Origin of the sequence: Pseudomonas sp. FP1154 (genome assembly GCF_030687245.1) — a bacterium.
Classification (GTDB): domain Bacteria; phylum Pseudomonadota; class Gammaproteobacteria; order Pseudomonadales; family Pseudomonadaceae; genus Aquipseudomonas; species Aquipseudomonas rhizophila.
Genome location: NZ_CP117465.1, coordinates 1,603,774 through 1,719,116, shown reverse-complemented (window position 1 = coordinate 1,719,116; position 115,343 = coordinate 1,603,774). Strand labels below are relative to the sequence as shown.

95 protein-coding genes and 6 pseudogenes (1 of these 101 running past the window's edge) are annotated in these 115,343 nt (G+C 60.3%); 38 read left to right on the top strand and 63 right to left on the bottom strand.

Going from position 1 to position 115,343, the window contains the following annotated elements:
* The 38 genes and pseudogenes from PSH91_RS07865 to PSH91_RS07680 form a co-directional block, all read right to left on the bottom strand.
* A protein-coding gene (locus PSH91_RS07865; RefSeq protein ID WP_305467786.1) for a flagellar hook-length control protein FliK crosses the window boundary here: on the bottom strand, positions 1–1,297 show its 5' portion. 74 nt of this gene lie to the left of the window's left edge; 1,297 of the gene's 1,371 nt are visible here — the first part of the coding sequence; the start codon lies at positions 1,295–1,297; the stop codon falls past the left edge of the window.
* A gap of 88 nt (positions 1,298–1,385) precedes the next feature.
* A complete protein-coding gene (locus PSH91_RS07860; RefSeq protein ID WP_047226252.1) occupies positions 1,386–1,730 on the bottom strand; it encodes an Hpt domain-containing protein in 345 nt (114 codons plus the stop codon).
* A gap of 31 nt (positions 1,731–1,761) precedes the next feature.
* Positions 1,762–3,468, bottom strand: coding sequence for a fused response regulator/phosphatase (locus PSH91_RS07855; protein WP_305467784.1), 1,707 nt, complete (start codon positions 3,466–3,468; stop codon positions 1,762–1,764).
* Positions 3,469–3,573: 105 nt separating this feature from the next.
* Positions 3,574–3,873: pseudogene (locus PSH91_RS07850) on the bottom strand (STAS domain-containing protein); the annotation flags it as partial.
* Positions 3,874–3,975: 102 nt separating this feature from the next.
* Positions 3,976–4,425, bottom strand: coding sequence for a flagellar export protein FliJ (gene fliJ / locus PSH91_RS07845; protein ID WP_047226250.1), 450 nt, complete (start codon positions 4,423–4,425; stop codon positions 3,976–3,978).
* Between the two features lie 6 nt (positions 4,426–4,431).
* Positions 4,432–5,790 (bottom strand): flagellar protein export ATPase FliI, encoded by a 1,359-nt coding sequence (fliI, locus tag PSH91_RS07840; protein WP_047226249.1) that lies wholly within the window; start codon positions 5,788–5,790, stop codon positions 4,432–4,434.
* Positions 5,780–6,625: a flagellar assembly protein FliH gene (fliH, locus tag PSH91_RS07835; RefSeq protein WP_047226248.1), complete on the bottom strand. Its 846-nt coding sequence runs from the start codon at positions 6,623–6,625 to the stop codon at positions 5,780–5,782. Before fliH ends, fliI begins: the two co-directional genes overlap by 11 nt.
* A gap of 7 nt (positions 6,626–6,632) precedes the next feature.
* Positions 6,633–7,652 carry a flagellar motor switch protein FliG gene (fliG, locus tag PSH91_RS07830; protein ID WP_003199086.1) on the bottom strand — a complete coding sequence of 340 codons (1,020 nt, stop codon included), beginning with the start codon at positions 7,650–7,652 and terminating at the stop codon, positions 6,633–6,635.
* Positions 7,645–9,429, bottom strand: coding sequence for a flagellar basal-body MS-ring/collar protein FliF (gene fliF, locus PSH91_RS07825; protein WP_047226247.1), 1,785 nt, complete (start codon positions 9,427–9,429; stop codon positions 7,645–7,647). Before fliF ends, fliG begins: the two co-directional genes overlap by 8 nt.
* Positions 9,430–9,444: 15 nt before the next feature.
* Positions 9,445–9,771 (bottom strand): flagellar hook-basal body complex protein FliE, encoded by a 327-nt coding sequence (gene fliE, locus PSH91_RS07820; RefSeq protein WP_047226246.1) that lies wholly within the window; start codon positions 9,769–9,771, stop codon positions 9,445–9,447.
* 215 nt (positions 9,772–9,986) lie between these two features.
* Positions 9,987–11,375, bottom strand: coding sequence for a sigma-54 dependent transcriptional regulator (locus tag PSH91_RS07815; protein ID WP_047226245.1), 1,389 nt, complete (start codon positions 11,373–11,375; stop codon positions 9,987–9,989).
* A gap of 5 nt (positions 11,376–11,380) precedes the next feature.
* Positions 11,381–12,589: a PAS domain-containing sensor histidine kinase gene (locus PSH91_RS07810; protein WP_076385832.1), complete on the bottom strand. Its 1,209-nt coding sequence runs from the start codon at positions 12,587–12,589 to the stop codon at positions 11,381–11,383.
* Between the two features lie 111 nt (positions 12,590–12,700).
* Complete coding sequence (locus tag PSH91_RS07805; protein ID WP_047226243.1) at positions 12,701–14,176, bottom strand: sigma-54 dependent transcriptional regulator; 1,476 nt, start codon at positions 14,174–14,176, stop codon at positions 12,701–12,703.
* A 169-nt stretch (positions 14,177–14,345) separates the two neighbouring features.
* Entirely contained in the window at positions 14,346–14,642 is a 297-nt protein-coding gene (locus PSH91_RS07800) for a hypothetical protein (protein ID WP_047226242.1), read from the bottom strand.
* Between the two features lie 11 nt (positions 14,643–14,653).
* Entirely contained in the window at positions 14,654–15,049 is a 396-nt protein-coding gene (gene fliS / locus PSH91_RS07795) for a flagellar export chaperone FliS (protein WP_047226241.1), read from the bottom strand.
* Positions 15,050–15,182: 133 nt separating this feature from the next.
* Positions 15,183–16,619 carry a flagellar filament capping protein FliD gene (gene fliD, locus PSH91_RS07790; RefSeq protein ID WP_076385834.1) on the bottom strand — a complete coding sequence of 479 codons (1,437 nt, stop codon included), beginning with the start codon at positions 16,617–16,619 and terminating at the stop codon, positions 15,183–15,185.
* 81 nt (positions 16,620–16,700) lie between these two features.
* Positions 16,701–17,066 (bottom strand): flagellar protein FlaG, encoded by a 366-nt coding sequence (locus tag PSH91_RS07785; protein WP_047226239.1) that lies wholly within the window; start codon positions 17,064–17,066, stop codon positions 16,701–16,703.
* 72 nt (positions 17,067–17,138) lie between these two features.
* On the bottom strand, positions 17,139–17,990 hold the full coding sequence (locus PSH91_RS07780; RefSeq protein WP_024617493.1) for a flagellin domain-containing protein: 852 nt from the start codon (positions 17,988–17,990) through the stop codon (positions 17,139–17,141).
* Between the two features lie 252 nt (positions 17,991–18,242).
* A complete protein-coding gene (locus PSH91_RS07775) occupies positions 18,243–18,512 on the bottom strand; it encodes a hypothetical protein (protein ID WP_076385836.1) in 270 nt (89 codons plus the stop codon).
* Positions 18,509–19,801, bottom strand: a complete 1,293-nt coding sequence (locus PSH91_RS07770; RefSeq protein ID WP_305467781.1) for a motility associated factor glycosyltransferase family protein — start codon at positions 19,799–19,801, stop codon at positions 18,509–18,511. Before PSH91_RS07770 ends, PSH91_RS07775 begins: the two co-directional genes overlap by 4 nt.
* A gap of 84 nt (positions 19,802–19,885) precedes the next feature.
* A complete protein-coding gene (locus tag PSH91_RS07765) occupies positions 19,886–20,812 on the bottom strand; it encodes a ketoacyl-ACP synthase III (protein WP_107322128.1) in 927 nt (308 codons plus the stop codon).
* Between the two features lie 231 nt (positions 20,813–21,043).
* A complete protein-coding gene (locus PSH91_RS07760; RefSeq protein ID WP_305467779.1) occupies positions 21,044–23,977 on the bottom strand; it encodes a TIGR00180 family glycosyltransferase in 2,934 nt (977 codons plus the stop codon).
* Between the two features lie 50 nt (positions 23,978–24,027).
* Positions 24,028–24,765, bottom strand: coding sequence for a cephalosporin hydroxylase family protein (locus PSH91_RS07755; RefSeq protein ID WP_025212481.1), 738 nt, complete (start codon positions 24,763–24,765; stop codon positions 24,028–24,030).
* A gap of 15 nt (positions 24,766–24,780) precedes the next feature.
* Positions 24,781–25,851: a class I SAM-dependent methyltransferase gene (locus tag PSH91_RS07750; protein ID WP_305467778.1), complete on the bottom strand. Its 1,071-nt coding sequence runs from the start codon at positions 25,849–25,851 to the stop codon at positions 24,781–24,783.
* Positions 25,841–26,698, bottom strand: a complete 858-nt coding sequence (locus PSH91_RS07745; RefSeq protein WP_076385844.1) for an NAD(P)-dependent oxidoreductase — start codon at positions 26,696–26,698, stop codon at positions 25,841–25,843. The genes PSH91_RS07750 and PSH91_RS07745 overlap by 11 nt, the downstream gene beginning before the upstream one ends.
* Positions 26,695–27,921 carry a class I SAM-dependent methyltransferase gene (locus PSH91_RS07740; protein WP_305467776.1) on the bottom strand — a complete coding sequence of 409 codons (1,227 nt, stop codon included), beginning with the start codon at positions 27,919–27,921 and terminating at the stop codon, positions 26,695–26,697. The genes PSH91_RS07745 and PSH91_RS07740 overlap by 4 nt, the downstream gene beginning before the upstream one ends.
* The gene (locus PSH91_RS07735; protein WP_160891896.1) at positions 27,918–28,478 is read right to left on the bottom strand and encodes a dTDP-4-dehydrorhamnose 3,5-epimerase family protein; all 561 of its coding nucleotides are present in this window, start codon (positions 28,476–28,478) and stop codon (positions 27,918–27,920) included. Before PSH91_RS07735 ends, PSH91_RS07740 begins: the two co-directional genes overlap by 4 nt.
* Positions 28,475–29,557, bottom strand: coding sequence for a CDP-glucose 4,6-dehydratase (gene rfbG / locus PSH91_RS07730; RefSeq protein ID WP_305467773.1), 1,083 nt, complete (start codon positions 29,555–29,557; stop codon positions 28,475–28,477). The genes PSH91_RS07735 and rfbG overlap by 4 nt, the downstream gene beginning before the upstream one ends.
* Positions 29,539–30,314: pseudogene (gene rfbF / locus PSH91_RS07725) on the bottom strand (glucose-1-phosphate cytidylyltransferase). The gene rfbG and the pseudogene rfbF overlap by 19 nt, the downstream one beginning before the upstream one ends.
* A gap of 256 nt (positions 30,315–30,570) precedes the next feature.
* The gene (locus PSH91_RS07720; RefSeq protein WP_305467772.1) at positions 30,571–34,143 is read right to left on the bottom strand and encodes a glycosyltransferase; all 3,573 of its coding nucleotides are present in this window, start codon (positions 34,141–34,143) and stop codon (positions 30,571–30,573) included.
* A gap of 93 nt (positions 34,144–34,236) precedes the next feature.
* On the bottom strand, positions 34,237–35,802 hold the full coding sequence (locus PSH91_RS07715; protein ID WP_047226221.1) for a flagellar hook-associated protein 3: 1,566 nt from the start codon (positions 35,800–35,802) through the stop codon (positions 34,237–34,239).
* Between the two features lie 13 nt (positions 35,803–35,815).
* Positions 35,816–37,882, bottom strand: coding sequence for a flagellar hook-associated protein FlgK (gene flgK, locus PSH91_RS07710; RefSeq protein WP_047226220.1), 2,067 nt, complete (start codon positions 37,880–37,882; stop codon positions 35,816–35,818).
* A gap of 10 nt (positions 37,883–37,892) precedes the next feature.
* Positions 37,893–39,197 (bottom strand): flagellar assembly peptidoglycan hydrolase FlgJ, encoded by a 1,305-nt coding sequence (flgJ, locus tag PSH91_RS07705; protein WP_139050837.1) that lies wholly within the window; start codon positions 39,195–39,197, stop codon positions 37,893–37,895.
* A 10-nt stretch (positions 39,198–39,207) separates the two neighbouring features.
* Entirely contained in the window at positions 39,208–40,293 is a 1,086-nt protein-coding gene (locus tag PSH91_RS07700) for a flagellar basal body P-ring protein FlgI (RefSeq protein ID WP_160892017.1), read from the bottom strand.
* A 45-nt stretch (positions 40,294–40,338) separates the two neighbouring features.
* Positions 40,339–41,034 carry a flagellar basal body L-ring protein FlgH gene (flgH, locus tag PSH91_RS07695; protein WP_047226218.1) on the bottom strand — a complete coding sequence of 232 codons (696 nt, stop codon included), beginning with the start codon at positions 41,032–41,034 and terminating at the stop codon, positions 40,339–40,341.
* Positions 41,035–41,085: 51 nt separating this feature from the next.
* A complete protein-coding gene (gene flgG, locus PSH91_RS07690) occupies positions 41,086–41,871 on the bottom strand; it encodes a flagellar basal-body rod protein FlgG (protein ID WP_047226217.1) in 786 nt (261 codons plus the stop codon).
* A 49-nt stretch (positions 41,872–41,920) separates the two neighbouring features.
* Complete coding sequence (locus PSH91_RS07685; protein WP_047226216.1) at positions 41,921–42,658, bottom strand: flagellar basal body rod protein FlgF; 738 nt, start codon at positions 42,656–42,658, stop codon at positions 41,921–41,923.
* A 343-nt stretch (positions 42,659–43,001) separates the two neighbouring features.
* Positions 43,002–44,561 carry a sigma-54-dependent transcriptional regulator gene (locus PSH91_RS07680; protein ID WP_076385858.1) on the bottom strand — a complete coding sequence of 520 codons (1,560 nt, stop codon included), beginning with the start codon at positions 44,559–44,561 and terminating at the stop codon, positions 43,002–43,004.
* Between PSH91_RS07680 and PSH91_RS07675 the strand changes: the two genes are divergently transcribed.
* The 4 genes from PSH91_RS07675 to PSH91_RS07660 all read left to right on the top strand — a co-directional run bounded on the left by PSH91_RS07675 (position 44,560) and on the right by PSH91_RS07660 (position 47,312).
* Positions 44,560–44,730 carry a hypothetical protein gene (locus tag PSH91_RS07675; protein ID WP_305467767.1) on the top strand — a complete coding sequence of 57 codons (171 nt, stop codon included), beginning with the start codon at positions 44,560–44,562 and terminating at the stop codon, positions 44,728–44,730. The genes PSH91_RS07680 and PSH91_RS07675 overlap by 2 nt on opposite strands.
* Before the next feature lie 147 nt (positions 44,731–44,877).
* Positions 44,878–45,663, top strand: a complete 786-nt coding sequence (gene phhA / locus PSH91_RS07670) for a phenylalanine 4-monooxygenase (protein ID WP_047226214.1) — start codon at positions 44,878–44,880, stop codon at positions 45,661–45,663.
* 99 nt (positions 45,664–45,762) lie between these two features.
* Complete coding sequence (locus PSH91_RS07665) at positions 45,763–46,119, top strand: 4a-hydroxytetrahydrobiopterin dehydratase (protein WP_305467765.1); 357 nt, start codon at positions 45,763–45,765, stop codon at positions 46,117–46,119.
* Positions 46,119–47,312, top strand: a complete 1,194-nt coding sequence (locus tag PSH91_RS07660) for an amino acid aminotransferase (protein ID WP_305467762.1) — start codon at positions 46,119–46,121, stop codon at positions 47,310–47,312. The genes PSH91_RS07665 and PSH91_RS07660 overlap by 1 nt, the downstream gene beginning before the upstream one ends.
* Positions 47,313–47,511: 199 nt before the next feature.
* On the opposite strand, the gene PSH91_RS07655 is transcribed toward PSH91_RS07660, so the two are convergent.
* Positions 47,512–48,081 (bottom strand): NAD(P)H nitroreductase, encoded by a 570-nt coding sequence (locus tag PSH91_RS07655; RefSeq protein ID WP_076385862.1) that lies wholly within the window; start codon positions 48,079–48,081, stop codon positions 47,512–47,514.
* A gap of 183 nt (positions 48,082–48,264) precedes the next feature.
* On the opposite strand from PSH91_RS07655, the gene PSH91_RS07650 reads away from it, so the two are divergent.
* Positions 48,265–49,719 (top strand): TrkH family potassium uptake protein, encoded by a 1,455-nt coding sequence (locus PSH91_RS07650; protein WP_076385864.1) that lies wholly within the window; start codon positions 48,265–48,267, stop codon positions 49,717–49,719.
* Here the strand turns inward: PSH91_RS07650 and PSH91_RS07645 are convergent.
* Positions 49,676–50,732 (bottom strand): annotated as a pseudogene (locus tag PSH91_RS07645) (AraC family transcriptional regulator). The gene PSH91_RS07650 and the pseudogene PSH91_RS07645 overlap by 44 nt on opposite strands.
* A gap of 161 nt (positions 50,733–50,893) precedes the next feature.
* Here PSH91_RS07645 and PSH91_RS07640 point away from each other — a divergent pair.
* Positions 50,894–51,205 (top strand): DUF962 domain-containing protein, encoded by a 312-nt coding sequence (locus tag PSH91_RS07640; RefSeq protein WP_305467760.1) that lies wholly within the window; start codon positions 50,894–50,896, stop codon positions 51,203–51,205.
* 20 nt (positions 51,206–51,225) lie between these two features.
* The gene (locus PSH91_RS07635; protein WP_188251126.1) at positions 51,226–51,816 is read left to right on the top strand and encodes an HD domain-containing protein; all 591 of its coding nucleotides are present in this window, start codon (positions 51,226–51,228) and stop codon (positions 51,814–51,816) included.
* Positions 51,817–51,940: 124 nt separating this feature from the next.
* Here the strand turns inward: PSH91_RS07635 and PSH91_RS07630 are convergent.
* Positions 51,941–52,761, bottom strand: a pseudogene (locus tag PSH91_RS07630) (UDP-2,3-diacylglucosamine diphosphatase).
* A gap of 134 nt (positions 52,762–52,895) precedes the next feature.
* Here PSH91_RS07630 and PSH91_RS07625 point away from each other — a divergent pair.
* On the top strand, positions 52,896–53,645 hold the full coding sequence (locus PSH91_RS07625; RefSeq protein WP_076385868.1) for an AraC family transcriptional regulator: 750 nt from the start codon (positions 52,896–52,898) through the stop codon (positions 53,643–53,645).
* Between the two features lie 92 nt (positions 53,646–53,737).
* Complete coding sequence (locus PSH91_RS07620) at positions 53,738–54,631, top strand: DMT family transporter (RefSeq protein ID WP_076385870.1); 894 nt, start codon at positions 53,738–53,740, stop codon at positions 54,629–54,631.
* Here the strand turns inward: PSH91_RS07620 and PSH91_RS07615 are convergent.
* Entirely contained in the window at positions 54,625–54,912 is a 288-nt protein-coding gene (locus tag PSH91_RS07615; protein ID WP_047226205.1) for a SelT/SelW/SelH family protein, read from the bottom strand. The two genes, PSH91_RS07620 and PSH91_RS07615, sit on opposite strands and share 7 nt — an antisense overlap.
* A 71-nt stretch (positions 54,913–54,983) precedes the next feature.
* On the opposite strand from PSH91_RS07615, the gene PSH91_RS07610 reads away from it, so the two are divergent.
* Positions 54,984–57,185 carry a patatin-like phospholipase family protein gene (locus tag PSH91_RS07610; RefSeq protein WP_047226204.1) on the top strand — a complete coding sequence of 734 codons (2,202 nt, stop codon included), beginning with the start codon at positions 54,984–54,986 and terminating at the stop codon, positions 57,183–57,185.
* A gap of 126 nt (positions 57,186–57,311) precedes the next feature.
* Here the strand turns inward: PSH91_RS07610 and PSH91_RS07605 are convergent, their stop codons facing one another.
* From PSH91_RS07605 to recQ, 3 genes are all read right to left on the bottom strand, one after another.
* The gene (locus PSH91_RS07605; RefSeq protein WP_305467756.1) at positions 57,312–59,237 is read right to left on the bottom strand and encodes a FimV/HubP family polar landmark protein; all 1,926 of its coding nucleotides are present in this window, start codon (positions 59,235–59,237) and stop codon (positions 57,312–57,314) included.
* 93 nt (positions 59,238–59,330) lie between these two features.
* Positions 59,331–59,765, bottom strand: a complete 435-nt coding sequence (locus PSH91_RS07600) for a MarR family transcriptional regulator (RefSeq protein WP_047226202.1) — start codon at positions 59,763–59,765, stop codon at positions 59,331–59,333.
* Positions 59,766–59,883: 118 nt separating this feature from the next.
* Positions 59,884–62,010, bottom strand: coding sequence for a DNA helicase RecQ (gene recQ, locus PSH91_RS07595; RefSeq protein WP_305467754.1), 2,127 nt, complete (start codon positions 62,008–62,010; stop codon positions 59,884–59,886).
* A gap of 420 nt (positions 62,011–62,430) precedes the next feature.
* Here recQ and PSH91_RS07590 point away from each other — a divergent pair, with 420 nt between their 5' ends.
* From PSH91_RS07590 to PSH91_RS07575, 4 genes are all read left to right on the top strand, one after another.
* Positions 62,431–63,018 carry a YecA family protein gene (locus tag PSH91_RS07590; protein ID WP_047226200.1) on the top strand — a complete coding sequence of 196 codons (588 nt, stop codon included), beginning with the start codon at positions 62,431–62,433 and terminating at the stop codon, positions 63,016–63,018.
* A gap of 8 nt (positions 63,019–63,026) precedes the next feature.
* Complete coding sequence (locus PSH91_RS07585) at positions 63,027–63,422, top strand: YbaN family protein (protein ID WP_305467753.1); 396 nt, start codon at positions 63,027–63,029, stop codon at positions 63,420–63,422.
* A 216-nt stretch (positions 63,423–63,638) separates the two neighbouring features.
* On the top strand, positions 63,639–66,203 hold the full coding sequence (locus tag PSH91_RS07580) for a hypothetical protein (protein ID WP_305467751.1): 2,565 nt from the start codon (positions 63,639–63,641) through the stop codon (positions 66,201–66,203).
* Positions 66,204–66,563: 360 nt separating this feature from the next.
* A complete protein-coding gene (locus tag PSH91_RS07575; protein WP_305467749.1) occupies positions 66,564–66,923 on the top strand; it encodes a DUF6124 family protein in 360 nt (119 codons plus the stop codon).
* A gap of 126 nt (positions 66,924–67,049) precedes the next feature.
* On the opposite strand, the gene PSH91_RS07570 is transcribed toward PSH91_RS07575, so the two are convergent.
* Positions 67,050–74,165 carry a retention module-containing protein gene (locus tag PSH91_RS07570; protein ID WP_305467747.1) on the bottom strand — a complete coding sequence of 2,372 codons (7,116 nt, stop codon included), beginning with the start codon at positions 74,163–74,165 and terminating at the stop codon, positions 67,050–67,052.
* A gap of 452 nt (positions 74,166–74,617) precedes the next feature.
* On the opposite strand from PSH91_RS07570, the gene PSH91_RS07565 reads away from it, so the two are divergent.
* The 3 genes from PSH91_RS07565 to PSH91_RS07555 all read left to right on the top strand — a co-directional run bounded on the left by PSH91_RS07565 (position 74,618) and on the right by PSH91_RS07555 (position 79,695).
* Positions 74,618–75,976, top strand: a complete 1,359-nt coding sequence (locus PSH91_RS07565) for a TolC family outer membrane protein (RefSeq protein ID WP_107322109.1) — start codon at positions 74,618–74,620, stop codon at positions 75,974–75,976.
* Positions 75,977–76,003: 27 nt separating this feature from the next.
* On the top strand, positions 76,004–78,163 hold the full coding sequence (locus PSH91_RS07560; protein WP_305467746.1) for a type I secretion system permease/ATPase: 2,160 nt from the start codon (positions 76,004–76,006) through the stop codon (positions 78,161–78,163).
* Between the two features lie 167 nt (positions 78,164–78,330).
* Positions 78,331–79,695 (top strand): HlyD family type I secretion periplasmic adaptor subunit, encoded by a 1,365-nt coding sequence (locus tag PSH91_RS07555; protein WP_047227896.1) that lies wholly within the window; start codon positions 78,331–78,333, stop codon positions 79,693–79,695.
* A gap of 151 nt (positions 79,696–79,846) precedes the next feature.
* Here PSH91_RS07555 and PSH91_RS07550 read toward each other — a convergent pair whose 3' ends face one another.
* Together PSH91_RS07550 and PSH91_RS07545 are read right to left on the bottom strand one after the other, a co-directional pair.
* Positions 79,847–80,443 (bottom strand): tRNA-uridine aminocarboxypropyltransferase, encoded by a 597-nt coding sequence (locus PSH91_RS07550; protein WP_047227897.1) that lies wholly within the window; start codon positions 80,441–80,443, stop codon positions 79,847–79,849.
* A gap of 9 nt (positions 80,444–80,452) precedes the next feature.
* Entirely contained in the window at positions 80,453–81,346 is an 894-nt protein-coding gene (locus PSH91_RS07545; RefSeq protein ID WP_047227898.1) for a LysR family transcriptional regulator, read from the bottom strand.
* A 325-nt stretch (positions 81,347–81,671) separates the two neighbouring features.
* On the opposite strand from PSH91_RS07545, the gene speB reads away from it, so the two are divergent.
* From speB to PSH91_RS07525, 4 genes are all read left to right on the top strand, one after another.
* Positions 81,672–82,622, top strand: coding sequence for an agmatinase (speB, locus tag PSH91_RS07540; RefSeq protein ID WP_003198979.1), 951 nt, complete (start codon positions 81,672–81,674; stop codon positions 82,620–82,622).
* A 9-nt stretch (positions 82,623–82,631) separates the two neighbouring features.
* Positions 82,632–83,057 (top strand): nuclear transport factor 2 family protein, encoded by a 426-nt coding sequence (locus tag PSH91_RS07535; RefSeq protein ID WP_047227899.1) that lies wholly within the window; start codon positions 82,632–82,634, stop codon positions 83,055–83,057.
* 51 nt (positions 83,058–83,108) lie between these two features.
* Positions 83,109–84,653: a cytosine permease gene (locus PSH91_RS07530; RefSeq protein WP_305468512.1), complete on the top strand. Its 1,545-nt coding sequence runs from the start codon at positions 83,109–83,111 to the stop codon at positions 84,651–84,653.
* A 157-nt stretch (positions 84,654–84,810) separates the two neighbouring features.
* On the top strand, positions 84,811–86,199 hold the full coding sequence (locus PSH91_RS07525; RefSeq protein WP_076385892.1) for a sodium:solute symporter: 1,389 nt from the start codon (positions 84,811–84,813) through the stop codon (positions 86,197–86,199).
* A gap of 269 nt (positions 86,200–86,468) precedes the next feature.
* On the opposite strand, the gene PSH91_RS07520 is transcribed toward PSH91_RS07525, so the two are convergent.
* Positions 86,469–86,597: a PA1414 family protein gene (locus PSH91_RS07520; RefSeq protein ID WP_256222727.1), complete on the bottom strand. Its 129-nt coding sequence runs from the start codon at positions 86,595–86,597 to the stop codon at positions 86,469–86,471.
* A 140-nt stretch (positions 86,598–86,737) separates the two neighbouring features.
* Positions 86,738–87,631: a LysR family transcriptional regulator gene (locus tag PSH91_RS07515; RefSeq protein WP_160891870.1), complete on the bottom strand. Its 894-nt coding sequence runs from the start codon at positions 87,629–87,631 to the stop codon at positions 86,738–86,740.
* Positions 87,632–87,734: 103 nt separating this feature from the next.
* Between PSH91_RS07515 and PSH91_RS07510 the strand changes: the two genes are divergently transcribed.
* Positions 87,735–88,907, top strand: coding sequence for an MFS transporter (locus tag PSH91_RS07510; RefSeq protein ID WP_160891868.1), 1,173 nt, complete (start codon positions 87,735–87,737; stop codon positions 88,905–88,907).
* Here PSH91_RS07510 and PSH91_RS07505 read toward each other — a convergent pair whose 3' ends face one another.
* Together PSH91_RS07505 and PSH91_RS07500 are read right to left on the bottom strand one after the other, a co-directional pair.
* Positions 88,908–90,353, bottom strand: coding sequence for an NCS1 family nucleobase:cation symporter-1 (locus PSH91_RS07505; protein WP_047227904.1), 1,446 nt, complete (start codon positions 90,351–90,353; stop codon positions 88,908–88,910).
* A 430-nt stretch (positions 90,354–90,783) separates the two neighbouring features.
* Positions 90,784–91,620 (bottom strand): S1 RNA-binding domain-containing protein, encoded by an 837-nt coding sequence (locus tag PSH91_RS07500; protein WP_047227905.1) that lies wholly within the window; start codon positions 91,618–91,620, stop codon positions 90,784–90,786.
* A gap of 352 nt (positions 91,621–91,972) precedes the next feature.
* Between PSH91_RS07500 and PSH91_RS07495 the strand changes: the two genes are divergently transcribed.
* From PSH91_RS07495 to PSH91_RS07485, 3 genes are all read left to right on the top strand, one after another.
* Positions 91,973–92,161, top strand: coding sequence for a hypothetical protein (locus PSH91_RS07495; protein ID WP_018607615.1), 189 nt, complete (start codon positions 91,973–91,975; stop codon positions 92,159–92,161).
* 194 nt (positions 92,162–92,355) lie between these two features.
* Positions 92,356–93,072 (top strand): TorF family putative porin, encoded by a 717-nt coding sequence (locus tag PSH91_RS07490; protein WP_305467743.1) that lies wholly within the window; start codon positions 92,356–92,358, stop codon positions 93,070–93,072.
* 96 nt (positions 93,073–93,168) lie between these two features.
* Positions 93,169–94,035, top strand: coding sequence for a DUF6279 family lipoprotein (locus PSH91_RS07485; RefSeq protein WP_305467741.1), 867 nt, complete (start codon positions 93,169–93,171; stop codon positions 94,033–94,035).
* Between the two features lie 136 nt (positions 94,036–94,171).
* On the opposite strand, the gene PSH91_RS07480 is transcribed toward PSH91_RS07485, so the two are convergent.
* Positions 94,172–94,564 (bottom strand): transcriptional regulator, encoded by a 393-nt coding sequence (locus tag PSH91_RS07480; protein WP_076385904.1) that lies wholly within the window; start codon positions 94,562–94,564, stop codon positions 94,172–94,174.
* A gap of 187 nt (positions 94,565–94,751) precedes the next feature.
* Here PSH91_RS07480 and PSH91_RS07475 point away from each other — a divergent pair, with 187 nt between their 5' ends.
* A complete protein-coding gene (locus PSH91_RS07475) occupies positions 94,752–95,483 on the top strand; it encodes a thioredoxin family protein (protein ID WP_160891864.1) in 732 nt (243 codons plus the stop codon).
* A 254-nt stretch (positions 95,484–95,737) separates the two neighbouring features.
* Entirely contained in the window at positions 95,738–96,010 is a 273-nt protein-coding gene (locus PSH91_RS07470) for a hypothetical protein (protein WP_274090331.1), read from the top strand.
* Between the two features lie 111 nt (positions 96,011–96,121).
* On the opposite strand, the gene PSH91_RS07465 is transcribed toward PSH91_RS07470, so the two are convergent.
* From PSH91_RS07465 to PSH91_RS07440, 5 genes and pseudogenes are all read right to left on the bottom strand, one after another.
* Positions 96,122–96,286 carry a hypothetical protein gene (locus PSH91_RS07465; RefSeq protein ID WP_305467737.1) on the bottom strand — a complete coding sequence of 55 codons (165 nt, stop codon included), beginning with the start codon at positions 96,284–96,286 and terminating at the stop codon, positions 96,122–96,124.
* A gap of 24 nt (positions 96,287–96,310) precedes the next feature.
* Positions 96,311–96,682, bottom strand: a pseudogene (locus PSH91_RS07460) (ShlB/FhaC/HecB family hemolysin secretion/activation protein); the annotation flags it as partial.
* A gap of 229 nt (positions 96,683–96,911) precedes the next feature.
* Entirely contained in the window at positions 96,912–97,175 is a 264-nt protein-coding gene (locus PSH91_RS07450; RefSeq protein ID WP_107322103.1) for a MafI family immunity protein, read from the bottom strand.
* A gap of 118 nt (positions 97,176–97,293) precedes the next feature.
* Positions 97,294–97,698: pseudogene (locus PSH91_RS07445) on the bottom strand (hypothetical protein); the annotation flags it as partial.
* 24 nt (positions 97,699–97,722) lie between these two features.
* Entirely contained in the window at positions 97,723–99,429 is a 1,707-nt protein-coding gene (locus PSH91_RS07440) for a ShlB/FhaC/HecB family hemolysin secretion/activation protein (RefSeq protein WP_305467735.1), read from the bottom strand.
* Between the two features lie 288 nt (positions 99,430–99,717).
* On the opposite strand from PSH91_RS07440, the gene PSH91_RS07435 reads away from it, so the two are divergent.
* Positions 99,718–99,993 carry a hypothetical protein gene (locus PSH91_RS07435; protein WP_160891860.1) on the top strand — a complete coding sequence of 92 codons (276 nt, stop codon included), beginning with the start codon at positions 99,718–99,720 and terminating at the stop codon, positions 99,991–99,993.
* A gap of 234 nt (positions 99,994–100,227) precedes the next feature.
* Here PSH91_RS07435 and PSH91_RS07430 read toward each other — a convergent pair whose 3' ends face one another.
* On the bottom strand, positions 100,228–101,574 hold the full coding sequence (locus PSH91_RS07430) for a DEAD/DEAH box helicase (protein WP_047227912.1): 1,347 nt from the start codon (positions 101,572–101,574) through the stop codon (positions 100,228–100,230).
* A 193-nt stretch (positions 101,575–101,767) separates the two neighbouring features.
* Here PSH91_RS07430 and PSH91_RS07425 point away from each other — a divergent pair, with 193 nt between their 5' ends.
* The 6 genes from PSH91_RS07425 (at position 101,768) to PSH91_RS07400 (ending at position 108,016) form a co-directional block, all read left to right on the top strand.
* On the top strand, positions 101,768–103,057 hold the full coding sequence (locus PSH91_RS07425) for a mechanosensitive ion channel family protein (RefSeq protein WP_305467734.1): 1,290 nt from the start codon (positions 101,768–101,770) through the stop codon (positions 103,055–103,057).
* A gap of 156 nt (positions 103,058–103,213) precedes the next feature.
* Positions 103,214–104,590 carry an iron-containing redox enzyme family protein gene (locus PSH91_RS07420; protein ID WP_305467733.1) on the top strand — a complete coding sequence of 459 codons (1,377 nt, stop codon included), beginning with the start codon at positions 103,214–103,216 and terminating at the stop codon, positions 104,588–104,590.
* Between the two features lie 12 nt (positions 104,591–104,602).
* On the top strand, positions 104,603–104,917 hold the full coding sequence (locus PSH91_RS07415) for a Rieske 2Fe-2S domain-containing protein (RefSeq protein ID WP_092458270.1): 315 nt from the start codon (positions 104,603–104,605) through the stop codon (positions 104,915–104,917).
* A gap of 9 nt (positions 104,918–104,926) precedes the next feature.
* Complete coding sequence (locus PSH91_RS07410) at positions 104,927–106,108, top strand: hypothetical protein (RefSeq protein WP_092458267.1); 1,182 nt, start codon at positions 104,927–104,929, stop codon at positions 106,106–106,108.
* Between the two features lie 11 nt (positions 106,109–106,119).
* Positions 106,120–107,337 (top strand): ATP-grasp domain-containing protein, encoded by a 1,218-nt coding sequence (locus PSH91_RS07405; RefSeq protein ID WP_305467730.1) that lies wholly within the window; start codon positions 106,120–106,122, stop codon positions 107,335–107,337.
* Positions 107,338–107,341: 4 nt separating this feature from the next.
* On the top strand, positions 107,342–108,016 hold the full coding sequence (locus PSH91_RS07400; RefSeq protein WP_160891854.1) for a phenylalanine--tRNA ligase beta subunit-related protein: 675 nt from the start codon (positions 107,342–107,344) through the stop codon (positions 108,014–108,016).
* 56 nt (positions 108,017–108,072) lie between these two features.
* On the opposite strand, the gene PSH91_RS07395 is transcribed toward PSH91_RS07400, so the two are convergent.
* From PSH91_RS07395 to PSH91_RS07380, 4 genes are all read right to left on the bottom strand, one after another.
* A complete protein-coding gene (locus tag PSH91_RS07395) occupies positions 108,073–108,489 on the bottom strand; it encodes an Lrp/AsnC family transcriptional regulator (protein WP_092458258.1) in 417 nt (138 codons plus the stop codon).
* A 61-nt stretch (positions 108,490–108,550) separates the two neighbouring features.
* The gene (locus tag PSH91_RS07390) at positions 108,551–109,426 is read right to left on the bottom strand and encodes a carboxylate/amino acid/amine transporter (protein WP_160891852.1); all 876 of its coding nucleotides are present in this window, start codon (positions 109,424–109,426) and stop codon (positions 108,551–108,553) included.
* 348 nt (positions 109,427–109,774) lie between these two features.
* A complete protein-coding gene (locus tag PSH91_RS07385) occupies positions 109,775–110,374 on the bottom strand; it encodes an FMN-dependent NADH-azoreductase (protein WP_047227915.1) in 600 nt (199 codons plus the stop codon).
* 151 nt (positions 110,375–110,525) lie between these two features.
* Positions 110,526–110,840, bottom strand: a complete 315-nt coding sequence (locus tag PSH91_RS07380; RefSeq protein WP_047227916.1) for a hypothetical protein — start codon at positions 110,838–110,840, stop codon at positions 110,526–110,528.
* 50 nt (positions 110,841–110,890) lie between these two features.
* Here PSH91_RS07380 and PSH91_RS07375 point away from each other — a divergent pair, with 50 nt between their 5' ends.
* The 4 genes from PSH91_RS07375 (at position 110,891) to PSH91_RS07360 (ending at position 115,117) form a co-directional block, all read left to right on the top strand.
* The gene (locus PSH91_RS07375) at positions 110,891–111,814 is read left to right on the top strand and encodes a LysR family transcriptional regulator (RefSeq protein WP_076385912.1); all 924 of its coding nucleotides are present in this window, start codon (positions 110,891–110,893) and stop codon (positions 111,812–111,814) included.
* A 14-nt stretch (positions 111,815–111,828) separates the two neighbouring features.
* A complete protein-coding gene (locus PSH91_RS07370; protein ID WP_047227918.1) occupies positions 111,829–112,632 on the top strand; it encodes an alpha/beta fold hydrolase in 804 nt (267 codons plus the stop codon).
* 4 nt (positions 112,633–112,636) lie between these two features.
* Positions 112,637–113,200 carry a peptidylprolyl isomerase gene (locus tag PSH91_RS07365; RefSeq protein ID WP_047227919.1) on the top strand — a complete coding sequence of 188 codons (564 nt, stop codon included), beginning with the start codon at positions 112,637–112,639 and terminating at the stop codon, positions 113,198–113,200.
* Between the two features lie 84 nt (positions 113,201–113,284).
* Positions 113,285–115,117, top strand: coding sequence for an ABC transporter ATP-binding protein (locus PSH91_RS07360; RefSeq protein WP_076385916.1), 1,833 nt, complete (start codon positions 113,285–113,287; stop codon positions 115,115–115,117).
* Positions 115,118–115,343 lie beyond the last annotated feature (226 nt).

The window sequence follows — 115,343 nt, the reverse complement described above, 5'->3', positions numbered from 1 at the left end:
GCAGGTCTTCCTCTACCGAATCCACCCGACCGCCGGACGATGTTGTGCGCCCAGCCTGGGCCTGTTGCTGCGCTTGCTGTTCCTGCCCTTGGGAGCCACGGGATTGGTCGGACACGCTGACGTCGACCTGGCCCATGCCCTGCTGGGCAAAACTGTCGCGCAGGCGATGCATCTGACCTTCGAGCGCTTCGCGAACGCCGGAATGAGCGCTCATGAACGTCACTTGGGTCTGCTGATCCGGAACCATGTTCACCCGAATATCCAGACGACCGAGTTCGGCCGGCTGCAACTGGATATCGGCCGCCTTGAGGTTGACACTCGACAGGTACATCACCCGGTTGACCACTTCTTCGGTCCAGCCGCTCTGATTCATGGCGATAGGCTGGTTGACCGGTATCGCATTGGCAGTTTTTGGCGTGGCGGCCTGGGTTAGCGCTGCCAGACGGTTGGCGAAGTCATCCACGCGAGTATCGCTGGAGGCGGCGGTCAGATCCTTGAGACCTTCATTGATCAAACCGCCAAATGCTTTTTCACTGCCCTGGCTGCCGGGGCCGGTACTGCTCTGATCAGCCTGGACGGTGAGCATGCTTGCCATGCCGGCGGCAAAGGTTTGGGCCGATGTCGGCTCACCGTCAACCGATGCAGGGGCAGGCGTCTTGGACTGCGCGTGGCTGGCAGCGGAAACATGGCCGCTCTGCTCCATCGCCAGGCGCAAGGCAGGCAATGCATCAAGCGGATCGGCCGCCGGATCGAATTCAGGATCGACCACAGCCGAAGTCTGGGCTGCTGCGGCCAATGGAGCAACCGGCGCCGCCACCGCAGCCGCGACTTGAGGCATCGTCGTGGCCACCACGGGGGCGGGTTCTGCCTCGGTTGCGACAACCGTTGCGATCATATCCGGCAGCAGCGCGGGGTCCACAGCCGGATCGCCAGAAGCAACTTCCGCCACTGGGGTTTCAGTCGTGTCGGCACCGTCATCACTGGCCACCTTGTCATCGGCCGTTGACGGCTTGTCGGCGGGCAAGGATTTGCCGCTATCGGCAACCGTCGTCTCGGAGGCGGCAGCCGTTTCGTTGCCATCGTCTTTTTTGACGGTGTTATCAGAAGCCTGGTCGCGCACCTGTTTAACCGATGGCTCGGGGGCGGTCGACGACTTCGCGGGGGCCTGGCGGGCGAAGACCTGGGCGAAGCTGGAGGCTTTATTCCCGAACTCAGGGGCCGCTGCCGGTGAATTGACGGCGGCCTGAGGCTTGGCCTGCGGGGTGGCCTGAAGCAGTGTATTGGGCGTTACGGGCATAAAAAGGTCTCCGCTGCACTGGAATCATAGGTACAGTCGAGAGAGGACAATGCAAGGGACGGGCCAACCTATTGGCAATGCTCGAATCTCAGCAGTGGAACCCTTCACGCTCTTCCCTGCAAAGCTTGCGGACATGGGCGAATTCACTGTCGATTTCGCTGACCAGCTTTTCAATCCCGCTCAACGACGGCTGTTTGGCACGTTGCTCCAGTTCGCCACACAGTTCTGCCAGGCGGATGGCGCCCATGTTGCTGCTGCTGCCCTTGAAACTGTGGGCCGTGGCACTGAGCTTTTCCGCATCCCGCGCCTCATGCAGCACACGCAGGCGTGCTTCGGAATCGTTAAGAAAGGTATCCAGCAACTCCAGATACCCGTCCTCCATGACTTCCTTCAACGTACTCAGTACGTCGCGGTCCAGATGAATCTCACTCACTTGTTCGCTCCCTGATCAAGAATGGCGCCGATTATGCCAGAGCCTCCCAGAAAAACTCCACGCGCGCACTACGACCATCGTCGGACCAGCAGGCCTGATGGCTCAACTGACGCACCAGGCTCACGCCGCGCCCCGACAACCGGTGACTGTCCGCAGGTCGTGCCAACACCCGGGCGACATCGAAGCCCTGGCCACTGTCTTCGACTTCAATGACCAGACGACCACCGTCACCGTGAGGCGTGACGTGCACATGAACCCGGACGTGACCGCTGTTCAATTCATCCAGGCGCTGGTTGCGCTCGCTGTAGTAACGGGCGAAACCCGACGCGTCGCGCTTGAGACTCGAATCGAGCCCCAATACGCCATGGTCCAGCGCATTGGAGTAGAGCTCAGACAGCACGCTGTAAAGAGCGCCACTCTGAGCCCTGAGCCCATGAACCTCAAGCAACAGCTGCAACAGGTACGGCATCGGGTTGAACCGCCTGAGCGTCTGCGCGCGAAACTCGAAACTCATCGACCAGTCCAGCGGACTGGACTGGCCGCTATCGGAATAGACCGGCGGTGGCGGGTTGAGTTGCGTCGGCGCGACCAAGCGCACCTCGACCATGCTGAAGTCGTCCCGCGGCTCGCCGCGAAAGTCCCGCAAGGCTTGCTGGATGTCTTCGAAAAGACAGTCGGGCTCACGATTGGCCGAAAAGACCTGTTGCAAACGCTCCACGCCAAACAGCTGCTCATTGTCGTCAGCGGTGTCGATCACGCCATCGGACAGCAGGAATACCCGGTCACCCAGCGACATGGGGTGTACTTCAGTGCGGTCATCGAACAACTGGGGAGTGAGCACGCCCAGCGGCAGGTGCCGCGCCGGCAATGGCGTGCGCACACCGCTGAGGCTGTCATGCAGGTAACCATCGGGCATGCCGCCGTTCCAGACTTCCACCGTGCAGCGCTGGAAACTCAGGCATAACAGGGTCGCGCAACAGAACATGTCCACCGGCAGGATGCGCTTGAGCTTGGCATTCATCTCCCGCAGGATCTGCGCCAGGCCATAACCTTTGGCGGTCATGCCGTAGAACACCTCCGCCAGCGGCATCGCGCCGACAGCGGCCGGCAAACCGTGTCCGGTGAAATCCCCCAGCAGGATGTGCATATCGCCCGCCGGGTTGAATGCGGCCAGCAGCAGATCGCCGTTGAACAGGGCGTAAGGGGATTGCAGGTAACGGATGTTCGGTGCGCTCAGACAGCCGGAATGGGCGATCTTGTCGAACACGGCCTTGGCCACGCGCTGCTCGTTGAGCAGGTAGTCATGGTGCCGGGATATCTGGTCACGCTGTTCCACGACAGTGGCCTGCAACCGACGCAAGCGGTCCATGGCCTTGATCTTGGCGGCCAGGATGACCTGGTTATACGGCTTGGCCAGAAAATCGTCACCCCCGGCTTCCAGACATCGGGCCAAGGCTTCGCTTTCGGTCAACGAGGTGAGAAAGATGATCGGAACCAACTGCTCCCCAGCCAGTTGCTTGATCTTTTGCGCCGCCTCGAAACCATCCATCACCGGCATCATCGCATCCATCAGCACCAGGTGCGGACGCTGCTGGATATAGATGTCCACCGCTTCGGCACCGTCAGCCGCAGTGAGCACGTGATGGCCCTGACGACGGACAATAGTCGACAGCAGCAGTCGGTCAGCGGCACTGTCTTCGGCAATCAGGACCGTCAGCGGTTCGAGGTCGGACAACATGGCTGCCGGTCAAGCTTTTCCGGGATGAAGTTTGTCCTGGAGATGGCCTGCCTGTGGCTTGTCTTTTTCTCCCGAGCTGTCTTTCCCTGCTTCTTCTTTCGGATAGATATCGAACAGCTTGTCGAAGTTGGAGATCGCGAGGATTTTCTTGACGTCACTGTTGCTGTTCACGATCCGGATATCCGAATCTTCGCCGCCGGCATGATCGCGTAGCAGCAGGAGCATGCCCAAGGCGGAACTGTCGAGATAAGTGGCTTCTTTCAAGTCCACCACAATGGATTCGGGCTTTTTGTTGAGCCGCTCGTAAGACTCGCGAAACTCCTGATGCCGCCCAAAATCGAAACGACCCTTGATCGAGATCGTCAGCTTTTGCCCATCGGGGGATACTTCGGTAACGACTGACATGTTCGGCTTCCTTGTCATGGACATACGTGTACAAGGTTTAGCACCTGGTAGAAGTCTGAGCAAGGTTTGGAACACTTCCCTCTCAAAATCCCGGCCCGATGATCAATACGGATCCTGACGCGGCAGACGCTGGGACAATTCATCCAGCAGTTTTTGCTCGCGCCTGTCCTCCAATCGCCGCGCTTCGTCGATATAACGCTGTACGAGTTTGCGCAGCCCTTCGACCCGGGCGAAAGCCTCCTGCCAACTCTGGCGAGCCTTTTCCAGGTTGTTCTGGTGCCAGACCAGACTCTGGCGCTGCTGGTCAATGGCGGTGCCCAATTGCGCAAGAAAGCCCTGGTAACCCAGCAACCATTGGCCGGAAACCCCATGGCTGCCACGGGCGATCCACTGCTCCTGGTATTCGAGACGGAAGTTTTCCAGGTCCGCCAGTTTGCTTTCGGCGACGGCCACCTGCCCCTGGAAATATGCCAGACGCTGGACGGCGGTTTTTTCGGCTTTTTCCGCCATCTCCACCACGGGCGCCAGACGCGCCGCACGACTTGTGGCCATGGCCGGTTACCCGCCGGCGACCGGAGTGAAGATGCTCTGCAGGTGCGCTTCGCTGGCGCCCATGCCGATGTTGTCGTTCAGGCTCTGGCGCAGATAGACCGCCATTGCCGGATAGAGATTGATGGCGGTATCGGTCTCACGATCACCGCCGGGCACGTAGGCACCGACGCTGATCAGATCGCGGCTTTGCTGATAGCGCGACCAGTATTGCTTGAACTGTTGGGCACGCTTGAGGTGCTCGGCGCTGATGACCGACGGCATGACCCGACTAATGGACGCCTCGATGTCGATGGCCGGATAGTGCCCTTCTTCGGCCAGACGCCGGGACAACACGATGTGACCGTCGAGCACGCCACGGGCCGAGTCGGCAATGGGATCTTGCTGATCGTCGCCTTCGGACAGCACGGTATAGAACGCCGTGATCGAACCGCCGCCCTTTTCCGCATTACCGGCGCGCTCAACCAGCTTGGGCAACTTGGCGAATACCGAGGGTGGATAGCCTTTGGTGGCCGGCGGCTCGCCAATGGCCAGGGCGATTTCCCGCTGGGCCTGGGCGAAACGGGTCAACGAGTCCATCAGCAGCAGGACATTCTTACCCTTGTCGCGGAAATACTCGGCGATTCGCGTGCAGTACATGGCGGCCCGCAGGCGCATCAACGGAGCATCATCGGCTGGCGAAGCCACGACCACTGATCGCTTGAGGCCCTCTTCGCCGAGGATGTGCTCGATGAACTCCTTCACCTCGCGGCCCCGTTCGCCGATCAGCCCGACCACGATAATGTCCGCCTCGGTGAATCGGGTCATCATGCCCAGCAGCACACTCTTGCCCACCCCCGTACCGGCAAACAGGCCCAGACGCTGACCGCGCCCGACCGTCAACAAACCGTTGATGCAACGAATGCCCACGTCCAGCGGCACGCTGATGGGGTCGCGCTTGAGGGGGTTGATCGTCGGGCCGTCCATCGGCACCCAATCCTCGGCCTTCATGCCGCCCTTGCCGTCCAGGGCACGCCCGGCGCCGTCCAGCACCCGTCCGAGCATGCTCATGCCCATGGGCAGCCGACCGGTGTCAGCCAAAGGCACAACCCGCGCGCCAGGTGCGATGCCGGCTACGCTGCCCACCGGCATCAGAAAGACCTTGCTGCCGGAGAAGCCCATGACTTCGGCTTCGACCTGGACCGGGTGATAACTGTCGTCGTTGATCACCATGCAACGACTGCCCATGGCGGCACGCAGGCCCTCGGCTTCGAGGGTCAGGCCAACCATGCGCAGCAAGCGCCCTTCCAGGATCGGCTGCCCGGCCAGCTCGGTGGCCTCGGCGTAGCTGCCCAGGCGCTTGCCGAAGCTGGTTCGCTCAAGGCGCATCGCGGCCGTCCAGTTCAGGGGTACTGAGTTCAAGAGCATCCGACTCTGCGGCGTCTGGATCAATAGGGGTGTCAACCTGGGGCTCGTCCGGCAATTCCAGGCTCAGGTCGGCAGCAGCCGGGTGCAGTGCCTGTTCGTGCAACTGGTCGAAGAGCTTGGCCATGATCTGGCTGATGCGGGTTTCGATGGTCGCATCAATGCGGCTGTGCTCGGTTTCCACACGGCAACCGCCCGGCAGCAGGGATTCGTCCTCGACGATGCGCCAGGTTTCTTCATGACGCTCACGCAGTGCCTTGACCAGTTCGAAATCCTGAGGATTGATGTACAGCCGCACATTGCCCACGCCCAACGGCAAAAGCTTGAGGGCTTCGCGCATGACGTGTTCGATCTGGCTCGAATCAATGGCCAGTTCCCGCTGGATCACTTGTCGAGTGATGTGCTGCACCAGCCCGACCAGGGACTTCTCGATCTGAGTGTCCTGCTCGGCGATGGGCTCGAACAGGTTGAGCATCAGCGATTCCAGCGCGCGGAGCTTGGCTGTCAGCGCTACGTCGGCTTCCTGGCGAACCTTGAGCGTGGTGCTATGGAAACCTTCTTTTTCACCAATGGCGAAGCCTTCGTTGTAGGCCTCCTGACGAATGCTTTCGACTTCTTCGAGGGTCAGTGGCTGGACTTCTTCCAGCGGCACCTCCTCCATTTCCGGCAGTTCTTCCTCGGGCTCAGGCTCAGGCTCGGGCACGTGGGGATCGAAGCTGGGCAGCGACCAGACGTCAAAACCACCGACGTCCCGAGCGCGGATCAGGTCGCTGGGTGAACCATCACTCTTGGCAGACATAACGACCTTAGATCATCTCTTCGCCGCCCTTGCCACCGAGCACGATCTCTCCGGCTTCGGCCATACGGCGGGCGATGGTGAGGATTTCCTTTTGTGCGGTTTCCACGTCGCTGACACGTACCGGGCCCTTGGCCTCGAGATCGTCGCGCAACAGTTCGGCCGCCCGTTTGGACATGTTCTTGAAGATCTTTTCCTTGACGCCTTCGTCCGACCCCTTGAGGGCCAGTACCAGGACGTCGGAGGACACTTCGCGCAACAGCGCCTGAATGCCGCGATCGTCGACATCGGACAGGTTGTTGAACACGAACATGAGGTCTTCGATCTGACCGGACAGGTCTTCGTCGAACTCGCGGATCGAGTCCATGAGCTGGCCTTCGATCGAACTGTCGAGGAAGTTCATGATGTCCGCCGCGCGCTTGATGCCACCCAGAGTGGTGCGCGAGGCATTGGAGTTACCCGAGAACTGCTTCTCGAGAATCTGGTTCAATTCTTTCAGGGCCGCCGGCTGCACGGTATTGAGCGACGATACCCGCAGGATGATGTCCAGGCGCACCTTATGATCGAAGTTGCCCAGCACTTCACCGGCCTGGTCCGGGTCGAGGTAAGCCACCACGATCGCCTGGATCTGCGGGTGCTCGTAACGAATCACGTCAGCCACCGCGCGCGGCTCCATCCACTTGAGGCTGTCCAGGCCGCTGGTATTGCCGCCCAGCAGAATCCGGTCGATCAGGCCATTGGCCTTGTCCTCGCCCAGGGCCTGGGTGAGCATTTTGCGCACGTAGTCGTCAGATCCGACGCCCAGGCTGGTCTGGTCGCCGACGATGTCGACGAACTCGCTCATCACCTGTTCGACCTGCTCACGGTGCACGTTGCCCATCTGCGCCATGGCCACGCCCACGCGCTGGACCTCCTTGGGACCCATGTGACGCAACACTTGGGCGGCGTCGGTCGACCCCAGGGACAGCAGCAAAATCGCGGCTTTGTCGACCCGGGACAATTTGGCAACAGCGGCTCGATTATCACTCATCTGCGTTAATCCACTCTTTCACGACCTGGGCCACACGACCCGGATCTTCTGCCACCAGACTCTTGATAGCGTTCAACTGAGCGTCATAGCCTTCACTCGGACTTGGCAGCAGAATGCTCTGCGGCCCACCGAGGCTGACGCGATCATTGGCCAATTCGCCATCCAGGCCGCCCATGCCTCCCAGCTCTACATCACCCAAGCCAGCCAACTGCTTGTTCTTGCCGCCACCGGTAATGTTGTTGAGCACCGGACGCAGCACGCCGAACACCAGGATCAGGATGAACAGCACACCCAATACTTGCTTGACCACATCCCAGAACCAGGGTTGCGAATAAAATGGAATGTCGGCGATTTCTTCGCCGCGCTCCTGGGAGAACGGCACGTTGATCACGCTCACGCTGTCGCCACGGCTGGCGTCGAAACCGACCGCGTCCTGCACCAGGCGAGTGAACCGCGCCAGTTCGTCGGCACTCCACGGCGCACGGCTGGTTTCGCCATTGGCCGGGTTGATCTTGACCTGATCGTCCACCACCACCGCGACCGACAGGCGATTCAAACGGCCCTGTTGCTGCTTGGTGTGGCTGATGGAGCGGTCGAGCTCGAAGTTCTTGGTCGATTGTTGGCGCTTGTCGGCCGGGTACGGCGCCAGCATCGGCTGACCGGTGGCCGGATCCATGATCTGTTGGCCGTTGGCGTCGATCAGCGGCTGGCCCGGTTGCACCATGCCAGCGGCCGCAGTGGCACCACCGGTGGTCTGGGGCGCGCTGGCCGGCGACGGCGGTTGGTTGCTAAGCGCACCAGGCACGCCTTGCGGGCCATTGCTGGCGGTGCGTTGCTCGTTCACCGACTGTTCGCTGCGCAACGCCGGTTGATCAGGGTTGAACTGTTCGGACGTCGACTCGACGGAGCTGAAATCCACATCGGCCGACACCTCGGCCTTGTAGCGGTCGTTACCCAGGATCGGTTGCAGGATGTTGTGCACCCGCTGAGTCAGCATGCCTTCCATGCGACGGCTGTAGTCGAATTGTTTGCCGGCCATGGTCAGAGCAGAGTTCTCCGCCTGATCGGACAACAGGTTGCCCTTCTGGTCGACCACGGTGATCTGGGACTTGCTCAACTCGGGAACACTGGTAGCCACCAGATTGACGATGGCCACGACCTGGCTGGGCTCCAAAGAGCGACCGGAATACAGTTCAACCAGTACCGAGGCGCTTGGCTTGCGCTCATCGCGCACAAACACCGAGCTTTTTGGAATCGCCAGGTGCACACGGGCACCCTTGACGTTGTTCAGACTGGCAATGGTGCGCGCCAATTCGCCTTCAAGGCCGCGACGATAACGGGTCGCCTCCATGAACTGGCTGGTACCCAGGCCCTGGTCCTTGTCGAGGATCTCGAAACCGATATTGCCATCGGTGGGCGTTACGCCAGCAGCGGCGAGCTTGAGGCGCGCGCGCGCCACGTCGTCGGCCTTGACCAGCAAGGCGCCGGAATTGGGTTCGACGGTATAAGGAATGTCGGCGGCAGCCAGGGTTTCCATGACTTGCTTGGCGTCCATGCCCTCCAGACTGCCGTACAAAGGACGGTAGTCTGGCTGCTGGGACCACAGCACCACGGCAAACCCGATCGCCACGCTGGCAGCCAGGCCGACCAACAGGCCCACCTGACGCAGCATGGTCATCTCGGAGAGGTTTTCCAGGAAGGACAGACCGAACAGCGGCGGTTTGCCGTCGGGCGGAGTGGCCTTGGCCGGAACGTTATCAGCGACTGCTTCTGCCATGACTCAATAATTTCCTTAGACCGGCATCTGCATGATGTCTTGGTAGGCTTGAACCAGCTTGTTACGAACCTGGGTCAACGCCTGAAACGAGACACTGGCTTTCTGCGAAGAGATCATCACGTCCGTCAGATCGACGCCACTTTTGCCAATCTCGAAAGCACTGGCCAACTGACTCGATGCCTGCTGGGTATCGTTCACTTTATTGACGGCCTGACCGAGCATGTCGGAAAAACTGCTGGCGCCCACTTCCGGGACCGCGACCGACTTAGGCTGTGCCATGGCGTCCATTTGCATGGCCCGCATGTCCAGCATCAACCGATTAAATTCAATACCTTGGCTCATGGTCTACTCTCTCTGGCGGCCCGCATTTTTTTGACACTTACTCAGCGGGTACACAGGTATTAGCAACAAGGGTGCCAGCTCCGTGACCGTAAAAAACAAATGCATGTGGGAGCGGGCTTGCTCGCGAAGGCGGTGGTTCAGTCAATGCAACGGCGACTGGTAAATCGCTTTCGCGAGCAAGCCCGCTCCCACAAGGGATATTCGGTGCACATCACTCAACTGGCGAACAGGTAGGCCTCGACGTCCATGCCGGCGTCACGCATTTGCGCCAGCTTGTAGCGCAGGGTGCGCGGGCTGATCCCCAAGCGCTCGGCCGCTTCCTTGCGACGCCCGCGCTCGGCGCGCAGGGTGTCGATGATCATCTGGAATTCGCGACGACGCAGGTCGTCTCCCAAAGCACCGGCCGATTCGCCCTCCACTTCCGCCGGAGGGGCGAACGCCGGGACCGCTGACACGGCCGGCAATGGCGCGCAGGCCACCGGACCGCTCAGGCAAAAATCTTCCGGCTGGATCAGACCGCCCTGCTGCAGAATCAATGCCCGCTGAATCGCGTTATCCAGCTCCCGTACGTTGCCAGGCCAAGGGTAGGCGATCAGAAACGCCTGGGCCTCGGGGGACAGCCTGGCTGCCGCATGCTTCATTTTATTGACGTGTTTGGTCAGCAGACGCTCGGCCAGCGGCAGGATATCGGCGGTGCGCTCGCGCAACGGTCGCCAGGCCAGCGGAAATACTGATAGACGGTAGTAAAGGTCTTCGCGAAAACGCCCTGCCGCCACTTCGCCAGCCAGGTCGCGGTTGGTGGTCGCCACCACGCGGATATCCAGGCTGATAGGCTTGCGCGCACCCACCCGCTCCACTTCCCGCTCCTGCAACACGCGCAACAGCTTGGCTTGCAGGCCAAGGGGCATTTCGGAAATTTCATCGAGCAGAATGGTGCCACCGTCAGCCTGCTCGAACTTGCCGGCCTGGGCCGAGATGGCGCCAGTAAACGAGCCCTTCTCGTGACCGAACAGCGTCGCCTCCAACATATTGTCGGGAATCGCCGCACAGTTAATGGCAATGAACGGTTCGCTGGCACGCCGGGATTGCTGGTGAATGTAGCGCGCCAGCACCTCCTTGCCGGTGCCGGATTCGCCGGAAATCAAAACAGTGGAGTCGCTGCGAGCCACCCGCGCGGCCAACGCCAGCAACTGCGCACTGGCCGGTTCGATCGCGACCGGGCCTTCACCCTCGACGGCAGGGCTGCCCAAGGCATGGCGGGCCACCAGATCCAACAGCGCCTTGGGCTCGAACGGCTTGACCAGATAATCCGCAGCCCCCTGGCGCATGGCATCCACGGCGCGCTCGACGGCACCGTGGGCAGTCATCAGCAGGACCGGCAATTGAGGTTGGCGGGCGCGCAACAAACCAAGCAGCTGGTGCCCATCCATGCCCGGCATGTTGACGTCACTGACCACCAGGCCGAAGGTCTCTTGAGCCACGGCCAGCAAAGCATCTTCCGCCGAACCGACGGCGGTGTAATCGTGCCCGGCCAGCACCAGGGTATCGGCCAGCGCCTCACGCAGGGCCCGGTCATCCTCAACCAGTAACACCTTGATCGCCATGACCTTCACTCCACTCCCGGCGTACTGGAAAACAATGGCAAAAGCACCAGTGCACAGGTGCCACGCCCCAGACGCGAGCGCAGTTGCAATTCTCCCTGATGGGCACGCGCCACTGCCTTGACTACGGTCAGGCCCAAGCCCGTGCCTGTGGTCTTGGTGGTAAAAAAGGGTTCGCCCAAACGCGCCAGCACCGCTGGCTCGATGCCGCTACCACTGTCACTGACACACAAGCGCAAGGTGTTGCCCCGTGTGTACAAGTGCACTTTGAGCCGGACGTCGCCGCCGCTGGCCTGGACCGCGTTTTCGATCAGGTTCAACACTGCGCCCACCAGGGTGTCGCGATTACACAACACCTCGCCATCATGGCTGTCGCATTGCCAGCGAATTGGCAGGTCCTGCACGTGAGTCAATGCGGCGGCTTGCAAGGATTGCAGCAAGACCTTGGGGGTGACGCGATCGGTCAATGGCAACTCGCCACGAGCGAACACCAGCATGTCGCGCACCTGATGCTCCAGCTCGTGCAGCCGCTCTTTCAGGCGTCCGGCGAAGCGTTGTTGGGTTTCCACCGGCAGTTGCTGCTCGGTCAGATGACTGGCGTACAGCAAAGCGGCCGACAGCGGCGTACGAATCTGATGAGCCAGCGAGGCCACCATCCGCCCCAGGGAAGACAGGCGTTCGTGGCGGGCCAGTTGATCTTGCAGGTGACGGGTTTCGGTCAGGTCATTGAGCAACACGAGCTGCCCGGGCTCGGCGTCCAGCGAACGAGTGGAGATGGACAGGCGCCGACCGTCCTTGAGCGACACTTCATGGCCGTCGTCTTCACGCGGGGCGAAGCAGCGGGCGATGACGTGCCGCCACAACTCGCCCTCCAATGGCAGGCCAAGCAGCTCGCAGGCCGCCGGATTGGCTTCGCGCACGCGACCATGGGCATCGATGACGATAACGCCACCGGGCAACAGGTCGAGGAGATTTTGCAGCCGATTAGCCAGCCGTTCCTTTTCCGCCAGCTCCTGCATGCGCTGGGCACTGACCACTGCCAGCTCGCCCTTGAGCTCAGTGACGCGAGCTTCGAGCAGGCTGTAGGAATCGGTCAACCGGCTGGACATCTGGTCGAACAGCGAAAAGGCCTGCTCAAGTCCAACCCGGCTTGCCTGCTCGGCGGACGGCATGATCCCCGGCTCGGGGACAGGTGAGATCTGGGCGGCTTGGGTCATCGTGCTCTCTCGCTTGGCTGACCGTCAGTTAAACGGAACGTTGCGAGGGATGTAGCAATACCCGTGCCGAAAAAAAACCGCCTGAAAAATCAGGCGGTTGGAAAACAGGCGTCAATCATCCGCCTGTTCATCTCCTTCGCGACGGCTCATGCCGTACTTGCGCATCTTCTCCACCAGGGTGGTACGACGGATGCGCAGGCGTTCGGCGGCGCGGGCCACGATACCGTTGGCATCGTCCAGGGCCTGCTGGATAAGGCCTTGTTCCAGGCCTCCCAGATAATCCTTGAGGTCAAGGCCTTCTGGTGGCAGCAAGGCATTGGCGGTGAAGTCGGGCGTATGGCCGTTGATCGCCACGCGCTCTTCCAGATCGCTGCGCAGGCTATCGACCATTTGCTCGTCTTCATCGTCGACATAACGGAATTTCTTCGGCAACTCGACCACGCCGATCACACCGTAGGGATGCATGATCGCCATGCGCTCGACCAGATTGGCCAGCTCACGGACGTTACCCGGCCAACCGTGGCGGCACAGGGACATGATTGCCGCCGAGTTGAAACGGATCGAGCCGCGCTTCTCGTGCTCCATGCGCGAAATCAGTTCGTTCATCAGCAGCGGGATGTCTTCGACCCGCTCACGCAGCGGTGCCATTTCAATCGGGAAAACATTGAGGCGGTAATAGAGGTCTTCGCGGAAACTGCCCACCTCGATCATGCTCTCGAGGTTCTTGTGGGTCGCGGCGATGATTCGCACATCGACGCTCTGGGTCTTGTTGCTGCCCACGCGCTCGAAGGTACGTTCCTGCAAGACTCGCAGCAACTTGACCTGCATCGGCAACGGCATATCACCGATTTCATCGAGAAACAGCGTGCCGCCGTTGGCCAGCTCGAACCGCCCGGCCCGGCTGGTGATGGCGCCGGTGAAGGCTCCCTTCTCGTGTCCGAACAGTTCGCTCTCGAGCAACTCGGCCGGGATCGCACCGCAGTTGACCGGCACGAACGGCGCTTCGCGACGCTTGGAATGGTAGTGCAGGTTACGCGCAACCACTTCCTTGCCGGTGCCCGACTCACCCAGGATCAACACGCTGGCGTCGGTATCGGCGACCTGCTGCATCATCTGGCGCACATGCTGGATCGCCCGACTGGTGCCAACAAGACTACGGAAAAGGTTGGGCTCGCGATGCCGGCCGCGCTCGCGCGCCTGGTCGTACATCTCGCGATAAACCTGGGCGCGGTGCAGCGAATCGAGCAACTTGCTGTAGCTGGGTGGCATTTCCAACGTGGAAAGCACCCGGCGGCGCTGGTCCTCAGGCAAGTCAACGGAAGAATTTTCGCCCATTAACAAAACCGGAAGGAACTCATCCCAGGTTGAGAGTGTCTTTAGCAAGCCCAAAAGCGTTGCGGGTGCATTTACGGTTCCGATCAGAACGCAAATGACCTCACGACTGGACGACAAAGAGCCGACGGCCTGCTGCCAGTCATGGCTTCCGCAGGGTAAATTTTCTTCACCAAGAAAATTTAGGATCACCGCCAAATCGCGGCGGCGGACGCTATCGTCATCGATCAGGAGAATTTTGGTTTCACGCCACATGCAATAGCAACTTCCCTAGTCAACTCAATGCCCGGAATTTGGGGGCAAGCTAGACGCTTGCAGACTTGTCATGCCTGTAGACGCCTGAAATCTGTAAACAGCCACTAGTTAAGTCAAAAAACCGTGCACAGTCAAATTTATGGCGCACTTTGTTCGGATTAACTGAGCGTTAACCGAACAGATGGTAAACCTTTGCCGCGTTCTGCGCTTGATGGATCTGCGACATCTCGTCGACAATCGCCTGACGCTCGCCAGTGGCCGCCTCCAGCAGCTGCCGATAGACCCCCAGCAACTCCTCAAGATTGCTCCGCAACGCCGCCTCGTCTACCTCAGGCTCGCTCAGAACGTCTTCCATGCAGGAACGGCAAGCCAGGTCCAATTGACCGATTGCCTCCCAGTTGCGCTCGGCCAGGGCACCGACCAGGGCATCACGGGTTTGTTCGATTCGCTGCAAGACAAGACTCATGAGCGTGCTCCTTAGAATTGCGGACCCGGTACGGCGATGGCATCCCAACCTTCCTTGACCGTGCTCAGCAGATCGGCGACTTCGTCGAGGATCTTCGGATCAGTCTTGGCGTTGGCTTCGGCCAGGCGCTTCATCATGTAGGTATAGAGGCTATCCAGCTCGGTGACCGACTCGGCCTGGTTTTCCAGGTCCAGGCCTTCACGCAAACCGCCAATGATGCCGATGGCCTTACTGATCAGTACGCCTTTATTGGCGATATCCTTGCGCTCCATCGCACCCTTGGCCTGGGCAATGCGGTCCAGCCCGCCCTCCATCAGCATCTGCACCAGACGATGGGGACTTGCTTCGGAGGTTTGCGCCTGGGCGCCAATCTTCTGGTATTGGCGAAGGGCTAACATCGGATTCATGTTCTACCTCATCAAAAAAAACTTCGGTTCGTATAAACAGCGTATCGACGCCGCGTCAAAAAACTTTAGATCGAAAAAGCCGAAAGCCCGGAGCGTCCTGAGACGCTACCGGGCTTTTGTGTATCGACCAGAATCAGCTGTTTTTCTGCTGTGCCGTCATGGCTTCGAACATCGAGGTGATGTTACTGGCAGTGGCTTTCAGCCTGCCCACCAGGGTATCCATGTCGTTGTACTTTTTGGTCAGCACCGCGGTGAGGGTTTCGATTCGGCGATCAAGGGCCAACTGATCTTCGCTCAGTTTCGCCTTGAGAACTTCCAGGTTCTTGGATCGAGCCGTCAGGATGTTATCCACAGGCTTGCCATTGGAGTCCTTCTTACTGGTCTCCGTGTAGGGATTGAGTGCATTCTGCATGCGCTCGATCAGACCATTTTCCCCAGTGAACAGGGTCTGGATTTCTCCACCCAACTGCCTTTCGTTCACGGCAGTTGCGAACTTCGTACTGTTAAAATCCAGGGCACCAGTCGTCTGGTTGGTGGTAATCCCCAACTGCGACAACACGGTCAGCTTATCGCCAGCACCGGTTTCGGACAAAGGCGCGCGAATAGCCGCCAAAAGCGAGCGAGGCAATGAGTCACCGGTCAATGCTGCCGGAACCGAGTTACCTTCGGCATCTGTCGATGGCTTGGTCAGGGAAGTCACGGCCTTCGCAATAGCGTTATAAGCATCGACAAATTTCTGAATCGAAGCTTTCAGACCGTCGGTGTTGGCAGCAACGGTGACGGTCGTCGGGCCGGTACCGGCAACGACTAACGTCATGCTCAAGCCTGAGACCACGTTATCCAGCTTGTTGGTCGGACTGGTCATCGCCAGGCCGTCGACGTTGAACTTGGCATCCTGTGCGAACACCAGAGAACCTGAAGAAGTCGCGGTGGGGGGTGTAGCCATCGCTACAGAGCCGTCAGCCGCAAGACTGGCAATGCCGCTGAGAGAAATATCGTTGCCCGCACCAGTTTTAGTCGAGCCCACCACAAGACGTGAACCAAAACTGTCGGTCACGATGTTGGCGGCCAGACCGCTGGAGGAGTATTTGCTGTTGATAGCGTCCCGAACCGACTGCAGCGTCGAATCAGCAGGAATATCAAGGGTGTAATCCGTACCGCCCTGGCTAATGGTCAGCGTACCGGTCTCCACCGCACTGGAAGCGCCACCGGCGAAAGCAGCCGTGGCAACTTTTGAGGAGGTTGCCAGCTGAGTGACGTTGACCGAGTAGATACCACTTACCGCCGAGTTCCCGGCTGTCACCGTCAGCGCACTGGTATTGGCCGAAGTAGCGGAAACACCGGTGAATTGAGGCGTGGTCGTGCTGCCCAGGCTTTCAAGCGCGGACTGGAAGGTAGCCAACAGCGATTTCAGGGTGCCGATCCCCGAAATATTGGCGGTATTGGTCTTGGTGGCGCGGTCAATCTGACCTTGCTTGGCTGCTTTGTCAGAATCCACCAATGCCTTCACGATAGCACCGGTATCAAGGCCAGAGCCTAAACCCAAGCCAGGTAGAATTGGACTTGCCATGTGGGACTCCCTTCAGTGTGCCGCCGGTCTTTTGACCTTTAAAACGTCAAAAGAACCAAACAACAAAATTCGTGCCAGCTGTCAGGCTTGTGCGCTGAACAACAGGCTGCTTGCATCATTCAAACTGTTCGCCAGCTTGAGCACTTCTTCATTAGGGATCTGGCGAATCACTTCACCGGAGCCGCTGGCAATCACTTTGACGACCACTTTGCCTGAAGGCTCATCGATTGAGAACTCCAGATTGCGCTTGACCGACTGAACAAAGGTTTCGATCTCCTGAACCGCTCTCTTCAGTTTTTCCTGCTCGGCCTCAGCGTCTTTTGGCTCATCCTTGACCGGTACCACGGTAGCAGCATCGGCTCGAGGCTTCTCCACTGGCTTGTCGGCAAATGTCGTCGCCGGCTTCGCAGCTGGATAAGACAAGTTCAGCTTCACGCTCATATCCATGTCCATCACCTCTTGAACGGAAAAAGCGAGAGAGTACGCAAGCGCACTCCCCCGCTAAAACTCATCCGACTATTACTGAAGCAGCTTCAGTACAGCGGATGGCAGTTGGTTGGCCTGGGCCAGAACCGAAGTGGAAGCCTGTTGCAGAGTCTGCTGCTTGGTCAGCTGGGCAGTTTCAGCAGCGAAGTCGGTGTCTTGTACACGACCCAGTGCAGCAGCGGCGTTTTCGTTGATGTTCTGCAGGTTGGAGATGGTGCTGGTCAGACGGTTCTGGGCAGCACCGAGGTCCGCACGGCTGGCGTTGATGGTCGCCAGAGCAGCGTCGATCGCGTCGATTGCAGCTGCAGTGTTGGTTTCAGCCTCAGCACTATCAGCAGCACTGATCGCGATGGCAGCAGAGTCAACGCTCAGGGTCGCAGCGTCGAAGCTGTCGCTCAGGGTCAGAGTGATCTGGTTGGTAGCACCGGTGTTGGAGCCGACCTGGAAGGTCATGGTGCCAGCGGAACCGTCGATCAGGTTCTTACCGTTCAGGTTGGTCGAATCAGCGATACGGGTCAGTTCGTCCGACATCTGAGCAAATTCTTTGTTCAGAGCATCACGGTCTGCAGTGCCGTTGTTGTCGTTTCGAGCCTGGACAGCCAGTTCACGCATACGTTGCAGAATGTTGGTGGATTCCTGCAGAGCGCCTTCAGCGGTCTGAGCGATGGAGATACCATCGTTGGCGTTTTTGATCGCAACAGTCTGACCGCGGATTTGCGAGGTCATACGAGTAGAGATCTGCAGGCCGGCGGCGTCGTCTTTGGCGCTGTTGATTTTCAGGCCGGAAGACAGACGGGTCATCGAAGTGGACAGAGCATCGGAAGCCTTGTTCAGGTTCTTCTGAACGTTCAACGATGTGACGTTAGTGTTTACTGTTAAAGCCATGACGAATTCCTCGTTGGTTGGGTACTGCGGCTTCCGGCCCTGGCAACCGCCGGGTGTGGCCTAGAGAACCTTCGTAATAGTTATCGTCGTAATCGGAACTTGCTTTAGCTGTTTTTTCAAATAATTTGCCATCAGGGTGCCACCCCTCGTAAATCAAGGACTTGGCAGCGCTCAGAAGGTAAAAAAATGACGTCAGGGAATTGCCGGAGCCGCTATTCGTCCAGACAGCGGTCCTAGCGGAGGGGAAAAGACTTAAACCGCCTGACCAGCGGTCAATAGGTCAACCAGCTCGTACTCAAGATAATCCGCCAGCGAAAGCCAGTTCTGAGCCTGCTGATCGTTGAACATCAAGCCAAGCAAACCGCCCCACGATGACTGGACATCGCCTGGCATAAGCTCGACAAAAGGCTGGGCCGCCTCGACCACTGCAACCATCGCCAGCCCCGCCTCGACATCGCGGCCAAGACGAAACAGCCGAGCACATCCGCGCGCGTCTTCGATGACCACCTCAAGGCTGCTCATCGCACAAACTCCGGATGAAAAGCAGTGCCCACGATCATCGCTCCATCTCGACTGCTGTTATAAAAGCGCACCTGAGGGTGCCTGGCGACAAATCGCTCCAGCTCACACAAATAGCTACGGAAGTTGAGCTGAGTCTTGACCCGCTGGCCATGGCCATCAAGCACCCAGTGCCTGGATGCGTCCAACTGAGGCCCCAAATCGCCGTCGTCCCAACCCGCATGGGTCTTGTCATGGGGAAAAGCGAAATCGGCTCCGAACAAAGTGACCTGCGCCGCGCCCATCCTGACGGCCAGGTCCACGGCCGGATGAATCACGCTGCCACCTACGAACAGCTCGCCCCGAGGCAGTTGCTGGCGCATTTGATGATAGACAGGGCTGGCGGAATAACCGGCATAACGGCGACCCTGCCAGGCTTCAATCACCGATGGATCCGCCATTGGCAGGTAAACCAGTGCAATGGCACCGGTGTCTTCAGGCGGAAGGTGGCGCGCCGAAATGCGTTGATCAATGCTGACCACGATATCCGGTCGGATGCCCTGGGTGATCAAGGGCCGATAGGCCGTATCGACACAGATCAATAGCGGCCGCTCGGCTTGGCTATTCAAGCCGCGAAGTCTCTCGAAATGTTGCTCAAGGCTGGGACCGGTGGCAACGACGAACGCCTCACGCCCCTTGAACGCGCCGAACAGCTCGGCAACATCGCGGTCGTCTCGCACGAGATTGAATGTCGATTGCAACCGCTCGACGATCTCGGGGGCTTGGGAATCGAACTCCCGATTAGTGAAGTCCAGATGAATTTCGCTGATCAGGCGATCACGAATCTTGGCACTGTAATCATCGGCCAGTACCAGCTCGGCGGGGAGCGCGAAGAATGGCAATTGGATTTCCGCCAGATCCCCCGCGTAGAACAACACTACCCTGGGATTGGCAAGCCATGGCATCTGATCCAGTACCTGCAGTACCAGAGAAAACACCGCGCCGTTGAGAACATGAACATACAACCGCTCGAGCCCTGCCCGCTCCAGCAAGCGGTTTTGCAGGTCGCCCAACCCGGTGCCGTAGACATGCACCATGGTCGCATCCTGCGGCAGACTGGCCGCTTGCAGATCAGCTTCGGCGAGACGGTCATGCCGGCTGGTCAGCTGGATGCCGTTGATGCTCAGGGTCGAACCCAGGCCCTCCACCAGATCGGCCTGCAACTCACCGGCATTCTCCAGCAGCAACCGCTGGGCCACGGCCGGCCAGCGTTGCTCGATCACCTGGAAATTGCGCTCAAAGAACTCGCTCATGGCGTCTCGCTTTTCCATCAGGCAAAAAAATAGCGTTCAAGGTTACACCTTGGACGCTATTTTTTGTGCTCGGGCATTAACGGCTCAAGGACGATAAATGATCGCCGACCCCCAGGACAGGCCCACGCCAAAACCACTTAACGCCACGCGTTTCCAGTCGGAATCGAGCACGTGCTTTTCCAGCAGCAATGGAATGCTCGACGACACGGTGTTCCCGGTCTCGACCATATCCTTGATGAACTTCTCCGGCTCGCCTTCGAAACGCCGCGCCACCGCATCGACAATCGCCGCACTGCCCTGGTGAATGCAGAACGCATCGATGTCGCTGGCTTGCAGATCGGACTCGGCGAGCAACTCATGCAAATGAGCCGGAACCTTGATCAAGGCGAAATTGAACACTTGGCGACCGTTCATGAAGAACACCCCGTCGCTGACCTTCAGGTGCGGCGCACCGGAACCGTCGGTGCCGAACTTGGCCTTGCCCAAGTGCCACGGTGCATCCTCGCCCATCCAGGTAGCGGTAGCGGCGTCACCAAACAACATCGTGGTGTTGCGATCTTCCGGATCAACGATTTTCGAATACGGGTCCGCCGTTATCAGCAGGCCATTCTTCAGGCCGGCGGCTTCCATGAAGCCCTTGATGGCGTAGATGCCATAGACATAACCCGAGCAGCCCAGGGAGATATCAAACGCTGCGACAGTGGTCGGCAAACCCAGCTTGTCCTGAACGATGGCCGCCGTGTGAGGCAAGCCTTCTTCGTCGCCGTTCTGGGTAACGACGATCAGTACATCGACAGATTCACGTTTCAGGCCGGGATTGTTGGCAAACAGCGCATTGGCCGCTTCTACACACAGGTCCGAGGTTTCCTGCCCGTCATCCTTGCGCGGCAAGAAGGCGGAACCGATCTTGCCCAGGATGAACTCTTCATCCTTGTCGAACTTCGCACCTTGTGCGTAATTATCCACGCCGGCTACAGGAACGTAGCTCGCAATGCCTTTTATGCCAATCATTACGGCTTCCCAATTAAAAATAGCCCAATACCACCGCTCGCAAGGATTCGAGGGGCGCCGACAAACGGGAAGTGTAAAGGGCTATCACTGGGCCTGATAAGGGCCAGGCGCCATCTTCCCGGTCAATACAATACAGTGAAGATGCGCGTTATGACTCACAGGTCACGCGATTTTACTGATTAAGCCTTTTTGAAAAGGCCTAATCAGCAACAACGGGTTTAGTAACAGACCCTATGCAAGCAACCGCGACCAATCGACAGCCGTAGCGGTGCCCAGCGCAAAGCCGGTGCCGGTCAAGGCCAGGTTGGGGTTACGGGCCGGGTCGTGTTCAAAGCGCGCCCGCCATTTGTCCTGCAGAGCGCCGGCAGCCTGTGGCGCTTGGGCGAATGTGCCGGGGTGCAGCATCTGGGCCTGAGGGGTCCAGACGGTGAGATAACCCGCATCGGCCGCTTTCAGGCACAGATCGACATCGGCAAACGCCTCAGCGAAGTGGCCCTCGTCCAGGCCGTCCACGGCTTCGAACAGCTCCTTGCGGATCATCAGGCAAGCGCCCGACACCGCCGAGTAGCTCTGCTCCACCTGATGACCGTTGAGGTAGCCCTTGGCGTCCTTGCGTTCGCCAACAAACACCGAGCCCACCTGGCCGTCGGGCTTAAGCACCAGCCCGGCCTGGGTGGTGACACCGCGGTTGTCCATCTGTTTGCTGCCGACGACCCCCACTTCAGGCCGCTGGGCCTGGTTGAGCAGACTGTCGAGCCAGTTGGAGTTGACCACTTGCACCTGAGCAGACAGCAGCACCAGATAGTCACCTTTGGCCTGGCCGCTGGCCCAGTTGTACAACGCCGAAGTGCTCAAGCGGCGGTCGCTGCGCAGGATGCTAATCCGGTCGCCCTTGCCTTCCAGGCTATCCAGCCACTGGATCAGGTCTTCGGATTGGCTGTGGTTGTCGGCAATCACGATTTCATGACGATGGTAGCGGGTACGCTGCAGCACGCTGACCAACGCCTGTTGGATGTGTTCGAAGTTGTCGCGGCTCTCAAGGATGATCGACACCAGTGGCCGTTCGGCGTGCTGGTAATCGATCTGGTAGGTCAGCGGCTGGGCCGAAGTGACCTGGGCGCGATAGCCCCGGGCAGTCAAGTGACGGGTCAACACCTGACGCTCTTGAGGGTTTTCTTCCTGCGTCGGGGCGTTGCAGATCAACAACGGCTCGGCCAGATGCGCCAGGCCGCTGAGCCCTTCGTCCTCGATCAGGCGCAACAGCAGGTCCAGTTCCAGGGCCTGGGTGTATTGCGCGGTAAAGCCACGGGCCTGGGTCAGCACCTCACGGCGAATCAGCCAGTGCCGCGCCATCAACGAAGGCACCGATTGCAACAGATCGAGGTTGACCCCCGGACGGAATACGTCGGTGAGGCCGCCATCGGCCTTGCGCTGGATTTCATCCATGGCCACCGCGCGCACGCCCTCGGCACCGATCAGTTCGAGACTGGCGCGCAGCAGGCCGCTTTGGGTGAACTGGTCACCGGCTTCGGCCAGCAACAGCCAGTCGGCGGTGGATTGCCCGACGATCTGATTGATGCGCTCGACGTAATTGGTGGTGCTGACTTTGACGAAGTGCACGGTGTCACGCGCGGTGGTGGTCGCCGGCAAGTCACCCGTGGTGAACACCACGACGTTGAATGCTTTGCAATGGCCGTTGACCAGGCTGTCGAAGGTAGCCTGCAACTTGAACATGTCAGCGTCCAGATCCAGCAACAGGATGCCAAACCGCGGCCCGCCCTGATGCTCGGCCAGGTGGGCGGCGATGGACTTGAGTTGCTGTTCATCGGGGTTACGTGCTTCAAGCCAGCTCAACAAGCGACCGGAGTGCATGTTCTCCAGTAACCGGCGATCCTGCTGCCCCGGCACCGAGTCCAGACGCTCGAGCCAGGCCTGCAACTTCACCGATTCTTCAGGCTCGTCGCTGTTCTTCAACGACTCGGCCAGGCGCTTGACCACGGTACGATTGAACGCGTACAGGCCTTGGGCCTCCCACAAACGACTGCGCAATGTGCGCTCGTCGTCATTGGGTTGCACCTGCATCAATTCGTGCTGGCGCAGCAGGATGCCTTCCAGTTGCTGAAGCTGAAGGCGACCGGCCGGCATTGCATGCAGCAGGAATTCAAACTGGGTCAGCAGATCGAAAACCCTCTGATTATAAAATGGCATTTCAACAAACTGCTGTGGGCCAAACGAACGTATCGGCTCGCCCCCTGCTTCCAGCCAGGCGGAACGAATGATCTGTGTACCTTTGAGTGAGCGCCCCTGCTGCAAGCAGTCAGCCATGGCTGCAAAACTGTCCAAAGCAATCTGTTTGATACGCTCCGGAGCCTGCTGGGTAAGCTGGGTAGGCACGGATGCGAGAAACTCGGCGAACTGTTCCCGCTCGGCAACGCTTTTGGCGTCCTTGTAGCTAAGCACGGTCAACACATTGGTGTTGTGTTCGGAACCGCCGTAGTTGAGTTCGCGCACGGCGAACGGAATCGGCAGGATCCGCGCCTTGGCGCACGCCAGCAAGTAAAAGGTATGACCGATTTCCTGCCATTCGAAACTGGTGCCTGGCGGCAGCATGCCGTACCACTGCTGCAGCAGGTCGGTGCGGGTCACGGCGTAGAACGGCGGAAGGAACTGATCCATGAAACGGATCACACGGTCCTCGGCCAGTTCGCTGTTGTAGTCCTCATGCACCTTGCGATCACGACGGAAGTAGCAGACTTCTGTGGCGCAGGACAAATACATGATCCCGTAGCCATGGCACAGGCCATAGTCAGGGTTGGCTTCGAGGAACTCCACCGATTCGGTCAAGGCATCGTGCAGCAGGAAATCGTCATCGGCGGCGAACACCATGTAGGGCGTCGTGACCTGATTGACGCCGTACACCAGCTTGTCTTGCAGCCCCTTGTAAGTGAACTGAGGCAAGTGCCGGTAATCGACCGAGGGAAAGTCCCGGGCAATTTGCTCATCGCGCTCGACCGATGAATCAAGCACCAGCACCGAACACGGATAGCCGCTGTAGTAATGCAATGTCCGGCGCAGGAACGCACTGCGGTTGTGGGAGATCACCACCACTGTGAACCGCTCGTTCAGCGGTGCCACGTTGCTTTGAGCATTGTTTCGAACCTGCATATTTCCTGTCCCCACAACCTGCCAGACGCCAATGATTTGATACGGATGAATTAACGAACCCGGCGCAGATAGCCATCCGGTGCAACGGTGATCAGCAGCTTGTTCTGCAACTGCCGGTCAATTTCGAAATCGCCATTTTCCTCGAGGTATTTCCACACCGCCGTTTTCGGGTTGTCGCCCGGGCCCCATGGACGATCCGGGAAAAAGTCCGCCGGCATGTCCTCGACCACGGTGTCCATCACCACGCAATAGCTGCCTACCGAAACCAGCGGCGCGTACAGACGCAGTTCTTCGAGCACATGGTCGTGGGTGTGGTTGGAATCGAGCACCAGGATGACTTTCTTGCCTTTGGCCGCTGCATGGACCTGCTCGGCGATGGCCGGATCGATGCTCGAACCCTCGATCATCGAGATGCGTTTGCTCATCGGGTGGCTCTCGATGGCTTCACGGTTATGGGGGCGGATATCCAGGTCGATGCCCAGCACTTCCCCGTGGCCTTGCAGCTCCAGCAACGAGGCGTAATAGATGATCGAACCACCGTGGGCGATGCCGCACTCGATGATCAGGTCAGGCTTGATCTGCCAGATCAATTCCTGCATGGCCATCATGTCCTGTGGCAGTTGGATGATGGGGCGGCCCATCCAGGAAAAATGGTAGCTGTACTTGTGACGGGCCGATTCGTTGAAGAACTCTTTGGCCAGGCCGACGAGTTTCTGGTCTTGGCCTTGACCGGCGATTTCGGTCTGGCATTGGGCTTCGAAGGCTTTATGGATCGTGTTGTCGGTCATGTTCGAATCTCGTGGTTATTGGAACGAAGCACTGTCAACGGCGTGGTAGACGTAACGCCCACCGGTCATCCGCTTGATCTCTTCAAGGTAATTGGAATTCATCACAAACACGTGCGCCCCTTCAGGCAAGGTATCCATCGCCTCATCCGGTGAGCAGACACGTGCGCCACTCAAGGGTAGATACCGTCCCTGCTTGGCCGGGTTGATATCCACCACGCAGTCCACCGCCACACCAGCGCGTTGCAGGAACAGCGAATAGATCACACCTTTGGACGAAGCCCCCCAGATCGCCGAGCCCTGCTGCGGCGCAGCCTGGATAATCTGCACCGCGCGCCCGAGACTGGCAGTGAAGCCGTCCGGCAACGCGAGTTCCGCCGCGGGTTCTTCCGGCGTCAGGCGCAACGTAGCCAGATCAGCCACGATGTACAGGTACTGGCCGCCGAACAGATGTCCGGCTTCATGCACCGTGCCGAACATTCGGCGCAGGTCATCGAGGCGGAAATAATTGACATGCTCGTAGAACAGGTCGAACCAGGCGCGATGCTCCAGGATCCAGTCCAGGCATGGCACTTCGATGTAGATCTGGCCGCCCTGATTGGCCGCTGCGATTTCGGTGAGAAAGCTCAGCGGGTCCTGGATGTGCTCAAGCACATGACGAAGCACCACCGCGTCGGCCGACAGGCCCAGGTCACGAGTGAACGGCGCCTTGATCACATCGGCGTTATCGCCCTCGTAGGCCGGGTCGATGCCCGTGATGGCGTAGCCACGCTGCTTGAGCAGTTCCAGGAAATAGCCCTTGCCACAACCGACCTCGATCAGCTCCTGAGCGCTGAAGTGCCGGGCAATGATGCCTTCTACCTCAGACAGATGCCGCTGGAACTGCGCCGAGTGGGCCTGTTCGTTCTGATAATCACTGTCGTAGCTGAGCTTGTCGGCATCGAATGCCTGGTTGAAGACCAACCCGCTCACTTCGTCCTGGACGAGTACCATATCGGCACACGCCGAGGCTTTGGCCGACTGCTCATCGGCAAAGGTCCGGTTTTGCAAAACCGGAAGACCGGTGGCCCGGTACAGCTCACGCGTCATGTGCGGCTCCCAATAAGTTTTGCAAACGGTCGGCCACGCCCCAGAACGCCATGGGTTCGTGAGTCGGGTAAGGATAATGGCCCAGGTTCAGGCGAAGGGCGGCACCACGCTCGCGCAGGTGTGCTTCCACCAGCGCGCGCACTGACACCGGTTCGCCGCTGGAACAATTGACCACGCCATTGAAACGGCGCCGCAGCAGCAGGCCAGCCAAATGGGCGGCCGCAGTCTCGATCGGCAGGTAATCGCGCAACTGCTCCCCCCCGGACATATCGAATACCGCTGCTTGCGCATCGATGGCCCGGTCCAGCGCCGCCAGCAGGCTGTTGGGGTTCTGGCCAGCGCCATGCAGGTAGAACAAGCGGGCCCACTGCAAGGTAAAGGGATGCTCGCGTTGCAGGTGTTCGAGAAACAGGCGCAAGGTGTTTTTCGCCAATCCGTAAGGATTGGCCGGTTGCGGCGCAGTCTGCTCGTCGAGCGGCCCGCTTTGCAGGCCGTATTCGAAACAGGTGCCAGTGACCAGCACTTGGGAAATGCCTGCCTCGACGGCCTTTTTGATGAAGCGATAATCAGCCATCAAGTTGTGTTCGAAATGAAACAGTGCCTGGTAATTCGGCAACCCAGGCCAGGCCAGGTGCGCCAACGCATCGACCCCTTCGACCAGCGCCGCGACGTCCAGCGCCTCGTCGTGGACATCAGCCGCCACGAACTCGACCTGGTCGAACCAAGGCAATGCTCTCGCCGGTTCGACCCGACGAGCAACAGCCCTTACCTCACAGCCACGCGCTAGCAACGCCTGGACCAAATGACGGCCGACGAACCCTGTAGCGCCAGTCACCAGGACCTTCATAGCACCGTCAACTCAGGCACGGCTATCACGAACTGCCCACCCCATTGACGAACCTCGGCCAACTGCTGGCTGACTTCGCTCAACAGGTTCCAGGGCAGGACGAGGACGTAATCGGGTTTCTCCCGCGCGATACGCTCGGGCGATACGACCGGGATTCGGCTGCCCGGCAAGTACTTGCCCTGTTTGTGCGGATTGGCATCGGCTACCCATGCCAGCAGGTCGGGTTTGACCCCGGCATAGTTGAGCAACGTATTACCTTTGGCGGCCGCGCCATAACCGACCACATGCTTGCCATCAGCCTTGGCCTGCAAAAGGAAGCGCAGCAAACCATGCTTGATGGCCTCAGCGGCCGGCGCCAGGGTGGCGTAATACGCAGAGGTTTTCACGCCAGCGGACAGCTCAGCCTGCAATTGCTGTTGCACCGTGGCCAGCACCGGACGACGCTCGCCATCGGAGCGCTGGACGAACACCCGCAGCGAGCCGCCGTGGGTCGACAGTTGGCTGACATCGAATACTTCCAGCCCGTTGCGCTCGCACAGTGTTTGCACGGCCGTCAGCGACAGGTAGGAAAAATGTTCGTGATACAGGGTGTCGAACTGCTGCCCGGCCATCAGCGTGAGCAATTGCGGAAACTCAAACGTCGCGACGCCCGTCGGCTTCAGCAGCGTGGCGAAACCAGCGAGGAAATCATTGATGTCCGGCACATGGGCGAGCACGTTATTGGCCGCCATCAGGTCGGCTGCCCAACCCTCACCCACAAGTTGCGACGCGGTATCGCGACCAAAGAACAGCTCGCGAATTTCCAGACCTTTTTCACGAGCCGCCTCGGCGGTGCTGCGGGTCGGCTCGACGCCCAGGCACGCAATGCCGCGCTTGGCCACGTACTGCAACAGGTAACCGTCGTTGGCGGCAATCTCCACCACGCGGCTGTCCGGGGTCAAATCGAAGCGTTCGACCATCTCGGCCACATAGCGCTCGGCATGGGCCAGCCAGGTACTGGAGAACGAACTGAAATAGGCGTAGTCGGCATCGAACAGACTGTCGGCGCGGGTGTAATCCTCGGTCTGTACCAGCCAGCACTGCTGGCATACCGCAACCTTGAGCGGCACCCACTGCTCGGCCTGCTCCAGTTGGTCGGCCCGCACGTATGCGTTGGACGGCGGCGACGTGCCAAGGTCAATCAGTGGCAACACCAGGGCAGTCCCGCAACCTCGGCAATTCATACACGCACTCCAGCGAAATGCTCGTCGAGCAAGGGATGGCTGCTGTCCCGCATCGACAGATTATTGACAGGCAGCGGCCAGGCAATCGCCAGCCGCGGATCATTGACCGATACGCCACCCTCATGCTCCGGGGCGTAATCGGCACTGTGCAGATACAGGAGCTCGGCATCGTCGGTCAGGGTCTGGAACCCATGGGCAAACCCGGCCGGGATCAACAGGCTGCGGCCGTCACCCGCCGTTAAATGTTCGGCATGCCAGTGCAGGAAAGTGTCGGAATCGGGGCGCAAATCCACCGCCACATCCCAGACCTCACCGCGCAGGCAAGTGATCAATTTGGCCTCCGGTTGCGCCGCGCTCTGGTAATGCAGCCCCCGTACGCTACCTCGCTCACGGGTGCAGGAATGGTTGATCTGACGGATATGAAACGGTTGGCCGAACGCGCTCAGACTGCCCTCGCAGAACAGCCGGGCAAAATGCCCGCGCTGGTCTTCGAAGCGTTTGTGCTGGACGCTGAACAGCCCGGCAAGAGGCAATGCCTTTAACAAAAACTCGCTCACAACGCGCCTCGGTACAGGTTCAATTGGCCGAGGGTGACCTGACGCATGTCATCGCCGTTTTGCCACGCCAAATGCCAATCGAGGGTCTGGGCAAGACACTGCTGCAACGACCAGCGCGGTTGCCAACCCAGCAACTGACGGGCACGGCTGCTGTCCAGGCGCAGCAGGCCGGCTTCATGCAAATCACTCGGTTCGATCCGTAGGCCCGGCGCCAGCGGCCAGCGCTCGGCGAGCAACTGGACGACTTCGCCGACGCTGCACATGTCGGCCTCGCCGGGGCCAAAGTTCCAGGCACCGGCAAACTCCGGGCCTTGCTCATAGAGGCGCGCGGCCAATTGCAGGTAACCGGCCAGCGGCTCCAGGGCGTGCTGCCAGGGGCGTACGGCCTGGGGATAACGCAGCGTCACCGGTTCGTCCGCCGACCAAGCCTTGAGCACGTCTGGAATCAGCCGTTCAGGGGCAAAATCACCGCCACCCAGTACGTTTCCAGCCCGGGCCGTAGCCAGGGCCAGGCCGTGTTCAGCGTAACGATCGGCGGAGAAAAACGAGGCGGCATAAGACTGCGCCAGCAACTCGCAGCAGGCCTTACTGCTGCTGTAAGGATCGTGGCCGCCCAGGGCTTCGTTTTCGCGGTAGGGCCACAGCCATTCCTGATTGGCGTAGACCTTATCGGTAGTGACCAGGACACAGGCTCGCACGCCGCCAATCTGGCGGACCGCTTCGAGCAGGTTCAGGGTGCCCATGACGTTACTGGAATAAGTGCCCAGCGGATCGCGATAACCCTCGCGTACCAATGGTTGAGCCGCCAGGTGCAGGACGATCTGCGGCTGCACGTCGGCGAGCACTTCCAGCAACGCGCCGAGGTCGCGCAAATCACCGCGCCGATCATCGATGCCCTCGCCCACCCTTGCCAGCTCGAACAGGTTGGGTTCGGTGGCCGGATCCAGGGAAAAACCACTGACCCGAGCGCCCAGGCTTTGCAGCCACAGCGCCAGCCAACTGCCCTTGAAACCGGTGTGGCCGGTGACCAGCACCCGCTTGCCGTGCCAGAACTCCGGGCTCAACCCCATTGTTTCCATGGGGCCTCCCCGCGCTTTGCCACAGGGCCTCAAGATGGTTTTTATCGCGCAGGGTGTCCATCGGGTGCCAGAAACCGTCGTGCTGGAACGCCTGCAGTTGCTGTTCCGTTGCCAACGCTGCCAGCGGCTCGGCCTCCCAGGAAGTCTGATCGTCAGCAATGTAAGGCAGGACCTTCGGCGAGAGGACAAAAAAACCACCGTTGATCCAGCCACCGTCACCCCGAGGTTTTTCGGTGAAACCCAGGACGCTATCGCCGTCACGCTCCAGCGCACCGTAACGTCCAGGAGGCTGGACTGCCGTCACCGTGGCGAGCTTGCCGTGCGCCAGGTGAAAATCCACCAGCGCACCGATGTTGAGGTCCGAGACGCCGTCGCCATAGGTAAAGCAAAACGCCTCTTCGTTTTCCAGATAACGCGCCGCCCGCCGCAGCCGGCCGCCGGTCATGGTGTCTTCACCGGTGTCGATCAAGGTCACGCGCCACGGCTCGCTGTAGTTCTGGTGAACGTCCATGCGGTTGTTGCACATGTCGAACGTGACATCGGAGGTGTGCAGGAAGTAGTTGGCGAAGAAGTCCTTGATGGCGTAGCCCTTGTAGCCCAGGCAAATGACGAAGTCGTGGATTCCATGGGCGGAATACTGCTTCATGATGTGCCAAAGAATTGGCTTGCCACCGATCTCGATCATCGGCTTGGGCTTGAGGTGCGACTCCTCGCTGATCCGCGTGCCGAGACCACCTGCCAAGATAACTGCCTTCATCGTCTCCCCTCTTGTCCATCACCGGGCTCGGCCAAGCGTTGTTTCGCTTTGCGGGCGCGGGGATTACACCTTCGATGCCGATCCGGGCGCCGCGGAATGCCGCAAGCGCTCGTTTTATGGCGATATGAGGGGGGCTTGCAGGAAACGCGCCAGCTCGCCGGAGGGGATTTGAATCAAAACAGGGTTGAATACTGATCTTAGTGGCGAGGGAATTTTATCCCCTCGCCACAGGCTTTCCGGCCCAAACAGCTCATGCTCAGTCCGGCAACCAGCCCCACAACCAATGCTGCAAGTTGTCGCCGCTGAGCATGAAATCACGAAGCACCGCTTCGCGCAGTTCATCGCCCATGCGGTAGCTGGCGTCAGGGTCGGCCAGGTGCATGCGGATTGCCGCGATCCATTCCTCGGTACTGTTGCTGCGCACCTTGGTACACGGCAGGAAGCCGTCGTAGGCCTTGGTATCGGTGCAGATAACCGGATAGCCGCAGGCGCCGTATTCCAGCAAGCGCAGGTTGCTCTTGCAGTCGTTGAAGATGTGGAATTCCAGCGGGGCCAAGGCCAGGTCCAGGTTCAGGCTGGCCAATTTGGAAGGATAAGTGCTCAAGGCAACCGACCGGTGGAATTCATGGATGTACGGCCGCAGCGCATCCGGACACATACCAAAGAAGACCCACTCCACCTCGCCTGCCAGCTCGCGAACCACGTCCGCAATGATCTCCAGGTCGCCGCTGTGACTTGTCCCTCCTCCCCAACCCACTCGGGGCTTGGAGGACGTACCGCGGCGACTGGTCAACCGACTCCATGGCTTGGGCGGCAGCATGTTGGGCACGATACGGATCTCATGGTGCATGCTGGACAACGCATCAGCGAGCGACGGCGTCGTCACCACCACGCGATCACACAATCCGATCCCTTCGCGCAGCATCTGCTCGATATTGACCGGCTTGTTGCGCGCATGAGTGTTTTTCTTGGGCGCATTGACGACGTAATCGTCAAGCTCGAAGATCCGCAGGGCATTGGAATACTTCTTCATCCTAAGGATATCGCCGGCGGCACCTTCACTGTAGCGCCCCTGCAAGACGATCGTATCCGGCGACAAGCGCTCGACTTCAACGGTCGAAGGCGATTCGTAGGCGACTCGGGCAATCACCCGTCCCGCAGCCTCCAGTTCGGCCAACGGAGCCGTAACACGATAATGGCCGACCGCGGTGGCGTTGACCGGCAAGCCAAGCACCAATGGCAACGCGCGGGTGCAGAACGGATTCCAGTTGTTGCGCAGCGAAGGCTCCAGGCTGAAGCTTGATGCCCCCAGGCTCAGCGCAGGATTGTAGGCAGGATCCCGGGCAATCTGCGGCAACCATCTACGAGAGAAGATTTCGTGCTCGCGCTCCATCAACGTGGTTTCGTCCGGCCGGACAACGCTCGATTGAGGGTCGATTTTCATCACGGTGGCGTAAGGCGTCCAAACCACCAGATAGCCGTGCTGGCCAGCGCGCAAGCACAGGTCGGCATCGCTGAGACCGAGGGTAAAGGACGCTTCGTCCAGGTAGCCGAGTTCATCGAAAACCTGCTTGCGCACCATCAGGCAGTCGCTGCTGACCGAACTCCAGTTCTGGGTGGTGTGCAAACGTTGCATATAGCCCCGGGAAGCCGCTGGCTCACCGTAGAACGGCGTCCCCACCGGCCCGGCCAACCCGAGAATCTGCCCGCCGCCAACAAGGGCGCCTTGAGGGCTGAGGATCCTGGCACCTACCACCGCGACCTCAGGTCGCTGGGCATGATTGATCATCTCATCCAGCCAATCATTATCGCGGATGATCGTATGCGCACTGAGCAGTAGCAAGTATTCACCACTGGCTTGGCTGGCGGCAAAATTACGCACGGCGGCGTCATTGGCCTCGCCGACATGACGCAGTACCCGCAGCATGCTCGCCCCCAACTGCGCCATGCTCGCCAGCCAGTCGAGCATAGCCGGATCCTGAACGCCGCTGTCCACGATCAGGATTTCATAATGGGTATAGGCAGTACGCTCGATCAGGCTTTCGGTGCAGTGTTGCAACGCCGCAAGCGAGTCGCCGGTACGCACGATAATCGACACCAGCGGACGTGCACCGTGTCGATAGTTGATGCGATTGATCAACGGCATCGTATCCGGTGAGATCTTGTGTTCGATGCCGATACGATCCAGATGCGCGCCAACCAACCGGGCATTGCCTTCGATGACCTCGGGCAGCGACAACCATTGGGCGAAGCTCAGGGCCGACTCGACCTGGATTTCCGGAATGTGTTCGATGGTCTGAGGGCCGGCCTCTTCCACCAGGCGCCAGAGCAGATCGTGGGGCGCCAGTTCGCCCTGGGTCGGCTCGAAGCCGCCCGCGGTCATGAACCGCTCACGCTCGAAAGCCAGGGTCCGACCGACATAGGGATAGGCGCGCATCAGGTCCAGATTGAAGTCCGGCTTGAATACCGGCTCGAAGGACTCCCCGTCCACCAACGCACCTTCATCACTGTAGACGCAAAGAATGCCCTGCCTCCCGGCCACGCGCTCGGCCAGGATCAGCAATGCCGAATCGCGCAAGACGTCGCCCGCTCGCAGCAGGTAAAACCAGTGCGCGCCTTCCAGCTGTGGAACGATGGCATTGAGCTGACGCGGCCAATCGGCCTGATAAGGCAACTGCAGCACTCGCTCGTCGACCTCGCAATGCGCATCGGAAAGCACCACCACGGCCTGGGCGCGATACAGCTGGCCCTTGATGCTACGCAACGTCGCCGCAAGCGACGTCGCATCACCGAGGGCGTCGATGATCACAGGCACGATGTTCGGCTGAAACGGCCAGCTATCGATGCGCGCGGGCATGACACGCCGCTCAACCTCGCTGAACTGGCGGACGCTCAGCCATTCGCGGTAAAAGTCGGCGTAGCTCTCACTTTGCGCCCCTACCCGACCATTGACGACGGTATTGCGGTTGCCCAGCACGCGGGTTACGCAGAGTTCCTGCCAGGCATGAGGCTGGTCAGTGATTTTGTTCAAATCGATGCAGCGCACCCAACCCGAGGCCGGAGCCGCTTCGCCGCTGCGCGCAACAAGCATCTGCGCCAGCCACCCCCCTTCTGCCTTCGCGGCCTTGAGCATTTCCGGAGTCTTGCTCAAACGCTCCGGGTACAGCCGCTCGACACTCAACACGGTATTCAAGGCAATCAAGTTGCCACGACGCATCAAGCAGACGAACAAAGCAAAGTCGAGCAAAGCGACAAAACCGGCACCGTCCTGAAGGAGCGCCGGCAGCAATTCCAGCACATCGGCGCGGCGCATCAGCGTCGAACTGAAATTGCCAACAAAGTTGGTCAGCGTGCTCTCGAAAATCGCCAGCATGTCATCGCCCTTGAGCAGGGCATCGTTCGGCGAGAAGCGGCAATTGTCCACACGAGGCGGCAAGATGAAGTTACCCGCGTCACACAACAACCGAAGCGCGAACACAACGCTGACGTCAGCATGATCCATCAACGCCTGGGCCTGCATCGCAATGCTCGGCGCAAACAGCCGATCATCGTCGCACAGCACTTTGATGAACTCGCCCCTGGCCTCTTCGACACAACGCAACAGGTTGCCCTGAAGCCCCAGTCGCTGCGGATTTCGCAGATAGCGGATCGGATGGGACGGCTCAGTGAAGGAATCGACTATCCGGCGAATTTCATCGCCAGGCGAATCGTCGCAAACAACGATTTCGATCTGCTCGTAAGTCTGGGCCAGGGCACTGAGCAGTGCCTGATCGAAGAACCGGGGGTTGTACGCAGGAATGACAATACTGACGAGGGGCAATGGTTTCACGGCGAAAACTCTCGAGCGGCGGGCCCCGACCTTTTCAGGCCGGAGCCCCGGAACCGCTTAAAAAAGACGGTTGGCGGCTCGGTCGATACCGGCTCAGATCTTGTTGAACAGGCCCAGTTGGGTGATCTTGCTGAAAGCCAGTTGCGAGGCTTGCAGCATGGTCTGTTGCAACGTCAAGCGGGTCATCACTTCGGCCGGATCGGAATCGCGGATCGACGATTGGGTCTGGCTATTGGCCAACAACAAGCTCTGGTTCGTGTCGCTTTGGGTTTCCAGAGCCTGACCACGCCCACCTACCGAACTCAAGGCGCTGGACAACTGATCGGTGCCGCTGGCCAGGTTGCCAATACCGGAGGCCAGCGAAGCCTGCAGCTTTTGCAGCGCAATCGGATCGTTGTTGGTTGGCGTGCTCAACGCGGTTTTCAGTTGGTTCACGGTGTCCAGAATGTTCTGGGTCTCGTGAGTATTGACCGCGATGCTGAACTGATCGTCCGCACCGGGCGTACCGTCCAGGGTGAAGCTCACGCCCGAGGCGGTGGCCACGTTGCCGGCCAGGGTGCCGCTGGACACCGGCTGGCTGTTGGCGGTCAACGGCGCGGCGTACAGGTCGAAGTCGGTGGCGCTGGTGAACTTCAATACGGCCGAACCGGTAGGGAAACTGGCGTGATACGCCACCGGGTCGGTGATCTCGCTGCCCGTGACCTGGACGGTGGTCGGGTTGCCCGGGCTGCGGGTCGCGGCAAAGGTGTCCGGCTTGGCGGCCAGGGTGAAGGTATGGCCCGGCAACACGGTATTGGCATCATCACCGGTTTGCAGATTGATGTTCAGGGTCAGTTCCAGACCGCGGAACTGCACCGCCTGACCTTTTTTGCTGCTGGGATCAAAAGCGCCGCCCTGGCTGGCTTCGGCGGTGACGTCGTTGCCGCCGGAGTCGGTGATTCTCAGCTGCGTGCCGCTGGTGAATTCCACGGTATAGGGTTCGCCGCTGCGGAATTTGCTGTTGTAGCTGACACTGGACGAGACCTGACCGTTGGACAGCACCACGCGACCATCGTCCACCGCCGGCGCGGTCATGGTGACCTGGCTGCGGCTGGTGTTGACGGCCTGCTGGAACACTTCCCAGCCGGTGCTGTTGGTGGCCATCGACATGGTATCGCCGACCGGCAGGTCGAGGGTCACCTGGTCACCGTTGTAACTGTAGCTGCCATCGTTGTTGCGGGTGAACGGGATGGTGTCGCCCTTGGAACCGGCAAAAATGTACTTGCCGTTTTCGTCCTTGCTGTTCATCAGGCTGAGCAACTGCTCTTCGATCTGCGCCAGCTCCGAGGCGTTGGCCTGGCGGTCGGCGTCGGTGTAGCCAGCGTTGCCGGCACCGACGGCCAATTCCTTGGCGCGCTGCAGCACGTTGCCAATGCTGGTCATCACCGCTTCAGTGGTGCCCAGCGTCGCCTTGATGGTGTTGGCGTTGGTTTCGTACTGAGCCAGCATCGAGGCCTGTGTGCCCAGTTGCAGCAGACGTGAAGCCCCTACCGGGTCATCGGCAGCGGTATTGACGCGCACCAGGCTGCTGGCCTCTTCGCTGGTCTTGACCACATTGGCGAAGTTTTTCTGATAGTTCGCAGCCGTGGATTCGTAAAACTGGGCGGTAGAAATTCGCATGGGCTACGACTCCTTAAAGACTGTTGATCAATGTGCTGAAGATTTCCTGCGCAGCCTTGATGATCTGCGAAGACGCGGTGTAGTACTGCTGATACTTGACCAGGTTGCCGGTTTCTTCGTCCAGGTCCACGCCCGACAGCGAATCGCGAGCACCCTTGGCGTTATCCAGGATCGCGCCGGTGGCAGCGCTGTCGAGCTTGCCCTGGGCGGCCTTGGAACCTACGCCCTCCACCAGCTTGCCGTAGGCATCGTTCAACGAAATGCCCTTGCTGGCGGAACCGGTGTCCACGGTCTTGGCAGTCTGCAAACCGGCCAGGACAGTGCCGTTACGGTTATCCAGGCTGCCGGCCTGGCTGACGCTCACATCGATCGCGGCACCGTTGGACGGCGCGCCAGCAATCGACATGTCGAAGGTGACGGTACGCTGCACCGGCGGTGCCGAGGAATCCATGATCGGGTTGCCGCTGGCATCCTTGAGTGGAACGCTCAGGCTCAAGGTATTGCTCTGGCCGGGCTTGATCGTGCCATTGCTGATCTCGACACCCGTGGCATCGAGCAACTGGTAAGCCTGGCTGGTACCGTCGGCGGACGTCGCGCCGAAGACCACCTTGACTGGCATCGAGGTCTTGATGCCGTTCTGGATGATGGTGGTGGTGGCTTCGTCGTAGATGTCCAACTGCGACGTCATGGTCGGCTGGCCGCTGGCCGGAATGGTCAGCGTACCGCTGCCGCCCGGCACGATGGCTGCGCCCAGCGGCGCGGCAATCGCCAACCGCTTGGAGTCGGTCATCTCGGTCTTGATACTGGTCGCCGCGTTGCGGGTCGGGGTGATCTTGAACGAATCGCCAGCGGCAGCGGTGCCATTGGCGAAGGTCATCGAAAAGCCGTCGATCACCGGCGGCGGCGTCGTCGCGGTATTGAACGAACCCATCGAAGTGCCGTCAGGCAGGCGCTGGACCGTGTAGTCGGTGGCGCTGGTGAACTTCACCTTGTAATCATTGGTGGTCAGCGCGCCGGTGTCTTCGATGGCCACGTTGAAGTTGCCGGAACCGGCGCTATTGTTCAACGCGGCAATACTGCGCTGACTCATCTGCGCGGCACTGTTGATGTTGGTGAACAGGTTGGAACCGAAGGCGCCGTTCTTGTCGATGCCCGAGGCCTGGATCGCGTTCATCTGGTCGGCGACCACCAGGGCCACGCGGCCCAGTTCATTCATGGCCGGGTCAAGCACAGTGCTGCGATAGCGCATCAGGCCGCCGATCTCGCCGCCGGTAAGTACCTGGGTGAGGTCCATGACACTGGAACCGCTATTGAGCTGGATCCCCAGGCGGCCCGGATCGTTCTTGTCCGGCACGGTTTCCAGGGTGTTGACCGTATTGCCCATCACCAAAGGCTGGCCGGAACCCAAGTAGATGTCCAGGCTGCTGCCGTTCTCCACGATCTGAGTGCCGGTGAAGGCCGAGAGCTGGAGAATGGTCTGGTTGCGGGCGTCGAGCAGGTCGTTGGGAGCACCGCCGGAGTTGGAGACTTCGGCGATTTTCTTGTTCAACTGAGCGACGGTGGTAGCCAGTTTGTTGACCTGATCGACCATGCTCGACAGGTTGCCGTTGATGTTCTGATTCTGCTCCGTCAATTGGCTGGCGACCGAATTGAAACGATTGCTCAAGGCTTGCGCATCGCTGAGCAGCAACTGACGGGACGCATCATCGCCCGGCTTGGCGTTGACGTTCTGCACCGAGGCGAAGAACTTGGTCAGCGCGCCATTGAGGCCCGTGCCGCTGTCCGACAGCAAGGCATCGAGCGGGGTGATCTGCCCTTGATACGCGGCCGCATCGCTGTTGAGCGAGGTCGTGGTCTTCAACTGCGCTTCAAGGTAGGCGTTATAGACCCGGCGCACATCGGCCAGGGTGGTGCCGGAGCCGATGAAGACGTTGCCGTATTGATTGGACGCCTTGGTGGTCTGCACGGTCTGCTGACGCGAATAACCGGCGGTATCAACGTTGGCAATGTTGTTACCCGTGGTCACCAATGAGGTCTGACTTGCGGACAGACCCGACATCCCGATGTTGAGCAAACTCATGGTTCAGACCTTATAAAGTCGTAGTGGCGCCAGCCGAAGCGTAGTTTTGGTAACTGGTCATCTGCCGGGCTATATTCGAAATCTTGCTGGCGTAGTTCGGGTCGGTGGCGTAACCGGCCTTCTGCAACTCACGCACAAACTGTTCCGGGTTATCGGCCGACTTCAGCACATCTTGATAGCGACTGTTGCTTTGCAGCAGATTGACCAGGTCATGGAAGCTGTCGCGATACGAAGCGTAGGAACGGAACTGGGCCGTCTCCTTGACCATCTCGCCATTGCGGAATTCGCTGGTGATCGCCCGCGCCGAATCGCCCGTCCAGTTCTTGCTGGCCTTGATACCGAACAGGTTGTGGCTGCTGCTGCCATCAGGCTGACGCATGACCGACTTGCCCCAGCCGGTTTCCAGGGCCGCCTGGGCCACCAGGTAACGAGGGTCCACGCCGATACGGTCCGCGGCTTCCTTGGCCATTGGCAGCATGGCATCGACGAATTCGTCAGCATCGCGGAAGGCCTTGCGGGCTGGCGCCAGGGGTGGCTGCGCCACGGCACGCCCGTACACCTGCATGGACCCGCTCGGTTCTGACGCCTTGAGCGCGGCCAACCAGTCGCCATTGGCCAGTTCGCCGGTGGCAGGCTTGACGGCGGTGATGGCACGATCCGGCAAAATATTCTGCGCCTTGACGTCAGGCGCGGCGGCAGCCGAAGGCACCAACCCGGCAAGCAGCCGATCGGCCAGTTTTGGCGGCAAAGCCAGGCGGCGCTGGTTGAGCAATTCCATGTCGTTGCGGTGAACGCCCTCGCCCGCCCCTTGCGGCGCACTCACGGCCCGCGAAGCCCACAGCGGACGCTGGCCGTTGGAGCGCGACAATGGCCCGTCGGGCAACGTGCCGGCGGCAATGGGCGTCGGCACAGGAGCCTTGACGGCCTCGTCCAACGCTTGCTCCTGCTTGCCGGCCGACAGCGTTGCCGCCTCGCCTGACACCAGGGGTTTGTTCTTGGACATCTGGCGCAGCAGCACGTCGGCCAGGCCAATACCACCGCCCTCGCGAGACATGGAAACGGCCAACTGCTGGTCGTACATTTCCTGGTACTGCTTGGCTTCAGCGGTATTGAGCGGATTGTCCTTGCCCATCGACTCGGTCGCCGCACGCATGGACTTGAGCATTTCACCGATGAACAGCGACTCGAATTCCTGCGCCACTTTGCGCAGGTTGCCGTCACTGTTCTTGTCGCCGACCTTGAGCTGGTTCAGGCGATTGAGGTCCGAGTAGGAACCCGAATCCCCGCTGATCAAAGCGCCCTTGCGCATATCCATGGCTCGTTCCTTAAATCACGATCAGGTCGGCTTGCAACGCGCCGGCCTGCTTCAAGGCTTCGAGAATCGCCATCAAGTCGCCCGGCGCCGCGCCGACCTGGTTCACCGCCCGGACAATTTCATCCAGGGTAGTGCCCGGGCCGAACTTGAACATCGGCTTGGCTTCCTGCTCGGCATTGACCCGCGAACGGGGCACCACGGCGGTCTGGCCGTTGGACAAGGGTCCAGGCTGGCTGACGATCGGGTCTTCGGTAATGGTCACGGTCAGGCTGCCGTGGGTCACCGCGGCGGGTGAAACCTTGACGTTCTGGCCGATCACAATGGTGCCGGTGCGCGAGTTGATGATGACTTTCGCAACCGCCTGGCCCGGATCGACTTCGAGGTTCTCCAGGATCGACAAATAGTCGACCCGCTGACTCGGATCCAGAGGCGCGGTGACGCGCACCGAGCCGCCGTCGATGGCCTGTGCCACGCCAGGGCCGAGCATGTCATTGATCTTGTCAACGATGCGCTTGGCGGTCGTGAAGTCGTAACGGTTGAGGTTCAGAGTCAGGCTGTTGCCCTGGTTGAAACCGCTCGGCACCGCACGTTCCACCGACGCACCACCAGGAATGCGGCCAGCCGACGGAACGTTGACGGTGATCTTGGAACCGTCACGGCCTTCGGCGTCAAAGCCACCCACCACCAGGTTGCCCTGGGCGACGGCGTAGACGTTGCCGTCGATACCCTTGAGCGGCGTCAACAACAGGGTGCCGCCGCGCAGGCTCTTGGAGTTACCGATGGACGAAACAGTGATATCCACCTGCTGCCCGGGCTTGGCGAACGCCGGCAGGTCGGCACTGACCGACACCGCCGCCACGTTCTTCAACTGCACGTTGCCCGAACCCGCCGGCACCTTGATGCCGAACTGCGACAACATGTTGTTGAAGGTTTGCAGGGTGAACGGGGTCTGGGTGGTCTGGTCGCCCGTGCCATTGAGACCCACGACCAGGCCATAGCCGATCAACTGGTTGGAGCGCACGCCGGAAATGCTGGCGATGTCCTTCAGACGCTCGGCTTGAGCGGTGAAGGCCGCCGACATCAGCAGTGCCCCCATCAACAGCTGCTTGAGATTCAACCGCTTAAGATTCAACTGGGCCACCTAGAAAGGGAACTTCGGGCTGAGGAAGAAACGGTCGAACCAGCCTGGCTGACTCGCATCGGCAAAAGCACCGGTGCCCGAGTAGGTAATACGTGCATCGGCTACACGGGTCGACGAGACGGTGTTGTCGGTAGCGATATCATCGGCGCGAACCATGCCGGCGATGCGCACCAGCTCGTCACCGGTGTTGAGGGTCAGCCACTTCTCGCCCCGCACAACGATGATGCCATTGGGCAACACATCGGCGACGGTCACGGTGATCGAGCCGGTCAGGCTGTTGCTCTGTCCGGACTTGCTGTCGCCCTTGGTGGCCCGGTCGGAGCCATAACCGGCGTTGAGGCTCAGGTCCCCGCCACCGATGGGATTGTTGGTGGTCAGGCTGGAGCCGAACAACGACGTCAGGCCAACGCTGGTCTCGCTGGTCTTGTCGATCTGCGAGTTGGCGTTCTTGCTGGCCTGGGTCCGTTCGTTCAGGGTGATGGTGATGATGTCCCCAACCCGGAAAGCCTTACGGTCGCTATACAGGTTCTGCTCGAAGCCAGCCTGGTAGATCGAACCGTTGTTGGCAGCGGCCGGCAACGGCGTGCGCGGCAACACCGGAGCGTAGTACGGGTCATTGGCTTTGGGCGTTGGCGCGACACAGCCCGCGAGCGCAGTAACTCCACTCAGTGCCAGAACAGATACGAAGCGATTCATGACCCTACCTCTTGGTGTTGCAGGCGGCCTCAGGCCGCCCTATAGACGTGATTACAGATTCTGCGTAACGAACGAGAGCATCTGGTCGGCGGTGGAGATCACCTTGGAGTTCATCTCGTAGGCGCGCTGGGTGGTGATCATGTTGACCATCTCCTCCACGGTGCTCACGTTGGACGTTTCCAGGGTGTTCTGCAGCGTGGTACCGAAGCCGTTCAGGCCTGGCGTGCCGACTTGTGGCGCGCCGCTGGCCGCGGTTTCCAGGAACAGGTTGTTACCCACCGCTTGCAGGCCGGCCGGGTTGATGAAGTCGGCAGTCTGCAGGTTGCCGATCACCTGCGAAGCAGGGTTGCCCGCCACAGTGATGGACACGGTGCCGTCGCGGCCCACGGTGAACGTTTGGGCGTCGTTCGGGATGATGATCGCCGGTTCCAGGGCGAAACCGCTGGCGTTGACGATCTGGCCATTGGAATCGAGGTGGAACGTACCGTCACGGGTGTAGGACGTGGTGCCATCGGGCTGCAGGATCTGGAAGAAACCGCGACCGTCGATGGCCATGTCCAGCGGCTGCTCGGTGGTTTGCAGGCTACCGGCGGTGAAGTTTTTCTGGGTGCCTACGATGCGCACACCGGTCCCCACTTGCAGGCCCGACGGCAATTCGCTGTCCTGGGTCGATTGGGCGCCTGGCTGGCGTTTGACCTGGTACAGCAGGTCCTGAAATTCGGCGCGATCACGCTTGAAACCCGTGGTCGACACGTTCGCCAGGTTGTTGGAAATAGTAGAAAGGTTGGTGTCCTGGGCGGACAGACCTGTTTTGGCAACCCAAAGAGCCGGAAGCATTCGATTCTCCTCGTACGCCTGTTTTTCGGCGCGACGCTGTAATTAATGATTAGATCTGCAAGACCCGAGCCATGGCTTCGTCGCCTTCTTTGGCGGTGTTCATCATCTTGACGTGAAGCTCGAACTGCTTGGCCAGGGCCAGCACCGAAGTCATCTCGTCCACGGCATTGACGTTGCTCGCTTCCTGGAAACCCGACACCAGTTGCACGTTGGCATCAATGACAGCCGGCTGGCCGTCCTTGGTGCGGATGGTGCCGTCCAGGCCCTTGGTCATGTTGCGAAGATCCGGGTTGACCAGCTTGATGCGGTCGACTTCAGCCATCACGCGCGGGCCTTCACCCATGGCGCGGATACTGATGGTGCCGTCCTGGCCGATTTCGATTTTCTGCTCTGGCGGCACGGCGATCGGACCACCGTTGCCCATCACCGGCATACCGTTGCCGGCCCGCAGCACGCCCAGGGCGTCAACGTTGAGGCTGCCGGTGCGCACGTAGCTTTCACCGCCTTCAGGGTTCTGCACAGCCATCCAGCCCGGCCCGCTGACTGCCACGTCGAGGTCGCGGCCGGTTTCCACCAGCGCGCCAGGGGTGAAGTCAGTGGCTGGACGCTCGGACATGGCAAATGCCCGCGCCGGAAAGCTGTCGCCAAACACCGGCATCGAACGAGCCTGCTCCAGGTCTTTCTGAAAACCGTTGGTGGAGATGTTCGCCAGGTTGTTGGCATGGGCCCGCTGCGCCAGTGCGTTCTGGCTGGCGCCGGTCATTGCCACATAAAGGTACTTGTCCACTGTCGTTCCTCTGCATGCCGGACGTTTGCCGTCCACTGCTGTACTGCTGAGCACTAAGCAATTTGCAGACCAACTTTTTTCTGGCGCCGTCGAGCCGCACAAACAAAGGGCTTCAGGGTTCTTGAAGGGATATGGGGAAATGTATCGAAGACGAAAAACCGGCGGTGTCATGCCGTTTGGTGGCAACGCTTGACCTTCTGGCAACGGCTACTGCCGTCATCGCGAGCAGGCTCGCTCCCACCATGGATCTTGGGTGCTCGCAGGATTTTGAACACTCGATACCCCTGTGGGAGCGAGCCTGCTCGCGATAGAAGTCCCACCAAACACAACAGGTAAGCAACTATTATGAGCCGGCCTTACCCACCTCATACTCACGCAACTTATTGGCAATGGTCGTATGGGAAACCCCCAGCCGCTTGCCCAGTTGCCGGCTGCTGGGGTGTTCGGAATACAGCCGCTCCAACACGGCTTTCTCGAATCGCCCGACGATGTCGTCCAGCCCGCCCTCCAGGGAAAAGTCCCCCAGGGGCTGACGCACGCCGTAGTCCGGCAGACGGATATGCTCGGCTTTCACCGTTGCGCCATCACACAGGGAGACAGCCTGGAACAGCACGTTTTCCAGCTGCCGAACGTTGCCTGGCCAGTGGTAGTGGCTGAGACGGTCCATCGCCGCCGGGGCCAGTTTCGGTAGCGCACAGCCAATCTGCCGACTGGCCTGGTCAAGAAAATGCTCCACCAGCGGCATCAAGCCATCGAGGCATTCGCGCAGAGGCGGGATGTGCAGCGAAAGGACGTTCAAACGGTGGTACAGATCCTGACGAAATTCCCCTCGGGCGCAGAGCTCGGACAAATCCACCTGGGTCGCACAGATCACCCTGACATCCAGGTACACCTCTTCATCGCTGCCTACACGACGGAAGCAACCGTCCTGCAAAAAGCGCAGCAATTTCACTTGCAGGCGCGGGCTCATTTCCCCTACCCCGTCGAGGAACAACGTGCCTCCGGCGGTCAGTTCGAGCAAACCGAGCTTGCCTTCGGCCCGGGCCCCCTCGAAAGCACCGGGGCCGTAGCCGAACAGTTCGGTCTCGGCCATGGACTCGGGCAACCCCGCACAGTTGAGTGCCATCAACGGTGACTGCCCGCGCGGACTCGCCAGGTGACAGGCGCGAGCCAGCAACTCTTTGCCAGTGCCGGTTTCACCTTCTATCAACAGCGGCGCATCCAGTGGCGCCATGCGCCGGGCTTCCCGGACCACAGCGGCCATCACCTTCGAACTCTGGAAAATGCTGTCGAAGCCGCGCAGTTCCTGCTTGCGCACGTTATAAATGCGCTCGCCAACCCGGTCCGCCCGATGCAACGTCAGCACCGCACCGGCCATGGCCTCGCTGTCGTCGTGCTCCGATTGCAGTGGCGCGATGTCCGCCAGAAACACATCGCCCCTGACCTTGACCCGCAAACCGTTGATGCGTGACTGATTGGCGCGCACCAGCTCAGGCAGGTCAAAATCCTCGGCGTACCGGGACAGTGGAATCCCCGGCACTTCGTCCACTCGCACCCCGAGCAACTGCGCCGCAGCCCGGTTGGCGGCGACGATGGAACCCCCCATGTCGATGGACAGCACCGGAAACTCCAGGGCGCCGAGCAGCGCGTTGAGCTCCATGTGCCGACGTTCACTGGGCATCAACCCCACCCGCTTGACGCCGAAGACCCCGGCAATGCCTTCGAACTTCGGGCGAAGCGCCTGAAACTGGATGTTGATCAGATTCGGGCAGTGCAGATAAATCGCATTGCCGTGCTCACCGCCCACTTCCCCGCGGGCGACGTTGATGCCGTACTCCACCAGCAGGTTGAGGATGTCCCGCAGGATGCCGATGCGGTTCTGGCAATGGACTTTGATGCGCATGAAAAGGCCCGATATCGATGTGTATGCAAGCATGGGAGAGCGGGAGCAAGCTCCCTCGCTACAAGTTTTTCTGCTTGGCAGCGCAAATAAACGTCAAGATTATGTGACAGTTGTAGGCCATTTCCCAGTCGAAAAACCCGACAATAGCGAAGAACAGCCGGAGCCGTAACGAAAACTTTACGAAACCACACCTTTATCGCGATACCCACTCTTGCCTGCCTGCTGCACACATCCCTGCTTCGGGTTATCTCTAATGCATCGCTGGACATAACAACAAACAAGCCGTCCCCCAGAGGGAAATCAGCAGGAGAGCAGCATGAAGCAGACGCAATACGTGGCCCGCGAGCCCGATGCGCAAGGTTTTATTCACTACACCGCCGAAGAACACGCGGTGTGGAACACGCTGATCACCCGCCAGCTCAAAGTCATCGAAGGCCGTGCGTGCCAGGAGTACCTGGACGGTATCGACAAGCTGGGCCTGCCCCACGACCGTATTCCGCAATTGGGTGAAATCAACAAGGTGTTGGGTGAAACCACCGGCTGGCAAGTGGCCCGGGTACCAGCGCTGATCCCCTTCCAGACCTTTTTTGAATTGCTGGCCAGCAAGCAGTTTCCCGTCGCGACGTTTATTCGTACCCGCGAAGAACTGGATTACCTGCAAGAGCCGGACATTTTCCACGAGATATTTGGCCACTGCCCGCTGCTGACCAACCCCTGGTTTGCAGAATTTACCCACACCTACGGCAAACTCGGCCTACAGGCTTCCAAGGAAGAACGCGTCTACCTGGCGCGCTTGTACTGGATGACCATTGAGTTCGGCCTGGTGCAAACCCCGCAAGGCCGACGCATCTACGGTGGCGGCATCCTGTCTTCGCCCAAGGAAACTGTTTACTGCCTGTCGGACGAGCCGGAGCATCAAGCCTTCGATCCGCTGGAAGCCATGCGCACGCCGTATCGCATCGACATCCTGCAGCCGGTGTATTTCGTGCTCCCCGAGCTCAAGCGCCTGTTCGACCTGGCCCACGAAGACATCATGGGCATGGTCAAGCGCGGTCGCGAACTGGGCCTGCACGCTCCGAAATTTCCGCCAAAAGCTGCGTGAACCGCGTCTTTTAATCTCAATTGAGTCTGTTGCACAACGCGGCTTTGCTTTAGCGTGAGTGCATCGACGTTTTTCAAATATTCGATCCGGGAACACACCATGAACACTCTGAACCAAGCCCATTGCGAAGCCTGCCGCGCCGACGCGCCACAAGTCAGCGACGAAGAACTGCCGGTACTGATCAAGCAGATCCCGGACTGGAACATCGAAGTGCGCGACGGCGTGATGCAGCTGGAAAAAGTCTTCCTGTTCAAGAATTTCAAGCACGCCCTGGCCTTCACCAACGCCGTAGGGGAAATCTCCGAGGCCGAAGGTCATCACCCGGGTCTGCTCACCGAATGGGGCAAAGTCACCGTGACCTGGTGGAGCCACTCCATCAAGGGCTTGCACCGCAACGACTTCATCATGGCCGCCCGCACCGATGACGTGGCCAAGGCCGCCGAGGGCCGCAAGTAATGCATTTCGATGCCATCGGCCGGGTGCCCGGCGATCCGATCCTCGGCCTGATGGAGGCTTACGCGGCAGACAGCAATCCGGGCAAGTTCGACCTGGGCGTGGGCGTCTATAAAGACGCCCAAGGCCTGACGCCGATTCTTGCGGCAGTCAAACAGGCCGAGCAGCGCCTGGTGGACCGCCAGAGCACCAAGACCTACATCGGCGGTCATGGCGACGCCGCGTTCGGCCAGTTGATCAATGAACTGGTGCTGGGCGCCGACTCAACGCTGATCAAGGACAACCGCGTCGGTGCGACCCAGACGCCGGGCGGCACCGGCGCCCTGCGCCTGAGTGCCGACTTCATTGCCCAGTGCCTGCCGGGCCGCGGCGTTTGGTTGAGCAACCCGACCTGGCCGATTCACGAAACCATCTTCGCCGCCGCCGGGGTCAAGGCCAGCCATTACCCCTACGTGGGCACCGACAATCGCCTGGATTTCGAAGCGATGCTGGCGACCCTGAGCCAGGCACCCAAAGGCGATGTGGTATTGCTGCATGCCTGCTGCCATAACCCCACCGGCTTCGACCTGACCCAGGAACAATGGCGCCAGGTGCTGGAAGTGATGCGCAGCCGCAACCTGCTGCCGTTGATCGACTTCGCTTATCAAGGTTTCGGCGATGGGCTGGAGCAGGACGCCTGGGCCGTCCGGCTGTTTGCCCAGGCACTGCCTGAAGTCCTGATCACAAGTTCCTGTTCGAAGAACTTCGGCCTGTACCGCGACCGCACCGGTGCGCTGATCGTCTGCGCCGGCGATGCCGACAAACTGGTGGATATCCGCAGCCAACTGGCGAACATCGCTCGCAACCTGTGGTCGACGCCACCGGATCATGGCGCGGCGGTAGTGGCGACGATCCTGGGCAACCCGGACCTCAAAAGCCTGTGGGCCGACGAAGTGCAGACCATGCGCCTGCGCATTGCGCAGTTGCGCAGCGGCCTGCTGGAAGCGCTCGAACCCCACGGTTTGCGTGAGCGCTTCGCCCATATCGGCGTGCAACGGGGAATGTTTTCCTACACCGGCCTGACGCCGGAACAGGTCAGGCTCCTGCGCGAACGCCACAGCGTGTACATGGTCGGCACAGGCCGGGCCAACGTGGCAGGCATCGACGCCACGCGCCTGGATTTGCTGGCAGAGGCTATTGCTGACGTGTGCAAGTAACCAGCCTTTGAATAGCTGAACACATCCCCTTGTGGCGAGGGGATTTATCCCCGCTGGGCTGCGCAGCAGCCCTTAAATCCGTCACCTCGGAGAGTCAGGTTGCCTTATATCGAAGGTTTTGGGGCTGCTACGCAGCCCAACGGGGATTTATCCCCTCACCACAGATAAGTCCTTTTCACCACAGAAGCTGCGCCAGACGCTAGACCTGCGGGCCCGTCCACTCCCGGACAAACTGCCCGACGTCTTCCTTCGGCGCCGTGCGTGCTTCTTTCTGCGGTGTGCCCAGGTAGAGAAAACCGATCACCTCTTCACCGTCCTCAAGACCAAGCCCCTTGGCCACATGAGGTGAATACGCCAGCTCACCCGTACGCCAGACTCCGCCCACCCCTTGGGCGTAAGCCGCCAACAGGATTGCGTGGGCTGCGCAGGCGGCCGCCAGCATTTGTTCGGACTTGGGAATTTTGAAATGGTCCTGCAACCGTGCAATCACCACCACGACCAGCGGTGCGCGCAGCGGGCCGTTGAGCGCCTTCTCCACGACGGCTTCGGCTACCAGCGGATCATTGAACCGCGCCGCTTCGGCCAGGAGCTCGCCCATGCGATGACGCGCCTGCCCTTCGACCGTCAGAAATCGCCATGGCCGCAACTGGCCATGATCCGGAGCCCGCATCGCCGCGGCGAACATGACCTCGCGCTGTTCGGCGGTAGGCGCCGGGTCCACCAGGCGCGGGACGGAAACACGGTTGAGCAAAGCGTCGAGAGCCTGCATCGGCCACCTCCTGAAAAAATGTCCAGCTATTCTAGTGGCTTGTACGGCGAGTTCGTTAGCTCAAATTCCGCAACCAGAAGTCCATTGCGCAGGCCACTGGCCTCACGCGCCACCGGGTGCCGGTTTACATGCCGCTTGTCGCGGGTAGAATGACGCCCTTCCCTTTCAGCCCGAGCGGACTTCATGGCGTTGCCGACCCTACGGATCATTGGTTTCATCATCGGCATCTTCCTGATCACCCTGGCGATCTTCATGGTCGTGCCCATGGCCACCTTGCTGATCTTCGAGCGCACCAACGACCTGCCATCGTTCCTCTGGTCGAGCATGATCACCTTTGTCGCCGGCCTGGCCCTGATCCTTCCCGGACGCCCGGAACACGTGCATCTGCGGCCCAGGGACATGTACCTGCTGACCGTCAGCAGTTGGCTGGTGGTGTGTATCTTTGCCGCGTTGCCCTTCCTGCTGACCCAGCACATCAGCTACACCGACTCGTTCTTCGAAAGCATGTCCGGGATCACCGCCACCGGCGCCACGGTCCTGAGCGGCCTGGATAACATGTCCCCCGGCATCCTGATGTGGCGGTCGTTGTTGCACTGGCTCGGCGGGATCGGCTTCATTGCGATGGCGGTGGCGATCCTGCCGCTGTTGCGCATCGGTGGCATGAGACTGTTCCAGACCGAATCCTCCGACCGCTCGGAGAAAGTCATGCCCCGCTCCCACATGGTGGCGCGGCTGATCGTGGCGTCCTATGTAGGCATCACCATTCTCGGCACCCTCGCACTGTGGTGGGCGGGGATGAACCTGTTCGATGCCATCAACCATGCGATGTCGGCGATCTCCACCGGCGGGTTCTCGACGTCGGACAAATCCCTGGCCAAATGGACTGAACCGGCGGTGCATTGGGTCACTATCGTCATCATGATTCTCGGCAGCCTGCCGTTTGCCTTGTACGTCTCGACACTGCGGGGCAATCGCCGGGCGCTGATCAAGGACCAACAGGTCCAAGGCCTGCTGGCGGTGCTGCTGGTGACCTGGGTGGTACTGGGCACCTGGTATTGGGCGACAACCGACCTGCACTGGCTGGAGGCCCTGCGGCACGTGGCGTTGAACGTGACGTCGATCGTCACCACCACAGGCTTCGCGCTGGGAGACTACAGCCTGTGGGGCAATTTCTCGCTGATGTTGTTCTTCTACCTGGGTTTCGTCGGCGGCTGTTCCGGTTCGACGGCCGGCGGGATCAAGATCTTCCGCTTCCAGGTTGCCTACATCCTGCTCAGGGCCAACCTCAAGCAACTGATCCACCCGCGCGCGGTGATCAAGCAGAAATATAACGGCCACCGCCTCGACGAAGAAATCGTACGCTCGATTCTCACCTTCTCGTTCTTCTTCGCCATCACCATCTGCGTGATCGCCCTGCTGCTCTCGCTATTGGGCGTGGAATGGATGACCGCCCTGACCGGCGCGGCCAGCACCGTGTCCGGCGTCGGCCCGGGACTGGGAGAGACCATCGGCCCGGCCGGCAACTTTGCGCCGCTGCCGGATGCGGCCAAGTGGATTCTGTCGGCTGGCATGCTGCTGGGCCGACTGGAGATCATCACCGTGTTCGTGCTGTGTATCCCGGCGTTCTGGCGTCACTGACCGGGCTGGCCGTTTGACCGCGCCCGGTATTCGCCGGGCGTTGTGTCGAACCAGCGTCGAAAGGCCCGGAAAAAATTGCTCGGGTCGGCGAAGCCCAGCAGATAGGCGATTTCCAGCAGGGTCAGGGCCGGCTGCGCCAGATACTGTTCGGCCAGTTCGCGGCGGGTGTCATCGAGCAAGCTCTGGAACGTGGTGCCCTCTTCCTGCAAGCGTCGCTGCAAGGTGCGCTGGGACAGGTGCAGCGTCTGCGCCACCACGTCACGCTTAGGCTCGCCCCGTGGCAGCAGCCGGCACAACACTTGCCGGGTCTGGTGGGTCACGCGGCTTTCGGAAAAACGCGCCAGGTATTCACCGGCAAACCGGTCGTGGAGCTGCGCCATGGCCTCGTTGGCGGTGGGTAACGGTGCTTCCATGTCACTACGTTCGAAGATCAACGCGTCGTAAGGTGCGCCGAACATCAGTGGCGCGGGAAACGCCTGTTGATAAGGCGCCAGATCAACCGGTTCGGCGCCCTGGAACAGCACCTTCATCGGGTGCAGGGTGCGTCCGGTCAACCAGTTGCACATGGCCAGTGCACAGGCCAGGGAAGCCTCGGCACTCTGGCGGGTGGGCGGGAGATGGTCGCCATGCACTGTCAGAACCAACCCGTAGCCCCCCTCCATCTGACGAAAGCTCAGGTCGGCGCTTTCAGCGATGATCCGCTGATAACGCACGAGCCGCTGGAAACCCTCGACCAGCGTGCGGCTGGACATCAAGGCATACCCGACCACGTGAAACGACGCCGGGCGCACCACTTTACCCATGTTCAAGGCGATGGCCGGGTTGCCCGACAACTCCACGGCGCGTTGCCAGAGTCGGGTCATCGAATCCTGGGGGAAACGTGCATCTGGATCTTCCAGCGCGTCATAGTCCAGCCCCAGCTGTTTGAACAGCATCCGACAATCCAGGCCGTCCATTTCCAGTGCCTTGACAATCCCCATCGCCCAGCTTGAAGAAGTCGTTCGTTCGCTCATGACGTTTTACTTGCATGACGAGCCGCAGGGTACGGCTGGATTTGCGAAGGATACTAAAGTGGCGCCCATTGTCACTGGTCGTTGCAAGTGATCGCTCTAGACTTCAATCAAACCGTTGGTCGCCCAGAACCAACAGAACAATAACCACAGAGCCCGCAGTCGTGGAAAACACCAGACGCTTCAATACGTTCGCTGAGTTCTATCCCTATTACCTCAGCGAACACAGCAACAGCACCTGCCGGCGCTTGCACTTTATCGGCACCTCTCTGGTCATCCTGATTGTTGCCCTGGCTCTGATCGTCGGCAACGGCTGGTGGCTGATCGTCTTGCCCATTACCGGCTACGGCTTTGCCTGGGTCGGGCATTTCTTCTTTGAAAAGAACCGTCCCGCCACGTTCCAGCACCCGTTCTACAGCCTGCTCGGCGATTTCGTCATGTACCGCGACATGCTGCGGGGCAAAGTTGCGTTCTAGCCACTCTCAAAGGACTGCCCATGAACTCCCACGCGCGCTTTACCCACATGAAGGACGGTACTGAGGAAGACTGGGCAATCATCGCTGCCGACTTCAGCGCCTATGCCCGGCAATTACCGGGTCGAATCCTGACCCATTTGAAGTTGCTGGACGGCGATTTCGGCGGTTTTCCGGTGGATCGCCTGACCCATTCCCTGCAAACCGCCACCCGCGCCTATCGTGACGGACGGGACGAGGAATATGTGATCTGCGCCTTGCTTCACGACATCGGCGACACCTTGGGCAGCTACAACCACCCGGACATTGCCGCCGCCATCCTCAAGCCGTTCGTCAGCGCCGAAAACCTGTGGATGGTGGAGAAACACGGGATATTCCAGGGCTATTACTTCTTCCATCACCTGGGCATGGACCGGCACCTGCGCGAGCAATTCAAAGCGCATCCCCAATACCAGGCGACCATTGATTTCTGCGCCCGATACGACGCCGCGGCGTTCGATGCCGAGTACGACACCCTGCCGTTGAGTTTCTTCGAGCCAATGCTGGAAAGGCTGTTTGCCGCACCGAAGCAGTCGATCTACAAGGCGGCGATGGCTGAACAGGTTCAAGCCTGACTGATTGCCGGGGATCGCTGTGCGGTCCATCGCGGGCAAGCCTTGCTCCCACAGGTGGTGCTTGCTCTCGCAGGCTGTGAATACCTGTGGGAGCAAGGCTTGCCCGCGATGGCGTCAGATCGGCTCACGCCGGTTCGGTGACTTTCAACTCAGCCCGGATCAACGCCTCCCGCGCCTGGGCATCGGCCAACCGATACAACTCGATCGACCCGTCCCAATGCTCGATCGCAGCGCCGTGCACGACTCGACCCAATCGCCACAATTGAGATACTCCACCTCGCCCACCCTGCGCATCTCGGCATGGTGGATGTGTCCGCACACCACACCGTGCAGTTCACGCTTCACACATTCATGGGCGATGGCTTCTTCGAAGTCGCTGATGAAGCTGACCGCCGTCTTGACCTTGTGCTTGAGGTACGCCGACAACGACCAGTAACCGTAGCCATAACGGGCCCGCCAATGGTTGAGCCAGCGGTTCAGGGTCAGGGTGAACTCGTAGGCCGAATCGCCAAGGAACGCCAGCCAACGGTGGTACCGGGTGATGACATCGAACTGATCGCCATGGATCACCAGCAAATGCCGGCCGTCCGCGGTGACGTGCACCGCTTCGTCCACCAATTGGATATTGCCCAGGATCAGCTTCGAATATCGCCGCAGAAATTCGTCATGGTTACCGGTGACGTAGATCACCTCGGTACCGCGCTTGCTCATGGTCAGCAAGCGGCGAATGACGTTGGTGTGAGCCTGTGGCCAGTACATGCCGCCGCGCAGCTTCCAGCCGTCGATGATGTCACCCACCAGGTAGATCTTGTCGGTATGGTAGCCCTTGAGAAACTGCGACAAATGCTCGGCCTGGCAGTCCCGGGTGCCCAGGTGCACATCGGAAATCCATAAGGTGCGAACACGCTGTTTGCGGCTGGGTCTGGCGAGCTCGGCGCTGGTCATGGGCAACCCTCTGATCGTTTTAGCCACTGTGCCTCCCTGCGGTTAATACCCCATGACAAACACAAGTCCGTTACATGACAGCGCGAAGCAGCGTGGCCTCGGTGTATGCTGACGGCCTGCCCCGGGAGACCGAGATGAGACCGACCCTGACGCTACGCCATTACAGCCACGACCTGATTGTCCACAGCCACGACCACGCCCAACTGGTGTTCGGGTTGTCCGGGCTGTTGGATTTCGAGGTCGAAGGTTGTGGCAGCCAGGTCGTGCAGCAGAGTTTCGTGGTGATACCCGCCGGTGCCCATCACGCCTGCGGCAGCCCCCGTGGCAGCCGTTGCCTGGTGCTGGATGTGCCGAGCGATGACTGGATCGGGCAAGCCTTGGGTGATCACGCCGACGCCAGCCGCCGATTGCTCGACAATGCCGCGCGCAGGCCCCTGGATGCGGGGCAAAGCCAGTTGGTCAGTTGGCTGGCGGGCAGCCCGGTGGACGACCCGGTGATCGCCCAACAAGGGGCCGTGCTGCTCCTGGCCAGCCTCAATGGCACTGGCCAGGACATCGTCGGCGGCCGGCGCCTGCCCTATGCGGCGCTCAACGCCCACATTGACCAGTACGCCGCCTATCCGCTGCAAGTGGCGGACCTGGCCCAGGTCGCCGGGCTCTCCAGTGCCCGCTTGCATGCACGCTTCGTCGCCGAATGCGGGCAAACCCCGATGGACTACATCCGCAGTCGCCGTCTACACAAGGCGGTGGACCTGCTGCGTGATTCGCAACTGCCCATCGGTGAAATCGCCCACCGGGTCGGTTATAGCTCGCAAAGCGCCTTTGCCGCCGCAGTGCTGCGCGAATTCGGCGCCTCACCGGGCAAGCTGCGGCGCCAGCGCTAGCTTCGCGCTAAAAAACGCGAGGATCGCGACAGACATGAACGGCCGGTAGCGGGTTCAATACCCAGACGCTCAACCGTTGGACAAGGATCGCAATGACTCCCCGTACCGCCCTCGGCGCCCTGCACATTGGCGCACTCATGTTTGGCCTGACCGGTGTATTCGGCAAGCTCGCCGCCGCCTCGCCAGCGGTCATTGTGTTCGGCCGCGCCGTATTCGCCGTGCTGGCCCTGGCGTTTTTTGCCCGCTTCGCCAGCAGCGCCCGCTGGCACAAGCTCCACGCACAGGACCTTCGACGCCTGCTGCTGGGCGGCCTATTGCTCGCCGGACACTGGGTGAGCTTCTTCATATCGGTCAAAGTCGCCGGTGTGGCAATCGCCACGTTGGGCTTTACCAGCTTCCCGGCCTTCACGGTGTTGCTCGAAGGGTTGATTTTCCGCGAGCGGATCCGTGCCAATGAAATCCTGTTGGTGGCAATGGTAAGCATCGGCCTGGTGCTGGTCACACCGCACTTCGACCTGGCCAGCGGCGCCACCACCGGCCTGCTGTGGGCCGTGCTTTCGGGGTTGCTGTTCTCGCTGCTTTCGCTGGTCAACCGCGCCGGTTCCACACGGGTGCCGCCGGTACAGGCCGCTTTGTGCCAAAACCTGGTGGTCGGCTTTTGCCTGTTGCCAATGGCAGCGCCGCAACTGATTGACGTGCGCCCTGTCGACTGGCTGTGGATCGCCCTGCTGGGGGTGTTCTGCACCGGCCTGGCCCATAGCCTGTTCGTCGCCAGCCTGGCGGTGATCAAGGCCCGCACGGCGGCGGTGGTGTTTGCCATGGAACCGGTCTACGGCATCACCATCGCCTGGTTGCTATTCGATGAAAACCCGACGTTGCGCATGCTGCTGGGTGGCGCGCTGATCATCGTCGCGATCGTGATGTCGAGCCAACTCAGTGGCGGCACAAAGAAACCGGGTGTAAGCGCCCAAGCCGCGTCTCACTGAACCCGGTCGTTGTGGCCCAGGTCCCGCTCCGGGTCGATCCGGTCGCGGACCCGCTGCTTGAGAACCTTGGCCTCGGGAAAACCACCATCGGCCTTGCGTTCCCAGATCTGCGTGCCGTCGCAACTGATATGAAACACCCCACCGGTGCCCGGCACCAACGACACCTTGCCCAAGTCGTCGCTAAACGTGCTGAGCAGTTCCTGAGCCAGCCAGGCGGCGCGCAGCAGCCACTGACATTGGGTGCAATAGGTGATGACGACTTCCGGCTTGTGCTCGGTCATTGCGGGTGAACTCCTGGGGGCAAAGGCATCGCTATAATACCTGCCTTTGATTGCCCGCCCCGAGATTGACGATGCGCCGCCTGCTGCCTTGCCTGCTTCTGCTACTGCTGCCCCTGCTCGTTCATGCCAACGAGCCCGCCGTCGAGGCGCCGCATCCGAAAATCGGCCTGGTACTGTCCGGCGGCGCCGCCCGGGGCCTGGCCCACATCGGGGTGCTCAAGGCCCTGGAGGAGCAAGGCATCCAGATCGACGCCATCGCGGGCACCAGCATGGGCGCAGTGATCGGTGGACTGTATGCCTCAGGTTACAAAATCGACGAGTTGGAAAAACTCGCCTTGGGCATCGACTGGCAACAGGCCCTGTCCGACGCTCCGCCGCGCAAGGACGTGCCGTTCCGGCGCAAGCAGGACGATCGGGACTTTCTGGTGAAACAGAAACTCAGCTTTCGTGATGACGGCAGCCTCGGCCTGCCCTTGGGCGTTATCCAGGGGCAGAACCTGGCCCTGCTGCTCGAAAGCCTGCTGGCCCACGCCAGCGACACCCGGGACTTCGACAAACTGCCAATCCCTTTCCGCGCCGTGGCGACCGACATCGCCAGTGGCGAGAAAGTGGTGTTTCGCAAGGGCCACCTGCCCAAGGTCATCCGCGCCAGCATGTCGATCCCGGCGGTATTCGCGCCGGTGGAACTGGACGGCCGGTTGCTGGTGGATGGCGGCATGACCGACAACATCCCGCTGGATGTGGCCCGGGAAATGGGCGTGGACAGGGCCATCGTGGTGGACATCGGCACCCCGCTGAGCACCCGCAAGCAATTGGTCACCGTGATCGACGTCCTGAACCAGTCGACCACCCTGATGACCCGGCGCAACTCCGAAGAACAATTGGCAACGCTCAGAGAAGACGATGTGCTGATCCAGCCGGCGCTGGCGAGCTTCGGCGCCACAGACTTCGGCCGCGCCCAGGAAATGATCGACGCCGGTTACCGTGCCACCCAAATACTCGAGGCCCGCCTGGCGCACCTGCGCCCCACGGAGCCGGCCGACCCCGAGCTCATGGCGGCGCGTACCCCAAGCGAGCGCACGCCGGTCATCACCGCCATTCGCGTGGAGAACGACTCCAAAGTCGGTGACGACGTGATTCGCTATTACGTTCGCCAGCAAGTCGGCGAGCCGCTGGACCTGGGTCGTTTGCAGACCGACATGGGCACGTTGTACGGGCTGGATTACTTCGAGCAGGTGCAATACCGCGTAGTGCACAAGGCCCCGGACCATACGCTGGTCATCAGTGCCCGGGGCAAACGCACCGGCACCGATTACCTGCGGCTGGGGTTGAGCCTGTCGGACGACATGCGCGGCGACAGCGCTTTCAACCTCGGCGCCAGCTATCGGGTCAATGGCATCAATCGCCTCGGCGCCGAGTGGCTGACCCGGGCACAGATTGGCGACAAGCAGGAGCTGTACAGCGAGTTTTACCAGCCGCTGGATGTCGGCTCGCGCTACTTCATCGCACCCTACGGGCAATTCGAATCCCGCAACGTCGAGTCCATCCTGGACAACGACCCGGTGGCCCAGTACCGCGTCGAACGTTATGGCTTTGGCCTGAACCTGGGCCGGCAGATTGGCAACAGCGGCGAAATCCGTTTCGGTGTCGGCCAAGCCTGGGGCGAGGCAGATGTACGCATTGGCGATCACGACCAGCCCAGCGAAAGTTTCAATGAAGGCTTCTACGACCTGAAGTATTCATTCGACTCCTTCGACAATGTGTACTTCCCCCATGAAGGCGAAGACATCGGCCTGACCTGGCGCCAGTATGAGCCGGGATTGGGTTCCGACCAGCGTTACCGCCAATGGGAACTCAATCTGGACAAGGCGCTGAGCCACGGCCCGGACACCTTCATCCTCGGTGGGCGTTACGGGCGTACCCTGGACACCGCTGAAGTGGTGACTTCAAGCTTTGTACTCGGTGGTGCGCGGCAACTGTCGGGCTTTCGCCAAGACGGCATCTCCGGGCAGAACATAAGCCTGATGCGCGCCGTGTATTACCGCAGGCTCACACCGCGAGCCTACCTGCCGCTGGATTTCCCGCTGTACATCGGCGGCTCCCTGGAACGCGGCCGGGCGTGGAACAACGACAATGAGTTCGACAGCGGCTACATCAATGCCGCCAGTATTTTCCTGGGGTTTGATACGCCGTTGGGGCCACTGAATTTCAGCTATGGGTTTAACGATGATGACGAGCGGGCGGTGTATCTGAATCTGGGGCAGACGTTTTGATGGCCCTGTATCCGCAGCAGCCCCCACATTGGTTTCGTGTCGTTCGCGGGCTTGGCGTTCACCGCAAATCCCCTGTGGGAGCGAGCCTGCTCGCGAAGGGGCCAGCAGGCTCACTAATAAAGGACTTCAGCGAATCCCCGCCAGGAGCACACGCGCGGTTTGCCTGAGAGGTTCGTTGCCCTCTTCGAGCAACTCTTCCAGCAGTGCGACGGCGGTTTTCAGATCGCCATCGTCAATGCAGTTCTGCGCTTGCTCCAGCTTGTCGGAGTGTTCCGGTACCTGAGGCTCTTGGTGGACAGGCTTGAGGACCATCGGCTCCAGTTCCAGCGACTGCTCTTCATCGGCAAACCCGTCGAGAAATGCATCGTCCAGCGATTCAGTTTCCGAAGGTGCGCTCCACTGCAGGTCCGGCGCGTCGAAACTCGAAAGCGACAAGTCCCCAAAGCCTTCGGGCGCAACAGGGGTTTTTTCAGTGGTGCTGTGCTGCGGCTCGGCAAGGTCCCAACTGGTTTCCATGGACAGCGCATCCAGATCGAGTTCGAACTCGTCACTGGACGCAGGAGCGACGTCAGTCAGCGGCGGCAGAGGTTCTGTGACCATGGGCGCGGCCACCGCGGCGACCTTCGGATAACGCCCGCGGATTTCTTCGAGTGTGCTGACGTCAATGCCCTGCGCCAACAAATGATGTTCCTGGGCCTGGAAACCGATGGTATCGCCCTGCTTGCCCAGCACTTCCAGCAACTTGAGGCCCAGGTCGGTGCGCGCGGGCTCTGTCAGCAGCGCGGCGCGCAGTAATCCCGCCGCTTCGGTGAAACGACCGTAGGTCAGGTAAATCCCGACCCCTTCCAGCACGTCCCCCAAAGGTGCATCACCGTTGCTGAACGACGTGGCGGCCTCAGGCTGTTCCGTGTCGGCGGTCGAAGCGTAGGTTTGGGTGTCGTCTTCCAGCATCGGTTCAGGACGCTCGGGCAGGGGCTCCATTTCCGCCTGTTCTTGCTGCCGCCGACGAAGGAACAGCAATAACCCGAGCAACCCCAACAGCCCCACCAGCGCTGTTATCCACAGCCAGTTAATGCCCTCCTCTGGTTCCGGGACCGGTTCTGTGACGGGTGGTGCTTGATCTGGCGGCGCGGGGGTTGCGGCAGGCACAGACTCCGGCTGCGCAGATTCAGCAGGGGCTGGCGTGAGCTCGGCCAGTTGTGTCTGCAACTCGCTGATCTGCTTGCGCTGACTCGCGATTTTTTCGTCCTGGGATTGGAGCAGCGCCTGCAGTTGCTCGATGGTTTTTTGTTGCTGCTCGTTTTGCAGCACGCTGGCGGCCAGTTGCTCGTCGGACATGGCGGAGGCCGGGGCGGCAGCCGTTTCTGTCGCTGATGGCAGCACCGCAGAATCGGGCAGCAATAAACGCTGGCCCACGGAAAGCCGGTCACTGCCGGGGTTCAGGGCCTGGATGCCCTGCATCAGCTCATTGACCGAAGCATTGCTGCCGGCGTCATGCAGGCGTTTGGCGATGGACCAGGGGTTGTCTCCCTGCACGACGGTATAGCGCTTGCCTTGAGTAGCCGCAGGCGGCTTGATCGCAGGCGTTGCCTGGGCCGCGGCGGCTGGCTCGTCCCGCGCCGGTACGATACCCGGCGTGCCCGGTGGGTCGATCAGCACGGTGTATTCGCGCAGCAGACGCCCGTTGGGTTGATTGAGCTGCACCAGGAAATTGAGGAAGGGTTCCTCCACCGGTTTGCTGGAGGTCACCCGAATGTAGCCGCGCTCGCCGCGCAGCACTGGCGTGAAGCGCAAGCTATTGAGATAGAACACCCGCTCCACGCCGGCACGGCTGAAATCGTCCGCGCTCGCCAGGCTGGCCGACAAATCGCTTTCACTTACCCCGGTCACATCGACCAGGGCGATATCGGCACGCAACGGCTGATTCAGGGCGGAATGGAGGGTGATCTCCCCAAGCCCCAGCGCCGATGCCAACGCCGAATACCCCATGGCTGCCACGACTACCAACACGTTGAGCCAACTGCGCAACGTGCACTGCAAACTTACAAGCATGGGCATCCCTTTTGATTACCAGACTGAGCGCCTAAGTACTGGTTATAGTTCGCGAACCGCCGAATCTCAAAAGTCTGATGCCTGGGATATGCCTCAGGATTTTTCCAGATTGGCCAGAATCGTGCCATGGACCCGCATGCACACGCGCATGTCGGCTTCATCGACCCCCTCGAACAACTCGCGGCGCAGTTGCGTGGCAATGGTTTCGATCTGTTCGATCAGCGGCAGCGCCGGTGCACAAAGCACGATTTTCTTGGCACGACGATCCTCGGCCACGGCCTGACGCTGCACCAGGCCCTGAGCTTCCAGGCTGTCGAGCAACCGGGCCAGGGTCGGGCCTTCGACAGCGACACTCTGGGCCAGTTCGCGCTGGGTCGGCGCCTGTTCGAAACGGGCCAGGTGCAACAGCACCAGCCAGCGGGCCTGAGACAGACCCAACCCGGCCAGGCGACGATCCAGCTCGGCACGCCAGCCTCGAGACATTTGCGCCAACTGCATGCCAAAACGGTGTTGATCGGTTAACGGCATAAAAAAACTCATCAGATCTGAAATAGAGAAAAACTAATTATTAGTCAGCTAAGCATGAGCTTCGGATTCAGGCAAGGTTTACCCTGTAGTGAATCGTTAAAGGAAGGTAACTCACTGATCAGACTTCAAATTCCGACTGCAACGCAGCCCTGACACAATACAGGACACCTTCCGGAACCCGACCGACAAACATTGCTGCGACTTCCGACACCGCTGGCAACTCGCCTTCGCCGTCCAGAAACGCATCCTGCACCTCGCCCATCAACTCCTCGGGTAAATCCAACGCCTGCTCCAAAGACAACTGCTGCTTGCCGATGGCCTCGGCCAGCATCGTATAAACGTTCTTTTCCGAGCATTGCAGTTGCCCGGCGATCTGCAACGGGGTCATGCCGGCGCGGGCCAGGGTGATCAATTCGTGACGAACATCGGCCACCGCTTTCGGCGCCTCGACCTCGCCGCCCAGCACTTGGAGGAAGGCTTCGCCGTAACGCTCCAGCTTGCGCGCGCCCACGCCACTGACCCGGGCCATTTCCGCCAGGGACGTGGGTTGGCTGCGGAGCATCTCCAGCAGCGTCGAGTCGGGGAAGATCACATACGGCGGCACGCCATGCTCTTCGGCCAGCTTGCGACGCAAGGCGCGCAAGGCTTCCCACTGGTCGCGCTCTTCGCCGCGCACCAGTTGGCTGGCCTGGCTCTTGCTGTTCTTGATCGCCGTTGCCGGCTTGAGATCACGGCGCAGTTCGAGGGAGACCTCGCCTTTGAGCAACGGCCGGCAACTCGCACTCAGGCGCAGACCGCCGTAGCCTTCCAGGTCGATATCGGCCAACCCGCGGGCCACGAGCTGGCGGAACAATGAACGCCACTCACTTTCCGTGCGTGCCTTGCCCACACCGAACACCGAAAGATGCTGGTGGCCAAAACTGCGCACCTTTTCGTTGTCCTTGCCCAGCAACACGTCCACCAGATGCCCCACGCCATAGCGCTGCCCGGTGCGATAAATCGCCGACAACGCCTGGCGGGCCGGCTCGGTGGCGTCCCAGGTTTCCACACCGTCGACGCAGTTGTCGCAATGTCCGCAAGGCTGGGGCATGTCTTCGTCGAAATAGGCCAGCAAGGTCTGGCGCCGGCAGCGGGTCTCTTCGCACAGCGAAAGCATGGCGTCGAGCTTGTGCTGCTCAAGACGCTTGTGGCGCTCGTCGCCCTCGGAGTTCTGCAGCATCTGCTTGAGCATCACCACGTCTTGCAGGCCGTAGGCCATCCACGCGTCGGCCGGCAAGCCATCACGGCCGGCGCGCCCGGTTTCCTGGTAATACGCCTCGAGGGATTTGGGCAGGTCCAGGTGCGCGACGAAACGCACGTTGGGCTTGTCGATGCCCATGCCAAACGCCACGGTGGCCACCATGATCAGGCCTTCCTCATTGAGGAAGCGCTTCTGATGATAGGCCCGCAGGTCATTGGGCAGGCCGGCGTGATACGGCAATGCCGAAAAGCCTTGCTCGCAGAGAAACGCCGCCACTTCATCGACCTTTTTGCGCGACAGGCAATAAACGATGCCGGCATCGCTGCGCCGCTCGGCAATAAACGCCAGCAACTGCTTGCGCGGCTGCTCCTTGGGCACGATGCGGTAGAAAATGTTGGGTCGGTCGAAGCTGGAAAGGAAGCGCTCGGCGTTCTGCAAATGCAGGCGTTCGACGATTTCTTCGCGGGTGCGTTTGTCGGCGGTGGCGGTCAGGGCGATGCGTGGCACGTCGGGAAACAGTTCGGCCAGTTGCCCCAGTTGCAGGTATTCACGGCGGAAGTCGTGGCCCCATTGGGACACACAGTGGGCTTCGTCGATGGCAAACAGAGCGATTTCCAGGCTCTGCAGGAAGGCCAGCATGCGCGGCTGCACCAGGCGTTCCGGGGCCAGGTAGAGCATTTTTATTTCACCGCGCTTGATTCGCGCCGCCAGGTCCCGTTGCTGCTCGGCGCTGAGGGTCGAGTTCAGCGAAGCGGCTGCAACCCCCAGCTCTTCAAGGGTCGCGACCTGGTCGTCCATCAACGCAATCAGCGGCGAGACCACTACCGCCAGGCCGTTGCGCAACAGCGCCGGCACCTGGAAGCACAACGATTTGCCGCCGCCGGTGGGCATCAGCACCAGGGCATCGCCACCGCTGGCCACGCGCTCAATAATGGCACCCTGGCGGCCACGAAAACTGTCGTAGCCGAAGATGTCCTTGAGGACGCGTTGAGCCTGTTCGAGCATAAAAACTCCAAAAATCACCGAAACATCCCTGCAAGGCTGGTTCAGAATCAAAAACGCTGCACCGGCAAATCGTAAGTGCGCGTTTCGAAACGCCGGGACGCCGCAGGGCATCACAAAACGCGGCAGTATACCCGAGGGTTTCGTTGTAAAGGGTGATGCTGACAAGAGGTGTCGGGGGTCTTCCGGTTGCCATCAGTCCCTGTGGGAGCGAGCCTGCTCGCGATGACATCGGCCCATTCAACATCAATGCAAGCTGCTCCACCGCTATCGCGAGCAGGCTCGCTCCCACATTTGATCTGTGGGCGAGCGCAAATTTGTGTCCACCCCGGGCATTGGAGAGGCAAATACACCACGCGGCTGGCCTGGGCGCTCAAGAAGGCCTAGAATTCCCGCATTGTTTATTCCCCAAGGTAGCCTGTAATGTCCTTCGCTGAGCAACTGACCCGCCTGCAAGTCTTCCTCGACGCCGATGAGCTGCACGAAGAGGCGCTGGATTACGTGGCCGCTCACGGCTACCTGACCGCCCTGTCCATCTGCTCCGAACAGGTGCCGGAGCGTGAGTGGATCGACGCGCTGTTCGCCGAAGAGCCGCATTACGCCGACGATGCCGAGCGTGAGGTCATCGAAACCACGCTGGTGTTGCTCAAGGCCCACATCGCCCGTCAGTTGGCTTCCGACGAAGAATTCGAATTGCCATGCGAGCTGGACCTGGGCGATGACCCGGACGATTCGGAACTGCGTGGCTGGTGCATCGGTTTCATGGAAGGCGTGTTCCTGCGCGAAGCCGCCTGGTTCGAAACCGCCGAGGAAGAAGTCAGCGAAATGCTGCTGCCGATCATGGTCGGTTCCGGTCTGTTCGACGAGCAACCGGAGTTTTCCGACATCGCCGCCGACGCGAACCTGATGGACGACATGATCGTGCAGATCCCTGAAGCCCTCACCGCCCTGTACCTACTGTGCAACGCCCCGGACGAGAAACCGGCGATCCTCAAGCCGCGCCACCACTGAGCCACCGGGTGCTCGCGCCCATCGGCAACCGCTCGCTGATCCTGCGCTACGTTCTGCTGGCCATTGGCTGGTTGAGCGTGGTGCTGGGGGTCATCGGGATCTTCATTCCCGTATTGCCCACTACCCCTTTCCTGCTGCTGGCCGCGGCCTGCTTCGCCCGCAGCTCGCCACGCTTCTATCGCTGGCTGGTGGGCCATCCGCGGCTCGGACCCTGGATCGCTGATTACCTCAGCGGCAACGGCATCCCACTCAAGGGCAAGGTCTACGCCATCGGCCTGATGTGGGTGAGCATCCTCCTGTCCTGCTACCTGGTGCCCCTGCCGTGGGCGCGCGCATTCATGCTGACCAGTGCGGTGCTGGTGACGGTTTATATCCTCAAGCAAAAAACCCTGCATAAGCCCTGAAGTCGCGCCCACGGGCCCACGCTGCCCGAGCATCCCCTCGCCACAGGGGCCTGTACTCCGAGCAAAAATCTGCATGTCCATCAGCCAGCCCCTCACCAACCGTTCGTCTTAAACCCGCCCTCACCTGTTAGTTCTGTCAGTAGCCAGCTTCCTCGGTCTGGCGTGTGATAACCGTGCCCAAGAGGCTCACGCCCCGTCACCTGCCAGGAGAACATGATGGACATCCATTCCTCTGAGTTAGACGAACTGTTCAAGATGGTCCCTGTGATCATTCCGGGTTGGATAACGCCAGTGAAGCCGGCCGGCCTCGCCCATGGGGGCATTCCCAAGAGCCTCTACGACGGTCAGGCGCGGGGCCTTCAATGCCTGATTGAGCCACTGGTGGAAATGCAGCGGCACGCCTGGACGCTGGAGGCTTGGGACCGGGTGGACCTGTATGTCAATGACGACCCCACTCCTGCCGCTGGCGATACCGTTCAGCCGGGGGAGGAAGCAAACCGCATGCCCTTGTATATCCCCCACGGACGCTTGAACCATGGGGTCAACAGGCTGCACTACCTCGTGACCCGTCCCAGCGATAACTCTTCGCAGCCCTCCGAGGACTTGTTCGTGCTGTATCACCTGCGCGCGCCGGGTGAGCCCGCGCCCGATGGCCTGGATCTGGTGATCCCGTCCGATGTTGTCATCGAGGGCGTCAGCGCCGAGCGCGCAGCGCAAGGCGTCGAGTTCGGTTTTACCTACACCAACCCGCGGGACTACGACCGCATCAACTTTTTAGTGGGAAATTTCCCCGTCCCCTTTGAGGTAACCGACGCTTCGATGCCGGTGGTAAAAACCCTGTTCACCGACACCTTCCAACAGGCGGGGGACAACCCCAATACGCTGCTCGAATACCGGGTGACGGACCAATTGGGCAACTCCAACCAGTCGCCGATCAAGCGTTTGAATATACATCTTGGCCAACCGCTGGAGCTGTTTCCCCCGAGCATTGACGAGGCCCTGGGCGACCAGCTCGACCCTGCCAATACGCCCAACGGCGCCACGGTGCGGATACCGGCCGAGGTCAATCTGCTGGAGGGTGATTCCGGAGAAGTGCGCTGGGTAGGACTACCCGGTGCGGGCAGCATCAACGTGCCGTTTACCATTTCAGCCAGCGAAGCTGGGCAGGCCAAGACCGTGCCCGTGCCGAAGTCGGTGGTGGAGGCGAATATCGATCAGACCATCACGTTGGACTACACACTGCGGCGTCAGGGAGGGTCGCCTCTACCTTCGGATCCGGCGGTTTATGACATACGGCGGCAGGTGGGTTCTGGACAGTTGTTCGTCATGGGTGCGCGTAGTGTGTTTTTCAAACATTGGGCAACCAGCGAGATACGTCAGCTGACGGCATTGGATTCAACGACGCGCAAGCCACGCGAGGCGCTGTGGCAGTACGACGGGGACAGCGAAAGTGTGAATGCAAGCCACTTTCCGGATACCCAACCATCAAAATTGCTGCACGTGCGCAGTGGTAATGATTGGGTTCGTATCAATCCCGTTAATGTCTTCAGCAATGGCAACAATGTGTATACCGACCACATGGCGCCCTATGCCGCTTTTGTGGCTCGCCGTGACAGTGGTCATCTGGTCGGATGGGGCATGGCACTGTATGGCGGTGATATCCCGTCGACAATCAGGACCTTCACCGACATTGTCGAAGTCGCTGGTTCGGCCTTTTCCTTTGCAGCGTTGCGCGCCAATGGCCATGTGGTTGCCTGGGGCAGTTCAGTGCATGGTGGAGAGGTACCGGAGTCGATCGCCAGGCTCAAAGATATCAATGCGGTATACGCTAACGCTTACGGGTTTGCGGCGCGGCGCACCGATGGCAGATTGGTTGCTTGGGGTGATGAGAGATTTGGTGGCGCGCTGCCAGGGCCCATCGAGGCACTGGCTGGCATTGATGAGGTCACAGGAGCCCACTGGACCTTTGCTGCGCGCCGCACCAATGGTCAGGTGGTCGCCTGGGGTCCTGCTTTTGCAGGCGGCACGGTGCCGAACGACCCCCAATACAACAACGTAGAACGGGTAGTAGCCTCGGCCGCGGCTTTTGCAGCACTGCGTACCGATGACAGTGTGGTCGCGTGGGGCCATGCCGGCGGAGGCGGTGATGTGCCGCGCGACATCGCCACGCTCGACGACATCATCGACGTAGCCGCCACCCATGTGGACGCTAATGCCGATCTCGACCACGGCGCCTTTGCCGCACTCCGTGCCAACGGGCATGTGGTCGCGTGGGGCCATCCATCTCTAGGTGGATCAGTGCCTCAGGATATCGCCGAGCTGAACGACATCTTACAGCTGACATCCAGCTCGGGGGCCTTTGCTGCGTTACAGGCCGATGGACATGTAGTTGCCTGGGGCCACCCGGAATATGGCGCAGCGGTGCCGGGGCCGATCCTCACACTTGATAACATCGTGCAAGTGACCTCCACACGAGGCGCTTTTGCTGCCCTGCTGGCCGACGGCACAGTGGTGGCATGGGGGCTTACGGCCTGGGGCGGCGACATTGGGGCAGTGGCTGATCAGCTCTTCGACGTTCAAGCTGTCTACGCCAACAATCAGGCATTTACGGCGCTGACAAACGATGGACGCGTGGTCACTTGGGGCTTGGCCGATGCTGGCGGCAACAGCGACGCCGTCCAGAACCAACTGCGCGGTCAAGTTTCCTACTACGCCACCCCGGCATCACGCGGTGCCGCGCTCACGCTTCAGGCTCGCAGCCAGGAAACCAGAAGCAGTTGAAGGAATAATCCACTAAACCGGTGAGACGCCCCGCGTGCCTCACCCTCAAACCACCGATTCTTGCGCCATTGCCTACAACTGCGCCAGAATCCGCCGGCTTGTGCGCCTTGGGGTCGGGCTTTATCGTTTCCTGGTCGCTGATGAATCAGCGATCGGGTTTAGCAGCTCGAACCATCAAGGCACGCCAGTGTCGCCATTGATCAGTCGATCATCTTCGGCTGGTCAGCATTATGGCGGCTATGCGTGGGGCACTTCGGTGCGCCGGGTTCCTTGATGCCTGGTCTGCTAACCCGCGTACAGCCGCCACCTTCTTCGTTTAGCAGCGATGGATGACGGCTCCACTCATCAAGGAGTTTCATCATGTTCAAAGTAACCCCCAACCCACCAGACACCGCCCCGTCATCCCCCTGCGACACTATCGATTCGAAAGCATTCGACCAAGCCGCCGAACGCGCCCTCGACTTTTACCTGAAACCCAAACCGACCCAACCCGAAACTGATCCGCCTCCAGGCCAACTCTTCACTGTCGTCAACGGCGTCGACACCGAATGCCTGCTCGCCAACCTGCGCGAAACCCTGGCTTCGGCCGACGCCATGATCAGCGATTTGGCCTTCGAGCTGAACGGCTCGCGACGGCATGTGGCGCTGGGTATTCAGCAATTGATCGAACTGGGCGGATTGCTGGCAAACCGCGCGCTGGATAACGTCGACCCGCGCTAGTCGACACACCTTCTCCCTCGCCACAAAAGCATGCATGCCGTTCACGCCAAAAGCGTGCATCCCCTCAAAAACACAAACCCGCCATGTCCTATTTGAACATGACGGGTTTTGTCGTTTCAGTTCACCTCACACGGTGTCCACCTTCAACGAGTGATCATTCAACATTCCGTTGATGATGGTCGCTGTATCCGCGCCGGCGATCATGCCGTCCACGCCCGGTGTGACGCCGTAGTAGCTGGCGAGGTTGACGCCGGCCAGGTCGATGGTCTGGTTCGGCGCGGCGCCGGCCGTGGAGCTGACGTCGATGCTGGTCATGACCGACGCACCACTGCCGGTGACGCTGAAGTGCAGGTAATCGTCCAGGGACGCGCTGCTGCCGTTTTCCCCCAGCAACAGTTGCGACAGGTCGAGTTTGTCGAGGCCTGGGGTGAAGTCCGTGACCAGGTCATGGCCGCTGTTGCCCACCTGCCATTGGAAGGTATCAGCGCCGCTGCCTCCGGTCAGGGTGTTGTTGCCCAGGCCGCCGATCAACACGTCATCGCCACCACCGCCATTGAGCACGTCGTCGCCCAGGCCGCCGTTGATGCGGTTGCTGGCACTATCGCCGGTGAGGGTGTCGTTGAAGTTCGAGCCGACCAGGTTTTCGATGCCCGCCAGGGTGTCGATACCGGCGCCCACGGTGTTTTGCGCGGCTAACAGACCCAGGTTCACCGTAACCCCGGCACTGGCGTGGGCGTAGCTGGCGGTGTCGTTGCCGGTGCCACCGTCGAGCAGGTCGTTGCCAGCGCCGCTGTAGAGCAAGTCGTTGCCCGCCTCGCCATGCAAGACGTTGTTGCCCGAACCGGCGCTGAGTATATCGTTGCCGTCACCCGCGTTGAGGATGTTGTCCCCCTCGCCGGCGATCAGCACGTCGTCTCCGGTCGTGCCCGTCAGGGTGTGGCCAGCCTGATAGCTGATGCCGACCGCTGCGCTGTCGCTGCCACCGTGATTGTCGCTGGCGGTGTAGCTGTCGTGGTAATCCGGCGTACTGTCCTGGGCGCCGGCGTAGTTGACGGTCAAGGTCAGTTGGTAGTTTTCCGCGCCGTTGGGGTTGCCACCACTGGCATTGGCGATGTTGGTGACGTGGATCTGGTAGTTGCCATCGGCCGCCGCGGTGAACGAGGCACCGTCGGTGATCGCAATGAAAGGCCCGCCGTTGAGGGAGTACTCCAGGGCGATCCGTCCGGCCGCCAGGTTGTGGTCCAGGGTGAGGGTTTCCCCCTGCTTGAGGCTGATGTTGAGCCGGTCTTCATCGTTGGTGTTGTGGTTGGACACCATCCCCAGCGCACCGCTGACCACCAGCACCGCGGTCATGGTCGCGGCATTGGCGACAAAAGCGCCGCGGTTGAGGTTGATCGACTGCACGTTGTTACCGGTGAAGCTGACCGTGCCGGTACTGCCGGTGAAGTCTGCGCCCCTGGCAACCCAGCCGGTGTTGAAGCCGGTGGGCGACGCCGTGAGCGGGTCGCCGTTGGCGTCGCTGTCGTTGCCCAGCAGCATTTCTCCCGGGATCACGATGTTGCCCGACAGGACGTTGGTGATGATGTTGTCGTCGACTGCCACGGGCGGGCTGTTGGGGAGAACCTTAACCACCAGGCTGGAACTGGCCAGGTCGCCGTCGTTGTCGCTGACAGTGAAGCCGATGGTCTCGGTGATCAATGCGCTGGTGGCGGTCTGGGAGGTGTAGCTGTACTCGCCGGTGTCGAGATTCACCACCAGCGTGCCGTCGTGGTCGGTGGCGATACTCAGCGTGTTGTTGGCGGTGTTGAAGGTGCCATGGTTGGCCCCGCCGCTGGCGGTCAGCGCACCCTGTCCGGCGTTGGCGGCCGGATCGTAGCTGTAGGTGCTGCCATCGACCACCAGGCTTTTGACAAACCCGCCGTCGGCGCCGAACGAGCCGCCCTCGCCCAGCAGGCTGCCAGTGACGGGCACACCCTGCACGGTGCCGGAGAGCACCGAGTTGAGCTGGTTCAGGTCGGTGACCAGCACCGCGTCGGTGTCGGTGTGGGTGCTGCCGTCGTAGGCCAGCGGGTCGAGGTGAGTGTCACTGACACCGCCGCCCAGGCCGATGGCGTAGTTCTTGATGCCGTTGGCGTCGAGGAATGCTTTCCACGCCACTTCGTCCGCCGCATCAATCCCCTGGCCCGTCGTGGGCTTGCCGTCGGAGAAGAAGTAGCCAATGTTCTGTGCTCCGGTCAGTTGCCCCGAGGTGACAAACGCGGTCTTGGCCGCCGCTACCGCCGCATCGTAGTTGGTCCCACCGCCCGCTGACAGGCCGGAGAGGAGCGACTTGGCGGTCGCCACGTCCACCCACACGGAAGTCTGGTCGGTGGCGCTGCTGCTGAAGGTCACGAGCTGGACTTTCACATCCCCCAGATCGTCGTATTTATCGAGCAAGGCACTGATGGCCTGTTTCGCCAGGTCCAGCCGCGAGAGCCCCGGTACACCCGAGGGGTCGGCCATGCTCCCGGACACATCGAGCACGATCAACAGGTTCGAGTCGATCTCCACCGCCGTCACCGAACGCTCGGACGCGACGGCCATGGGCACGTCGTCGACGATGCTCACCACCAGGTTGCCGGTGACACTGTTGCCCAAGGCGTCCGTGGCCTGGTAGGTGAAGCTTTCGCTCAATACATTCGGGCCGTCGTTGGCGTTGGGCGCCGTCGTGGCGGGCGAAGTCAGCGTGTAGGTGTACGAGCCATCGGGGTTGAGCAACAACTGGCCGTAGGCGCCGGTGGCGTTGCCCACCAGACTGAACGTCAGCGCACCACTGGCACCAGTCACCGAACCGACAAGGCTACCGCTGGCGGTTTCGCTGGTGGCGCTCGGCTCGCTGCCGGTGACGGTACCGGGGGCCAGGTCCTGGCCGTCCTGATTCAGGTCCAGGGCTTTTTCGTAGACGGTAATGTCCTGATCGGTTTCAGCGACGAGGCAACTGTTGTAGACATCGATGGTGATGGTGGTGGTGCTTTCATCGCCGTCGGCATCGCGCACGGTGTAGGTGAATACGTCAGTGGCCCCCGGTGCGCCGACGGCGTCCGGGTTGCTGTGGTAGACCGCATTGCCATTGGCGTCCAGCGTGAGATAGCCGTAGGTGCCGTTGATCTGGGTGTTGAGGCCACCTGTTGCAGGGTTTGAGGTGTCGTTGCCGGCACGTACGCCGATCACTGCGCCACCGTCGGCGCCGAGCACGTCGTTGTCCAGCACATTGCCATTGACCGTGCCGCCCTCCACCACCGAAGCCAAATCGGCATGGGCGTTGGGCACGTCGTCAACGATGTTGATAACGATGGTGCTGGTGACGGTATTGCCCAGTGAATCGGTGGCTTGATAGGTAAAGCTTTCGCTCAGGACATTCGGACCATCGTTGGCCGAAGGTGCGGTGGTGGCTGGCGAGGTCAGGGTGTAGGTGTACGAACCGTCGGGGTTGAGCAGCAGTTGCCCATAGGCACCGGTGGCGTTGCCTACCAGGGCGAAGGTGACGGCGCCGATTGCACCTGTGACCGAGCCGACCAGGCTACCGCTGGCCGTTTCAGTGGTAGCGTTCGGTGCGCTGCCGGTGACGGTGCCGGGAGCCAGGTCCTGGCCGTCCTGGTTCAGGTCCAGGGCTTTTTCGTAGACGGTGATGTCCTGATCGGTTTCAGCGACTAGGCAGCTGTTGTAGACATCGATGGTGATGGTGGTGGTGCTTTCATCGCCGTCGGCATCGCGCACGGTGTAGGTGAATACGTCGGTGGCACCGGGTGCACTGACGGTGTTCGGGTTGCTGTGGTAAACGGCGTTGCCATTGGCGTCCAGCGTGAGATAGCCGTAGGTGCCGTTGATCTGGGTGTTGAGGCCGCCAACCGCCGAGGTTGAGGTGTCGCTGCCAGCACGCACACCGATCACCGCGCCGCTTGCGGCGGGTCCGTCGGCACCGCCCACATCGTTGTTCAGAACGTTGCCGCTGACCGTCCCGCCTTCGTCCACCGAGGCGGAATCAGCATGGGCGGTGGGCAAATCATCAACGATATTCACGTCCAGATTGCCGGTGGCCGTGGTGCCGTTGTCGTCGGTGACCACGACGGTAAATTGCTCGCTAAGGCTGTTGGCGCCGTTGGCGTTTGCGTGAGTTTCATTGTCCAGCAAGGTGTAGCTGTAACTCACCACGCCCGTGGCGGCGTTGAAACCGGTGATGGTCAGCGTGTTGCCCAAGGCCGTGGTGATGGATTGTGGGAAACCGGCCGCAACACCGCCCGTGACGACATTGATGCCACCTACGCTCAGGGTCTGTACACCGTCCAGCGCGGTGATGGTGAAGGTGCCACTTTGGGTCAGCGCTGGAGCGTCCGGGCTGGTGCCGTCGCTGAGGTTTTTCTCCTGAAGGTTCAGCTCACCGCCTTCGGTGTCCAGGCCTTCGATGATCACCGGGTCGTCGTTGTTGTGTACCTGTAGCACCAGATTGGCGGTGCTGGTGTCGCCGTCGGCGTCGGTCAGGGTGTAGGTGAAGGTTTCGCTACCGCTGCCGCCGCCGTGCAGGCCTTTGAAGTCGGCGTCGGCGGTGTTGAGCGTGTAGGTGTAGGAACCGTCAGCGTTGAGAACCAGCGTGCCGTAAGTGCCAGTGAAGGTACCGGGCGTGACCGGGCCGGACGCCACACGATCCGCGCCTTCGGTGTCATTGGTCAGCACGCTGCCCGTCAGGGTCAGGTTGGTTTCCGAGGCGGTGCCGACGTTGCTGTCGTCCACGGCTTGAGGCACATCATCAACGATATTCACGTCCAGATTGCCGGTGGCCGTGGTGCCGTTGTCGTCGGTCACCACGACGGCAAATTGCTCGCTGAGGCTGTTGGCGCCATTGGCGTTTGCGTGGGCTTCGTTGTCCAGCAAGGTGTAGCTGTAACTCACCACGCCCGTGGCGGCGTTGAAGCCGGTGATGGTCAGCGTGTTGCCCAAGGCCGTGGTGATGGACTGTGGGAAACCGGCCGCAACACCACCCGTGACGACATTGATGCCGCCCACGCTCAGGGTCTGTACACCGTCCAGCGCGGTGATGGTGAAGGTGCCGCTTTGGGTCAGCGCTGGAGCGTCCGGGCTGGTGCCGTCGCTGAGGTTTTTCTCCTGAAGGTTCAGCTCACCGCCTTCGGTGTCCAGGCCTTCGATGATCACCGGGTCGTCGTTGTTGTGTACCTGTAGCACCAGATTGGCGGTGCTGGTGTCGCCGTCGGCGTCGGTCAGGGTGTAGGTGAAGGTTTCGCTACCGCTGCCGCCGCCGTGCAGGCCTTTGAAGTCGGCGTCGGCGGTGTTGAGCGTGTAGGTGTAGGAACCGTCAGCGTTGAGAACCAGCGTGCCGTAAGTGCCGGTGAAGGTACCGGGCGTGACCGGGCCGGACGCCACACGATCCGCGCCTTCGGTGTCATTGGTCAGCACGCTGCCCGTCAGGGTCAGGTTGGTTTCCGAGGCGGTGCCGGCGTTGCTGTCGTCCACGGCTTGAGGCACATCATCAACGATATTCACGTCCAGATTGCCAGTGGCCGTGGTGCCGTTGTCGTCGGTGACCACGACGGCAAATTGTTCGCTGAGGCTGTTGGCACCGTTGCCGTTTGCGTGGGCTTCGTTGTCCAGCAAGGTGTAGCTGTAACTCACCACGCCCGTGGCGGCGTTGAAGCCGGTGATGGTCAGCGTGTTGCCCAATGCCGTGGTGATGGATTGTGGGAAACCGGCTGCAACACCGCCCGTGACGACATTGATGCCGCCCACGCTCAGGGTCTGTACACCGTCCAGCGCGGTGATGGTGAAGGTGCCGCTTTGGGTCAGCGCTGGAGCGTCCGGGCTGGTGCCGTCGCTGAGGTTTTTCTCCTGAAGGTTCAGCTCACCGCCTTCGGTGTCCAAACCTTCGATGATCACTGGGTCGTCGTTGTTGTGCACCTGCAACACCAGATTGGCGGTGCTGGTGTCGCCGTCGGCGTCGGTCAGGGTGTAGGTGAAGGTTTCAGTGCCACTTCCGCCGCCGTGCAACGCCACGAATTGCGGGTCGCTGGTGTTGAGGGTGTAGGTGTACGTGCCGTTGGGGTTCAGCACCAGGGTGCCGTAGGTGCCGGTGAACGTGCCGCCAATGATCGGCCCGCTGTCAGGACCGGTGGGGATGCGGTCGGCGCCTTGATGATCGTTGGGCAAGACGTTGCCGGTGAGCGTGACAAGACTTTCCGATGCGGTGCTTGCGTGGCTGTCGTCAATCGCCTGGGGTACGTCGTCGGTGATGTTGACGTCCAGGGTCCCCGTGGCGGTGTCGCCATCGCTGTCGACGGCCACGACGGGGAACTGCTCGCTGATGCTGTTGGCCCCACCACCGGCTGGATGGTTTTCATTGTCCGTCAGGGTATAGCTGTAACTGACCACACCGGTCGCGGGGTTGTAACCGGTGATGGTCAACGTGTTGCCCAGCGCCGAGGTGATGGATTGGGGAAAACCTGCGGGCACGCCACCGGTGATCACGGCGATTCCACCGATACTCAGGCTGCTCAGCCCATCGGGCGCGGAAATGGTGAAACTGCCGCTTTGCACCAGCGCACCGGGATTGCTGGCGGAACCGTCAGACAGGTTCGCCTCATTGGCGGTCAATTCACCGCCATCCACGGTCAAGCCATCAAGGGTAACCGGGTTGTCCGGGGTTTCAGGGTCTACCGGTGGCACGATTGCATCGTCGCCGCCGTCATCCGGATCACCGGCCAGACGCAGGTCTGGAAACTCGGGTATCCCGTTGAACCCGGCGGTGGGAAAACCGATCTGCGGATCGACCTCCCCGCCGACCTCTTCCAGCAACACAAAACTGTGCCCGCCGCCCACGCCCCCCGGATTACCGCCCTCGGCGCCTGCAGCCGTTGCCTCGCCGGTCTGGGTCGGGTCAGCGCCGGCGGCGATGGCTTGTTGCAGTTTTTGCACATCAGTCAGTTGCGCATCACTGGGTGTGGTGGCCTCAGGCGTATCGCTAGCAGAGGCCTGGTTGGCGAGCAATTGCGGGCTCAGCGTCAGGTCACTTCCGCGGCCCAGGGTCAACTCCTTGCCGTTTTGCAACTGCACAGCCACCGCCCCTTCGGCCCCGGTGATCAGGTGCTCGCCGGCATAGAGCCGATCACCTTCAACCAGAGGTCGCCGCAGACCGCCGACGGCTTCTGCGAAAACCTGTCCTACCACCTTGCTGACGGTACCGATGAGCGCTGCCATGTGCATTCCTCCGTTGCCAACCGCAGTCGGCACCTGTCTGGGTGAAGAATTGGTGCTCGGGTTGGCAGCCAGGGAATCTGGAAAATCTGCCAGCTTTCGGGGACGTAAAAGGCGCTAGCTATTCGCCACAATGACAAAAAACCGTCACTTAAAATCGCCTTTCAAGTCGTCCTTTTCGGCACCTCTTCACATCGCTTCAAAATGATTATGGAACTTTATTGACGCCCAAAATCCGTCAGGACCCGCAGATTCAAAGGCTTTCGCTTTGAACAATGTGCCGCTTTTTTCCAAGCACATAAGTTTTTTTTGGCATAAGTCTTATGAGAAATTCTTCTTAGGTTTTGCGCAGGATGTTCTTAGCTGTGTTGTTACAAGCTTGAAACGGTTTTGATCTTAAATACGTCAATATTTTGGCGACAGCGAAGCACAACAGACCTTAGGAGATGCACCCCATGCGCGTTCTTTCCCCCCTCTGCAGCGCGGTTTTGCTGGCCATGGCCTGCTCTTCTTCAGCGCAGGCCATGTCGTTGACCGAAGCGATCCAGAGCACCATTGCTACTCACCCGGAACTGGCGCAACGGGTCGATAGCCGTCTGTCGGCCAATGAAGACGTCAAGGTCGCCAGAGGGGGGTTCTTCCCGTCGGTGGACCTTAATGCCGGCTACGGGCGCGGCTACAGTGACAACACCAACACCCGGGCGCTGGGCAATCACCACACCAATATCCTGACTTACACCCAGTCGGAGCTGCGCCTGCGGCAGATGCTGTTTGACGGGTTCAACACCGCCAATGAAGTGGAACGCACCAAAGGCGTGGTCAATTCCCGGGCCTACTACGCCCAAGGCACCGCCCAGGACCTGGCGCTGCGCACCATCGAGGTTTACCTGGAAGTGCTCAAGCGTCGCGAGCTGGTGACCCTGGCCAAGAACAACCTGCAAGCTCACCTGCGCGTCAACGACCAGATCGGCCTGCGCACCGAGCGTGGCGTGGGCAGTACGGCCGACTCCGATCAGTCCAATGCTCGCCGGGCCCTGGCGGAAAACAACTACGACACCGCCCAGGTCGATCTGGCCGACGCCGAGGCTAACTTCTACAGCGTGGTCGGACGCATGCCCGATGAGCTGGAAACACCGCCCTCGACCAAAGGCGAGATGCCCGCTGACCTGCGCCAAGCCCAGCAAAGCATGGTGGACAACAACCCGTACCTGAAATCGGCCCAGGCCGACGTGCAGTCCGCCGAAAGCCAGTATGAAGTGGCCAAGTCGCCGTTCTATCCGCGGTTCGACGCCGAGGCGGCGGTGGGCGCCAATAACAACCTCGGGGGCGAAGAAGGCCACGACAACAACTGGCGGGTCGGCGTGGTGATGAACTACAACCTGTTCCGCGGCGGCAGCGACAAGGCGCGGTTGGCGTCCAATGCCCACCAGATCAACCAGGCCATGGACATCCGCAACAACGCCCTGCGCCAGCTCAACGAAGACACCCGCCTGGCCTGGAACGCGATGCTCAACGCCCGCAAGCAGACCCCCACCGCCCGGGAATACGCCGAAACCACTTCCCGTGTACGCGCCGCCTATCAGGATCAGTTCGGTCTCGGCCAGCGGACCCTGCTCGATGTGCTCGATAGCGAAAACGAGCTGTACAACGCCAACCGTCGCTACACCGAAGTGCGCTACACCGAGGAATACTCGATGTATCGGGTATTGGCGAACATGGGCCAGCTGTTGAGCAAACAGCGCGTGGTGCTGCCGGCCGACGCGGTCGCTCAAACAGAAGTCAAAAACGAAGCGCGGCTGCCAGAACTGAAGTAGCCCCCCAAAAAAATGGGAGCGATCAATGTGACCAGCATGGAACCCGCAACCCTCAGCACCGATCCGCGGCTGAATGTCGATGATCCCTTGCTTGACGGTCTGTTGATCCTCTGCAAACTCCATGGCGCGACAGTCAGCCGCGCCAGCCTTGGCGCCGGGCTTCCAATGGCGCACCAACGTCTGAGCCTGGACCTGCTGCCGCGCGCAGCGGCCCGGGCCAATTTGCAGGCGCGCTTGCTGCGCCGAGAGCTGGCCGATATTTCGCCACTCAACCTGCCGGTGATGCTGATTCTGGCCGGTGGTCGTTGCGCCGTGTTGCGGCGCTGGAGTGAGGACGGCCAGGCGCTGATCCTGCCCAGCGAAGCCGATGGCGGCGAGCAGTGGGTCAGCCGCGACGAACTGAGCGCCGTCTACAGCGGCCAGGCGTTGTTCGCCCGGCCGCGCCATGAACTCGAAGACCTGCGCGCGCCCTTGGTTCCACGGGTCGAGGCCTGGTTTCGTGACACCTTGAAACTGTCGCGCTGGCTGTACAGCGACGCGATCCTGGCAAGTTTGCTGATCAACCTGCTGGGGCTGATGGTGCCGTTGTTCGTCATGCAGACCTACGACCGCGTGGTGCCGAACCAAGCCACATCGACGTTGTGGGTGCTGGCCGTGGGGCTGTTGATCGGCACTGGTTTCGAACTGGTTTTGCGCGTGGTGCGCGCCCATCTGCTGGACACCGCCGGCAAGAAAACCGACGTGATCCTCTCCGCGACCCTGTTCGAACGCATCACCGGCATGGCGATGAAGGCCAAACCGGTGACCATCGGCGGGTTCGCCCAAAGCATCCATGACTTCCAGGGCCTGCGCGAATTCCTGACCGCTGTCACCCTCACCAGCCTGATCGACCTGCCCTTCGCCGTGCTGATGCTGGTGGTGATCGGGTTGCTGGGTGGCTGGCTGGTGGTGATTCCGGTGGTGGCTTTTCCGCTCACCATTATTTTCGCCATGATCATCCAGGCACGCCTGCGCGACACCGTGCAGAAAAGCCTGGCCCTGGGCGCCCAGCGCCAGGCATTGCTGATTGAAACCCTCGGCGGCCTGGAAACCCTCAAGGCTTGCAGCGCCGAAAGCGAGCGCCAGTATCAGTGGGAAAGCACCCATGGCGCCCTCACCCGCCTGGACAGCCACGCCCGCAGCCTCTCGGCGCTGGCCACCAACGGTACGCTGTTCCTGCAACAACTGGCCGGCATGGCGACCATCGTCGCCGGGGTCTACAGCATCATCGCCGGTAACCTCAGCGTCGGCGCGCTGGTGGCGACCTACATGCTCGGCAGCCGGGTGCTGGCGCCGCTGGGACAGATCGCCGGGCTGATCACCCGCTACCAGCAGGCACAGCTGACCATGCGCAGCACCGATGCGCTGATGGCGCTGCCCCAAGAGCGCGATGCCAAACAACGGCCGCTGGATCGCACCCAATTGCAGGGCGCGCTGGACGTCAGCGGCGTGACCTTCCATTACAACGGCCAGAACGCCCCGGCGCTGGCGAATGTGAGTTTCAGCCTCAAGCCCGGCGAACGGGTCGGGATTATCGGTCGCAGTGGCTCGGGCAAGAGCACCCTGGCGCGCCTGGTGATGGGGTTTTATGAGCCCCAGGAAGGCCAGTTGCTGCTCGATGGGCTCGACCTTCGGCAACTGGACGTGGCGGACCTGCGCCAGCAGATCGGCTATGTCGCCCATGACCTGCCGCTGCTGGCCGGCAGCCTGCGGGACAACCTCACCCTCGGCGCCCGCTACATCAGCGATGCACGCATGCTGGAAGTGGCGGAACTGACCGGCGTTACCGAACTGGCCCGCCAGCATCCCCAGGGCTTTGACCGCCCGGTGGGCGAGCGCGGGCAGTTGCTCTCCGGTGGGCAACGCCAGGCCGTGCTACTGGCCCGAGCTCTGTTGCTCGACCCGCCGATCCTGCTGCTGGACGAACCCACCAGCGCCATGGACAACAGCAGCGAAGACGTGTTGCGGCAAAAGCTCCATACCCATGTGCAGGGCAAGACGGTGCTGCTGGTGACCCACCGCACGTCGATGCTCAGCCTGGTGGATCGGCTGGTGGTGCTGGACAACGGCCGGATTGTGGCCGATGGGCCGAAGGAAGCGGTGATCGATGCACTGCGTAAAGGACGGGTGGGGTCTGCGGCGGTATAGAAACAACACCGCAACCTGTGGGAGCAAGGCTTGCCCGCGATACAGGCGCCTCGGTTCCAGTGAGACCGCATTAGCTTCATCGCGGGCAAGCCTTGCTCCCACAGATAACCCCCTCAAGCCACAGGTATGTGTTCGGCTTTATTTTTTCTAACTGACGGGTATCGCCCATGTCTGCTCAAACACCCGATTCAGCGGCCCGAAGCTACTTCGGCAGTTTCAGCAAAAGCGCCGAAAGCGAGTTCATGCCGGAAACCGCCGGTGCCGCGCTGCAGGATTCGCCCCGTCGCTCGCGGGTCACGGTGTGGCTGGCGGCCGGACTGATCATCACCGCGTTGGTGTGGGCCAAACTGGCAGTCTTGCAGGAAGTCACCACCGGTGAAGGCAAGGCCATTCCTTCGAGCAAGATTCAGGTAATCCAGAACCTGGAGGGCGGCATCGTCACCGAGATTTTCGTGCGCGAAGGGCAGATGGTGAACAAGGGCGACACCCTGCTACGCCTGGACGACACACGGTTTCTGTCGAACAAGGGCGAAAGCGAGGCCGACCGTTATGCCCTGACCGCCCAGGTCGAACGCTTGTCGGCCGAAGCCGAAGGCCGACCTTTCGAACTGTCCGCTGAAGTCATCAGCAAGGCCCCGCAAGTGGCCGAGGACGAACGCTCGCTGTATGAACAACGACAGCGGCGCCTGGCCAGCGAACAGCGGACGCTGTCCGAACAACTGCGCCAGAAAACCCAGGAGCTGGCGGAGTTTCGCTCCAAGCAGGGCCAGTTCAGTTCCAGCCTGGCCTTGCTGCAAGAAGAGATGAACATGTCGGCACCACTGGTGCGCACCGGGGCGGTGTCGCCGGTGGAAATCCTGCGGCTCAAACGCAGCGCAGTGGAAATCCGTGGCTCACTCAACGCCACCACCCTGGCGATTCCTCGGGCCGAATCGGCGATCAACGAGATCAAGAGCAAGATCGACGAATCGGAACAGTCCTTTCGCTCCGAAGCGGCCAAGGAACTCAATGAGAAACGCACGGAGTTGTCAAAAATCACCGCTTCGAGCATTGCCATCGACGACCGCGTGACCCGCACCACCGTGGTCTCGCCGGTACATGGGGTGATCAAGCAGCTAAAGGTCAACACCATCGGCGGCGTAGTGCAGCCGGGCAGCGACATGGCAGAAATCGTGCCGCTGGAAGACAACCTGCTGATCGAAGCCAAGGTCCGCCCCCAGGACGTGGCCTTCCTGCATCCGGGCCAGAAAGCCATGGTCAAGTTCAGTGCCTATGACTACACGATCTACGGCGGGATGAGCGCCAGGCTCGAACTGATCGGCGCCGACACCATCACCGATGACAAGGGCAACAGCTTCTACCTGATCCAGGTGCGCACAGATAAAAATCACTTGGGCGGCGATGCCAAACCGTTGTTGATCATTCCTGGGATGGTGGCGACGGTGGACATCATTACCGGGGAGAAAAGTGTCCTGGATTACCTGCTCAAGCCGGTGTTGAAGGCGCGGACTGAGGCGATGCGTGAGCGGTAGGCCTTGAGCTGAGACTTTGGTTGATTGTGCTGCCGCTATCGCGAGCAGGCTCGCTCCCACATTGGATCTGTGGTGTTAGCAGATTTTTGCATGCACTGGAGATCAACTGTGGGAGCGAGCCTGCTCGCGATGAGGCCAGCAAAGGCACCACTCATTTCTCGGCATGATTACGCCGAAAAACCTCCTCCCCCATCGCCGCAATCTGCCCCTCGATCAACGCTTCGAACGGCCTCAGCAACGGCTCAAAACAGGTCGGTGCCTCAAGGGTTTGCAGCGCCTGGACAACCGCCTCCACCGTCGACAATGCCCCTGGCCCTGGCGCCTTGCGCAAGCGGTATCGAGACACACCGCCCGCGGCCAGTGTCACCCTCGGCAGCGCCGCTAACAGAGGGTTGAGGTGCAGCAACTTGCGCGCCTTGCGCCAGGTGCCGTCCGGGACGACCAGTAGTAGCGGATCCTCAGACGGAGCATAAGCATGCATGGGCTGCGCCTCTTCGCCGGGAAACAAAAGCCGCGCCTGATAACCCGGTTGATTGAGCAACCCAGGCAAATCCTCGAACACCTCGCCCACGATCAACTCGGCATTATTGAGCCCCAACGCCGCCAGCCGCGCGGTGTTCAGGGCATGGTTCACCTCGCTGGGATGCTGCAACAACAGCACCCGGGTGCGACTGTCGAGGCTGGGGATCAGCGGGCACAGGCAATGACTTTGCGGCCTGTGGCAGCGCGGACAATGAATTCTGGACATGACGGCACCTCAGGCCTGGTTGAGCTGCGCCTTGAGCAGATCGCGAAAAGTCTGGATCAGCGGCTCACGGCTGCGGCCACGGCGTACGATCATCGAAAACGGTGCCTGATAACCAAAAGTGGCCGGCAGCAACACGCGCAAATCGCCCTTGTCCACCCAGGCCTGAGCGTAGTGTTCGGGCAGATAGCCGACGTAGGCGCCGGACAATACCAGGATCAACTGCGCCTCCATGCTCTCCACCGTCGCCGCGCTGTGCTTGAAGCCGTGACGGGCCAGTTCGGCCTGGCTCCAGTAACCGCGCCCGACCATGCGTTGCTGGGTGATGAGTTGCTCAGGGATACGCCGCTCGTTGAACAGCGGGTGACGGTTGCTGCAATACAACCAGTGCTGCTCACGGTACAGCGGCATGTAGACCAGGCCGCTCATGCGCGTGGAAAACGCGCCGATGGCCAGGTCCAGGCGGTTGTCCTGCACGCCCAGTTGCAGTTCGTACGGACTCATGACCGACAGGTGCAGGTGAACTGCCGGATGCTCCTGGCTGTAGGCGCCGATGGCTTCGGCGAACGGCAGGGCTTTGTCGCTGACGGTGGAATCGATCACCCCCAGGTTCAGTGTGCCGCGCAACTCTCCTTTCAGCGCGGCGGCGTATTGCTCGAACCCTTCAAGCTCGCCCAACAGACGCAGGGTCTCCTGGTGGAACAACTCGCCCTTGCTGGTCAGGCTGAACCCACCCCGCCCACGATGACACAACACCAGGCCCAGGGCCGATTCGAGCTGGCTCATGTAGGTGCTGATGGCCGACGTGGAAAGGTTGAGCTCGTGCTGGGCATTGGCGAACCCCTGGTGCCGCACGACGCTGACGAAAATGCGCAACAGTTTCAGGTCGGGTAGAGCGTTGGCCATGGGGTCTCTCCATACAGGCGGGTCACTGCACACTTTGTGGCAAGGGGGTTTATCTGTGGGAGCAAGGCTTGCCCGCGATGAAGTCAACGCGGTTTCCCCCCTGGAACCGAGGCGCCTATGTCGCGAGCAAGCTTTGCTCCCACAGCTTTGCTTGCACAGCTTGCAAGCATGGTGTTGCCCCCAGAGATCAATCGCGAGTCTATCGCTCCATCCCGAATTAGTTTAGAAAAATCTGAACTAAGTATTTGCCCCCAGCGATTCTTCCACTCCCAGGCTTTTCGCAGAATCGGCCCCTGATAAATAAAACAACGATGAGGCCCTACCCGTGGACAAGATTCTTCACCAACCACTGGGCGGCAACGAAATGCCGCGCTTCGGCGGCATCGCCACCATGATGCGACTCCCCCATTTACAAACCGCTGCCGGCCTGGACGCTGCTTTCGTCGGCGTGCCGCTGGACATCGGCACCTCCCTGCGCGCCGGCACCCGTTTCGGGCCCCGCGAGATCCGCGCTGAATCGGTAATGATCCGTCCCTACAACATGGCCACCGGTGCCGCGCCGTTCGACTCGTTGTCGGTGGCCGATATCGGTGATGTGCCGATCAACACCTTCAACCTGCTGGACGCCGTGCGGATCATCGAAGAGTCGTACCACAAGATTCTGGAACACAACGTCATTCCCCTGACCCTGGGCGGCGATCACACCATCACCCTGCCGATCCTGCGGGCGATCCACAAGAAACACGGCAAGGTCGGCCTGGTGCACATCGACGCCCATGCCGATGTGAACGATCACATGTTCGGCGAGAAAATCGCCCACGGCACCACCTTCCGCCGCGCGGTGGAAGAAGGCTTGCTCGATTGCGACCGCGTGGTGCAGATCGGCCTGCGGGCCCAGGGCTACACCGCCGATGACTTCAACTGGAGCCGCAACCAGGGTTTCCGCGTAGTCCAGGCCGAAGAGTGCTGGCACAAATCCCTCGCCCCACTGATGGCCGAAGTCCGCGAGAAGGTCGGCGGCGGCCCGGTGTACCTGAGCTTCGACATCGACGGCATCGACCCGGCCTGGGCCCCTGGCACCGGCACCCCGGAAATCGGTGGCCTGACCACCATCCAGGCCATCGAAATCGTGCGTGGCTGCCAGGGCCTGGACCTGGTCGGTTGCGATCTGGTAGAAGTCTCGCCGCCTTACGACACCACCGGCAACACCTCGCTGCTGGGCGCCAACCTGCTGTACGAGATGCTCTGCGTACTGCCCGGTGTGGTCCATCGCTGAGGCGCGGTCATGAACGATCAGGCTCAAGTGCTCAAGGCCGCCGCTGAACTGGTGTCGGCCTTCGCCCGTAATGACCGTGACGCCTACTTCGGCGCCTTCACACCCGACGCGAGTTTCGTGTTCTACACCCTTGAACAGCCTCTGCTGTCTCGCGATGCCTACCAGGCGTTGTGGGACCGCTGGCGGTCCGAGGATGGCTTCGAGGTGCTGTCGTGTACCTCGAACAACGCCTTCGTCAGCCTGCAAGGGGACGTGGCGATTTTCATCCATGACGTGGCCACCGAGTTGCGCATGCAAGGGGAGCGACACTTTAGCCAGGAGCGCGAAACCATTCTGTTCCGCAAGCAGGAAGGACGCACACAAGAACAACAGGGCCTATGGCTGGCCTGCCATGAACATTTGTCCGCTATGCCGGAAGGGCTGCCACCCCCTTAGCCAAACAGACGACGCTCGCACACGATGGGCGCGCCTTTATGATCGGAGCAGATCATGCATAACAATAACGACAAAAGCCTTACGCAAATCGAAACCAACGGGGTCGAGCAGATCCCGGACCATGAACGAACCGCTGGCCCGACGGATCTGTTTCGACTGATCTTCGGCGGTGCCAACACCTTCGCCACCGCCGTGCTCGGCAGTTTCCCGGTGCTGTTCGGCCTCTCGTTCCAGGCCGGGGTCTGGGCGATTGTGCTGGGGGTGGTGCTCGGTTCGATCATCCTCGCGCCCGTGGGCCTGTTCGGCCCGCTCAACGGCACCAACAACGCGGTGTCCTCCGGGGCGCATTTCGGCGTACACGGGCGGATCGTCGGCTCGTTCCTGTCGCTGCTGACGGCCATCGCGTTCTTCTCCCTGTCGGTGTGGAGTTCGGGAGATGCGTTGATCGGTGGCGCCAAGCGTTTGATCGGTGTGCCGGAAACCGACTTGAGCCTGGGCCTGGCCTACGGCCTGTTCGCCTTGCTGGTATTGACGGTGTGCATCTACGGCTTTCGTTTCATGTTGTGGGTCAACCGCATCGCCGTGTGGGCCGCCAGCCTGCTGTTTCTGCTGGGCATCGCCGCCTTCGCGCCGGCCTTCGACAGCCAGTTCGCCGGCACCGTCGGCCTCGGCCAGCCGGGCTTCTGGGCGGCGTTCATCGGCGCGGCACTGGTCGCCATGAGCAACCCGATTTCCTTCGGCGCATTCCTCGGTGACTGGTCGCGTTACATCCCGCGCAACACGCCCAAGCGACGCATCATGCTGGCGGTGATCGCCGCTCAACTGGCGACGCTGATCCCGTTCCTGTTCGGCCTTGCCACGGCCACCATCGTGGCGATCAAGGCACCGGACTACATCGCAGCCAATAACTATGTGGGCGGCCTGCTGGCGGTTTCGCCGGGCTGGTTCTTCCTGCCGGTGTGCCTGATCGCGGTGATCGGCGGCATGTCCACCGGCACCACGTCGCTGTATGGCACCGGGCTGGACATGTCCAGCGTGTTCCCACGGGTGCTGTCACGGGTCAAGGCCACGCTGCTGATCGGCGTGCTGTCGATTGCCTTCATCTTCATCGGGCGCTTCGCCGCGAACCTGGTGCAGAGCGTATCGACCTTCGCCGTGCTGATCATCACCTGCACCACACCATGGATGGTGATCATGATCATCGGCCTGCTGGTACGCCGCGGCTTCTACTGCCCGGATGATCTGCAAGTGTTCACCCGTGGCGAAACCGGCGGGCGCTACTGGTTCAGCCACGGCTGGAACTGGCGCGGCCTGGGGGCCTGGATTCCCAGCGCGCTGGTGGGGCTGTGCTTCGTCAACCTGCCTGGGCAGTTCGTCGGACCGCTGGGCGAACTGGCCGGAGGCATCGACATCGGCCTGCCGGTGACCCTGGGCCTGGCCTCGGTGATTTACCTGGTGCTGCTTGGGTTGTTTCCGGAGCCGGCGGCGGTGTATGGGCCGGATGATCCGCGTAGCAAGGGTTCGGTCTCACCGAGCGCCGAACCTGTGGCGAGGGGATTTATCCCCGCTGGAGCGCGCAGCGCTCCCAAACCCTGACATATCAGTGTGCCTGACAGATTGAGTTGACTGCCATGGGGCGGCTGCGCAGCCCAACGGGGATAAATCCCCTCGCCACAACGGCAACGCTCGACTCCATCTGTCCATGGCGCCATCTCGACCTAACTATAAAAAAGACAATCGGAGACACGCCATCATGGCTTTGGATTTAATCGTCGTTCTCATCTATGCCACCGGCATGATTGCCCTGGGTTGGTACGGCATGCGCCGCGCCAAGACTCGTGACGACTACCTGGTCGCCGGGCGCAACCTCGGCCCGGGCTTTTACCTGGGTACCATGGCCGCCACCGTTCTGGGCGGCGCCTCCACCATCGGCACCGTGCGGCTGGGCTACGTCCATGGGATTTCCGGTTTCTGGCTGTGCGGCGCCATCGGCCTGGGCATCGTCGGCCTGAGCCTGTTCCTCGCCAAACCGTTGCTCAAACTCAAGATCTACACCGTGACCCAAGTGCTGGAGCGCCGCTACAACCCCGCCGCGCGCCACGCCAGTGCACTGATCATGCTGGTTTATGCGTTGATGATCGGCGCCACCTCGACCATCGCCATCGGCACGGTGATGCAGGTGTTGTTCGGCCTGCCGTTCTGGGTGTCGATCCTGGTGGGCGGCGGTGTCGTCGTGCTGTATTCCACCATCGGCGGCATGTGGTCGCTGACCCTCACCGACATCGTGCAATTCTTGATCATGACCGTCGGCCTGGTGTTCCTGCTGATGCCGATGTCCATCAGCGATGCGGGCGGCTGGGACGCGATGGTGGCGGCCTTGCCGGCCAGCTACTTCGATTTCACCGCGATTGGCTGGGACACCATCCTCACCTACTTCCTGATCTACTTCTTCGGCATCTTCATTGGCCAGGACATCTGGCAGCGGGTGTTCACCGCCCGTAGCGAAGGCGTGGCGAAAGTGGCCGGTACCGCCGCAGGCCTGTACTGCGTGCTGTATGGCCTGGCCGGGGCCTTGATCGGCATGGCGGCCAAGGTATTGCTGCCGGACCTGGAAAACGTCAACAACGCCTTTGCCAGCGTCGTCCAGACCAGCCTGCCCAACGGCATTCGCGGGTTGGTGATCGCCGCCGCCCTGGCGGCCTTGATGTCCACCGCCGCGGCCGGCCTGCTGGCAGCCTCCACCACTGTGGTCCAGGACCTGCTGCCGCGTCTGCGCCAGGGCCGTGAAAGCGGCAATGGCGACGTTCATGAAAACCGCATCGCGACCCTGCTGCTGGGCGTGGTGGTGTTGGGCATCGCCCTGGTGGTGAGCGATGTGATCAGTGCCCTGACCCTGGCCTACAACCTGTTGGTGGGCGGCATGCTGATTCCGCTGATCGGCGCCATCTACTGGAAACGCGCAACCACGGCCGGCGCGATCACCAGCATGTCGCTGGGCTTTTTGACCGCGCTGTTCTTCATGATCAAGGACGGCCTGGACGCCAATACGCCGATCTACTACAGCCTGAGCGTGGCGCTGGTGAGTTTCGTGGTGGTGAGTCTGTTGTCACCACGGTCGAAAATGATGGCCAAGGCGGTCTGAAAGCAGTTTTTCTTCGAGGGTGTGGCGTCGGTGGCCACACCCTTTTTTTGCCCTTGTATCGCTCAGTTCCAGACGATGAAAACCCTGTGGGAGCGAGCCTGCTCGCGATAGCGGTGTATCAGCCAATATCAATGGTGGCTGATCCGCCGCTATCGCGAGCAGGCTCGCTCCCACAGAGATTTTCCTTCAAAAACAAAAAAGATCGCAGTCTCAGGCTGTTTCAACTGAAACAGCCTGAGACTGCGATCTCTCCGATATTCGCGGTGTCTTTACCGACGGCGCGGCTGGCGGCGGCGCTGCTCGTCATCGGTGCGGATAGGGATCGGTTGCATGGGCGGCTCGATCAGGCCGAGCGCGACACCCAAGTCATGAAGCCAGTTCTGGATTTTCTCTTTCATCGTGGTGCCCCCTTCAGGGTGGTACGAGCGGCAAAATTCTGTGGCCCCTTCGCACTGATAATAGTCCGAAGTCCTACGCAATGCTCGTCACACATTGCAATGATCTGTTACTGAATCCATCAAAATCCAACGCTAGGCGCTCAAGCTGATCGTTCCACCATCAGCGGCGCCCGCGGCCAGGCCTGTTGCTGCAGTTCAATCCAGGCGGTGAGATTGGCCCCCACCATCCCTTTGCGCCACATCAGCCAAGTCGTGGCATTGGCAAACGGCTCGGCCAACGGATGCATCCTCACACGCTCGCGGCCCGGCAGGCTGGCGAGCATCGACTCGGACATCAGCGCCACCCCGGAGCCGGCAATCACACAGGCCAGCATCCCCTGATAAGACTCAATCTCCATCGCCCGGCCCATGGCCGCATGGTCATGGGCAAACCAGGCTTCCAGACGCATGCGGTAGGAACAGCCCTGGCGAAAGGTGAATACCGAGCGGCCCTGAACATCCAGCGCACTGCGCACTGGCGGGTGATCGGCCTCGGTGATCAGCACCAGCCGCTCGTCGCACAACGGCACCCCGTCCAACCCCGCCAGCTCCAGCGGGCCGTCCACCAGCGCCGCGTCAAGGCGCCCGGTGAGCAAGCCTTCGAGCAGTTCACCGCTGGGCGCCGACTGCACCTGCAAGTTCACCGCCGGGTACGTGCGGTGATAACCGGCCAGCAGGTCCGGCAAATGAATCGCCGCCGTGCTGTACATCGTACCCAACACAAAATCCCCGGCCGGTTGCCCGCCCTGCACGGCAGCATGAGCTTCGTCGTGCAGAGCAAAAAGCTTGATCGCATAGTCCAGCAGGACTTTTCCCGCTGGCGATAGCTGCAAACGCTGACGCTCGCGCAGGAAAAGATCTACGCCCAGTTGCTCCTCAAGCTGCTTGAGCCGGGTCGAGAGGTTCGACGGCACCCGATGCAGCCGCTCGGCAGCGCGGGTAATGGAGCCTTCCTCGGCCACGGCCTGGAAAATCCGCAATTGGCTGAACTCCACGACATTCTCCAAAAATGAACAAGTTACTCACTATTATTCATTTTTAATGAAAGTCAATCAGTCCTAGCCTGACGGTCATTCGCCTCAACGCTGGAGACCCGCCATGTCACCTCTGATTCGCCTGCTCGGCAGTTTCATCGCCCTGATGATGGCCATGGGCATTGGCCGCTTCGCCTTAACGCCGCAGTTACCTCATTTAATCGGCGAAGGTCAGATCGACTTGACCGCCGCTGGTCTGATTGCCGCGGCCAACTACCTGGGTTACTTCCTCGGCGCGCTGGACGCCATGTTCGCCCGCCGTCCGGAACAGGTGCGGCGGCGTTTGATCGGGGGCTTGTGGCTGTGCGTGCTGCTGACCCTGGCTTCGTTCTGGGCCTGGGGCTTCTGGCCACACTTGGTACTGCGCTTTGGTACCGGAGTGGCAAGCGCCTGGGTGTTGGTGATGATCACCGCCCTGAGCCAACCGCTGGCCGCTGCCGCGGGACGGCCACGGCTCGGCGCGCTGGTGTTTGCCGGCCCTGGGTTGGGGATTTTTCTGACCGGTTTGCTCGCCTTGGGCTCGAACCTGCTCGGCCAGACCTCTGCGACCCTGTGGCTGGTGTATGCCGGCGTGGCATTGGCGATGCTGCTGGTGATTCTGCCCATTCTGCCGCAACCCGCCGCAGCCGCGACCGCTACAGCGCCCGTCAGCGCCTCGCCGAACCGTGGCATCGCTCGACTTGGCGTGGTGTATGCCCTGTACGGCTTGGGCTACATCATTCCCGCCACCTTCCTGTCGCAGATGGCCTCGGCGCAGTTCCACGGGCAATGGCAAGCAGACCTGTTCTGGCCCTGCTTCGGTCTGGCCGCCGCCACTGGCGTGTTGCTGGTCAGCTTGCGTCGTCCCAACCCGAACACCACCGGTCGCTGGCTGATCGGTACACTCTGGCTGCAAGCCGCCGGAGTATTCGCCTGCCTGTTGGGCAGCGGGCCGGGGCTGGCGCTGGGCGTAATCCTGTGTGGAGCACCATTCCTGGCCTGCATGCAACTGGTAATGCTGCGCTCCCGGGAGCTGGCACCCCACGCCACCCAGCGCAACGCGGGCCTGTTGACCGCCTGCTTTGCCTTGGGCCAGCTCAGCGGGCCATTGCTGGCGGCGTCGAGCAGCCACTTCAGCGGTGGCTTGCAACCGGCGCTGATCATTGCCGGCAGTGGCCTGCTGCTGGCCGGCGGGCTATTACTGCGGCCCGCCAGCCGGGGTACGGTGAGCCCTTGCGCCCAGACCGCCCTGCGTTAATCAGGCCTGGCCGAGCGATGGGCTCAGGTGCACGGTCGAGTCACGCCGTGCCAAGGCGAAATACAACACCCCGCCCAGGAAGCAACCGGTGAACCAGGCGAAATTGGCCATCGGTTGCAACATCGGCGTGAAGGTAATCGCCACGCCCATCAACGTCGCCGGCACCAGCGCCTTGACCGCCGTCCAGTTGATGCCGCCGCTGTAGTAATAGCGCCCGCTGGGCCCGTCATTGAACAGCGCGTCGACGTCGATCTGCTGCTTTTTGATCAGGTAGTAATCCACCAGCAGAATCCCGAACAGCGGACCGATGAACGCTGCCAGCACGTCCAGGGTGTAGTGGATCACTTCGGGGTTGTTGAACAGGTTCCACGGTGTGATGAATATCGATGCAATGGCGGCAATCATGCCGCCGGCACGCCAGCTGATCTTGCTGGGGGCGACGTTGGCGAAGTCGAACGCCGGGGATACAAAATTGGCGACAATATTGATGCCGATGGTGGCAGTCACAAAGGCAAAGGCGCCCAGCAACACCGCCACGTCGTTGTCGATACGCGCCACGGTGGCGATCGGGTCATGGAGCATTTCGCCGAACACCGGCAACGTCCCGGAAACAATCACCACGGTCACCAGGGAAAACGCCAGGAAATTCACCGGCAGCCCCCAGAAATTGCCACGGCGCACGTCAGACATGCTCCGGCAGTAGCGACTGAAATCACCAAAATTGAGGGTCGGCCCGGAGAAGTACGACACCACCAACGCCGTCGCGACGATCACCTGACCGAACGCTTGCCAGCCGGACAAGGACTTCTCCGCCAGGGTGAAATTGATGTTGCTCCAGCCGGCTTTCCATACGATCCAACCCGCCAACAGGAACATCACGGCGTACACCACCGGCCCGGCCCAGTCGATAAAGCGACGGATCGACTCCATACCGGCCCAGAACACCAGCGCCTGGACGAACCACAAGCTGAGGAAACCGAACCAGCCCAAGTAGGACAAACCGGCAAATTGCGGTGAGGCATAGACTTCCATGGAAGGAAAAAACCGCAGCACCACAATGATCAGCGCGCTGGAAGCCAGGTACGTCTGAATGCCGTACCACGCCACCGCGATCAAGCCGCGGATCACCGCAGGAATATTCGCCCCGAATACCCCAAACGCCAGGCGACAGATCACCGGATACGGCACCGCCGCTTGCTGGCTCGGCTTGGCAACCAGGTTGGCGATTAACTGCACGATGCAGATGCCGCAGAGCAACGCAATCAACACCTGCCAACTCGCCAGCCCCAGCGCGAACAGGCTGGCAGCGAACACATAACCGCCGACGCTGTGCACATCACTCATCCAAAACGCGAAAATGTTGTACCAGTTCCATTTCTGCGGCAGCGGACCCAGGTCTTCGTTATAGAGACGAGGGCTGTAGCCGTTGGGCAGTTGCTCGGACATTGCGAGGCTCCTTTTGAGGACCGCCGTGCCCCCGTATCAACCTGCTCACCATACTGCGCACGGGAGCCGGCATGGTTTGTATACGGGTTGCTACGCAGAATGCGTGCCAGAGGTGGGGAATATGAGACAAACTGCGGTGTGTGGCGGGGACTAAAGCCGGGCAGGAGCAGGCACGCGCCCACGAACAGGGCGCGGGTGCATGCTAAAGGTGCAGGGTTTTGTATACAGAGGAGAGCCGAACACCGCTCCTGTGGCCAGGAGATTTTGAGGAACGGCGCATCGCTGTGGGAGCAAAGCTTGCTCGCGAAACAGGCGCCTCGGTATCAGAAAGACCGCATCGTCTCCATCGCGGGCAAGCCTTGCTCCCACAGCGGCCTCCCCTGGCCACATGAATCCTTACTTGCCACAGATGCCGTGGCTCGACTGAAGATCAGCTCAACTCAATCCGATCAGCATGAATGACAATTTGCCCATTCTTGTAGAGCGCACCAATGGCTTTCTTGAAGTTGCCCTTGCTGACACCAAACAGGCTGCTGATCAGCACCGGGTCGCTCTTGTCGCTGACCGGCAGCGTGCCGTTGTTTTCGCGCAACTTGGCGAGGATCTTGGCATTGAGGCTGGTCGCCGCTTCCTGACCCACCGGTTGCAAACTCAAGCTGATCTTGCCGTCCGGGCGGATTTCCTTGATGAAACCTTTTTCCTGCTTGCCGGCGCGCATGAACTTGAAGATTTCGTTCTTGTGAATCAGGCCCCAGTGCTTGTTATTGATGATCGCCTTGAAGCCCATGTCGGTGGCTTCCGCGACCAGCAAATCGACTTCCTGACCCGGCGTGTAGTTGGCCGGGGTCTTGTCCAGATAACGGTCCAGACGCGCCGTGGCGGTGATGCGGCGGGTGTGCTTGTCGAGGTAGACGTGCACCACGCAATATTCGCCGGCGGTCATCTGGCGCTTTTCTTCGGAATACGGCAGCAGCAAGTCCTTGGGCAGGCCCCAGTCCAGGAATACACCGATGCTGTTGACTTCAACCACTTTCAGGCTGGCAAACTCTCCGACCTGAACCTTGGGTTTTTCCGTGGTAGCGATCAGTTTGTCGTCGCTGTCCAGATAAATAAAAACATTGAGCCAGTCTTCATCTTCGCTGGGAATATCCTTGGGGATATAACGATTGGGCAGCAGAATTTCGCCGTCCGCACCGCCGTCCAGATATAAACCGAAGTGAGTGTGTTTAACCACTTGCAAACTGTTGTAGCGCCCGACTAAAGCCATTTCCAATACCCTCATTGCGTGGGCGGCATTCTACCCGGTTTTGCGGCGTGATTCGTGGCCTCTGGCGCGGGCGGCCGGAAGGGCCTTGTGCAGCCGTTGATTTCCCTGGGTTTTCCTCGCGTATGCGGCCATTCGTCAGGCAGACAACGGCCCTCCAGGCCGTTTCGGCCAGCCGTTTTTAAGTTATACAGTCCAGAGGGTTGCTATTTAAAACAGTGGCTTAGGGCAATAATGACGGCATAAACCACGCCTTATTCCAGCGCCCGGCGTGATAATTGAGGGAGTATATTTGCCAAGCAATTGTCAAGTATTTCCTGTACGATGCCTGGCCCAATTAATTATTTACAGGTTAATGGCCGTCATGCGCGTAAAAGCATCCAACAGCAAAGCAAAGCCCGCTCCAGCCGTGGAAACCAGCGAGTCTATCAACGACCAGATCGCTGCATTCCTCAAGTCCGGCGGTGAAATCCAGCAAATTGCCAAGGGCGTCAGCGGCCAGACATTCGGCCCGTCCAAGCAGATCAGCCTGGGCAAAAAGTAACCCGCGCGTCACCTGGTCCCAAAGCGCTTTGAGCTTCGAAGCGCTTGGACTGGAACCTCCCCGCTTACCCTCATCCTGCAAAAATCGACGAACGGCCTTCGCTGCCGAGCTTTCGCCGGTATGCTTGCACCTCTCTAGCTCAAGTGTTTCAGCTTGATGACCGATCCTGCTCCTCGCTATCCATGGAGTGAAGCATGCGCATTCCCATTGTCTCCCTGACGCTCAGCCTGCTGGCGTGCCCCTTCGCCCATGGGCAGGTGTTTCAGCGCGAGCTCGGCGACTTCGACCTCAAACTCGGCACCACGCCCAGCCGCAGCATGGCCCAGGGCTTGGTCACGCCGTCGAGCACCGGCTCGTTTCATGGCGGCCTGGACCTGAGCCACGACAGCGGCTGGTACGTGGGCCAGTGGTCGCCCAGCGTTGGCCTGAGCCCATCGAGCAATCTTGAAGTCGATTCCTATATGGGCTTCAAACAGCCCTTCGACCAGACCCTGGGTTACGAAATCGGCCTGATCCACTACAGCTACCCCACCCTCGACACGCTCGACAGCCAGGAATTCTTTGGCGGCCTGACCGTGCTGGGCAGCAGGTTCGGCGTGGCCTTCAGCAACGACCCGGATAAACAGAACAGCACCTTGTTTGCCGACCTGGGCGGCAACGTGCCGTTTGGCATTGGCGTCAGCGCCAAATACACCACCCACCAGTACAACTCACCGGTGTCGGTGGAGGACGGTTATGTAGGCAGTTTCAGTGACTGGTCGTTGAAAATTTCCCGCCCCTGGAGAGGCATCGACCTGGACCTGATCTACAGCGACTCAAGCCTGAGCGGCAGAAGTTGCTCGGCGTACTCCGGTCACAACAGCGAATGCGATGGCCTGCTGACCCTCAAGATGGCCCACCCTTTTTACTAAGCGTTACTTATTCGATCAGCTGAACTGCCGCGCACCTGCCATGCTCAAACAAGACAGTTACGCCTTCGCAACCCATGCCTTCGCAAGGACTCGCTCATGTCGCGCTGGTTCACCCGCATCGCCCTGCTCATGGCCCTGCTGCTCACCGTCACCGCCTGCAGCCGCGTGGGCCTGGCCTACCGCAACCTCGACCTGATCATCCCCTGGACGCTCAACGACTATCTGGACATCAATGGCGAGCAAAAGGACTGGTTCAACGACCGTCTCAATGAACACTTGAACTGGCATTGCACCACACAACTGCCCGGCTACCTTGACTGGCTGGACCGCTTGAAGAACATGGTGCAAACCAACCAGGTGACCGACCAGGCCCTGCAACAGCGTACCCGGGAAGCCAAGGCCGCCATCGCCGAAACCGCCCGGGAAATCACCCCGTCTGCCATCGAGTTATTGCAGGGGTTGAACGACGATCAGGTCGCGGACATGGACGCCGCGTTCGTCAAAGACCAACGCAAACGCCAGCAGCAATACCTCAAGCCGACGTTGCAGCAGCAAATCCAGGAGCGCAGCGAACGCATGGAGAAACGCCTGAACGACTGGCTCGGCCCGCTCAGCGAAGCCCAGCGCCAACGCGTGCAGGCCTGGTCCCGCGCCTTGGGCGATCAAAACCAGCAATGGATCGCCAACCGCGCGCACTGGCAAAACCAGTTCAGCGAAGCTGTGGCCCAACGCCACAGCCCCGATTTCCCCAAGCGCATCGAGCAACTGCTGGTCGACCGCGAAAGCCTCTGGACCCCCGCCTACTGCCAGGCCTTCGACAAAACCGAAGCCCAGGCCCGCAGCCTGCTGGTGGACGTGATGGCCGACAGCACCCCGACGCAACGCGAACACTTGCTGAGGAAGATCGACCGGGTGAAAAAGGATTTCAGTGATTTGAAGTGCCTGAAGGCAGCACGCTCATAAAACCACTGAGATGCATGTGGGAGATCGAATGTGGGAGCGAGCTTGCTCGCGATAGCGGCAGAACAGGCAACACACCTGTTGATGTCAGACCGCTATCGCGAGCAAGCTCGCTCCCACAGGGCTCAGTGCAGGCCTGTCAGGCAATCTGCGCCTTCGAAGCCACCTCATCAAAAGTAAACTCATCCAGCGCATCTTCCTGCTCATCCAGCACCTGGCGCGGATGATCATTGCCCGGGATGCTGCTGTCGATCAGGCTCAACAACCGCGAGCCACGGGGCGTCAGCACAAAGTTCTCGCCGTTACCGCCCTCTTCCTCCGGCCGAGGCTCGATATAGTTACGCTCCAACAGCAGCTTTTCGTACTCCCCGGCGACCGCTTTCAGATGATCGAGGTTCTCGATCGGCTCGCCTGCGGCTGCCTTCTCTGCCGCGTACTGCTCCGCATAAGGCCGAGGGGTAAAGCTGTGGCCGGCGCCGTTTTGCACTTCGTGCAACAACCGTTCGATCAAGTCCCAGTTATAAGTCGTCATCCTGGTCCATCCTCCAAAGAGTGAGATGCCTACTTAAAGTGTGACCCAGGCGCTGCGCTGCCGTTCAGCCGGGCTTACCGGTGGGCTATTGCCCAAGCCGACCAACGGCCTGTCGAATTCCCCCCGGGCCAAACGACCACTGACAGAAGTGCCGAATCAGCGGCTCTGCCACGCAGGAGAATTCACCATGAACGTAGAAAATCATGCCGTCGTCTCGCGGGAAGAATGGCTCGCCGCCCGTCGCCAGCACCTGATCCACGAAAAAGCCTTCACCCGCGAACGCGACAAACTCAGCGCAGAACGCCGCGCCCTGCCCTGGGTAAAAATCGAAAAACCCTACCGTTTCCAGGGCCCCAACGGCGAACTGAGCCTGGCCGACCTGTTCGGCGGCCGCAGCCAACTGATCATCTACCACTTCATGTTCGGCCCCGGCTGGACAGAAGGCTGTGATGGCTGCTCATTCCTGTCCGACCACATCGACGGCGCCAACCAACACCTGGCCCACCACGACGTCGCCGTGGTCGCCGTCTCCCGCGCGCCGTTCGCCGAGTTCCAGCCGTTCAAACGTCGCATGGGCTGGGCCTTCGACTGGGTCTCGTCAGAAGGCTGCGACTTCAACTACGACTTCGGCGTCAGCTTCAAGGCCGAAGACGTCGCCGCTGGAAAAACCTCCTACAACTACGAAAAATCCGACACCACCGAAGGCGAACTCCCAGGCCTGAGCGTCTTCTATCGCAACGAAGCCGGCGACATCTTCCACACCTACTCCACCTACGCCCGCGGCCTCGACATCCTGGTCGGCACCTACAACTACCTCGATCTCACGCCCAAGGGCCGCAACGAAGACGAAATCATGGACTGGGTGCGGCATCACGATAAATACGAAGAGGCCGAGCCCCACGGCTGCTGCCATAGCTGATGCGCCAACCCGCGCAAGTCGAGCGCGAACCCTGTGGCGAGGGAGCTTGCTCCCGCTCGACTGCGCAGCAGTCGCCTGCGTTGCCTCAGCCAAAGCCGACAACTGCCAGGCCAAAGGTCCTACATGAAGCTCGGAAAGCGGTGTCTTGTGGCTCAAGAGTGGATCGCTCTATAGTCCTTCGTCACCCAAAAAAGGCGACCGGGTTTGGCGACCCGACCTACAGAGAGACTCAATCAACTTTCGAGGCTCTGACTATGACCAGATACATGCCCATCACCGGAATTGACTGCACCCCGGCCACCCTGCTCATCGACACCGAAGCCCCGCTCGATGTCCTCTTCGAAACCGCCGACTACCGCATCCGCACCGTGACCCAACTGCTGGAAAATATCGCGCTCCGTTCGGATCTCAGCTCCGATACGGTGGTGCTTTCAGACTTTTGCAAGATGTTGACGATAGCGTTGCGTGATGGGTGTGATGTGATGGACGTGATTGGGAGGCGGTTGCGGGCGCAGGCTGCTGAATAACGAAAACGGGCGACCTTTGGGTCGCCCATTTCATGCTCGAATAAGGGAGATACACTTTGCATACTTTTCACAAACAATAAGAGAAAAACGGTGACAGACCACGTTTCTACATCATAGAAAACGTGGTCTGTCCCCGTTCGTCATCAGCGGTTGCCAGAACATAACGTTGGCCAACAGGAACGCCAGGCCGTGTTTGGGCATGCCCCAGAAGTGCTCGCGGGTTTGCAAGGTAGCAGAAGGCTGGCAGGCCAGAAAGGCGTGTTGGCGGTCGTCCATGATCGAGTCTCGTTGCAGCAGGAATTAGAGGAATACATCCACGCGGAAGTAGATCGGCGCTTCGCGCTCGGTCAGGGCATCCGGGCGTTCCAGGGAATGGGCGAAGGTGACGCTGGCGCTCAGGTGCTGGCCGCGGGCGAACAACTCCAGAGAATTGCTCGACATGCGCCCGTGCTGGTCGTCGTTGTAGCGGCCGCCACGAATCACGCCTTGGTCGTAACCGAGGCTGGTGCCGTATTCAGCGAACACCGGGCGCAACCACTCCAGCGTCACCGGGCGGCTCCAGCGCAGGTCGTTGCGCCAATAACCACCGCTGTCGCCGGACAGCGACTGGTCCTTGTAGCCACGAATCGACGATTGCCCGCCCAGGCTCATGCGCTGGGGGCTGAACAGGATCCCTCAGGGTCTGTCCCCGTTTTTCTGCTTAAGTTGATTACCAAGAAGCGTGTAGGAAATCGCCCAGACAGAATCGAATCTTGCGCTATAAAACGAAGACCCAAGCCTTATCCCTTGCTGATGACAACTCGTCGAGCAGCAAGGGCTGAGGTCAAGAAGAATGGGTACCTGAAGAAGGTTAAGTAAGTGCCATTCAAATCTGTCCCTTTTCCTCGAGATGTACTCAACGTTACTCTTCAGTCTTTGTTAGCGCCTGCAAATATTTAAAAGGAGCATTTCCAAGTTCAAACCCCATATCCAATGCTAACTCCTGAATCTCTTTAAACTCATCAACACTCAGCGCTACATCGTACTCACAAATATGCTCACAAAAAATCTCTAACGCCAAGCTCTCTTCATTGTACTTGACATAGTCCAATGCCCCCGCCAGAAATACCGCTTCCAAACGCCCTTCAAATTTAGCACCTAGCTTTAATATTCGTTGCGAGTACATAGCAGCCTACTTAATAGATTTATAAGGTGGTATAGGTGCATTATCAGGAAATGCAGTTACAACATTACTTATCGCGGGTTGGTAAACAACACGCATACGAACCCCATCTCGCACCTCAGTTGCCGCCGTTGACTTCGTTGAGGATGGTCTTGGCCGCCGTGCCATTGAGGTTCGGGTTGCCGAGGATGATCCCGCCCAACTGGGTGGACTGGGTGCGGGCGGTGGCGTTGTTGAGGATCACGCCGTTGCTGCCGACGTTGTAATCCTTGAACTGGTTGTGGGACAGGCCGCTGCCGTTGGGTTTGGCGATATTGACGATGGGCACGCCGTTACCCGCCCGGTCCAGGCCTGTGCCCGGTGCGCTGACCACGATGCCGTCAGCCTGGGCCCACAGCGGTTGCCAGAACATGACGTTGGCCAACAGGAACGCCAGGCCGCGCTTGGGCATGCCCCAGAAGTGCTCGCGGGTTTGCAAGGCAGCAGAAGGCTGGCAGGCCAGAAAGGCGTGTTGGCGGTCGTCCATGATCGAGTCTCGTTGCAGCAGGAATTAGAGGAATACATCCACGCGGAAGTAGATCGGCGCTTCGCGCTCGGTCAGGGCATCCGGGCGTTCCAGGGAATGGGCGAAGGTGACGCTGGCGCTCAGGTGCTGGCCGCGGGCGAACAACTCCAGAGAATTGCTCGACATGCGCCCGTGCTGGTCGTCGTTGTAGCGGCCGCCACGAATCACGCCTTGGTCGTAACCGAGGCTGGTGCCGTATTCAGCGAACACCGGGCGCCACCACTCCAGCGTCACCGGGCGGCTCCAGCGCAGGTCGTTGCGCCAATAACCACCGCTGTCGCCGGACAGCGACTGGTCCTTGTAGCCACGAATCGACGATTGCCCGCCCAGGCTCATGCGCTGGGGGCTGAACAGCACGTCCTCGCTGCGCTGGCCGGTCATCAGGCTGCTGAAACTGAACGATTCGCCCCACAACTTGAACGGTTGCAGGTAGCTGACGGTAGCGGTGTATTTGCGATAACGGGCGTCGGCCTGGCCGGGACCCGGATCGTGATCGCCCTGGGCATCGAAAGCGCCGATGCCTTGCTGCACACCCAGGTCCAGGTTGACGAAAGCACTGCCGACCCGTCGGCCATGGTTGATGCCGAACTGCCCTTCACTCAGGCGATTGCTGCTGACGTCCAGTTTGCTGTCTTCAATGAAGTTATTGGTGCGCAGGTAGGCCAGGCCGGTGTTGAGAGACGTCTTGCTCAGGGCGTCGCGGTGAATCACCCGTTCGACTCGCAACTGATGGTTCTGGCTGTCGCCGGTCTGCTTGAAGTTGAAACCGTTGGCCGGGATCTGCGAGCGGTACTCGCTCCGACTGTAGGTGTAGCTGACGTTCCACCAGCCAAAAGGCAAGTTGTAATAGAGCATGGCGTTGTTGGAGGTGTGCTGGTGGTCGGTCATCGCATCGTGACCACCGCGCAACATCAACTGGTCGGCCAAGCCCAGCGGGCTGTCCCACTCAAAGCTGGTGCCCCACTGCTGCTCGCCTGTGCTGCGCTGGCCGTCGTTGCTACGCGACAGCCCGGCACGCCAGGGCTTTTGTACTTCGTTGGTGACGCGCACTTCACTGCCACCGACGTTCTGGCCGGGGGTCAACTCCATCTTCGCCTGATTCGATGGCAGGCGATTGAGCTGATCGACCATCTGCTCGATCTCTCGCAGGTTGACCAACTCGCCGGTCTTGCCAGGAAAGGCCATCGCCAATTCACGGTCCGAGAGCTTGCTGTTCTCGGCGCCCTTCAAGCCTTCAAGCCGTCCTTCCACCACCAGCACGCTTAAATGCCCACCGGACAAATCCTGCTGCGGTAAATAGGCCCGGCTGGTGACCAGGCCTTTTTCGATGTAGTGATCGGTGATGACTTTGAGCAGCTCATTGAGCTGCGTCACGCCCAGGCATTGGCCGATGTAAGGTTTGAGCAACCGCTCGCGCTCACTGGCCGAAAGACTGTCGGCACCTTTGAGTTCAATGGTCTTGATGGGGAAACATCGGGCATCGGCAGGCGCTGTTGGCTGGGCCGGTTTCTCCGCCTTGCCGGGTAAGTCCTTGAGCTCTTCCAGACGTTGACGCTGCTCTTCGAGCAAGCGGTTCTGACGCTCGCGGATAAGGTCGGTTTCGCCGGGGGTGGGGGCAGCATGAGCAACAACAAGCGGAGAAAGGCACAGCAAAGCTACGCACAACCTCGCCCAAAGTAAGGGGGAGGACATGTTAGATCCCTCTAGCAAAATCGATATCAAAATAGTGGCGCGATACTAATTAGCCATCATTTTGACGTCAACTATTTGTTTGATCCGCGGGACTATTACCGAAACCATTCATCTGAAATAAGACGCCTTCCCCACGGAAGTACGAAAGGTCCGATGCGGAACCGGAGACTTCCTGCGAGACGGACAGAAACAATCGCGGGCGTACCTCGCAACATCCAGCCAATGAACTTTCCACCCTCGCGTGGCCTCAACCCCTTATCAGCCCAACAAGGAATACGAGGCCCTGCCATGAACACCCTCCTCAAACTCACCCTCGCCGCCACCCTCACCTGCGCCCTGCCCGCCTGGGCCACTTGCACGCCCGAGCAAGCCACCGCCAAGCGTGAACAATTGGCCAAGGAAGTGACCAGGCTCACCGAACAGAACCCGGACAAGGCTAAGGAAATGAATAAGGAACTGCAGGCCATGGACCTGGAGACCGCCAGCAAGGACGTGCCGGATAAGTGCCAGTTGATTGATGAGCGTCTTCAAGAGCTCAAGAATGCGGAGAAGAAAGCGGGGTGACGCCCGGAGCGGATACAGCTTGCTTTTGTGGCGAGGGAGCTTGCTCCCGCTGGGTGCGAAGCGCCCCCTGAAATCGAAGCGTCAACTCGTTAGATGATTGTAAATTCCACTTTGTTGGGGCTGCTGCGCAGCCCAGCGGGAGCAAGCTCCCTCGCCACGGGTTTTGCGTCAGATTCAGTTATCCATAAAAAACCGGACCCAAGGTCCGGTTTTTTGTGCAGCACTACCGCCGTTTCACTCAGCCGCTGGCGCCTCCGGCTTGCGGCGCTTGAGTGGGGCCATGCCGTCCTTGCTGACCAGCGACAAAGCGTCGGTCTTCGGGCGGTTGGCGATCTTGCGCTTGGTCGGGGCCTTGGCGCCGGTTTTCTTCTTGTCGCCCTTGGCGTCGACCTTTTTCTTCTTCACGCCAACGGCCTTGCCCGAGGCCTTGACCTTTTTCGGTCCGCCGTAGGTGCCTTTGACTTCCTTGATGGTGCGGCGCTCGAAGCTCTGCTTGAGGTAGCGCTCGACGCTCGACATCAGGTTCCAGTCGCCATGGCAGATCAGCGAAATCGCCAGGCCATCGTTGCCGGCGCGTCCGGTACGACCGATACGGTGCACGTATTCGTCGCCGCTGCGGGGCATGTCGAAGTTGATGACCATGTCCAGGCCTTCCACGTCCAGGCCGCGGGCGGCGACGTCGGTGGCGACGAGGATTTTCACGCCGCCCTGCTTGAGGCGGTCGATGGCCAGCTTGCGGTCTTTCTGGTCTTTCTCGCCGTGCAGCACGAACGCCTTGTATTCCTGGGCCACCAGGCGACCGTAGATGCGGTCGGCCATGGCGCGGGTGTTAGTGAACACGATGGCTTTTTCGTAGGTTTCGTTGGCCAGCAGCCAGTTCACGATCTGTTCTTTGTGCTGGTTGTGGTCAGCGGTGATGATCTGCTGACGGGTCGTGGAGTTCAGCTGGCTGACCGCGTTGAGCTGCAAGTGCTCAGGGTTGTTCAGCACCTTGGCGATCATTTCCCGCAGGCCCGAACCGCCGGTGGTGGCGGAGAACAGCATGGTCTGCTGGCGGTTGGTGCATTCGTCCACCAGGCGCTGCACGTCTTCGGCAAAACCCATGTCGAGCATGCGGTCGGCTTCGTCCAGCACCAGCACTTCGACTTCCTTGAGGTCGAGGTTGCCGGCGTTCAGTTGCTCGATCATCCGCCCTGGCGTGCCGATCAGGATGTCCGGTACTTTGCGCAACATGGCGGCCTGGACCTTGAAGTCTTCGCCACCGGTGATCAGGCCAGACTTGATGAAGGTGAACTGCGAGAAGCGTTCCACTTCCTTGAGCGTTTGCTGGGCCAGTTCACGGGTCGGCAGCAGGATCAGGGTCTTGATGCTGACACGAACCTTGGCCGGGCCGATCAGGCGGTTGAGGATCGGCAACACGAACGCCGCGGTCTTGCCGCTGCCGGTCTGCGCCGTCACCCGCAGATCACGCCCCTGGAGCGCGAGCGGAATAGCCGCTGCCTGCACCGGCGTTGGCTCGACAAATTTAAGCTCGGCCACGGCTTTGAGCAGGCGTTCGTGCAGGGCGAATTGGGAAAACACGGGTGCTACCTCGAAGAAATGCAAAAAAACAGCTGCATAGGGTAACGGTTTCGAGCGCGAAGGCCGAGTTTCTTTATACGAACGGCGCTAATCAGTGGCTTTTTTGTGAGCCGACTCGTCATCAAGGGTCACTTAACCTGGCTTAAATGCTCTAATCGCACCGTCGCGTCTTTATAGAAGAACCGTTTCGTCCATGGACATCAAACAGCTCTGGGTCAACATTCAAGACCTTTGGGGTGCTCTCGATAAGCATCCCCTCCTGCATTCCAGCCTTGCACTGATACTGCTGCTGGTGATTGCCCTGGTGCTGGGGCGCGTGGCGCGTTACCTGATCCTGCACGGTGCCAAGTTGCTGGGTCGCCAGCCGGCCCTGCACTGGGTCAACGACCTGCGCCAGAACAAGGTTTTCCATCGCCTGGCGCAGATGACGCCCTCGCTGGTCATCCAGTTCGGCCTGCACCTGGTGCCGGAACTGAGCAAGACCAGCATGATTTTCCTGGGCAATGTTGCCCTGGCTTTCACCATCCTGTTCATGGTGCTGGCCATCAGCGCCCTGCTCAGCGCCCTTCTGGATGTCTACGCCCGCACCGAACACGCCCGCACCCGCTCGATCAAAGGCTACGTGCAACTGACCAAGATGGTGCTGTATGTGTTTGGCGCGATCATCATTGTTGCCACCCTGATCGACCGCTCGCCGCTATTGCTATTGTCGGGTTTGGGGGCCATGTCGGCGGTGATTCTGTTGGTCTACAAGGACACCTTGCTGTCGTTCGTCGCCAGCGTGCAGCTGACCAGCAACGACATGCTGCGGGTCGGTGACTGGATCGAGATGCCTCAGGTGGGGGCCGACGGTGATGTGGTGGACATCACGCTGCACACGGTCAAGGTGCAGAACTTCGACAAGACCATCGTCTCGATCCCCACCTGGCGCCTGATGTCCGAGTCGTTCAAGAACTGGCGCGGCATGCAGCAATCTGGCGGGCGGCGGATCAAGCGCAGCCTGTTCATCGACGCCGGCGGCGTGCGGTTTTTGCAGGACGAGGAAGAACAGCGCCTGACCCAGGTTCATCTGCTGACCGATTACATCAGCCGCAAACAGGCCGAACTCAAGGCCTGGAACGAAGCCCAGGGCAACGTCGCGGCGATGTCGGCCAACCGCCGGCGCATGACCAACCTGGGCACCTTCCGCGCCTACGCCTTGGCGTATCTGAAAAGCCACCCGGACATCCAGCCAAACATGACCTGCATGGTCCGCCAGATGCAGACCACGGCCCAGGGCATCCCGCTGGAAATCTACTGCTTCACCCGCACCACTGCGTGGGCCGACTATGAGCGTATCCAGGGGGATATTTTCGATTACCTGCTGGCGGTAATGCCGGAGTTCGGGTTGAGCTTGTACCAACAGCCGAGCGGCACGGATTTGCGGGCGGGGTTGTTGGCCATCAAACCGGACGTCAAGGCAGTCGAACGCTTGGAAAACTGAACGCTACGATCGGCAGATCGAACATGAATCGAATCAGCCAAAATACCGCTATGCCTTTAGTGGATTTCACTACGAGCGCGGACATATCTCGTCTATTTCCAAGTATTTCCAACCTTTAGCATCTTGCCTTCATTCATTGAGCGAAGGCGCTACGACATGTTATGGACGACAAAACTCACCCGTGAGTCTGCCTACGATGGATCGAATGCAGAAGCTGAGGCACTCGCCCTCTATGCTCAGGCCGATGCGTTCGCCCAGCCCAGCAGTTTTTATACCAGCAGCCCGTATCGGCGCCCCTCGCGACCTCAAGACATCAATGACTCGCTGCTCACCGAGAGCCTGAAAATCAATCAACTTTCCAGCAGCCACCATTTGTTGGTGCAACGGTTGTTGCTGAACATCTACGAGCAGGACTTGGTTTTCCTCCCCAAGCCGCCCATGGCGTTCAACCTGAAGGAGTTCAAGGACTTCTATGAGCCGCAACACGTGGCGTTCGGTAAAAAAATCCGTCCCGTGCTGGAGAACTATGTCTACGGCTGGCTCAAGGAAGAGGTCCATATCAACGGCCCTTGGGAACTCGAATCGTTCCTGGCGCATACCGATAAAGTGTTGGAAGACGTAGCACAATCCGAACCCAAGCTCTTCGAAGTCCTCACACACAGCCGTGATCCACAACGGGCGGCCAAGTTTTTCATGACTCAGTGCGCGAGTGGCTATCTCAGTAAAGCATCAGTCATGGCGCGCAAAGTGTTGGGCAACTGCAATGTGGACACCACCAGATTATTCAAGATCCTGATCGACGAGTACGGTTATGGCGTGGAAAAAAATGACACCATTTTTTTAGAAAATATGCTTAAGGAAATGAGCATGTCGCATCGCGTCCATCACTACTGGCAGTTCTATACCGCCAGCTCGCTGTCGCTGACCAACTACTTCCATTACGTTTCAGCCAACCATGGCGAGTTGTTCCGTTACATCGGTGCCATGTATTACACCGAAGCGACATTGGCCTTAACGACCAAACATCAGTCGCGCGCGATCCGGACCATCTTCAACAACACCGTGTCCACCGAATACTTCGATGAACATTCCCACATCGACGTTCATCACGGACGCATGGCCCTGAAGCGCCTGATCATCCCGATGATCGAACAGTTCGGCAACAAGATCATTCCGGACCTTATCCGCGGCTTCGAAGAATTCAAATTGCTCCAGGATATCGCCGACGAAGAGCTCTATGCCCACATCAAGTGGCACGACGAACTGGATGAACATCGCGCCCGCGCGGCAGAACTTCATGGCCAACGCAACGTGGACATGCGCATCACCGAGTCGGAAAACGAACTCTCGGTGCTGCACACCCATTCCAACGACGAGTTGTTCTGGGTCGAGTCAGGCGAGCTGGACTTTGTCCTGAGTCCTGAATTGTCAGTCCGACTGAAGGCTGGCGAGGGCGTCGTGATTCCCAAGGGGATGATTCATGGCACTTGCGTCACCAGCAAAACCTGCACCTACACCGTTACGGCAATCTGAGTAACCCAGCCCATGAAAGCCATCAGCCTGAATCTGACCCACGTCAATTACGTCGCTGTGGACGAGAAAACCTATTTTCTCAAGCGCCATCCTCATTCCACACAGCTGTTGCCCACCAGTTGCCCCCATCGAGGCGGTCCGTTGCACATGGGCGAAGTCACGCAGGACGGGCAAAGCGTGATCTGCCCTTGGCACGACAACGCTTACAAACTTTGCAACCTGGAAAAGAAATCCCTGCCAACGGTGCGTGTGCGGAACGTAATCAGCACCGTGGTCAGCGATAACAACCGGTGCGTGCCGCTGTTCAAACTTTCTCGCCATGACTGAGTAAAGCGTATGACTAATAAATCAACCCTGGGAGCGTTCTACTCGATCGTTACCCTCTTCACCGGCCTGGATATGGCGATCGTCATCGCCATGGTCTGGTTCGGCCTGGAAACCACCGGGTCGACATTCCTGGTGGGTGCGACCTTGTGTGTGGCGACAGTGGTGCCTTATCTGTGCGAACAGTTCATCGGTAAGTTTTTTACCGTCGAACTGAGCATGCGTCGATTGCTCTACATTCGACTCACGGCATTTGGAGCCATTCTGGGATTGTCCCTTACCGACGCCGCGCTGCTGCCAATCGGCTTTTTAAGTATCGCGTTCGTGGTGGGGGTTACCGACTACTTCACCATCAGTACCCTGGAGTCAAAAAACACCAAGCTGGTGCTGGCGGGCCTGACCAACAGCGACACGTCTGCACGCCTGATGCAAACCTCCATCCAGATAGGTGCCTTCGGCGGCGCGCTGCTCGGGGGGGTGATCGTGGATATCTTCTCGGTCAATCAGACCCTGCAGATCATCAGCCTGGCGGCTATCGTGTCGTTGGGAGCAACGTTGCTGGTAGCCGCAACCCCGACATCCGACGATCCGGTACAGGCGCCTGACACCAGTGCAATTCTCGCCCGGCATCTGCCAGCCAATCTTTACATCCTGATCATCGTCCTGAGCATGATCGGCTTCCACATCGGCGCGTTCAACAGCCTGGTGCCCATCGTCTTCCAGAAGCTCAATGAGTGGAACGCCACCTTGTTTGGTGTCGCCAGTGGCTTGGCCGGCCTGGGTGCTTTCAGCGCCGCCGTGTTGCCACGGATCAAGCTCAACAGTTACAGCGCCATGTTGATGGTGGTCCTGGCCGATGTCGCGATCGTCTATTTCCAGAACCTCTACGTGATGATGGCCGCAGCGTTCCTGCTGGGTTTTTGCATCAACAGCCTGAGGATCCAGCTGCGTAAAACGCTGATCGAGTCTGCGCCCAATGCGCGGATTGCCGATGTCATCGCAGCCAAGAGCTCGCTTTACTACCTGCTGGTCAGCGGCTCGGCGCCCATGATCCTGACGTTCTTCACCACATCAGGCTTTTTGGGAATCGAAGGCGCGCGCCTTCTGATGATCGCGTCGGCCGCACTGTTGGGATGTGCCGTGCTGGTCTGGAATCTCAGCCCCGGCGTCTCGCCCGCGGTCACCGCTGAATAGGAGTGGATGATTTGAAAACCGTACTGATTGTTGATCCTTTCTCCACCGGCAAGCTCTACGCGCCAGTGCTCAATGCCCAAGGCGTACGTTGTGTTGCTGTTATTTCCACCGGCGAGTTGCCCCTGCACTTCACCAGTGACTTGGTGAAGGAAAACTTCGAGGCGATTTACTACTGGGACGATAAACCGCTGGAGGCTTTAAAGACCCTGTCCGTGACGGCAGTCATCGCTGGGTGCGAAACAGCGATCTATCTCACGGACTACCTGACAGAAGCCCTCGGCCTCACGGGTAACAGTCGCGCAACCAGCGACCTTCGTCGCAACAAGTTCGCCATGCAGCAAGCGCTGAAGGAACACGGTTTACGCCACATTCCTTCAGACATCTTGAGTTCACCCACGCACATTGCGGATTTTGTGGCCACACTGGACCCGACCCTCAAATACGTGATCAAGCCTTTGAACTCAGCGGCTACCGAAGGTGTTGTGTTCGCCGAAGGTAAGGAAGCGGTACAGGCTGCACTGGATGGCGCGGCATGGAATAAAAAAAATGACTTGGGTGAGATCAACCTTGGCTTCATCGTCCAGCCGTTCATATCGGGGCCGGAGTACGTGGTCGATATGGTCGCGTTCGAGGGCACGTTCGTCGTGGCTTCCGTGTGCAAGTACACCAAGGTCAATAAAAACGGCAGCCGGTTTGTCTATGAAAGCCTGGACACCCTCGATCCCCGCTCACCCGATGTGCAACCACTGATCGACTACGCGCGCCAGGCAGCCGCCGCATTGAGCATCAGGATTGGCCCCATCCACATGGATATCATCTGGTCCGATGCAGGCCCAGTGATGATTGAGGCGGGAGGTCGCCTGCACGGAGGGATTGCGCCGCAACTCTTTCAGCAGGTCTACCAGCCTGATTTGCTTTCGTTGTCCGTTGACTGCTACCTGGGACGCTCGCCGACCCCGGCCGAAGAAGTCAGCCAAATCAGCCGGGGAAGAATCGGTTTCTTCTGCTCCCACGAAAAGCGCACCTTCAACACACCTTCTTCGACGGTGCTGCACAGTGTTGCCCAGGATGTTGCCTATTGCGGCCACAAATATTTCATCAGCCCCGGCGATACCACACCGGTAACGATCGACTTTGCCACCTGCCCCGGCTTGTTCTGGCTCCATCATCCTGAGGTCAACCAACTGGATGCCAGCACCGAAAGCATACGCAATAAACTATGGTGTTAATGTGATGAAGCCCCGTTTAATCATCCAGAAATCCGCCAGTGACCTGGGCATCAACAATGCCTGCGCGGCGGTGATCAGCAACGTTACCGTTTCCGATGACCAAAGTTTCATGGGCGTGCTGCAAAGCAACCTGAATCACGTTGCTTCCCACTTGAACAGCCTCATCTCGAACAGTGTGTATGAAGGGTTTTCCAGACAGCTCAAAAAGCTCGGCTATGAAAATACCGTCAGCGCCAATGAGAAACTGCTCAGGCGATTCATCTCCAAAGGCGCCCAGCCCATCAACAATATTGTCGACGCCTATAACGCCGTTGCGATTCGCCACGGCGTCAGTATCGGCGTGCACACCTACCATCACCAGGAAGACATTCATGTATTCCGTTCGGAACAACCCAGGAACTTCCGACCGCTGTTTGCCAAGAAAGACATCACCATACCCACCGGCGATCTCGTCTATAGCTGCGGTGATGTCCCCTTGGCAAGCATTGGCAAGGTAGACGCCGATGCCCATGATTTTCGTCTGACCCAGGATTCGTCGAATCTGCTGGTTGTCGTACTGGGGCACGACGAGACGCCTAGGGCGTTCAATCGGTCAATCATTGAAGAGTTGATAGACATGCTTCGTCAGAAAATGCCGAGCCTGAATCATTACTTCCTTGAGACGGTGGTCGACCGGTAACCCCGCTGAGGCATGAACAAGGATTGAGCAGCCTGCCAGCCACTGCTCAATCCTCCTCAGCGCCAGGCCTTGAGGACCGGGTTAACCACCACTTCATTGACATGCTCAATCTTCAGGAAACTGTCCTTGAGCACCATCAGCGCCTCAAAGTTTTTGTATTTGACTTCGAGCATCATGTCCACATCGCCAAACAGCGAATAGGCGTGAATCACTTCGCGGTAGTGATAGATCTTCGGAAACACCAGATGGCAACTGTTGCCGTCAAGTCGCAGCATCAGAAACGCCGACTGTTGGGCTTCTTCGTCCTGCGCGACGTTGATGGTGAAGCCCAGGATCACACCCTTTTCAATCAGTTTTTGAACACGCGACTCTACCGCCGTACGGGACTTGTGCACTTGCCTGGCAAGCTGCGCCAGGCTAACTCTGGAATCATCCTTCAAGGCCGCAATAATCAGCTCATCAACCTTGTCCACTTCGCAGCTCCCTCTGTTTCTGTTGCGTAGGCATTACCGCTCGCGCCGATGCCGCTGACGATCACGCCGCGGAGTTTACGCCAGGCGCCGGTTTTATACCCAACCGACTGATCCACACCGCCGCCAATATCACCGACCCGCCCAGCAGCAACCGCCCCAGTTCTTCGTGCTGGTTCCAGATCAGCAGGTTGACCAGCAACCCCACCGGCACATGCAGGTTGTTCATCACCGCCAGCGTGCCGCCGTTGACCATGCACGCGCCTTTGTTCCACCAGTAAAGCCCCAAAGCGGTGGAGACCAGGCCGAGGAATATCAGTACGCCCCATTGCAGCGGTGCTTCTGGCCAGAAATCCGCCTTGCCGAACATCAGGAAGGCCGGCAACGCCACCGCCAGTGCGCCGAGGTAGAAGTAGCCGAAACGCCGGTAGTGCGGCAGGTCGCTGGGATGGCGAGCGACGAGATGTTTGTACAGCACCTGCCCGGCCGCATAGGTGAAGTTGGCCAGTTGCAGCAGCAAAAAGCCCATGAAGAAATCCGGGTTGATCCGGTCGTAACGAATCACCGCCGCGCCAGCCACCGCCACCAGCGCCGCGATCAAGGCCCAGGGATTGAAGCGACGATTGAGCGCGTCTTCGATCAGGGTCACGTGCAGCGGCGTCAGGATGGTGAAAAGCAGGACCTCGGGCACCGTCAGCACACGAAAGCTCAAGTACAGGCACACGTAGGTCACGCCGAACTGCAAGGCGCCGATCAACAGCATGCCGCGCATGAACGACGGTTCCACCTGACGCCAGCGGGTCAGCGGAATGAACACCAGCCCCGCCAGCACAACCCGCACCAGCACCGCGAAGTAACTGTCGACATGCCCGGCCAGGTATTCGCCAATCAGACTGAAGGAAAACGCCTGAATCAGCGTGACAAAAAGTAGATAGCCCATACGCCCCTCGTTTCGGATGGCGGCGAAGATAGCGGTTTTTGCCGGTTGTCGCTAACTGCAGTAGCCAGCCCAGGCACTGAACCCTGTGGGAGCGAGCCTGCTCGCGATGGTGGAGTGTCAGGTGATTTCTCTTACACAGTCACACTGCAATCGCGAGCAGGCTTGCTCCCACAGGGTTGTGAGGCTGGCCTGGAATTGCAGGCAAAAAAAAGCCCGATCTCGCTAAAGCGTTCAATCGGGCGACTGCACTCAGGAGCAACAAGTGCTAAGGGAGGTTCGATGCGCAAAACAGCTTGAAGGGAGCGCCAGGCCACTAGACCACCTGGCGATTACCTGAGGATTAACGGATCAGGCGACCTGGGACAACTTGGCGTTGGCCTGATTCAAGCCCTTCTCCTGGAAATCACCGCCCAGGTTCATGCCCTCGGCATGGATGAAGGTCACGTCGTGGATGCCGATGAAGGCCATGACCTGACGCAGGTAGGGTTCCTGATGGTCGGAGCTGGCGCCGGCATGAATGCCGCCGCGAGCGGTCAGGACGAAGGCACGTTTGCCGGTCAGCAGGCCCTGGGGACCGGTGGGGGTGTACTTGAAGGTCACACCGGCACGCAGTACGTGGTCCAGCCAGGCTTTCAAGGTACTCGGGATGGCGAAGTTGTACATCGGCGCGGCCATCACCAGCACGTCAGCGGCCAGCAACTCATCGGTCAACTGGTTGGAGCGTTCCAGGGAAGCGTTTTCGATGTCGTTGCGCTGCTCGACGGGCTTCATCCAGCCCCCGAGCAGATTGGCGTCCAGGTGCGGTACCGGATGGATGGCCAGGTCACGAACACTGATTTCATCGGCCGGGTGCGCAGCTTTCCATTGGTTGATGAAGGTCTGGGTCAGTTGACGGGACACCGAGTCTTGCTGGCGGGCACTGCTTTCGATGATCAGAACGCGGGACATGGGATGTAGCCTCCATCGGAGAATGTTGTCAGTCGATGGAGTGAAGCTTAAACATGGTTACATCGATCAAAAAGCGCAAATAGTTGCTGCAAAACATCGATAAATTCGTTTATAAGCGGAGCAAGGATTGGCTCGCTCCTGTGTCACCGACTTATTTCGGCTGGCAGGTCAGTGTGATGCGCAGCTTGATGATGTTGCGGTTGAACTTGGCGGTGGCGTTCTTGAACTTGCCGGCGGCGACTTCGATCTTGCGGGTACGTGGCGCTTCAGGGCCGTTGCGAAACACCACAGTGCAGGCCGCGTCGGTGCCGCCGTAGTTGTTGACCTGAATGGAGCCGATGTCGGCGTCGGTGTCATAGGCGGTGTAGTCGATGCTCAGGCCGTTGAGGTGTTTTTCCACATCGATCGGGTACGCGAACGCAGTCAGCGGCAACAGGGCCAGCACCACACAACAGATTTTTTTCATTAGGCAGTCTCCACCAAGGGACCGCCAGCTTAGGACAAGAGGAGCTCAATATGAAAGCGCCCCGCGTGACCCTGGATCAATGGCGAACCTTGCAAGCGGTGGTCGACCACGGCGGCTTCGCCCAGGCCGCCGAGGTGCTGCACCGCTCCCAGTCGTCGGTGAGTTACACCGTGGCCCGCATGCAGGACCAGCTCGGCGTGCCGTTGCTGCGTATCGATGGGCGCAAGGCCGTGTTGACCGAAGCCGGCGGCGTATTGCTGCGTCGTTCCCGTCAATTGGTGAAACAGGCCAGCCAACTGGAAGACCTGGCCCATCACATGGAGCAAGGCTGGGAAGCGGAAGTGCGGCTGGTGGTCGATGCCGCCTATCCCAACGCCCGCCTCGTACGTGCCTTGACCGCGTTCATGCCGCAAAGCCGTGGCTGTCGCGTGCGCCTGCGCGAAGAAGTGCTATCGGGTGTCGAGGAAGTGCTGCTCGAAGGCGTGGCGGACCTAGCCATCAGCGGCTTCAGCATTCCCGGTTACCTGGGCGCCGAACTGAGCGATGTTGAATTCGTCGCGGTGGCCCATCCCGAACACGCCCTGCATCGCCTCAACCGCGAACTGAACTTCCAGGACCTGGAAAGCCAATTGCAGGTGGTGATTCGCGACTCCGGTCGCCAGCAACCCCGCGACGTCGGGTGGCTGGGGGCCGAGCAACGCTGGACCGTCGGTAGCCTGGCCACCGCCGCGACGTTCGTCGGCAGCGGCCTGGGCTTCGCCTGGCTGCCACGGCACATGATCGAGCGGGAACTCAAGGAGGGCTTGCTCAAGCGTCTACCCTTGGAACAAGGCGGCAGCCGTAACTCCACCTTCTATCTTTTTTCCAACAAGGAAAAACCCTTGGGTCCGGCCACGCAAATCCTCATCGAACTGCTGCGCACCTTCGACACCGCGCCGCTGGATGCGCCGTTCGCCGCCCCTGAACAAGCCTGACAAGGATTTTGCCAATGGCCTATTTCGCCCACGAAGATTGCAACTTGCACTACGAGGAATATGGCCACGGCGCGCCCTTGATCCTGGTCCACGGGCTGGGCTCGAGCACCCGCGACTGGGAAAAACAGATCCCGGTATTGTCCGCCCACTACCGTTTGATCGTAGTGGACGTGCGCGGCCATGGACGCTCCGACAAACCTCGCGGGCCTTACAGCATCGAAGGTTTCAGCGCCGACCTGATCGCCCTGTTCGAACACCTGGACCTGGGCCCGGTGCATCTGGTGGGCTGGTCCATGGGCGGCATGATTTGTTTTCAACTGGCCGTGGATGAGCCAGGGCGGGTCAAGAGCCTGTGCATCGTCAACAGCGCGCCGCAAGTCAAAGTCCGCACGCCTGATGACTGCTGGCAATGGTTCAAGCGCTGGAGCCTGATGCGCCTTCTGAGCCTTGAAACCATTGGCAAGGCCCTGGGCGCCAAGTTGTTCCCCAAACCGCAACAGACCGAGTTACGCCTGGAAATGGCCCGGCGCTGGGCAAAAAACGACAAACGTGCTTATCTCGCCAGCTTCGATGCCATTGTGGGTTGGGGGGTTCAGGAACGACTGTCGCAGGTGGCCTGTCCAACCCTCGTCATTTGCGCCGACCACGACTACACCCCCGTGGCCTTGAAAGAGGCCTATGTGAAACTGCTGCCCGATGCCCGGCTGGTGGTCATTGCCGACTCACGGCACGCGACCCCGCTGGATCAACCCGAGCGCTTCAACCAAACCCTGCTCGAATTTTTGACCGCAATCGACTCAACTACTCAGGATCACTGAACCCATGCTGAAAAAAATCGCCCTCGCCGCCGGCTCCGTCCTGTTTGCCGCCAACCTGATGGCCGCGCAGCCGACCACGGCGCCCCACGTATTGCTGGACACCACCAACGGTCAGATCGAAATCGAGCTGGATCCGGTCAAGGCGCCGATCAGTACCAAGAACTTCCTTGAGTACGTGGACAGCGGCTTCTACAACAACACGATTTTCCACCGCGTGATCCCGGGCTTCATGGCCCAGGGCGGCGGTTTCACCCAACAGATGCAACAGAAAGACACCAAGGCACCGATCAAGAACGAAGCCAGCAATGGCCTGCATAACGTTCGTGGCACCTTGTCGATGGCGCGTACTTCCAACCCGAACTCGGCCACCAGCCAGTTCTTCATCAACGTGGCCGACAATGCGTTCCTCGACCCGGGCCGTGACGCCGGTTACGCAGTGTTCGCCAAAGTGGTCAAGGGCATGGACGTGGTGGACATCATCGTCAACTCCCAGACCACCACCAAACAAGGCATGCAAAACGTGCCGATCGATCCTGTGATCATCAAGTCGGCCAAGCGCATCGACTAAACAGCACAGGGCAAGCCTGAGCGGCGGCGGCGATCCCGCGCCGCTCACAGGAAAAAAGGAGAGCCCGGCCCGGGCTATGTACCCATGGTTTATCGCCGTTTCGAAACACTGATCGACATTTTCCGCGACGCCCCTACCTCGGCACCACCGAACCGCGTCCTGCCCTTCTACACCTATTATCTGAAACAAGTCTGGCCCAGCTTCGCCGTGCTGCTGGTGGTGGGCCTGATCGGCGCACTGATCGAGGTGGCGCTGTTCAGCTACCTGAGCCGCATCATCGACCTGACCCAGGGCACGCCGAACGTGGACTTCTTCAAGCTCCACGGCCTGGAGCTGGCGTGGATGGCGGTGGTGGCGCTGGTTTTCCGGCCGATCTTCGTGGCCTTGCATGACCTGCTGGTGCACCAGACCTTGAGCCCCGGCATGACCAGCCTGATCCGCTGGCAAAACCATAGCTACGTGCTCAAGCAGAGCCTGAACTTTTTCCAGAACGACTTCGCCGGACGCATCGCCCAGCGCATCATGCAGACCGGCAACTCCTTGCGCGACTCAGCGGTGCAGGCCGTGGACGCGCTGTGGCACGTGCTGATCTACGCCATCAGCTCACTGGTGCTGTTTGCCGAAGCCGACTGGCGCCTGATGATCCCGCTGCTGATCTGGATCGCCGCCTACATCGGTGCACTCTGCTACTTCGTGCCGCGGGTCAAGGAGCGCTCCGTCGTATCGTCCGATGCCCGCTCCAAACTCATGGGCCGGATCGTCGACGGCTACACCAACATCACCACGCTGAAGCTGTTCGCCCACACCAACTTCGAACAGCAATACGCCCGCGAAGCCATCCAGGAGCAGACCGAGAAAGCCCAATTGGCCGGCCGCGTGGTCACCAGCATGGATGTGGTCATCACCAGCATGAACGGGCTGCTGATCGTCGGCACCACGGCGCTGGCCCTGTGGCTCTGGACCCAGTCGCTGATCAGCGTGGGCGCGATTGCCCTGGCGACCGGGTTGGTGATCCGTATCGTCAACATGTCCGGCTGGATCATGTGGGTGGTCAATGGCATCTTCGAAAACATTGGCATGGTCCAGGACGGTTTGCAGACCATCGCCCAGCCCGTCAGCGTTACCGACCGCGACCAGGCCAAGCCTTTGGCGGTGGCCCGTGGCGAAGTGCGCTTCGAGCATGTGGATTTCCACTATGGCAAGAAAAGCGGGGTGATCGGCGACCTCAACCTGGTGATCAAGCCGGGGGAAAAGATCGGCCTGATCGGCCCGTCCGGTGCGGGCAAATCCACGCTGGTCAACCTGCTGCTGCGTCTGTATGACGTGCAGGGCGGGCGCATTCTGATCGATGGGCAGGACATCGCAGAAGTGGGCCAGGAAAGCCTGCGCGAGCGCATCGGCATGATCACCCAGGACACGTCGCTGCTGCACCGTTCCATTCGCGACAACCTGCTCTACGGCAAACCCGACGCCACCGATGCGCAACTCTGGGCGGCGGTGCACAAGGCCCGGGCCGATGAGTTCATCCCGCTGCTGTCGGACGCTGAAGGCCGCAGCGGTTTCGATGCCCATGTGGGTGAACGCGGGGTGAAGCTGTCCGGCGGCCAGCGTCAACGTATTGCCATCGCACGGGTGCTGCTCAAGGATGCGCCGATCCTGATCATGGACGAAGCGACGTCAGCACTGGACTCGGAAGTCGAAGCGGCGATCCAGGAAAGCCTCGAGACCCTGATGCAAGGCAAGACCGTGATCGCCATCGCCCACCGCCTCTCCACCATCGCGCGAATGGACCGGCTGGTGGTGCTGGAAAACGGCCGCATCGCCGAGACCGGCAGCCATGCCGAACTGCTGGCCCATGGCGGGTTGTATGCGCGGCTGTGGCAGCATCAGACGGGTGGGTTTGTGGGCATCGACTGAACCGGGTTGGCTTCTACAGACAGGAGGCGTGGGAGTCGTGTGGGAGCAAGGCTTGCCCGCGATGAAGATGACGCGGTCTCCCGGATGGCCCGAGGCGCCTGCCTCGCGAGCAAGCTTTGCTCCCACAGCCCAGCGCCCGAGCGCCATTCTGAAAAATTCTGTCCAGGATCCATTTAGCCCACACCGCAACCACATACTCCCCACCGTCCAAGGACGAAACCGCCAC

Bases quoted from the DNA above. Each gene is read 5' to 3' on its own strand.
- PSH91_RS07770 (WP_305467781.1), bottom strand. From the start codon at position 19,801: ATGAGCGAGTTCTTTGAGCGCAATTTCCAGGTGATCGAGCAACGCTGG.
- flgJ (WP_139050837.1), bottom strand. From the start codon at position 39,197: ATGGATATGCGCAAGGGCGCTTTGATCAGCGGGGATTCGGGTTCCTAC.
- PSH91_RS07380 (WP_047227916.1), bottom strand. From the start codon at position 110,840: ATGAAAAAAATCTGTTGTGTGGTGCTGGCCCTGTTGCCGCTGACTGCG.
- rfbG (WP_305467773.1), bottom strand. From the start codon at position 29,557: ATGGAAACAATGGGGTTGAGCCCGGAGTTCTGGCACGGCAAGCGGGTG.
- PSH91_RS07745 (WP_076385844.1), bottom strand. From the start codon at position 26,698: ATGAAGGTCCTGGTGACTGGCGCTACAGGGTTCGTCGGCCGTCATTTG.
- PSH91_RS07505 (WP_047227904.1), bottom strand. From the start codon at position 90,353: ATGTCCGAGCAACTGCCCAACGGCTACAGCCCTCGTCTCTATAACGAA.
- PSH91_RS07580 (WP_305467751.1), top strand. From the start codon at position 63,639: ATGGACATCCATTCCTCTGAGTTAGACGAACTGTTCAAGATGGTCCCT.
- PSH91_RS07780 (WP_024617493.1), bottom strand. From the start codon at position 17,990: ATGGCTTTAACAGTAAACACTAACGTCACATCGTTGAACGTTCAGAAG.
- PSH91_RS07375 (WP_076385912.1), top strand. From the start codon at position 110,891: ATGAAAGCGCCCCGCGTGACCCTGGATCAATGGCGAACCTTGCAAGCG.
- PSH91_RS07655 (WP_076385862.1), bottom strand. From the start codon at position 48,081: ATGCAGGCTCTCGACGCTTTGCTCAACCGTGTTTCCGTCCCGCGCCTG.
- PSH91_RS07365 (WP_047227919.1), top strand. From the start codon at position 112,637: ATGCTGAAAAAAATCGCCCTCGCCGCCGGCTCCGTCCTGTTTGCCGCC.
- PSH91_RS07525 (WP_076385892.1), top strand. From the start codon at position 84,811: ATGGCTTTGGATTTAATCGTCGTTCTCATCTATGCCACCGGCATGATT.
- PSH91_RS07415 (WP_092458270.1), top strand. From the start codon at position 104,603: ATGAAAGCCATCAGCCTGAATCTGACCCACGTCAATTACGTCGCTGTG.
- PSH91_RS07550 (WP_047227897.1), bottom strand. From the start codon at position 80,443: ATGTCCAGAATTCATTGTCCGCGCTGCCACAGGCCGCAAAGTCATTGC.
- PSH91_RS07620 (WP_076385870.1), top strand. From the start codon at position 53,738: ATGACTCCCCGTACCGCCCTCGGCGCCCTGCACATTGGCGCACTCATG.
- PSH91_RS07855 (WP_305467784.1), bottom strand. From the start codon at position 3,468: ATGTTGTCCGACCTCGAACCGCTGACGGTCCTGATTGCCGAAGACAGT.
- fliS (WP_047226241.1), bottom strand. From the start codon at position 15,049: ATGAATCCGATGTTAGCCCTTCGCCAATACCAGAAGATTGGCGCCCAG.
- PSH91_RS07650 (WP_076385864.1), top strand. From the start codon at position 48,265: ATGGCGTTGCCGACCCTACGGATCATTGGTTTCATCATCGGCATCTTC.
- PSH91_RS07480 (WP_076385904.1), bottom strand. From the start codon at position 94,564: ATGACGACTTATAACTGGGACTTGATCGAACGGTTGTTGCACGAAGTG.
- PSH91_RS07475 (WP_160891864.1), top strand. From the start codon at position 94,752: ATGAACGTAGAAAATCATGCCGTCGTCTCGCGGGAAGAATGGCTCGCC.
- PSH91_RS07440 (WP_305467735.1), bottom strand. From the start codon at position 99,429: ATGTCCTCCCCCTTACTTTGGGCGAGGTTGTGCGTAGCTTTGCTGTGC.
- PSH91_RS07775 (WP_076385836.1), bottom strand. From the start codon at position 18,512: ATGAGCAGCCTTGAGGTGGTCATCGAAGACGCGCGCGGATGTGCTCGG.
- PSH91_RS07485 (WP_305467741.1), top strand. From the start codon at position 93,169: ATGTCGCGCTGGTTCACCCGCATCGCCCTGCTCATGGCCCTGCTGCTC.
- PSH91_RS07360 (WP_076385916.1), top strand. From the start codon at position 113,285: ATGGTTTATCGCCGTTTCGAAACACTGATCGACATTTTCCGCGACGCC.
- PSH91_RS07420 (WP_305467733.1), top strand. From the start codon at position 103,214: ATGTTATGGACGACAAAACTCACCCGTGAGTCTGCCTACGATGGATCG.
- PSH91_RS07800 (WP_047226242.1), bottom strand. From the start codon at position 14,642: ATGAGTCTTGTCTTGCAGCGAATCGAACAAACCCGTGATGCCCTGGTC.
- PSH91_RS07495 (WP_018607615.1), top strand. From the start codon at position 91,973: ATGGCCGTCATGCGCGTAAAAGCATCCAACAGCAAAGCAAAGCCCGCT.
- fliF (WP_047226247.1), bottom strand. From the start codon at position 9,429: ATGGCAGAAGCAGTCGCTGATAACGTTCCGGCCAAGGCCACTCCGCCC.
- flgH (WP_047226218.1), bottom strand. From the start codon at position 41,034: ATGAATCGCTTCGTATCTGTTCTGGCACTGAGTGGAGTTACTGCGCTC.
- PSH91_RS07785 (WP_047226239.1), bottom strand. From the start codon at position 17,066: ATGGATATGAGCGTGAAGCTGAACTTGTCTTATCCAGCTGCGAAGCCG.
- PSH91_RS07575 (WP_305467749.1), top strand. From the start codon at position 66,564: ATGTTCAAAGTAACCCCCAACCCACCAGACACCGCCCCGTCATCCCCC.
- PSH91_RS07570 (WP_305467747.1), bottom strand. From the start codon at position 74,165: ATGGCAGCGCTCATCGGTACCGTCAGCAAGGTGGTAGGACAGGTTTTC.
- PSH91_RS07805 (WP_047226243.1), bottom strand. From the start codon at position 14,176: ATGTGGCGTGAAACCAAAATTCTCCTGATCGATGACGATAGCGTCCGC.
- PSH91_RS07675 (WP_305467767.1), top strand. From the start codon at position 44,560: ATGAAAAGGCCCGATATCGATGTGTATGCAAGCATGGGAGAGCGGGAG.
- PSH91_RS07810 (WP_076385832.1), bottom strand. From the start codon at position 12,589: ATGACCCAAGCCGCCCAGATCTCACCTGTCCCCGAGCCGGGGATCATG.
- PSH91_RS07680 (WP_076385858.1), bottom strand. From the start codon at position 44,561: ATGCGCATCAAAGTCCATTGCCAGAACCGCATCGGCATCCTGCGGGAC.
- PSH91_RS07815 (WP_047226245.1), bottom strand. From the start codon at position 11,375: ATGGCGATCAAGGTGTTACTGGTTGAGGATGACCGGGCCCTGCGTGAG.
- PSH91_RS07545 (WP_047227898.1), bottom strand. From the start codon at position 81,346: ATGGCCAACGCTCTACCCGACCTGAAACTGTTGCGCATTTTCGTCAGC.
- PSH91_RS07610 (WP_047226204.1), top strand. From the start codon at position 54,984: ATGCGCCGCCTGCTGCCTTGCCTGCTTCTGCTACTGCTGCCCCTGCTC.
- PSH91_RS07600 (WP_047226202.1), bottom strand. From the start codon at position 59,765: ATGCCGTTAACCGATCAACACCGTTTTGGCATGCAGTTGGCGCAAATG.
- PSH91_RS07400 (WP_160891854.1), top strand. From the start codon at position 107,342: ATGAAGCCCCGTTTAATCATCCAGAAATCCGCCAGTGACCTGGGCATC.
- PSH91_RS07590 (WP_047226200.1), top strand. From the start codon at position 62,431: ATGTCCTTCGCTGAGCAACTGACCCGCCTGCAAGTCTTCCTCGACGCC.
- fliG (WP_003199086.1), bottom strand. From the start codon at position 7,652: ATGAGTGATAATCGAGCCGCTGTTGCCAAATTGTCCCGGGTCGACAAA.
- fliD (WP_076385834.1), bottom strand. From the start codon at position 16,619: ATGGCAAGTCCAATTCTACCTGGCTTGGGTTTAGGCTCTGGCCTTGAT.
- PSH91_RS07470 (WP_274090331.1), top strand. From the start codon at position 95,738: ATGACCAGATACATGCCCATCACCGGAATTGACTGCACCCCGGCCACC.
- PSH91_RS07465 (WP_305467737.1), bottom strand. From the start codon at position 96,286: ATGGACGACCGCCAACACGCCTTTCTGGCCTGCCAGCCTTCTGCTACC.
- PSH91_RS07500 (WP_047227905.1), bottom strand. From the start codon at position 91,620: ATGGCTTTAGTCGGGCGCTACAACAGTTTGCAAGTGGTTAAACACACT.
- phhA (WP_047226214.1), top strand. From the start codon at position 44,878: ATGAAGCAGACGCAATACGTGGCCCGCGAGCCCGATGCGCAAGGTTTT.
- PSH91_RS07755 (WP_025212481.1), bottom strand. From the start codon at position 24,765: ATGACCGACAACACGATCCATAAAGCCTTCGAAGCCCAATGCCAGACC.
- PSH91_RS07715 (WP_047226221.1), bottom strand. From the start codon at position 35,802: ATGCGAATTTCTACCGCCCAGTTTTACGAATCCACGGCTGCGAACTAT.
- fliJ (WP_047226250.1), bottom strand. From the start codon at position 4,425: ATGGCCACAAGTCGTGCGGCGCGTCTGGCGCCCGTGGTGGAGATGGCG.
- PSH91_RS07605 (WP_305467756.1), bottom strand. From the start codon at position 59,237: ATGCTTGTAAGTTTGCAGTGCACGTTGCGCAGTTGGCTCAACGTGTTG.
- fliE (WP_047226246.1), bottom strand. From the start codon at position 9,771: ATGAGCCAAGGTATTGAATTTAATCGGTTGATGCTGGACATGCGGGCC.
- PSH91_RS07370 (WP_047227918.1), top strand. From the start codon at position 111,829: ATGGCCTATTTCGCCCACGAAGATTGCAACTTGCACTACGAGGAATAT.
- PSH91_RS07660 (WP_305467762.1), top strand. From the start codon at position 46,119: ATGCATTTCGATGCCATCGGCCGGGTGCCCGGCGATCCGATCCTCGGC.
- PSH91_RS07700 (WP_160892017.1), bottom strand. From the start codon at position 40,293: ATGGGGGCACTGCTGATGTCGGCGGCCTTCACCGCTCAAGCCGAGCGT.
- PSH91_RS07435 (WP_160891860.1), top strand. From the start codon at position 99,718: ATGAACACCCTCCTCAAACTCACCCTCGCCGCCACCCTCACCTGCGCC.
- flgG (WP_047226217.1), bottom strand. From the start codon at position 41,871: ATGCTTCCGGCTCTTTGGGTTGCCAAAACAGGTCTGTCCGCCCAGGAC.
- PSH91_RS07535 (WP_047227899.1), top strand. From the start codon at position 82,632: ATGAACGATCAGGCTCAAGTGCTCAAGGCCGCCGCTGAACTGGTGTCG.
- PSH91_RS07510 (WP_160891868.1), top strand. From the start codon at position 87,735: ATGTCACCTCTGATTCGCCTGCTCGGCAGTTTCATCGCCCTGATGATG.
- PSH91_RS07750 (WP_305467778.1), bottom strand. From the start codon at position 25,851: ATGACGCGTGAGCTGTACCGGGCCACCGGTCTTCCGGTTTTGCAAAAC.
- PSH91_RS07390 (WP_160891852.1), bottom strand. From the start codon at position 109,426: ATGGGCTATCTACTTTTTGTCACGCTGATTCAGGCGTTTTCCTTCAGT.
- PSH91_RS07625 (WP_076385868.1), top strand. From the start codon at position 52,896: ATGAGACCGACCCTGACGCTACGCCATTACAGCCACGACCTGATTGTC.
- recQ (WP_305467754.1), bottom strand. From the start codon at position 62,010: ATGCTCGAACAGGCTCAACGCGTCCTCAAGGACATCTTCGGCTACGAC.
- fliH (WP_047226248.1), bottom strand. From the start codon at position 6,625: ATGTCTGCCAAGAGTGATGGTTCACCCAGCGACCTGATCCGCGCTCGG.
- PSH91_RS07425 (WP_305467734.1), top strand. From the start codon at position 101,768: ATGGACATCAAACAGCTCTGGGTCAACATTCAAGACCTTTGGGGTGCT.
- PSH91_RS07490 (WP_305467743.1), top strand. From the start codon at position 92,356: ATGCGCATTCCCATTGTCTCCCTGACGCTCAGCCTGCTGGCGTGCCCC.
- PSH91_RS07565 (WP_107322109.1), top strand. From the start codon at position 74,618: ATGCGCGTTCTTTCCCCCCTCTGCAGCGCGGTTTTGCTGGCCATGGCC.
- PSH91_RS07635 (WP_188251126.1), top strand. From the start codon at position 51,226: ATGAACTCCCACGCGCGCTTTACCCACATGAAGGACGGTACTGAGGAA.
- PSH91_RS07665 (WP_305467765.1), top strand. From the start codon at position 45,763: ATGAACACTCTGAACCAAGCCCATTGCGAAGCCTGCCGCGCCGACGCG.
- PSH91_RS07555 (WP_047227896.1), top strand. From the start codon at position 78,331: ATGTCTGCTCAAACACCCGATTCAGCGGCCCGAAGCTACTTCGGCAGT.
- flgK (WP_047226220.1), bottom strand. From the start codon at position 37,882: ATGAGTTTGCTCAACATCGGGATGTCGGGTCTGTCCGCAAGTCAGACC.
- PSH91_RS07740 (WP_305467776.1), bottom strand. From the start codon at position 27,921: ATGAATTGCCGAGGTTGCGGGACTGCCCTGGTGTTGCCACTGATTGAC.
- PSH91_RS07410 (WP_092458267.1), top strand. From the start codon at position 104,927: ATGACTAATAAATCAACCCTGGGAGCGTTCTACTCGATCGTTACCCTC.
- PSH91_RS07520 (WP_256222727.1), bottom strand. From the start codon at position 86,597: ATGAAAGAGAAAATCCAGAACTGGCTTCATGACTTGGGTGTCGCGCTC.
- PSH91_RS07385 (WP_047227915.1), bottom strand. From the start codon at position 110,374: ATGTCCCGCGTTCTGATCATCGAAAGCAGTGCCCGCCAGCAAGACTCG.
- PSH91_RS07765 (WP_107322128.1), bottom strand. From the start codon at position 20,812: ATGATTGGCATAAAAGGCATTGCGAGCTACGTTCCTGTAGCCGGCGTG.
- PSH91_RS07450 (WP_107322103.1), bottom strand. From the start codon at position 97,175: ATGTACTCGCAACGAATATTAAAGCTAGGTGCTAAATTTGAAGGGCGT.
- fliI (WP_047226249.1), bottom strand. From the start codon at position 5,790: ATGCGCCTTGAGCGAACCAGCTTCGGCAAGCGCCTGGGCAGCTACGCC.
- PSH91_RS07760 (WP_305467779.1), bottom strand. From the start codon at position 23,977: ATGCAGGTTCGAAACAATGCTCAAAGCAACGTGGCACCGCTGAACGAG.
- PSH91_RS07615 (WP_047226205.1), bottom strand. From the start codon at position 54,912: ATGACCGAGCACAAGCCGGAAGTCGTCATCACCTATTGCACCCAATGT.